The organism is Novacetimonas cocois (assembly GCF_003311635.1).
In the GTDB taxonomy this organism is placed as follows: domain Bacteria; phylum Pseudomonadota; class Alphaproteobacteria; order Acetobacterales; family Acetobacteraceae; genus Novacetimonas; species Novacetimonas cocois.
Window position 1 is genome coordinate 1 of record NZ_QEXL01000002.1, and the last position, 112,378, is coordinate 112,378.

105 protein-coding genes and 1 tRNA gene (1 of these 106 cut by a window edge) are annotated in these 112,378 nt (G+C 64.2%); 47 read left to right on the top strand and 59 right to left on the bottom strand.

Going from position 1 to position 112,378, the window contains the following annotated elements:
• Positions 1-453 precede the first annotated feature (453 nt).
• The 4 genes from NJLHNGOC_RS01695 (at position 454) to spt (ending at position 5,065) form a co-directional block, all read left to right on the top strand.
• Positions 454-1,590 carry a sensor domain-containing protein gene (locus tag NJLHNGOC_RS01695; protein WP_113594822.1) on the top strand — a complete coding sequence of 379 codons (1,137 nt, stop codon included), beginning with the start codon at positions 454-456 and terminating at the stop codon, positions 1,588-1,590.
• 50 nt (positions 1,591-1,640) lie between these two features.
• Entirely contained in the window at positions 1,641-3,377 is a 1,737-nt protein-coding gene (locus tag NJLHNGOC_RS01700; protein WP_113594823.1) for a fatty acyl-AMP ligase, read from the top strand.
• Between the two features lie 219 nt (positions 3,378-3,596).
• A complete protein-coding gene (locus NJLHNGOC_RS01705) occupies positions 3,597-3,848 on the top strand; it encodes an acyl carrier protein (RefSeq protein ID WP_110527421.1) in 252 nt (83 codons plus the stop codon).
• A 5-nt stretch (positions 3,849-3,853) separates the two neighbouring features.
• Positions 3,854-5,065 (top strand): serine palmitoyltransferase, encoded by a 1,212-nt coding sequence (spt, locus tag NJLHNGOC_RS01710; RefSeq protein WP_113594824.1) that lies wholly within the window; start codon positions 3,854-3,856, stop codon positions 5,063-5,065.
• On the opposite strand, the gene NJLHNGOC_RS01715 is transcribed toward spt, so the two are convergent.
• Both NJLHNGOC_RS01715 and NJLHNGOC_RS01720 read right to left on the bottom strand, forming a co-directional pair.
• A complete protein-coding gene (locus NJLHNGOC_RS01715; protein ID WP_113595008.1) occupies positions 5,040-6,008 on the bottom strand; it encodes a hypothetical protein in 969 nt (322 codons plus the stop codon). The two genes, spt and NJLHNGOC_RS01715, sit on opposite strands and share 26 nt — an antisense overlap.
• Positions 6,009-6,016: 8 nt before the next feature.
• Positions 6,017-6,994 (bottom strand): diacylglycerol/lipid kinase family protein, encoded by a 978-nt coding sequence (locus NJLHNGOC_RS01720; protein WP_113595009.1) that lies wholly within the window; start codon positions 6,992-6,994, stop codon positions 6,017-6,019.
• Between the two features lie 180 nt (positions 6,995-7,174).
• Between NJLHNGOC_RS01720 and NJLHNGOC_RS01725 the strand changes: the two genes are divergently transcribed.
• The 8 genes from NJLHNGOC_RS01725 (at position 7,175) to NJLHNGOC_RS01760 (ending at position 14,348) form a co-directional block, all read left to right on the top strand.
• Positions 7,175-8,092 carry a metallophosphoesterase family protein gene (locus NJLHNGOC_RS01725; RefSeq protein ID WP_239021259.1) on the top strand — a complete coding sequence of 306 codons (918 nt, stop codon included), beginning with the start codon at positions 7,175-7,177 and terminating at the stop codon, positions 8,090-8,092.
• Complete coding sequence (locus NJLHNGOC_RS01730) at positions 8,092-9,330, top strand: LptF/LptG family permease (RefSeq protein ID WP_239021260.1); 1,239 nt, start codon at positions 8,092-8,094, stop codon at positions 9,328-9,330. The genes NJLHNGOC_RS01725 and NJLHNGOC_RS01730 overlap by 1 nt, the downstream gene beginning before the upstream one ends.
• A complete protein-coding gene (locus NJLHNGOC_RS01735) occupies positions 9,327-10,448 on the top strand; it encodes an LptF/LptG family permease (RefSeq protein WP_113594826.1) in 1,122 nt (373 codons plus the stop codon). The genes NJLHNGOC_RS01730 and NJLHNGOC_RS01735 overlap by 4 nt, the downstream gene beginning before the upstream one ends.
• A complete protein-coding gene (locus NJLHNGOC_RS01740) occupies positions 10,445-11,227 on the top strand; it encodes a sterol desaturase family protein (protein ID WP_113594827.1) in 783 nt (260 codons plus the stop codon). Before NJLHNGOC_RS01735 ends, NJLHNGOC_RS01740 begins: the two co-directional genes overlap by 4 nt.
• Positions 11,224-12,006 carry a nucleotidyltransferase family protein gene (locus NJLHNGOC_RS01745; protein WP_113594828.1) on the top strand — a complete coding sequence of 261 codons (783 nt, stop codon included), beginning with the start codon at positions 11,224-11,226 and terminating at the stop codon, positions 12,004-12,006. The genes NJLHNGOC_RS01740 and NJLHNGOC_RS01745 overlap by 4 nt, the downstream gene beginning before the upstream one ends.
• 68 nt (positions 12,007-12,074) lie before the next feature.
• Positions 12,075-12,587 (top strand): MmcB family DNA repair protein, encoded by a 513-nt coding sequence (locus NJLHNGOC_RS01750; protein ID WP_113594829.1) that lies wholly within the window; start codon positions 12,075-12,077, stop codon positions 12,585-12,587.
• Between the two features lie 36 nt (positions 12,588-12,623).
• Positions 12,624-13,415, top strand: a complete 792-nt coding sequence (locus tag NJLHNGOC_RS01755; RefSeq protein ID WP_113594830.1) for an inositol monophosphatase family protein — start codon at positions 12,624-12,626, stop codon at positions 13,413-13,415.
• A gap of 117 nt (positions 13,416-13,532) precedes the next feature.
• Positions 13,533-14,348: a lipid-binding SYLF domain-containing protein gene (locus NJLHNGOC_RS01760; RefSeq protein ID WP_456306353.1), complete on the top strand. Its 816-nt coding sequence runs from the start codon at positions 13,533-13,535 to the stop codon at positions 14,346-14,348.
• Positions 14,349-14,367: 19 nt separating this feature from the next.
• On the opposite strand, the gene mltG is transcribed toward NJLHNGOC_RS01760, so the two are convergent.
• The 10 genes from mltG to NJLHNGOC_RS01810 all read right to left on the bottom strand — a co-directional run bounded on the left by mltG (position 14,368) and on the right by NJLHNGOC_RS01810 (position 23,529).
• Positions 14,368-15,360, bottom strand: a complete 993-nt coding sequence (gene mltG / locus NJLHNGOC_RS01765) for an endolytic transglycosylase MltG (protein WP_113594832.1) — start codon at positions 15,358-15,360, stop codon at positions 14,368-14,370.
• 53 nt (positions 15,361-15,413) lie between these two features.
• Positions 15,414-16,700 carry a beta-ketoacyl-ACP synthase II gene (gene fabF / locus NJLHNGOC_RS01770; RefSeq protein WP_113594833.1) on the bottom strand — a complete coding sequence of 429 codons (1,287 nt, stop codon included), beginning with the start codon at positions 16,698-16,700 and terminating at the stop codon, positions 15,414-15,416.
• Between the two features lie 72 nt (positions 16,701-16,772).
• Entirely contained in the window at positions 16,773-17,012 is a 240-nt protein-coding gene (locus NJLHNGOC_RS01775; protein ID WP_003618476.1) for an acyl carrier protein, read from the bottom strand.
• A gap of 269 nt (positions 17,013-17,281) precedes the next feature.
• A complete protein-coding gene (fabG, locus tag NJLHNGOC_RS01780) occupies positions 17,282-18,043 on the bottom strand; it encodes a 3-oxoacyl-[acyl-carrier-protein] reductase (RefSeq protein ID WP_113594834.1) in 762 nt (253 codons plus the stop codon).
• A 77-nt stretch (positions 18,044-18,120) separates the two neighbouring features.
• The gene (fabD, locus tag NJLHNGOC_RS01785) at positions 18,121-19,092 is read right to left on the bottom strand and encodes an ACP S-malonyltransferase (protein ID WP_113594835.1); all 972 of its coding nucleotides are present in this window, start codon (positions 19,090-19,092) and stop codon (positions 18,121-18,123) included.
• Positions 19,093-19,160: 68 nt separating this feature from the next.
• Positions 19,161-19,709, bottom strand: a complete 549-nt coding sequence (locus tag NJLHNGOC_RS01790) for a YdcF family protein (protein WP_113594836.1) — start codon at positions 19,707-19,709, stop codon at positions 19,161-19,163.
• A complete protein-coding gene (locus NJLHNGOC_RS01795) occupies positions 19,709-20,977 on the bottom strand; it encodes a class I SAM-dependent methyltransferase (protein WP_239021262.1) in 1,269 nt (422 codons plus the stop codon). Before NJLHNGOC_RS01795 ends, NJLHNGOC_RS01790 begins: the two co-directional genes overlap by 1 nt.
• A gap of 7 nt (positions 20,978-20,984) precedes the next feature.
• Positions 20,985-21,746, bottom strand: coding sequence for a glycine betaine ABC transporter substrate-binding protein (locus tag NJLHNGOC_RS01800; RefSeq protein WP_113594838.1), 762 nt, complete (start codon positions 21,744-21,746; stop codon positions 20,985-20,987).
• A gap of 126 nt (positions 21,747-21,872) precedes the next feature.
• Positions 21,873-22,676, bottom strand: coding sequence for a Dabb family protein (locus NJLHNGOC_RS01805; protein WP_239021263.1), 804 nt, complete (start codon positions 22,674-22,676; stop codon positions 21,873-21,875).
• Positions 22,677-22,704: 28 nt separating this feature from the next.
• Positions 22,705-23,529, bottom strand: a complete 825-nt coding sequence (locus NJLHNGOC_RS01810) for a ferritin-like domain-containing protein (RefSeq protein WP_113594839.1) — start codon at positions 23,527-23,529, stop codon at positions 22,705-22,707.
• Positions 23,530-23,713: 184 nt separating this feature from the next.
• Between NJLHNGOC_RS01810 and sucC the strand changes: the two genes are divergently transcribed.
• The 7 genes from sucC (at position 23,714) to NJLHNGOC_RS01845 (ending at position 30,479) form a co-directional block, all read left to right on the top strand.
• Positions 23,714-24,916: an ADP-forming succinate--CoA ligase subunit beta gene (gene sucC, locus NJLHNGOC_RS01815; RefSeq protein WP_113594840.1), complete on the top strand. Its 1,203-nt coding sequence runs from the start codon at positions 23,714-23,716 to the stop codon at positions 24,914-24,916.
• Positions 24,916-25,788 carry a succinate--CoA ligase subunit alpha gene (gene sucD, locus NJLHNGOC_RS01820; RefSeq protein ID WP_113594841.1) on the top strand — a complete coding sequence of 291 codons (873 nt, stop codon included), beginning with the start codon at positions 24,916-24,918 and terminating at the stop codon, positions 25,786-25,788. The genes sucC and sucD overlap by 1 nt, the downstream gene beginning before the upstream one ends.
• A 158-nt stretch (positions 25,789-25,946) precedes the next feature.
• Positions 25,947-26,978, top strand: a complete 1,032-nt coding sequence (gene bioB, locus NJLHNGOC_RS01825) for a biotin synthase BioB (RefSeq protein ID WP_165837820.1) — start codon at positions 25,947-25,949, stop codon at positions 26,976-26,978.
• Between the two features lie 57 nt (positions 26,979-27,035).
• The gene (gene queE, locus NJLHNGOC_RS01830) at positions 27,036-27,671 is read left to right on the top strand and encodes a 7-carboxy-7-deazaguanine synthase (protein WP_113594842.1); all 636 of its coding nucleotides are present in this window, start codon (positions 27,036-27,038) and stop codon (positions 27,669-27,671) included.
• Position 27,672: 1 nt separating this feature from the next.
• Complete coding sequence (gene queC, locus NJLHNGOC_RS01835) at positions 27,673-28,398, top strand: 7-cyano-7-deazaguanine synthase QueC (protein WP_113594843.1); 726 nt, start codon at positions 27,673-27,675, stop codon at positions 28,396-28,398.
• The gene (locus NJLHNGOC_RS01840; protein WP_113594844.1) at positions 28,391-28,924 is read left to right on the top strand and encodes a 6-pyruvoyl trahydropterin synthase family protein; all 534 of its coding nucleotides are present in this window, start codon (positions 28,391-28,393) and stop codon (positions 28,922-28,924) included. Before queC ends, NJLHNGOC_RS01840 begins: the two co-directional genes overlap by 8 nt.
• 91 nt (positions 28,925-29,015) lie before the next feature.
• A complete protein-coding gene (locus NJLHNGOC_RS01845) occupies positions 29,016-30,479 on the top strand; it encodes a SulP family inorganic anion transporter (RefSeq protein WP_113594845.1) in 1,464 nt (487 codons plus the stop codon).
• 40 nt (positions 30,480-30,519) lie between these two features.
• Here the strand turns inward: NJLHNGOC_RS01845 and NJLHNGOC_RS01850 are convergent, their stop codons facing one another.
• From NJLHNGOC_RS01850 to NJLHNGOC_RS16560, 10 genes are all read right to left on the bottom strand, one after another.
• A complete protein-coding gene (locus tag NJLHNGOC_RS01850) occupies positions 30,520-31,422 on the bottom strand; it encodes a hypothetical protein (RefSeq protein WP_113594846.1) in 903 nt (300 codons plus the stop codon).
• A complete protein-coding gene (locus tag NJLHNGOC_RS01855) occupies positions 31,422-32,378 on the bottom strand; it encodes an MlaD family protein (RefSeq protein ID WP_113594847.1) in 957 nt (318 codons plus the stop codon). Before NJLHNGOC_RS01855 ends, NJLHNGOC_RS01850 begins: the two co-directional genes overlap by 1 nt.
• Positions 32,378-33,073, bottom strand: coding sequence for an ABC transporter ATP-binding protein (locus NJLHNGOC_RS01860; protein WP_113594848.1), 696 nt, complete (start codon positions 33,071-33,073; stop codon positions 32,378-32,380). The genes NJLHNGOC_RS01855 and NJLHNGOC_RS01860 overlap by 1 nt, the downstream gene beginning before the upstream one ends.
• A gap of 2 nt (positions 33,074-33,075) precedes the next feature.
• Positions 33,076-33,996, bottom strand: a complete 921-nt coding sequence (locus tag NJLHNGOC_RS01865; protein ID WP_113594849.1) for an MlaE family ABC transporter permease — start codon at positions 33,994-33,996, stop codon at positions 33,076-33,078.
• A complete protein-coding gene (locus tag NJLHNGOC_RS01870) occupies positions 33,993-36,338 on the bottom strand; it encodes an adenylate/guanylate cyclase domain-containing protein (RefSeq protein WP_113594850.1) in 2,346 nt (781 codons plus the stop codon). Before NJLHNGOC_RS01870 ends, NJLHNGOC_RS01865 begins: the two co-directional genes overlap by 4 nt.
• Positions 36,339-36,488: 150 nt before the next feature.
• Entirely contained in the window at positions 36,489-37,169 is a 681-nt protein-coding gene (dnaQ, locus tag NJLHNGOC_RS01875) for a DNA polymerase III subunit epsilon (RefSeq protein WP_110527324.1), read from the bottom strand.
• Positions 37,166-37,774: a dephospho-CoA kinase gene (gene coaE, locus NJLHNGOC_RS01880; protein WP_113594851.1), complete on the bottom strand. Its 609-nt coding sequence runs from the start codon at positions 37,772-37,774 to the stop codon at positions 37,166-37,168. The genes dnaQ and coaE overlap by 4 nt, the downstream gene beginning before the upstream one ends.
• Before the next feature lie 63 nt (positions 37,775-37,837).
• Positions 37,838-38,740, bottom strand: coding sequence for a shikimate dehydrogenase (locus NJLHNGOC_RS01885; RefSeq protein WP_239021264.1), 903 nt, complete (start codon positions 38,738-38,740; stop codon positions 37,838-37,840).
• Complete coding sequence (locus NJLHNGOC_RS01890) at positions 38,737-39,534, bottom strand: N-formylglutamate amidohydrolase (RefSeq protein ID WP_113594853.1); 798 nt, start codon at positions 39,532-39,534, stop codon at positions 38,737-38,739. The genes NJLHNGOC_RS01885 and NJLHNGOC_RS01890 overlap by 4 nt, the downstream gene beginning before the upstream one ends.
• A 99-nt stretch (positions 39,535-39,633) precedes the next feature.
• Positions 39,634-39,768 carry a hypothetical protein gene (locus tag NJLHNGOC_RS16560; RefSeq protein WP_275399374.1) on the bottom strand — a complete coding sequence of 45 codons (135 nt, stop codon included), beginning with the start codon at positions 39,766-39,768 and terminating at the stop codon, positions 39,634-39,636.
• Between the two features lie 6 nt (positions 39,769-39,774).
• On the opposite strand from NJLHNGOC_RS16560, the gene argH reads away from it, so the two are divergent.
• Together argH and NJLHNGOC_RS01900 are read left to right on the top strand one after the other, a co-directional pair.
• Entirely contained in the window at positions 39,775-41,238 is a 1,464-nt protein-coding gene (gene argH / locus NJLHNGOC_RS01895) for an argininosuccinate lyase (RefSeq protein ID WP_113594854.1), read from the top strand.
• The gene (locus tag NJLHNGOC_RS01900; protein ID WP_113594855.1) at positions 41,235-41,441 is read left to right on the top strand and encodes a hypothetical protein; all 207 of its coding nucleotides are present in this window, start codon (positions 41,235-41,237) and stop codon (positions 41,439-41,441) included. Before argH ends, NJLHNGOC_RS01900 begins: the two co-directional genes overlap by 4 nt.
• Before the next feature lie 15 nt (positions 41,442-41,456).
• On the opposite strand, the gene NJLHNGOC_RS01905 is transcribed toward NJLHNGOC_RS01900, so the two are convergent.
• Entirely contained in the window at positions 41,457-41,879 is a 423-nt protein-coding gene (locus NJLHNGOC_RS01905) for a cytidine deaminase (protein ID WP_113594856.1), read from the bottom strand.
• Between the two features lie 107 nt (positions 41,880-41,986).
• Here NJLHNGOC_RS01905 and lysA point away from each other — a divergent pair, with 107 nt between their 5' ends.
• Together lysA and NJLHNGOC_RS01915 are read left to right on the top strand one after the other, a co-directional pair.
• Positions 41,987-43,345, top strand: coding sequence for a diaminopimelate decarboxylase (gene lysA, locus NJLHNGOC_RS01910; protein ID WP_113595013.1), 1,359 nt, complete (start codon positions 41,987-41,989; stop codon positions 43,343-43,345).
• Positions 43,342-46,122 carry a DUF4175 domain-containing protein gene (locus NJLHNGOC_RS01915; protein ID WP_113594857.1) on the top strand — a complete coding sequence of 927 codons (2,781 nt, stop codon included), beginning with the start codon at positions 43,342-43,344 and terminating at the stop codon, positions 46,120-46,122. Before lysA ends, NJLHNGOC_RS01915 begins: the two co-directional genes overlap by 4 nt.
• Positions 46,123-46,358: 236 nt before the next feature.
• Here the strand turns inward: NJLHNGOC_RS01915 and NJLHNGOC_RS01920 are convergent, their stop codons facing one another.
• From NJLHNGOC_RS01920 to glmU, 7 genes are all read right to left on the bottom strand, one after another.
• Entirely contained in the window at positions 46,359-48,983 is a 2,625-nt protein-coding gene (locus NJLHNGOC_RS01920) for a cation:proton antiporter (protein WP_113594858.1), read from the bottom strand.
• A 253-nt stretch (positions 48,984-49,236) separates the two neighbouring features.
• Positions 49,237-49,869: a thiamine phosphate synthase gene (locus tag NJLHNGOC_RS01925; protein ID WP_113594859.1), complete on the bottom strand. Its 633-nt coding sequence runs from the start codon at positions 49,867-49,869 to the stop codon at positions 49,237-49,239.
• Positions 49,866-50,639, bottom strand: a complete 774-nt coding sequence (locus NJLHNGOC_RS01930; protein ID WP_113594860.1) for a thiazole synthase — start codon at positions 50,637-50,639, stop codon at positions 49,866-49,868. Before NJLHNGOC_RS01930 ends, NJLHNGOC_RS01925 begins: the two co-directional genes overlap by 4 nt.
• Positions 50,640-50,648: 9 nt before the next feature.
• Positions 50,649-50,846, bottom strand: a complete 198-nt coding sequence (gene thiS, locus NJLHNGOC_RS01935) for a sulfur carrier protein ThiS (protein WP_113595014.1) — start codon at positions 50,844-50,846, stop codon at positions 50,649-50,651.
• Between the two features lie 22 nt (positions 50,847-50,868).
• Positions 50,869-51,876: a glycine oxidase ThiO gene (thiO, locus tag NJLHNGOC_RS01940; protein WP_113594861.1), complete on the bottom strand. Its 1,008-nt coding sequence runs from the start codon at positions 51,874-51,876 to the stop codon at positions 50,869-50,871.
• Between the two features lie 36 nt (positions 51,877-51,912).
• On the bottom strand, positions 51,913-53,736 hold the full coding sequence (glmS, locus tag NJLHNGOC_RS01945; protein ID WP_113594862.1) for a glutamine--fructose-6-phosphate transaminase (isomerizing): 1,824 nt from the start codon (positions 53,734-53,736) through the stop codon (positions 51,913-51,915).
• Positions 53,736-55,097 (bottom strand): bifunctional UDP-N-acetylglucosamine diphosphorylase/glucosamine-1-phosphate N-acetyltransferase GlmU, encoded by a 1,362-nt coding sequence (glmU, locus tag NJLHNGOC_RS01950; protein WP_113594863.1) that lies wholly within the window; start codon positions 55,095-55,097, stop codon positions 53,736-53,738. The genes glmS and glmU overlap by 1 nt, the downstream gene beginning before the upstream one ends.
• Positions 55,098-55,208: 111 nt before the next feature.
• Here glmU and NJLHNGOC_RS01955 point away from each other — a divergent pair, with 111 nt between their 5' ends.
• Positions 55,209-55,886 carry an HAD-IA family hydrolase gene (locus tag NJLHNGOC_RS01955; RefSeq protein ID WP_239021265.1) on the top strand — a complete coding sequence of 226 codons (678 nt, stop codon included), beginning with the start codon at positions 55,209-55,211 and terminating at the stop codon, positions 55,884-55,886.
• 13 nt (positions 55,887-55,899) lie between these two features.
• Here the strand turns inward: NJLHNGOC_RS01955 and gyrB are convergent, their stop codons facing one another.
• The 6 genes from gyrB to mutM form a co-directional block, all read right to left on the bottom strand.
• Positions 55,900-58,368 carry a DNA topoisomerase (ATP-hydrolyzing) subunit B gene (gyrB, locus tag NJLHNGOC_RS01960; protein ID WP_239021266.1) on the bottom strand — a complete coding sequence of 823 codons (2,469 nt, stop codon included), beginning with the start codon at positions 58,366-58,368 and terminating at the stop codon, positions 55,900-55,902.
• Positions 58,369-58,467: 99 nt separating this feature from the next.
• A complete protein-coding gene (gene recF, locus NJLHNGOC_RS01965; protein ID WP_113594864.1) occupies positions 58,468-59,592 on the bottom strand; it encodes a DNA replication/repair protein RecF in 1,125 nt (374 codons plus the stop codon).
• 25 nt (positions 59,593-59,617) lie between these two features.
• A complete protein-coding gene (gene dnaN / locus NJLHNGOC_RS01970) occupies positions 59,618-60,742 on the bottom strand; it encodes a DNA polymerase III subunit beta (protein WP_113594865.1) in 1,125 nt (374 codons plus the stop codon).
• Between the two features lie 112 nt (positions 60,743-60,854).
• Positions 60,855-62,300 carry a chromosomal replication initiator protein DnaA gene (dnaA, locus tag NJLHNGOC_RS01975; RefSeq protein WP_113594866.1) on the bottom strand — a complete coding sequence of 482 codons (1,446 nt, stop codon included), beginning with the start codon at positions 62,298-62,300 and terminating at the stop codon, positions 60,855-60,857.
• Between the two features lie 373 nt (positions 62,301-62,673).
• Positions 62,674-62,943: a 30S ribosomal protein S20 gene (gene rpsT / locus NJLHNGOC_RS01980; protein WP_110527280.1), complete on the bottom strand. Its 270-nt coding sequence runs from the start codon at positions 62,941-62,943 to the stop codon at positions 62,674-62,676.
• Between the two features lie 103 nt (positions 62,944-63,046).
• A complete protein-coding gene (mutM, locus tag NJLHNGOC_RS01985) occupies positions 63,047-63,913 on the bottom strand; it encodes a bifunctional DNA-formamidopyrimidine glycosylase/DNA-(apurinic or apyrimidinic site) lyase (protein ID WP_113594867.1) in 867 nt (288 codons plus the stop codon).
• Positions 63,914-63,942: 29 nt separating this feature from the next.
• Here mutM and NJLHNGOC_RS01990 point away from each other — a divergent pair, with 29 nt between their 5' ends.
• Genes NJLHNGOC_RS01990 through NJLHNGOC_RS02010 form a run of 5 tightly spaced genes read left to right on the top strand, consistent with a single transcriptional unit; the run spans position 63,943 to position 69,546 of the window.
• On the top strand, positions 63,943-64,749 hold the full coding sequence (locus NJLHNGOC_RS01990; RefSeq protein WP_113594868.1) for a class I SAM-dependent methyltransferase: 807 nt from the start codon (positions 63,943-63,945) through the stop codon (positions 64,747-64,749).
• Positions 64,749-65,981 (top strand): bifunctional phosphopantothenoylcysteine decarboxylase/phosphopantothenate--cysteine ligase CoaBC, encoded by a 1,233-nt coding sequence (coaBC, locus tag NJLHNGOC_RS01995; protein WP_206059685.1) that lies wholly within the window; start codon positions 64,749-64,751, stop codon positions 65,979-65,981. Before NJLHNGOC_RS01990 ends, coaBC begins: the two co-directional genes overlap by 1 nt.
• Entirely contained in the window at positions 65,978-66,439 is a 462-nt protein-coding gene (dut, locus tag NJLHNGOC_RS02000; RefSeq protein WP_110527272.1) for a dUTP diphosphatase, read from the top strand. Before coaBC ends, dut begins: the two co-directional genes overlap by 4 nt.
• A gap of 44 nt (positions 66,440-66,483) precedes the next feature.
• On the top strand, positions 66,484-68,157 hold the full coding sequence (locus tag NJLHNGOC_RS02005; RefSeq protein ID WP_113595017.1) for an ABC transporter permease: 1,674 nt from the start codon (positions 66,484-66,486) through the stop codon (positions 68,155-68,157).
• A gap of 9 nt (positions 68,158-68,166) precedes the next feature.
• Entirely contained in the window at positions 68,167-69,546 is a 1,380-nt protein-coding gene (locus tag NJLHNGOC_RS02010) for an ABC transporter ATP-binding protein (protein ID WP_113594870.1), read from the top strand.
• A 498-nt stretch (positions 69,547-70,044) separates the two neighbouring features.
• Here the strand turns inward: NJLHNGOC_RS02010 and NJLHNGOC_RS02015 are convergent.
• A tRNA-Cys gene (locus NJLHNGOC_RS02015) sits at positions 70,045-70,118 on the bottom strand.
• 182 nt (positions 70,119-70,300) lie between these two features.
• Between NJLHNGOC_RS02015 and NJLHNGOC_RS02020 the strand changes: the two genes are divergently transcribed.
• From NJLHNGOC_RS02020 to msrA, 4 genes are all read left to right on the top strand, one after another.
• Positions 70,301-71,002 carry a protein-L-isoaspartate O-methyltransferase family protein gene (locus NJLHNGOC_RS02020; RefSeq protein ID WP_239021267.1) on the top strand — a complete coding sequence of 234 codons (702 nt, stop codon included), beginning with the start codon at positions 70,301-70,303 and terminating at the stop codon, positions 71,000-71,002.
• A 143-nt stretch (positions 71,003-71,145) separates the two neighbouring features.
• Positions 71,146-72,591, top strand: coding sequence for a TolC family outer membrane protein (locus NJLHNGOC_RS02025; protein ID WP_113594872.1), 1,446 nt, complete (start codon positions 71,146-71,148; stop codon positions 72,589-72,591).
• A gap of 160 nt (positions 72,592-72,751) precedes the next feature.
• Positions 72,752-75,448 (top strand): valine--tRNA ligase, encoded by a 2,697-nt coding sequence (locus tag NJLHNGOC_RS02030; RefSeq protein WP_113594873.1) that lies wholly within the window; start codon positions 72,752-72,754, stop codon positions 75,446-75,448.
• A gap of 88 nt (positions 75,449-75,536) precedes the next feature.
• Positions 75,537-76,085: a peptide-methionine (S)-S-oxide reductase MsrA gene (gene msrA / locus NJLHNGOC_RS02035; protein WP_113594874.1), complete on the top strand. Its 549-nt coding sequence runs from the start codon at positions 75,537-75,539 to the stop codon at positions 76,083-76,085.
• Positions 76,086-76,301: 216 nt separating this feature from the next.
• Here msrA and NJLHNGOC_RS02040 read toward each other — a convergent pair whose 3' ends face one another.
• The 3 genes from NJLHNGOC_RS02040 to NJLHNGOC_RS02050 all read right to left on the bottom strand — a co-directional run bounded on the left by NJLHNGOC_RS02040 (position 76,302) and on the right by NJLHNGOC_RS02050 (position 79,219).
• Positions 76,302-76,649, bottom strand: coding sequence for a hypothetical protein (locus tag NJLHNGOC_RS02040; RefSeq protein ID WP_113594875.1), 348 nt, complete (start codon positions 76,647-76,649; stop codon positions 76,302-76,304).
• Positions 76,650-77,204: 555 nt separating this feature from the next.
• Positions 77,205-78,173, bottom strand: coding sequence for a glucokinase (gene glk / locus NJLHNGOC_RS02045; protein ID WP_110527253.1), 969 nt, complete (start codon positions 78,171-78,173; stop codon positions 77,205-77,207).
• A gap of 212 nt (positions 78,174-78,385) precedes the next feature.
• Positions 78,386-79,219 (bottom strand): SDR family NAD(P)-dependent oxidoreductase, encoded by an 834-nt coding sequence (locus tag NJLHNGOC_RS02050; RefSeq protein WP_113594876.1) that lies wholly within the window; start codon positions 79,217-79,219, stop codon positions 78,386-78,388.
• Between the two features lie 150 nt (positions 79,220-79,369).
• On the opposite strand from NJLHNGOC_RS02050, the gene NJLHNGOC_RS02055 reads away from it, so the two are divergent.
• Positions 79,370-80,539 (top strand): hypothetical protein, encoded by a 1,170-nt coding sequence (locus tag NJLHNGOC_RS02055; protein WP_113594877.1) that lies wholly within the window; start codon positions 79,370-79,372, stop codon positions 80,537-80,539.
• Between the two features lie 263 nt (positions 80,540-80,802).
• On the opposite strand, the gene secF is transcribed toward NJLHNGOC_RS02055, so the two are convergent.
• Positions 80,803-81,753 carry a protein translocase subunit SecF gene (gene secF / locus NJLHNGOC_RS02060; protein ID WP_113595018.1) on the bottom strand — a complete coding sequence of 317 codons (951 nt, stop codon included), beginning with the start codon at positions 81,751-81,753 and terminating at the stop codon, positions 80,803-80,805.
• Between the two features lie 14 nt (positions 81,754-81,767).
• Positions 81,768-83,321: a protein translocase subunit SecD gene (gene secD, locus NJLHNGOC_RS02065; RefSeq protein ID WP_110559471.1), complete on the bottom strand. Its 1,554-nt coding sequence runs from the start codon at positions 83,319-83,321 to the stop codon at positions 81,768-81,770.
• A 308-nt stretch (positions 83,322-83,629) separates the two neighbouring features.
• On the opposite strand from secD, the gene NJLHNGOC_RS02070 reads away from it, so the two are divergent.
• Complete coding sequence (locus NJLHNGOC_RS02070; protein WP_113594878.1) at positions 83,630-84,643, top strand: Gfo/Idh/MocA family protein; 1,014 nt, start codon at positions 83,630-83,632, stop codon at positions 84,641-84,643.
• Between the two features lie 199 nt (positions 84,644-84,842).
• Here the strand turns inward: NJLHNGOC_RS02070 and thiL are convergent, their stop codons facing one another.
• The 11 genes from thiL to NJLHNGOC_RS02125 all read right to left on the bottom strand — a co-directional run bounded on the left by thiL (position 84,843) and on the right by NJLHNGOC_RS02125 (position 96,433).
• Entirely contained in the window at positions 84,843-85,829 is a 987-nt protein-coding gene (gene thiL, locus NJLHNGOC_RS02075; RefSeq protein ID WP_113594879.1) for a thiamine-phosphate kinase, read from the bottom strand.
• Positions 85,830-85,871: 42 nt separating this feature from the next.
• Entirely contained in the window at positions 85,872-86,423 is a 552-nt protein-coding gene (nusB, locus tag NJLHNGOC_RS02080) for a transcription antitermination factor NusB (RefSeq protein ID WP_113594880.1), read from the bottom strand.
• A gap of 80 nt (positions 86,424-86,503) precedes the next feature.
• Positions 86,504-87,010 (bottom strand): transcriptional regulator NrdR, encoded by a 507-nt coding sequence (gene nrdR, locus NJLHNGOC_RS02085; protein WP_113594881.1) that lies wholly within the window; start codon positions 87,008-87,010, stop codon positions 86,504-86,506.
• A 117-nt stretch (positions 87,011-87,127) separates the two neighbouring features.
• On the bottom strand, positions 87,128-88,960 hold the full coding sequence (gene recQ / locus NJLHNGOC_RS02090; RefSeq protein ID WP_113594882.1) for a DNA helicase RecQ: 1,833 nt from the start codon (positions 88,958-88,960) through the stop codon (positions 87,128-87,130).
• A 61-nt stretch (positions 88,961-89,021) separates the two neighbouring features.
• Positions 89,022-89,396 (bottom strand): OmpA family protein, encoded by a 375-nt coding sequence (locus NJLHNGOC_RS02095; protein WP_110527231.1) that lies wholly within the window; start codon positions 89,394-89,396, stop codon positions 89,022-89,024.
• Between the two features lie 150 nt (positions 89,397-89,546).
• Complete coding sequence (gene cydC / locus NJLHNGOC_RS02100; protein ID WP_113594883.1) at positions 89,547-91,244, bottom strand: thiol reductant ABC exporter subunit CydC; 1,698 nt, start codon at positions 91,242-91,244, stop codon at positions 89,547-89,549.
• Positions 91,244-92,956: a thiol reductant ABC exporter subunit CydD gene (gene cydD / locus NJLHNGOC_RS02105; protein WP_113594884.1), complete on the bottom strand. Its 1,713-nt coding sequence runs from the start codon at positions 92,954-92,956 to the stop codon at positions 91,244-91,246. Before cydD ends, cydC begins: the two co-directional genes overlap by 1 nt.
• Positions 92,957-93,052: 96 nt before the next feature.
• The gene (locus tag NJLHNGOC_RS02110) at positions 93,053-94,864 is read right to left on the bottom strand and encodes a sensor histidine kinase (protein WP_206059686.1); all 1,812 of its coding nucleotides are present in this window, start codon (positions 94,862-94,864) and stop codon (positions 93,053-93,055) included.
• The gene (locus NJLHNGOC_RS16670) at positions 94,865-95,047 is read right to left on the bottom strand and encodes a NepR family anti-sigma factor (protein ID WP_113594885.1); all 183 of its coding nucleotides are present in this window, start codon (positions 95,045-95,047) and stop codon (positions 94,865-94,867) included.
• 170 nt (positions 95,048-95,217) lie between these two features.
• Positions 95,218-95,784, bottom strand: coding sequence for a sigma-70 family RNA polymerase sigma factor (locus NJLHNGOC_RS02120; protein WP_113594886.1), 567 nt, complete (start codon positions 95,782-95,784; stop codon positions 95,218-95,220).
• A 121-nt stretch (positions 95,785-95,905) separates the two neighbouring features.
• A complete protein-coding gene (locus NJLHNGOC_RS02125; RefSeq protein WP_113595020.1) occupies positions 95,906-96,433 on the bottom strand; it encodes a sigma-70 family RNA polymerase sigma factor in 528 nt (175 codons plus the stop codon).
• A 129-nt stretch (positions 96,434-96,562) separates the two neighbouring features.
• Between NJLHNGOC_RS02125 and NJLHNGOC_RS02130 the strand changes: the two genes are divergently transcribed.
• The 3 genes from NJLHNGOC_RS02130 (at position 96,563) to NJLHNGOC_RS02140 (ending at position 100,770) form a co-directional block, all read left to right on the top strand.
• Positions 96,563-97,297, top strand: coding sequence for a response regulator (locus NJLHNGOC_RS02130; protein WP_113594887.1), 735 nt, complete (start codon positions 96,563-96,565; stop codon positions 97,295-97,297).
• A 240-nt stretch (positions 97,298-97,537) separates the two neighbouring features.
• Positions 97,538-98,914, top strand: a complete 1,377-nt coding sequence (locus tag NJLHNGOC_RS02135; RefSeq protein WP_113595021.1) for an alpha,alpha-trehalose-phosphate synthase (UDP-forming) — start codon at positions 97,538-97,540, stop codon at positions 98,912-98,914.
• A gap of 38 nt (positions 98,915-98,952) precedes the next feature.
• The gene (locus NJLHNGOC_RS02140) at positions 98,953-100,770 is read left to right on the top strand and encodes an ABC-F family ATP-binding cassette domain-containing protein (protein ID WP_113594888.1); all 1,818 of its coding nucleotides are present in this window, start codon (positions 98,953-98,955) and stop codon (positions 100,768-100,770) included.
• On the opposite strand, the gene NJLHNGOC_RS15585 is transcribed toward NJLHNGOC_RS02140, so the two are convergent.
• The 3 genes from NJLHNGOC_RS15585 to mscL form a co-directional block, all read right to left on the bottom strand.
• Entirely contained in the window at positions 100,757-101,224 is a 468-nt protein-coding gene (locus NJLHNGOC_RS15585) for a hypothetical protein (RefSeq protein ID WP_133258655.1), read from the bottom strand. The genes NJLHNGOC_RS02140 and NJLHNGOC_RS15585 overlap by 14 nt on opposite strands.
• Positions 101,225-101,293: 69 nt before the next feature.
• Positions 101,294-101,728 (bottom strand): hypothetical protein, encoded by a 435-nt coding sequence (locus NJLHNGOC_RS02145; RefSeq protein ID WP_133258656.1) that lies wholly within the window; start codon positions 101,726-101,728, stop codon positions 101,294-101,296.
• A 143-nt stretch (positions 101,729-101,871) separates the two neighbouring features.
• The gene (gene mscL, locus NJLHNGOC_RS02150; RefSeq protein ID WP_113594890.1) at positions 101,872-102,366 is read right to left on the bottom strand and encodes a large-conductance mechanosensitive channel protein MscL; all 495 of its coding nucleotides are present in this window, start codon (positions 102,364-102,366) and stop codon (positions 101,872-101,874) included.
• A gap of 289 nt (positions 102,367-102,655) precedes the next feature.
• On the opposite strand from mscL, the gene rpmE reads away from it, so the two are divergent.
• The 3 genes from rpmE to NJLHNGOC_RS02165 all read left to right on the top strand — a co-directional run bounded on the left by rpmE (position 102,656) and on the right by NJLHNGOC_RS02165 (position 104,539).
• A complete protein-coding gene (gene rpmE, locus NJLHNGOC_RS02155; protein ID WP_113594891.1) occupies positions 102,656-102,886 on the top strand; it encodes a 50S ribosomal protein L31 in 231 nt (76 codons plus the stop codon).
• A gap of 200 nt (positions 102,887-103,086) precedes the next feature.
• Positions 103,087-103,671 carry an Hsp20 family protein gene (locus NJLHNGOC_RS02160; RefSeq protein ID WP_113594892.1) on the top strand — a complete coding sequence of 195 codons (585 nt, stop codon included), beginning with the start codon at positions 103,087-103,089 and terminating at the stop codon, positions 103,669-103,671.
• Between the two features lie 289 nt (positions 103,672-103,960).
• A complete protein-coding gene (locus NJLHNGOC_RS02165) occupies positions 103,961-104,539 on the top strand; it encodes a DUF1013 domain-containing protein (protein ID WP_110559469.1) in 579 nt (192 codons plus the stop codon).
• A 54-nt stretch (positions 104,540-104,593) separates the two neighbouring features.
• Here the strand turns inward: NJLHNGOC_RS02165 and NJLHNGOC_RS02170 are convergent, their stop codons facing one another.
• Positions 104,594-104,764: a YdcH family protein gene (locus NJLHNGOC_RS02170; protein WP_110527189.1), complete on the bottom strand. Its 171-nt coding sequence runs from the start codon at positions 104,762-104,764 to the stop codon at positions 104,594-104,596.
• A gap of 163 nt (positions 104,765-104,927) precedes the next feature.
• Here NJLHNGOC_RS02170 and NJLHNGOC_RS02175 point away from each other — a divergent pair, with 163 nt between their 5' ends.
• The 3 genes from NJLHNGOC_RS02175 (at position 104,928) to NJLHNGOC_RS02185 (ending at position 106,867) form a co-directional block, all read left to right on the top strand.
• Positions 104,928-105,128: a YdcH family protein gene (locus NJLHNGOC_RS02175; protein WP_110527590.1), complete on the top strand. Its 201-nt coding sequence runs from the start codon at positions 104,928-104,930 to the stop codon at positions 105,126-105,128.
• Between the two features lie 132 nt (positions 105,129-105,260).
• A complete protein-coding gene (purE, locus tag NJLHNGOC_RS02180; protein ID WP_239021282.1) occupies positions 105,261-105,719 on the top strand; it encodes a 5-(carboxyamino)imidazole ribonucleotide mutase in 459 nt (152 codons plus the stop codon).
• The gene (locus NJLHNGOC_RS02185; protein ID WP_113594894.1) at positions 105,716-106,867 is read left to right on the top strand and encodes a 5-(carboxyamino)imidazole ribonucleotide synthase; all 1,152 of its coding nucleotides are present in this window, start codon (positions 105,716-105,718) and stop codon (positions 106,865-106,867) included. Before purE ends, NJLHNGOC_RS02185 begins: the two co-directional genes overlap by 4 nt.
• Positions 106,868-106,871: 4 nt before the next feature.
• Here the strand turns inward: NJLHNGOC_RS02185 and NJLHNGOC_RS02190 are convergent, their stop codons facing one another.
• On the bottom strand, positions 106,872-107,549 hold the full coding sequence (locus tag NJLHNGOC_RS02190) for a JAB domain-containing protein (RefSeq protein WP_113594895.1): 678 nt from the start codon (positions 107,547-107,549) through the stop codon (positions 106,872-106,874).
• Positions 107,550-107,654: 105 nt separating this feature from the next.
• Between NJLHNGOC_RS02190 and NJLHNGOC_RS02195 the strand changes: the two genes are divergently transcribed.
• The gene (locus NJLHNGOC_RS02195; RefSeq protein ID WP_113594896.1) at positions 107,655-108,356 is read left to right on the top strand and encodes an HAD hydrolase-like protein; all 702 of its coding nucleotides are present in this window, start codon (positions 107,655-107,657) and stop codon (positions 108,354-108,356) included.
• A 152-nt stretch (positions 108,357-108,508) separates the two neighbouring features.
• Here NJLHNGOC_RS02195 and NJLHNGOC_RS02200 read toward each other — a convergent pair whose 3' ends face one another.
• The gene (locus tag NJLHNGOC_RS02200; RefSeq protein ID WP_239021268.1) at positions 108,509-109,258 is read right to left on the bottom strand and encodes a JAB domain-containing protein; all 750 of its coding nucleotides are present in this window, start codon (positions 109,256-109,258) and stop codon (positions 108,509-108,511) included.
• 111 nt (positions 109,259-109,369) lie between these two features.
• On the opposite strand from NJLHNGOC_RS02200, the gene NJLHNGOC_RS02205 reads away from it, so the two are divergent.
• Together NJLHNGOC_RS02205 and NJLHNGOC_RS02210 are read left to right on the top strand one after the other, a co-directional pair.
• Positions 109,370-111,610 (top strand): ATP-dependent helicase, encoded by a 2,241-nt coding sequence (locus NJLHNGOC_RS02205; protein ID WP_113594897.1) that lies wholly within the window; start codon positions 109,370-109,372, stop codon positions 111,608-111,610.
• On the top strand, positions 111,607-112,378 hold the 5' portion of the coding sequence (locus tag NJLHNGOC_RS02210; protein ID WP_113594898.1) for a 50S ribosomal protein L11 methyltransferase. Its footprint extends 131 nt past the window's final position; 772 of the gene's 903 nt are visible here — the first part of the coding sequence; the start codon lies at positions 111,607-111,609; its stop codon lies beyond the right edge, outside the window. Before NJLHNGOC_RS02205 ends, NJLHNGOC_RS02210 begins: the two co-directional genes overlap by 4 nt.

Sequence of the window (112,378 nt, forward strand, 5' to 3'; positions counted from 1 at the left end):
GAAGCGGGTTTTAAGGAGATCGACCCCCATTGTCAACGCCTTATCCAACACCATGAAAAACGGCGGAAAACCGGCAAACCCGACCCGAAAACTCCCATTCCCGGCACGCACGCCCCAAAAAAAATCCAAAAAAAGAAGGGGAGGCTTTCGCCTCCCCTCCTTCACGTCCAGCATCCCGCATCCACGCGTCAGTCCCCGTCAACAACATGCCCGTCAATCGTCAGGTGATCGTCCGATGCCGAAACCTTCACCGTCTCGCCATCATGAATGTCCCCAGCAAGCAGACGCAGCACTTGATGGCCTTACCTACGCCATGAAATAACATCGGGCATCATATTTGCCGTAACTTTTTCCGTCCGTGCACCAACGCCTTTTAATTATAAAGGCCGTCTTCCGTCCCGTTCTGAACGCAATTTCCCTTTGTCACGATACAACAGCAGTCTGGATTGAAACGTGCCACGCGTTATTTTTCCTTATATCGGGCATCCGCATCAGGTGTTCCATTCATTGCCCATCGCACTTGAAATGGCGATCCGCCATCCAGAGACAGAAGTGCATCTGGCCAGCCTGACAGAAAAACGCGAAGCCCAACTGCAATCCCTGGCCAGATTCTATCCCGAAGCACGCGTACATTATGACCTGCTGAAACTGCCCCCGCTCCTCCGCAGGAAGATCGACCGGCATGGCCCCCAGCCACTCGACAAGATACTGACCCTCTTTTTAAACAAAGAATATTTCCGAAAGTTTCAGGCAATTGTCGTTCCTGAACGTACCAGCCTGTATCTGCGCCGCATGGGGGTTCACGCCCCAAAATTGGTCTGGACCCGCCACGGCGCGGGGGATCGCGCGGTGGGTTTTGCCAAGGATGTCCGGCACTTCGATTACATTCTTCTTGCCGGAAGCAAGGTCGAACAGCGCCTGATGGAACATGGGAGCCTGCGGCCGGGCCATTACCGGAATGGAATTTATGCAAAATTCGACCTGGTCCGGCGCATGAATATTCAACGTGAACCGCTGTTCCGGAACAACCGTCCGACCGTCCTCTACAATCCGCATTTCAGCCGCCACTTGTCATCATTCCCGAAATTCGGCATTCAGATACTCGATTATTTTGCACGACAGCAGAAATACAATCTGGTTTTCGCGCCGCATTTCAGGATGTTCGACGGTCATCGCGCCCGGGCCCAGCGGCTGTTTGATCCCTACCGGGACTGTGGACACATGCTATTCGATCCAGGTAGCGAGAAAAGCATCGACATGACTTATACCATGGGGTCCGACCTCTATATGGGTGATGTCAGCAGCCAGATCGCCGAGTTTCTAATCACGCCGCGTCCATGCCTGTTCCTGGATGCGCATGCGACCCAGTGGCAGAATAATCCCAACTATGCGAGCTGGAGCCTGGGAAACGTGATCCATTCCGTCACCGACCTGGGCCATGAAATCGACAGGGCATTTACGATGCAGAGCCAATTCCTCGACCGGCAGAAAACGTATATAAGCGATACGTTCGGTAGTGCCCTGCCGGGACCGACAGCTGCGACTGGTGCGAATTCAATCGTTGACTTTCTGAGGTCAAATGATCGATGACCAATTTTTCTTCATTCCAAGTTCTGCCTGTGGAAGTCACATTACCGGAAATGACACGTCTCCCGACCCCTACAGATTCTGGCCAGCCGCGACGCTACGGCGATTTCGATACCTTCCCGCAGGCGCTTGATTACGCCGCACAGGGCGAAAGCGGTTTCAATATCTATTCGGGTCGCGGTGAACTGCTCGAAGCCCTGCCTTACCGTGTCCTGCGTGAGCAGGCGCGGGAAGTCGCGAAACGCCTGCTGTCGCTGGGGCTGCAGCCGGGGGACCGGGTTGCGATCGTGGCGGAAAGCGACGGTGATTTCGCCCGGATTTTCTTCGGCTGCCAGTATGCGGGCCTGATCCCGGCCCCCCTGCCACTTCCGGTGGCGTTCGGGGGACGTGAAGGTTATATCGCAACCCTGCGTGGCATGGTGACGGGCGCCGATGCCTCGGCCGTGGTCATCGCCTCCATCATCGCCTCGTGGAAGGATGACCTTACCAAAGGGCTGGACCTGAAGTTTGCTGGGGTGCCCGAAGACCTGCTCGCGACGCCGATTACGGTTACCGACCTGCCCGAGGTCGGCGCGGACGACATTTCCTATCTTCAGTTTTCATCCGGCAGCACGCGCTTCCCCATGGGCATCGCGGTGACGCAGCGTTCGGGCATGGCCAATGCGCACGCCATCGCGCTCAACGGCCTGAAAGTGCGTGAAACCGGTGATCGCTGCGTTTCGTGGCTTCCGCTTTATCATGACATGGGACTGGTCGGTTTCTTTCTGACCCCGATGACCTGCCAGTTGAGCGTCGATCTGCTGCCGACCCGTGAATTCGCCCGCCGTCCCCATGTCTGGCTGGACCTCATCAGCCGCAACAGGGGGACCATTTCCTACAGCCCCTCCTTTGGTTACGAGTTGTGCGCCCGCCGCGCGACGTCGATTTCCCTCGACCTGTCCTGCTGGCGCGTGGCCGGGATCGGGGGGGACATGATCCGCTACCATATCCTGGAAGATTTCGCCGAACGCTTCGCCGCATCGGGGTTCGACAGCCGCGCTTTCACTGCCAGCTATGGCATGGCGGAAACCACGCTTGCCATCAGTTTCGTGCCGCTGGGTTCGGGGATCCAGACCGATACGATCGACCTGCGCGTTCTCGAGACACAGGCCATCGCCTCGCCTTCCAACGATCCGTCCCAGGTACTGCGCACGTTCGTGATCTGTGGGGAAGTGCTGCCGGAACACGAACTCGAAATCCGCGACAGCAATGGCAAGGTGCTTGACGACCGGAAGCTGGGGACGATTTTCGTGCGCGGCCCCAGCCTGATGCAGGGCTATTTCCGCCAGCCACAGGAAACCGCCAAGGTGCTGGATGCGGATGGATGGCTCAATACGGGCGATCTGGGCTATATGCTGAATGGACAGGTTGTCATTACCGGTCGCGCCAAGGACCTGATCATCATCAATGGCCGCAATATCTGGCCGCAGGATCTGGAATGGTCGGCGGAGACGGAAATTTCTTCCCTCCGCAGCCGTGACGTGGCCGTTTTCTCGGTCGATGAAAATGAAGGGGAAAAGATCGTGGCCTTGGTGCAGTGCCGGGCCACCACCCCCGAAGCGCGGGAAACCCTGCGCAATGAGACCGTGAACCTGTTCCGCCGTCAGCATGGCGTCGATGTTTCGGTCATCCTCGTGCCGCCGCACACCCTGCCCCAGACTTCGTCGGGCAAGCTGACGCGGGCACGGGCCAAGGCGATGCTGCTGTCTGGCGCGTTCAAGCCGATCGACACCACCATTTCCGTCGCCTGAGGCTTTTCGCGCCTGCAGGTCAGGCCTGCGGAGAGCCTCTGCCTGCCGGAAGCGGCTCAACGCGGCACTGGTCAAAATGACGTTTTTCAATCATAAGGGGTTCCGTCATGGGGGACGCCATGTGGCGCGACCCCTGTTCCGGGGAAATCCGGACTCTGGCAACGATATGCTGATCCCCTACCGCGATATCCGGCAGGGTCATGCCATAAGGATGTAATAATGAGTGAAACGGTAGCGGACGTCTCGGCCATCATTGTGCAGACACTGCTGGCGAACCCCAAGGTTCCTCGCGATATCAATGGCAGCAGCAAGATCGTCGAGGATCTGGCTTTCGATTCACTGGCCGTCATGAACTTCGTGATGGAAATCGAGGACAAGCTTGACGTTTCCGTTCCGCTGGACCGGCTGGCGGATATCCGCACGATCGACGATCTGGCGGCCTGTATCGTGTCACTCAAGCAGGCGTCCTGATCCGCATGTCCATCTTCTCGAAATATGAAGGCCTGTCGCATTCGCTGTCCAGCATCACGGCCGACGGGGGACGCAATCCGTTCGACGTGGTGATCGAACGTCCGATCTCCTCCACGGTGGGCCTGATCGAAGGGCGCGAGACGCTGCTGTTCGGCACCAACAACTATCTCGGCCTGAGCCAGTCGCCCGCGGCGATCGAAGCGGCGGTCGAAGCGGCACGCAAATATGGCGTGGGGACGACCGGATCACGCATCGCCAACGGCACGCAGGGCCTGCACCGTCAGCTGGAAAGCCGGCTGGCCGCTTTTTTCCGTCGCCGCCACTGCATGGTGTTTTCGACGGGATACCAGGCGAACCTGGGCACGATTTCTGCGCTGGCGGGCAAGGATGACTTTCTGCTGCTCGATGCCGACAGCCATGCCAGCATCTATGACGGCAGCCGTCTGGGCCATGCGCAGGTGATCCGTTTCCGTCATAACGATGCCGATGACCTGCACAAGCGCCTGCGCCGCCTCGACGGCAGGCCGGGGGCCAGGCTGATCGTGGTGGAAGGCATCTATTCCATGATGGGCGACGTGGTCCCGATGGCGGAGTTCGCGCAGGTGAAGCGCGAAACCGGCGCATGGCTGCTGGCCGATGAAGCCCATTCCGTGGGCGTGATGGGCGAGTATGGGCGCGGCGTTGCCGAGGCGGACGGCGTGGAGGATGACATCGACTTCGTTGTCGGCACGTTCTCCAAGAGCCTTGGGACGGTCGGGGGATACTGCGTTTCCAACCATGACGGCCTGAACCTCATCCGCCTGTGTTCGCGTCCCTACATGTTCACCGCCTCCCTCCCGCCGGAAGTGATCGCAGCCACCATGGCGGCGCTGGATGAGCTGGAAAACCGGCCGGAACTGCGCCATCAGCTGATGGACAATGCCCGTCGGCTGCATGCGGGGCTGAATGCCGCGGGCCTGCGCACCGGCCCGCAGGCAAGTCCTGTCGTTTCCGTCATCCTTGATGATGTGGGTCAGGCGGTCGCTTTCTGGAACCGGCTTCTGGATCTGGGGGTGTATGTCAACCTGAGCCTGCCGCCCGCGACACCGGACCAGCATCCGTTGCTGCGCACCTCCGTCATGGCAACGCATACGCCGGCCCAGATCGATCAGGCCGTCAGCGTCTTTGCCGCCGTGGCCGGGGAAATGGGGATCAATCGGGCTGCTGTTTCCGCCTGAAAAAGCCTGCCTGCCGCAGCGACCATAACAGGTGTGGCAGGCAGATGAGGGGATGGCGTTCGGCAAAAGGGGACAGCGGCAGTTCGATGCCGGAATGCCGCTTTATCTTCCACGCGATGTAGCGCGCGCCGCCCGTAAAGGTAAACGCGGCCTTTGCCAGTCGCGCGATGTTCAGCGGACGCCCCGCCTTCTGCCGCAACCACCAGCCCGCGTGCATCCGCTCCCGCCAGGCCGCGTCCGTCCGGGGCACGAGCATGTCGCCATGCTGATCGAAAGGCAGTCCGTCCGCGCGCCACGCCGCCGTCAACAGCGCTGCGTAACGGGCTTCCTTCCCTTCGACAAGGGCGCGCGGACGCTTGCGGCTGCTTTCGACCCGCAGTTCCGCGCCATAGGTATTCGAAAAAAGCGCGTTCCAGAATTCGTCCGCCCGTCCCTCGCGCGGGCCCAGCGCCATGGCCCATCGCGCCGCCATGCCCACCGCCCGGATCAGGCAGCCAAGAATCGCGTCAGCCGCATCGGGGCCACTGACCCAGACAAGCCGCACGGGCTGGCAGAACCGGGCCCAGATCGTCGTATCCAGCGTCCTGCGGCCTGTCATGTGCCGGAACTGCTCCAGCGTCAGGATCGCGACCTTGGCCCGCAGGGTGCGCCCGTTGACCGGCAATTCATGATATTCCACGTTTGGCGGCAGCAGCCGGTTGGCCGTCCGCGCCCATCCACCGGCGGGCCAGTCGGACAGGCGCCGCACGATGACATAGAAATCCAGCACCCCATCCATGTCCGGCTGGCGCAGGGCCGAACCATAAAACAGCACGCCCATCGGCTGCGCCGCGCCAATCATGCCGGTCACGAAGGCCGTGATTTCCACCGGAACCGGCTGAACCAGCTCGGATGCCAGCAGATGGGCGATCTGGCCGCCGGCGCTGTCGGGTCGTGCGTTCATCTTGTCCATCAGGCCTGAATGAAATCAATGGGCGGCGTCACCGAAAGGTAGGTCACGCCATCGGGTCCGGAATCGAGGACTTCGCCATCAAGGACGAAATCCTCCTTCATTTCCAGCCGGATCCGCATGGCGCATCCGCTGTCATAGGCGCTTTCGTTCCTCAGCCACTGGGGCACGCGCCCCCGCAGCAGCGACGTGACCGCCGCGGTCAGCCGGGGCGGCATGCCCGCGACATCCAGATAACGGATGCCATCATCGTGCGATTCGGCCCCATGCCAGAAGGGCCACACGCCATAAGGCAGGCTCTGCAATGTGGTCGCCAGGAACAGGAAACAGTTCTCCTGCCGCGCGGGGGCATCCCCCACCGTGATCGACAGGCGGTCGCCCTGTGTCCATTCACGCCTGAAGCGTCGTGACAGCAGATGCGCAACGGACGATCCCAGCGTCACCACCACCGCCATTTCATGGGAATACCGGTCCAGGATCTGGGGCTGGTGCGCCAGTTCGATGGCGCGCCGGAACGCGGCCGTGCCATGGAACATTCCCACGACGGGCGTGCGCTGCGGGTCGCTCCAGCTGACGACAAGGCCACGGCGACGACGGATGTTGCGCCGCATGCCCCCCCCCAGCGCAAGCTGGTTCAGACGGACCAGCGCCTCCATCCCCCGCAGCCCGAAACCGACGTCGCCCGCGATCAGGTTGGTATTGCCCGACGGCAGGAGCGCCAGCGCGGGCAGCCGGTCGGGACGATAATATCTGTGAATGGCGCTGAGCACATCGCTCAGCGTGCCGTCCCCCCCGTCAACGACGATGCACTGGACATCGCGGCGCGCCAGTTCCTCTACCTGATGGAGCAGCTCTGCCTGTGACGCGGGCGAGAGGAAATTTTCCCCCAGCGACTGCCGGGCCATCATGCTGTAATGTTCGTTCCCGCTCCGATTCCGCCGACTGCGCGGATTATGAATGATGACGAAGCGTGCTGTCACGGATGATCCCAATCGTTTAGAAATTTGACGTACGGGCCATAAGCAACCATCTGCCTTTTATTGCAAGGCACGAAAACCCGCCTCCCCCCGACATTATGCCTGTCGGGATGGCCCGATCCGGCCAGCGCAACGCCTGTATGCAAAGCCCGCTTGGCGCATCCATGATGCTTCCAGAGGAAAGTGCCTTTGATCGACATTACACTTGCACACGCCTCCGACCCGCATCTGACGATGGACAGTCTTCATATCCGTCCGCGTGATCTTCTTAACAAACGCGCGCTGAGCTACCTCTCGTGGCAGAGGCGGCGGCGGCGCCATCAGGCACGGACGTTGCAGCGGGTCATGGACGACATCATCGCCCATGATGTCGACATGCTGGCGCTGACGGGGGACCTGACCAATCTCGGCCTGCCGGATGAATGCGCGCAGGCGGCCCGGTGGCTGTCGCGCCTGCCGATGCCCGTCACTGTCATTCCGGGCAATCATGACGCGCTTGTCCGCAGCGACTGGCACGAGACGATCGGCCGGTGGAGCGCGTGGATGGGGCCCCTGCCCTTTCCCTATATCCGCCGGATCGGGCCGGTTGCCCTGATCGGCGTCAATTCGGCCCATCCCACGCCATGCTTCTGCGCGGCGGGAAGCATCGGGGCGCGGCAGTGCGCGCGCCTTGCCACGATCCTGGATGAAACGGGACGCCAGGGACTCTACCGCGTCATCATGATCCACCATCCGCCGCTGGCGCGCCTGACGACGCCACGCAAGTCCCTGCGCGACGCGGACGGGTTCGCTGCATGCATCGCACGCAATGGGGCCGAGCTGGTACTGCATGGACATACCCATGTCTCCACCCAGACGACCATGCCCGGCCCCGTGGGGCCCGTGCCGGTGGTGGGGGTGGCGTCAGCCTCCGCCTGCGTGGCTGATCCCGCGCGCGCGGCGTCATGGAACCGGGTGCGCATCTCGACACTGCCGGATGGCTATCGCACCGAAATCACGCGCCGCATCATCCTGCCGGGGGAAGCCCCCCTCGGCACGCCGCCAATTATTTTCACGGCGACTGCTGCATCACCGCGTCTTTCGGGTATAAGCAGCCCCTGATGAACGTTCCGCCATTCATGCACCGCTGTTTCCGGGGATTGGTGCCCGGGACGCTGGATCGTTACCTGCTGCAGCAGGTGGTGCCACCATTTTCCATTTCGCTGGGCGTGGTCATGGCGGCCCTGCTGCTGGAACGGCTGCTGGCGCTGTTTAACATGCTGGCCTCCAACGGCAGTTCGATGAAGACGTTCCTGGCGCTGCTGACGGATCTGGTGCCGCATTACCTTGGCCTCGCCCTGCCGGCCGCCATGTGCGTCAGCGTGTTTTCCGTCATCCGGCGCATGAGCCAGAATCACGAAATCGACGCCCTGATGGCCAGTGGCGTCTCGATGTTCCGTATCGCGCGGCCCTTCATCATCGTGGGAACGATCCTCGGCGCGCTCAGCTTCTCGCTTTATGGCTTCATCCAGCCCTATGCGCGGTATGACTACCGCTCGGCGCTGTATTTCGCCAGTCACAGCGGCTGGGCGCCGCACCTGCAGTCCCACATGTTTGCAGCACCATCGCGCGATCTGATGCTGACGGCGGAAAAGGTCGATGACGCGGGGTCGCGCCTGTTCACGGTCTTTATCCGCGACAACAGCAGCCATGAGGTGACCCGCTACATCACCGCGCGCAAGGGATACCTGTATATCCCGAACAATGAAGAAAAGATCCGCCTCGACCTGATTGACGGGACGATCATCACCGACCGGCATGACAAGAGCCCGTCCATCATCCATTTCGACCATACGACCGAGCTGTTTTCGCCCCACGGCCAGCTTGACAAGATGCAGGCCAACCGCAGCCGGGGACAGACGGAACGTGAACTGACGCTGCCTGAGCTGTATCACGACATCCGCCATGGCATGCCGGGGATCAAGCATTCCTATCTGGTCGCGGAACTGCATTTCCGCCTTGCGCGCACGATCGCGATTCCGTTCATTCCGTTCCTTGCCTGCGCGCTGGCGATCATGGCTAAACGGCAGAAACGCAGCATCGGCCTGCCGATCGCCGCCGTTACGCTGGTGGGCTTTGACCACACGTTGCAAATGGGTCTCAGTCTTGTCGCGAATGTCCACATGTCGCCACTGGTGGTGATCTGGCTTCCGACGCTGATATTCGCCCTGGGCTGTGTCGAAACGCTGGTCTGGCGCTGCGGAGGACTTCGCGTCCTGCTCATGGCGCCGCATCCTTCTTCGCAACGCGTCCTGTCGCCTGACGGCCTGCCGACGCGGACGCAGGATTCGCATCCATGAAACTGAAGGGAAAGACGATACGCCTGCTGCCCGGCGGCCGCGTGCTGGTGGGCTATCTGACCCGGGAACTGCTGGGCAAGATTTTCGCCACCGCCGCGGTCATCATCGCGCTGATGGAGGTCCTGGCGCTTCTGGAACAGGTGACGGAAATCATGGGCCGCCATCTGGGCCTGTCCGGCGTGCTGTATTACGCCGTGATCCGCCTGCCGCTGCTGTTTGGCAATGCGATGCCGCTGGCGGTCCTGATCGGGGCGCTGATCACATTGCTGCAGCTGACGATCTCGAACGAGATTTCGATCCTGCGCGCCGCCGGCCTTTCGACGCCGGGCCTGTTCCGCCTGTTCCTGCCCGCGATACTGGGGTTGGGGGTTTTGTGCGTAGTGGTGGACGATCAGGTCGTCCCGCGCAGTGAAATCGCGCAGGCACGGTGGTGGAACGCCACGAATCCCTCCCCCACCGGGGTTTCACGCGATGTCTGGTTCCGCACCGGCATGACGCTCGTCAACATTCAGGGCATCGCGAAGGGAGGGCGCGAACTGCATGACGTGACCCTCTATCGCCGCGATAACGACGGCCAGGTGGAAAAGGTCCTCCACCTGCCCAAGGTCAGCTATTTCATCAACAGATGGAGCGGATATCCCGACCATGTCCTGACGGTCATCAGCCCCACGCGCGTGGAACAGCTTGATACCGGTTCCGACACGCGCCTTGTGCTGGACTGGCCGCGGACGCTGACGCCGGATCTGGTCCTGCAGCTGGCGCTGGATACGCCACAGTCGATTCTGACCATGATGCAGGTGCTCGACAATGATTTTCCTTCCAGCCAGTCCCCTGCATTTTTCATGACCGAAATACTGGGTCGTATCATGTTACCCCTGACATTTACGGTTATGCTGTTATTGGCCATCCCGGTGGTTTATATCCCCCCGCGGGCCGGGACACGCAGCTGGCTGCCAATATGGTGCCTGGGGGCAGGTCTGCTGTTTGTCGTATTCCAGGGATTGTTGCGGGCCTTGGGCAATGCCGGTACGCTTCCCTCTCTGGTGGCGGTTTTTGTCGGGATCGTAATTTTCATTCTCGGCGTGGTGACAGTGCTATTGAGGATTGAAGAACGATGATTACCAGTACCCTGAAGAACACATCCATCCGGACGGGGCGCAGCTTCGATCTGGGGAAGATGAATCTTCGCCAGCTGTGGATCGCCTATCTGACCTATCCGACTATCCTGCTCTACGTCGCCCTGGCGGCGGGAAGCTTCGCGGTCATGGTCCATACCTTCGTATCCTGGCTGCCGGTCGTTATCAGCATCCTGTCGGTCGTCCTGGTCTATCCGCTGGTCTGGTACGCCATCCACCGCTTCATCCTGCACGGACGCTTCCTCTATCGCCTGAAAATGACCTCCGCCCTGTGGAAGCGCATTCATTTCGACCATCATCAGGACCCGCACCTGCTGGATGTCCTGTTCGGCTCCCCGCTGAACACCATTCCCACCATCGCGATCGTCACCATTCCCATCGGCTTTGCCATCGGGCAGATCGCAGGTGCCGCCGCCGCCTTTGGCGCGGGGCTTACGATCACCTGCATCTATGAATTCTTTCACTGTATCCAGCATCTCAACTACAAGCCGAAGATGTCATGGATCCAGCGGATGAAGCAGCGTCACGTGCTGCATCACTTCCACAACGAAAACGGCAATTACGGCATCACCAGCTTCGTCGCCGACCGCCTGTTCCGCAGCTATTACGTCGACGCCAAGAGCTGCACGCGCAGCCCCAGCGTCTTCAACCTGGGATACGATCAGGACGAGGCGAAGCGTTACCCGTGGGTCATGGACCTGACGGGATCGCCGCCGCGTGACCGCCCCGATGGCGCGAATCCCAACCGGAACGCTGCATGACCGATATTCCGGGGCTTGACGTCCTTATCCTTGCCGGCAGCCGCCGGGGGGTGCGCGACCCCATGGCGCAGGCGGCCGGCATTTCGCACAAGGCCCTTCTTCCCGTCTGTGGGCGCCCGATGATCACCCGCGTATGCGATGCCCTGATGCAGGTGCCGGGGCTTGGGAAAATCGTGGTGTGCATCGACGATCCCGACGTCCTGCGTGGCGCGGTGCCACCATCCGTCACCTTCATCCCCGAAGCGGCAGGCCCGAGCGCAAGCGTCATGAACGCGCTTGCCACGCTTGGCGCGCCCCTGCTTGTCACGACCGCCGATCATGCGCTCCTGCGGCCGGAATGGGTCGAGTCCTTCATTGCCGATTCCACGCGCGCGCAGTGCGACATGTCTGCGGGCATCGCACTGGAAGGCGCCATCGCCCGCGACGTGCCCGACACGAAACGCACGATGATCCGTCTGGCGGATGGGGCATTTTCGGGATGTAACCTGTTCTTCCTGCGCACGCCCGCGGCGATGTCGGTCCTGAAGCTGTGGCAGCGGCTGGAAAATGACCGCAAGCATCCGCTGCGCATGGCCCGCCTGCTGGGCCCCGGCATCCTGCTGCGCTTTGTCCTGCGCCGTCTGACGCGCGCCGCCCTGTGCCGGCGCATCGGCCGCCTGACGGGCGCGCGGGTCGGGCTTATTCCCATTGATGACGGACGCGCCGCCGTGGATGTCGACAAACCGGCGGACCTGGAACTGGTGACCCGCCTGATCGGACGGGACACGGCGGCAGCCTGAAGGTCCCGACGGGATGATCGCAGCGCCGGGTGTTGCCCACGACCTGAAAAATGGCATCAGATAGCCGCATGGACGCCCCCCTGACCGACATGACGACCGCAGATGTCCAGCCCGCGATCCGGCGGGCGGTGGCGCATCTGTGTGGTCAGCATGGCTGGGCCATCCTGCATGAAATGCCATTGCCCAATCGCCGCCGCGCGGATGTCATGGCGCTGTGCCCCGCCGGTCGGCTGACCTGCATTGAAATCAAATCCGGGCTGCCTGATTTCCGCAGCGACCTCAAATGGCCGGAATACCGGCCGTGGTGCGATGCCTTTTATTTCGCGGTGCCCGCCTTTTTCCCGCGCGACGTCCTGCCCGATGATGTCGGGGTGATGGTGGTGGACCTGCCCGCGCCCCCTGTCCGGACCAGCATGATCGCGGATGCCGCCATCCTGCGTCCCGCGCCGTCGCACCCGTTGCCGGCGGCGCGACGACGCAGCCTGACCCACAGGTTCGCCATGCTCGCGGCGCAGAGGCTGAACAGGATGGAAGATCCCACGCTGGCGACCGTATTGCAGACGGCACTTCGATCCGACTGACGCGTTTCCCTTCTCACCCCCAAAAGGAGTTCCCCCATGCCCAGTCCCCATATCCTGTACCGTTTCGAGGCCGCGCGTTCCGTCGTGCGCGACGCGGCGGAACTGGCGATGAAGATGCGCCCGGCCCCCGGTGGCCCGCAGGCGACGCAGAAAGCCGCGCAGGACTGGCTGACGGAAACTGACGGCGCGGTGGAGGCCCTGATTTCACATCGCATCGGCCAGATGTTCCCCGAAGACGGATTCCAGGGCGAAGAGGAAGGCCGCACCCGTGGCGGCAGCCTGCGCTGGGTGGTTGATCCCATCGACGGGACCTCCAACTACGCGCGCGGCCGCAACCGCTGGTGCATTTCCCTTGGGCTGATGGATGGCGACACCCCCATTGCCGGCATCATTGAAGCCCCCGCCCTGCGGGAGACCTATACCGCCGTGCGGGGACAGGGCGCCTTTCTGAACGGACGGCCGATCCATGCCTCCACCGTTTTGGATCCCGCCTCCTCCATGATCGAGATGGGGTGGAGCAACCGGGTGAAGCCGGGCGTATTCCAGCAGAAGATCGACGCCATCCTGAACCTCGGCGCGATGCCACGTTCCGGCGGGTCCGGCGCCATCGCCCTTGCCGAAGTCGCGTGCGGACGGCAGGACGGCTATCTGGAAATGAGCATCAACCTGTGGGACGTCGCCGCGGCCCTCGTCCTGCTGGAGGAGGCTGGCGCGCGGGTTTCGCCCTTCCTGCGCGATGGCGGGCTGGAGGGGGATGCCACCATCCTTGCGGCGGCCCCGCATATTGCGGATGTCCTTTCGCAGGCGGTCGGCGTATCGATGGATTGATGAACCGCCGACACTGACATAAGCAGCCATTATTCGGCCACGAAAACGGGGCATGTCCCGGCGCGGGGCATAACCCGTTCATGCCACGGCCCGGCACGATCGAAAGGGAGCACAGGCGTGCGAAACGGTTTTTTCGTCAAAAGTCTCATGGCCGCAACGTTCATGGCCATGCCATGCCATGCCGTCATGGCCGCCACGGCCACGGCGGAAAAGGAGCAGAACCTTGTCGATCAGGCGACGCTGACGGTCCGCGACATGTTTTCGGGCGCCAAATCCAACAGCAAGATCACGCGCTACCTCGCACAGGCACGTGGGGTCATCGTATGTCCATCGGTCATGCGCATGTCCATCGGCTTTGGCGGGGGCAGCGGGGGATGCGTGCTGCTGACGCGTGACGGGCGCGGGTCATGGTCGGATCCGGCCTTCTACAAGATCACGACCGCCAATTTCGGGCTGCAGCTGGGCATGCAGGATGCGGAGATCATGATGTTCGTCATGACCGATACCGGCGTGCAGTCCCTGCTGGACAGCCAGTTCAAGCTGAGCGCCGACATGGGCACCTCTTTCGCATCATCCGGATCGGGGGTCGAAAGCGGCACGGCGGGGTCCCATAACACGGGCATCATGGGTGTCCAGAAATCCAAGGGCCTGTTTGCCGGCGCCGCCCTTGGCGGATCCAAGCTGAAGGTCAACAGCCCGGCGAATCGTGCCTATTACAACCAGATCGTCGGACCGGAAGACATCGTGATTTCCATGCGTGTCAATAATCCGGGCGCAGACCCCCTGCGCAGCGCGCTCAGCGAGGTTCTGACGACGGCGCAGGCCAATGTCCCCCCGGGCGAGAGCGCGACGTCAGGGACAAGCGGCGGACAGCCCGTCGTCCAGCCCGCGCAGGCGGGACAGGTCCACAGTCAGGAACTGCCCAGCCAGTAAGGACGCGCGATCGTATGTCCTAGCGTTCCGGCTGCGCGGCCTGTCGCGCCCGGAACGCGCTGACATGGCGGTTATGTTCCCCAAGGCTTGCCGCGAAATCATGGCCGCCGCCCCCGTTGGCGACGAAATACAGCATGTCACCTTCCGCCGGATGGGCCGCAGCCTCCAGCGACGCCAGACCGGGAGAGCAGATCGGCCCCGGCGGCAGGCCCGGTATGACGTAGGTATTATAGGGGGTGGGCGTGGTCAGGTCGGCGCGTGACAGGGCATGCCCCAGCGGTCCTGCGCCCTGATTCAGGCCATAGACCACCGATGGATCGGACTGAAGCCGCATCCCCTGATGCAGGCGGTTGAGGAAGACGCGCGCCACCATGGGGCGTTCCTGCGCCACGGCGGTTTCGCGTTCGATCATGGAGGCAAGGATCAGCAGCGTCCGGGGATCGGGTATGGCGGGATCAGGCTGCCGCCCGTCCCACACACGCGCCAGCGTGCGCGTCATGGCACGCTGCATCCGATCCAGCAGGGCCTGACGCGCCATTCCCCATTCATAATCATAGGTCAGGGGCATCACATCCCCCTCCGCCGGCGGGATAAATGTCCCTTCCAGCGCGGGCGCGTCATTCAGCAGTGCCGCAATCTGCAGGGATGACCTGCCTTCGGGAATGGTCAGGCGATGTATGATCGGCTTTCCATGACGCAGCACGAACAGGACCTGCTGCATTGACGCATGGGCGGGGAAACTCAGTTCAGCGGCATGCAGCGCGCCGTCGGGCCGGGTCAGATGCACCGCGATACGGAATATCGCATGTGTACACGAATCCCCGAAAAATACGCCCGCGTCCCGCAGCGAGGCAAAGGCACGTCCCTCGCCCCCCCTGGCCACCACGATCACGCGTGCTTCGGGCATGGGACCGGGGCGGGTAAAGACCCATGCCCCGTAACCGACACCCGCAAGCCCCGACAGAACCAGAACAAGAAAGACGATACCAAGTCCTGTCAGAACCCTGCGCACGTTTCTCCTTTCCTGTCGGCCTCACGCCATCCGGCGGGCACGGCCCCCCGTTTTTAGACCCCGCGCAGGATGATGCTGGCGTTCGTGCCGCCAAAGCCGAAGCTGTTGGACAGGATGGTGTCGATCCGGCGTTCCTGCGCGGTATGGGCGACACGGTCGATCACGCTTTCACGCGAAGGATTGTCCAGATTGAGGGTGGGCGGCGCGACATTGTCACGCATCGCGAGAATGGAATAAATCGCCTCCACCGCGCCAGCGGCACCCAGCAGATGCCCGACGGCTGACTTGGTGGATGACATCGCCAGCTTGCGCGCGTCATCGCCAAACAGGCGCTCGACCGCTTCCAGCTCAAGGTCGTCGGCCATGGTGGAGGTACCATGCGCGTTGACATACTGGATATCGGCGGGCGTCAGCCCCGCGCTGCGCAGGGCGCCCTGCATGGCGCGGAAGGCACCCTCATGCCCCGGCGCGGGCGCGGTGATGTGATGGGCATCGCCCGACATCCCGTATCCCACCACCTCGGCATAGATTTTCGCGCCACGCGCCTTGGCGTGTTCGTATTCTTCCAGAACGACAATGCCCGCGCCCTCGCCCATGACGAAACCGTCACGGTCACGGTCCCACGGGCGCGACGCCTTTGCCGGCGTATCATTGAAATGGGTCGACAGCGCCTTGGCCGAACAGAAACCGGCGATGCCAAGTTCGCACACCGCTGCTTCCGCCCCGCCGGCGACCATGACATCCGCATCGCCCAGCATGATCATGCGCGACGCGTCGCCAATGGCATGCACGCCTGTCGCACAGGCCGTGACCACCGAATGGTTCGGCCCCTTGAATCCGTACTTGATGGAGACATGCCCCGAAACGAGGTTGATCAGCGCGGAAGGAATGAAGAAGGGCGACAGACGCCGCGCGCGACCTTCCTTGACCGTGACCGATGCCTCGTAAATGGTCTGGAGACCACCGATGCCCGCGCCGATCATGACGCCGGTGCGGCAGCGATCTTCCTCGGATTCGGGCATCCACCCGGAATCCTCGACCGCTTCGGTTGCTGCCACCAGTCCCAGATGGATGAAGCGGTCCATCTTCTTCTGGTCCTTGACAGGAACCCAGTCAGAAAGAGTCAGGCAATGGTCTTCGGTGGGTCCGACCGGAACCTCGCCCGCGACCTGGGCCGGCAATCCGGACGGATCGAACGCGGTAATGCGGCCAAAGCCGTTTTCCCCCGCCACCAGACGTGACCAGTTATGTTCGATCCCCAGCCCGAGCGGACTGACGATGCCCATACCGGTCACAACAACGCGTCGCTGCTTCGACGCCAATCCGGCAGACTGTATCAACCCGACCTGCTCCCTGACTCTAACGATATCTGACTGTTTTTCTACTCAAGCCACAAACGCCACGCGCGTGGCTCAGGCAGCCTTCTGCTTCTCGATGTAATCGATCGCGTCCTTGACGGTCGTGATCTTTTCCGCCGCATCTTCGGGGATCTCGACGCTGAAGGCTTCCTCGAACGCCATCACCAGTTCAACGGTGTCCAGGCTGTCCGCACCCAGATCGTCAATGAAAGAGGCGTCCGGCGTCACCTTGCTTTCGTCGACACCAAGGTGTTCGACAACGATCTTCTTAACCTTATCGGCAATTTCGCTCATCTGTCTCTGCTTCCTGTCTGCCCCTGAAGAAACGGGCGGTTCGAAACTCATTCGTCCTGATAACGTCCCGCAAACCGGAACTGCGGGAAAAGCGTCCGGCCCGCTTCGGACGAAGCTGCGGGCGATTAGCACGGTTTACCTGTCCACGCCAAGGCGATGATCGCATTTCGTTATGTCTGCGATGCCACAGGGTGGATCACCCGCGCCCGTTCACCCCTTCTTTTTTGCCACTTCGGCGCTGGTGTCCAGCGAAATTCCGTACATCGCCTTCAGGACATGGCCATGCCGCCATTGACATGCAATGTGGCGCCCGTCACCCACGCGGCCTCTGCCGAGACAAGATACACCACGGCCGAGGCCACGTCGGCGGGCTGTCCCATGCGGCCCAGCGGAATCGCGGATGTCAGCTTTTCCTTCTGCGCGTCAGGCAGGACATCGGTCATCGCGGTCTGGATGAAGCCGGGCGCCACGACATTGACCGTCACCCCGCGCGACCCGGCTTCCTGCGCCATCGACTTGCTCATGCCGATCATGCCCGCCTTGGCCGCGGAGTAATTGACCTGTCCCGCATTGCCCGTCACCCCGACGACGGAGGCGATGTTGACGATGCGGCCGGACCGCCGCCGCAGCATCCCCTTCAGCGCCGCGCGCGACAGCCGGAACGGGGCCGAAAGGTCCACGTCCATGACGCGGTTCCAGTCATCGTCCTTCATGCGAATCGCAAGCGTATCGCGCGTCAGCCCGGCATTGTTGACCAGGATATCCAGCGGCGCGCCCGCCTTTTCCTCTGCCGCCGCGACCAGGGCGTCAGCCGCCGCGGCGTCGGACAGGTCGGCCGGGCAGACATGCAGCCGCCCTTCATCCGTGCCCGCATCCGACGCGATGGCCGTCGCGACATCGCGCAGCACCTGTTCACGCGTGCCCGACAGCACCACGACCGCGCCCTGCGCATGCAGGCTCCGCGCGATCGCGCTGCCGATTCCACCTGACGCCCCGGTTACCAGCGCCACCTTTCCATCAAGCCTGAACATCTACCCGTCATTTTCCCTGTTGTCTGGAGGGGCGACCCACATTGCCGACAGGCCGGGCCACCGCAAGCCACGGCGCATCAGCGCGCGGCCAGAAAAGCCTCGATATCGGCCGGGGTCCCCACCGAACGCGTCGCCACGTCGCCGTTGATGCGGCGCACGAGGCCCGACAGGACCTTACCCGCCCCGATCTCCACAAAACTGTCCACGCCCATGCCGACCATCGCCTCCACGCTTTCGCGCCAGCGCACGGTGCCCGTCACCTGCCGCACCAGCAGGTCGCGAATGGTCGCGGGGTCCGTGACCTTCGCCGCCGTCACGTTGGCGACAACGGGGATCACCGGCGGCCGGATGTCCTCGCGCGCCAGCGCTTCACGCATCGCCTCGGCTGCGGGTTCCATCATGGAACAATGAAATGGCGCGGAAACAGGCAATGCCAGCGCCCGCTTGACCTTGCGCGCCTTGGCAATCGCGATCGCACGTTCGATCGCGGGCAGTTCGCCCGCCACCACCACCTGTCCGCCGCCATTGTCATTGGCAATCTCGATGACCTCGCGCCGGTCGGGCTGGCCTTCCTCCCGCACGATGGCCGCTTCCTCGCAGATGGCGCGCGCCTGCTCCAGATCCACGCCGATCAGGGCCGCCATGCCGCCCTTGCCCACCGGAACCGCCTTCTGCATGGCCTGACCACGCAGCCGCAGCAGGCGTGCCGTCTGCGTCAGGCCGAATGACCCCACCGCCGCCAGCGCGGAATATTCCCCCAGGGAATGCCCCGCCACCAGCGCGACCTCCGAACGCAGGTCGACCCCGCCCTCGCGCTCCAGCACACGCAGCACCGCGAGGGAGACGGCCATCAGCGCGGGCTGGGTGTTTTCCGTGCGGGTCAGGTCCTCGGCCGGGCCTTCGAACATCACCTTCGACAGGTGCTGGCCCAGCGCATCGTCAACTTCCTGGAAAACTTCGCGCGCGGGGGCGAAGGCTTCGGCCAGGTCGCGTCCCATTCCGACGGACTGGCTTCCCTGACCGGGGAAAATAAAGGCTTGCACAGGCATGGTTATCTCGTCCGGATCCACATGTTCAAAAAAATCCCCGTGGTGATGACGGCACGAGGCCCCACATGTCAATCACGCGATGCCCGGTGATGTCCGCGCCGCGCCACCATCAGCAGCGCGTCCCACGGCAGGGCCGCCACCTCGCGCAGGCGCCAGAACCAGCGACGCGGCAGGGACCGGGCTGCGGGATGGGGCGGTGGCGGAACGGGGATGACCTTCCACCCCGCAAGGAACATGAGTACCATGCAGCGCGGCAGGTGATAGGCACTCGTGGCGATGGCCACCGGCCCCACATGTCCCCTGTCACGCAGCAGCCGCGAACAGGCCCGGATCGAATCCAGGGTGTCGCGGGCCGTTTCCTCCATCACGATGTCACTGGGCGCGACGCCCCCGGCGAGCAGCAGGTCGGCCATGACCCGTGCCTCCGACGGCAGGCCGTCCCGCGCGGCCCCGGTCGGGATCAGGAGCGGATTTTCACATTTCCGCGCAAAAGCTGCCGCTTTCCGCGCAAAAGCTGCCGCTGCCTTCAGCCTGTGGCGCAGCGTCCGCGACGGGGTGGCGTCCGGACGGACCCGCGCCCCGAAAATGACGATCGGCAGGCGCGGGGATCGCGGCATCAGCGCGGGGCGCGCAGCAGCACCCGGTTCAGCCCCGACAGGGTCGTGAACATCGTGCGCCAGATGGTGGCGAAACGCGCGGCGGAAATCCCGCGCGGTTCCATGATGGCCGCAAGATCGGCCACCGTGCGTTCCCCATCGATCAGGGGCAGGAAGCCGCGCGTCTGCGGCGGAACCGCGACGGGCACGACCAGCGTGCCGAAGGCGAAGGGCAGACGGTCGTCCGGCGTGATCTGTTTCGCCAGTTCGACGCCGGGGATTTCACGCATGACCGGCACCGAATCAGGCGCCATCGGATCCGCGCGCTGCACCGGCGCACCGGCGCGCGTGACATAGACCACGTGCGTCGCCATGTTGCCTGCCACATCCTCCGCCACGGCGGCACGCTGACGTTCGGGCAGGTCCCTGATCCGCGCGCGCAGGCGTGGGTCCGCCAGCAGCAGCGCCGGATCGTAACGCAGCGGTTCCATCAGGCACGCCACCGACAGGCCGGCACGGTCCAGCAGGCCAAACAGCGCGGTCACGTCATAGGCGCGATCGCGCGGGTTCAGCAGCAGGTCATACAGCCCCGCGTCACCGCCCGTCAGGTGATCGCCGAAATTCGCGTTCTGCCGCAGCCACGCCGTCGCGGGCAGGTGCCGCATGACGCGACGCGCCACGTCCAGCCGACGCGCCGGGGGATCATCCAGCGGGGCCAGGCGGGCCAGCGCATCCTGCAGCATATAGACGCCCGTGCGGCCATAGGGGGCATAGACCATCAGGCCCATCCCCCCATCGGGCGCAAGCATCGCCGTCAGGCCGGACAGGGCGGCATCCGGATCGGGCAGGTGATGCAGCACTCCGCAGCAGTCGATGTAATCGAACACGCCCAGATCCAGCGCATCCAGCCGCGTCAGGTCCCCGGGGATGAAACGGATATTCTCCAGCCCCCGCGCCTGCGCACGTTCGCGCGCGATGCGCAGGGCATGTTCCGAACGATCGACACACAGGACCTCGCCCGGCCGTCCCTCGCGCGACATATGGGTGGCCAGCATGATGGCCCCGTCGCCCGTGCCGCAGCCCGCCACCAGCGCGCGCAGCGGACAGGAACGCGGACGCGTCGCGCCGAATACCCAGTAATCGATTTCGCGCAGGTGGCTGGGACTGCCGATCAGCAGCCGCTTCTTCTCCTCGCGCGGGTCGCGCTCCGGATAGGGGTAGGCCTCGTACTGTGCGGCAAGCCCCCCGTCACGGACATCGCCGCCGACGCCGCTGCCTGTCGTTTCCATCAGACCCTCAGCGCGGCAGGAGCTTGCCACGCTGCCACGCCTCGGCAGCGGCATCGGCGCTCATGCCGTCCATGCGCATGGCATGGTCCAGCGCGCTGACCACCTTGTTGCCGAGCGTCAGTTCGTCAAGTTCATCGAGCATGTCGGAATCAAGGTCCGGCCGCACGGCGCTGCGCACCAGCATCCGCGCCGTCTGTGCCGGGCCCAGCGCCCCCTTGGGATCGGCCAGCGACGTCAGGTTCGTACTGCCATAATGCAGGAAGTTCGGCTGCCACAGCGCCAGGATGGCGGGATCGCCCGTTCCGACGGCCTGAATCGCGTATTCCATCGCCTCCTCATCCGGGCGTGCGGCGATGGTGAAGCCATGTTCGGTCAGGTTATAGGCCACGACCCCCTGACGCACACGGTCCAGCGTGGACTGCGCAGCCACGATCTCGCGGTTGACGTCATGCACTTCGGACGCCAGTTCCGCGATGGAGGTCAGGCCCGTGGCGGCGCTGGTGGGCAGGTACCAGCCGAATTCAGGACGATACAGATCGCCCAGCGGCTCCATCCCCAGCGAGGAATCGAGATAGGCGCCATCCACGTCTGGCAGCCACGCCGACACGAACAGGTCGATGTCGCCATTGCGCATGTGCCCCATCAGCGCGTCGCGGGTGCCCGGCACGTATTCGATTTCCAGCTCATAGGCCTCCAGCACGCGCGCGACCGCAGCGGCCGTCGCCTCATGCAGTGTTTCGTCCAGGTGTCCAAGCGTGACCGATGTCATGAGAATTCTCCATTCTGACGGGTGCGTTCCTGACAGGCGCACATGATCGATACAAGCGCGACACTCCCGAAACCCGACATGTCTTATTCCTCCCCTGCCACCGGATGGTGACAAAGGGAACGTTATCTATCCCTGCTGCTGCGTCAGGCCGGGCCGTGGGGCCGACGCGTGGCGGGCATGCTGCGGCTGGGGCGTGGGCAGTTCATAATCGAATACCAGAACGCTGATGATATAGGGGGCCGCGAATTTCTTGAACGCCTCATGCGCCGGATCGAAATAGGCGGGGTCCGTGACAACCGGCCGGCCGACATAATAGTTGCGGTCCCCTTCCGAATTGAAGGTCATGACGAAGGCCTGGTCAAACCCCTGATCCGCGCCCTCCCCGCTCATCTGCACGCCTGTTTCGATGCCTGCCACCACCTGCTGTCCGTTATCGCGCCGCGAGACCTGCGCCAGCGCCTTGAAACGGCGCACCACCTCCGCGCGCTGGGCGTCGGTAATGGTCGGCAGGAAACGCATCAGGACGATATGACGGACCTTGCCCGGACGGAAATCCGGGGCGGTGAAGGCACGCAGCCCTATCTGCGCCGCAAGCAGCCGGACCGCGCGCGCCTCCTCCCCCAGTTCGCCCTCCTGCGCGCTGCCGGCCGGCAAGGTGCCGGTGGTAGCGGCCGGGGCAGGCTGGACTGGCGCCGCCTGGACTGGTGCGGCCTGAGCTGGCGCGGATTGGGGCGGTGTCGGCTGTGCCGATGCCGGTTGGGCTGGCGCTGGCTGGGCGGACGCGGGCTGGGTGGGCTGGGCCGGGGCGGCCGATGGCGCGGGCGGGTCGGCACGGGCCTCCATCCCGCCTGCCGCCCCCATGAGGAAGCCGGACAGGATCATCCCATGGATCATGCCCCGCGACGGGCTGCGCCTGTAACCTGATGTCATGCCTTCTCCGTGCCCCTTTCCGCGTGCCTCAGGCCGATGCGGTAATGCGGGCAAATTTTTTCTGCTGCAATTTCAGAAGATAATAAAACACGCGCGCGATCAGGGCATGCAGGCGCCCGTGCGGCGTCCAGCCGATCGTCTTGAGGATCATGCCCGTCACGCGATTGGTATGGCGCGGCTGATAGACCTTGAGCGCCCGCGACATGTACGCCGCGATACAGCGGCGATGGTCATAGGGCTGCCCCGGCGCATCGTTGGTCACATGGAAGGCGGAGGCGAGCTCATCGTCCTCGCTTTCGCCCACGCGGCCCAGCGCGATGCGCGTCCGCTGCCACACACCCAGCTTCTCACGTCCGAGATAGCGGTGCATGTGGTCGTAAAACAGCTTGAAATGACGGTATTCGTCGGCGGCGATCTGCTTGCACACGGCCTTGAGCACCGGTTCGTCCGTCGCGTCGGCCAGCGCGGTATAGAAAGACGAGGTCCCGGTTTCCACCATGCAGCGCGCGATCAGTTCGCCCGTGCGCGATCCACGGATGGAGGTATCGACCTCCAGATCCAGCTGGTAGGAACGCCGGTACCGGTGAAAGGCATCCACGTAATCCCACGACGGATCCGCCAGCATCGCCCAGCGTCCAAGCGCGTCGCCGTGCTGCACCTCCTCATGCGCCCACCTGTCGGCGGCCTGCCTGAAATCCGGATCGTCAGCGAAAACGTTCTTCAGATAGGCCGCGTAATCGACGCCATTGCGCTCCACCACCGATGCGGCCTTGACGAGGGGCACGATCTCGGGATTTACCCGTGACGGGTCGAATCTGTCCCAGTCCATCTGTTCAATGCGCCAGTGTTTCATCGCCGCCCGTACTCTCGCATAAACTCCGTTCGGTCCCACCGGGACATGTCATTACGCCGCCCGACATGGCACATGTTTCGCCCTTACGCCAAGTCCGCGTATCATGGATCGTTGTAAAACCATGTATTGATCGTGTACGCCATTTTTTCGCAACAACAAGAAAAACGACAGATTGGGTCGCAACATGAACATTCACGAATATCAGGCCAAGGCGCTGCTGCGTTCGTTCGGCATGCCCGTGCCTGACGGTCGTGTCGCTACCTCTGCCAAGGACGCGGTCAGCGCGGCGCGCGAGCTTGCCGCCCCCCTGACGGTGGTCAAGGCCCAGATCCACGCAGGCGGTCGCGGCGCCGGACATTTCGCCGGCGCACCTGACGACAGGGGCGGCGTACGCCTTGCGCGCAACGCGGAGGAAGTCGCCAGCGCCGCCGATGCCATGCTGGAGCGCACCCTGATTACGAAACAGACAGGACCGCATGGCAGGGTTGTGCGCAAGGTCTATGTCGAATCGGGCTGCGACATCGCGCGGGAGCTGTACCTGTCCCTTCTGGTGGACCGCGGCTGCGGGCGCATCGCGGTCATCGCCTCCTCCGAAGGCGGGATGGAAATCGAGGAAGTGGCCGCAGCCCACCCTGAACGCATCCTCAAGGCGACAGTTGATCCGGCGCTGGGCCTTTGCGATTACCAGTCACGCGACCTCGCCGTGCAGCTCGGGCTGAAGGGCCGTTCCGTGCGCGCGTTCCAGCAGGTCGTGCGCGCCGCCTATGACGCATTCTGCGGCCTCGATGCCGCGATCGTGGAGATCAATCCCCTGATCGTCACCGGATCGGGCGACCTGCTGGCGCTGGATGCGAAGATGTCGTTCGACGACAGCGCCCTGTTCCGCCACCCCCACCTCGTCGAACTGCGCGACGAGGATGAGGAGGACCCGCGTGAGCGCGAGGCCGCGCGCCATGGCCTCGCCTATGTCGGGCTCGACGGGTCGATCGGCTGCATGGTCAATGGCGCGGGCCTTGCGATGGCCACGATGGACATCATCAAGATGGAGGGCGAATCACCCGCCAACTTCCTTGATGTCGGCGGTGGCGCCACGACGGAGCGCGTGGCCGCGGCCTTCCGCATCCTGATGTCGGACCCCAACGTGCGCGGCATCCTGGTCAACATCTTTGGCGGGATCATGCGCTGCGACGTGATCGCCGAGGCAATCGTCTCCGCCTCGCGCGACACGGGACTTCGCGTGCCGCTGGTGGTGCGTCTTGCCGGCACCAACGTGGAACGTGGCAAGGCGATCCTTGCCGAATCCGGCCTGACCATCATTCCCGCCGACGACCTGGGCGATGCCGCCCGCAAGATCGTTGCCGCCGTTCGCAACGCCGGAGCAGCCTGATGTCCATTCTTGTCAACAGTTCCACCAAGGTCATTACGCAGGGTTTCACCGGCGCGCAGGGCACGTTCCATACGGAACAGGCCATCGCCTATGGCACCCGCATGGTCGGCGGCGTCACCCCGGGCAAGGGGGGTGAGGTCCATCTGGGCCTGCCGGTGTTCGATACCGTGGCGCAGGCGCGCGAGGCGACGGGCGCCGATGCAAGCGTCATCTACGTCCCGCCCGCCGGCGCCGCCGATGCGATACTGGAGGCGATCGCCGCCGAAATCCCCCTGATCGTCTGCATTACCGAGGGGATCCCGGTGCTTGACATGGTGCGGGTCCGCATGGCGCTGGAACGTTCGTCAAGCCTGCTGATCGGCCCGAACTGCCCCGGCATCATCACGCCGGGCGAATGCAAGATCGGCATCATGCCCGGCCCGATCCACCGTCGGGGACATGTGGGCATCGTCTCGCGCTCCGGCACGCTGACTTACGAGGCCGTGGCCCAGACGACCGCCATCGGACAGGGGCAGAGCACCTGCGTCGGCATTGGCGGCGACCCGGTCAAGGGCATGGATTTCACCGACGTCCTCGAACGCCTGATTGCCGATCCCGACACCCATTCGATCGTCATGATCGGCGAAATCGGCGGCACATCCGAAATCGACGGGGCGGAACTGATCCGCGCCAGCGGCACGAAAAAGCCGGTCGTGGGCTTCATCGCCGGGGCCACCGCGCCGCCGGGCCGTCGCATGGGCCATGCGGGCGCGGTCATCACCGGCGGGCATGAAACCGCCGCCGCCAAGATCGAGGCGATGCGCGCGGCCGGCATCCACATCAGCGCCAGCCCCGCCGAACTGGGCACCACGCTGGCGCGCATTCTGGACTGATCGCGCCAGCGGCGGCCACCATGGGGATAGGGTCAGCCTGTCCCCGTGGTGGCGGACACCAAAAATTGTTCGCCATGGACCATCGTCCGTGACAAAAGACCGCATTGTGTGGCAGATGCTGCTTTCCCTATCCCACAACCGTCCAAGGATCCCGTCAGATGTCTGATGGCATTACCGCGGCCTCCCTGCCGTATGTGTCCCCAATGCAGGCTCCGCCGTCGCCCATCCGGACCGACTGGACCCGTGACGAGGTCGCGGCGCTGATCGCGCTGCCGTTCCCCGAACTGCTGTTCCGTGCGCAAAGCGTCCATCGCGAACATTTCGACCCGTCGGAAATGCAGATCTCCACCCTGCTGTCGATCAAGACCGGTGGCTGTCCCGAGGACTGCGCCTATTGCCCGCAAAGCGCGATGCACGAGGATGGCGGCGTCAAGGCCAGCCGTCTGATGGCGGTGGAAGCGGTGATGAAGGAAGCCCGCGCCGCCCGCGACGCCGGCGCCGCGCGGTTCTGCATGGGGGCTGCATGGCGTTCGCCCAAGGAACATGACCTGGAGACGGTGTGCGCCATGGTCGAGGGCGTCAAGAGCCTTGGCATGGAGACCTGCGTCACGCTGGGGATGCTCGACAACAGTCAGGCGCACCGCCTGCGTGATGCCGGGCTGGATTACTACAACCACAACATAGACACCTCCCCCGAATATTATGGGGAGATCATCAGCACCCGTACCTATCAGGACCGTCTGGATACGCTGGCGAACGTGCGTGACGCGGGCATCAATGTCTGCTGTGGCGGGATCGTCGGCATGGGCGAGGATGAAAATGACCGCGCGGGCCTGATCGCCGCGCTGGCCAGCATGCCGCGCCATCCCGAAAGCGTGCCCATCAACATGCTTGTCCGCGTGGAGGGCACGCCCCTTGCGAAAAAGGACGCCGCCCGGAAGGACGGGGCCGAGGTCGATCCCATCGAGTTCGTGCGCATCATCGCCGCCGCCCGCATCACCATGCCCACCAGTCGCGTGCGCCTTGCCGCCGGGCGGGAGGACATGAATGACGAGGCCCAGACGCTGTGCTTCCTCGCCGGGGCGAATTCCATCTTTTACGGTGAAAAACTGCTGACGACCCCCAATCCGGCCGCCAGCCGGGACATGCGCCTGCTGCAGCGGCTGGGGATGCATACCTCTGGCGTGTAAGGCACGCCTGCTGTCCGTCGCAATGGTTTTACTGCCCCTACAAGGTCGCGTTCCGTCATGTCCTATACGGTAAAGGAGATATTTCTCACGCTGCAGGGCGAAGGCGGCCAGGCCGGACGGGCTGCCGTCTTCTGCCGGTTCGCGGGATGCAACCTGTGGTCGGGGCGTGAGGAGGACCGCGACGGGGCAATATGCCGGTTCTGTGACACCGACTTCATCGGCACGGACGGTCCCGGCGGCGGACGCTTTGCCAGCGCCGATGCCCTTGCCGATGCCGTCGCCGCCGCATGGACCGCCACGTCACGCGATGAAGCCTTTGTCGTCTTTACGGGTGGGGAACCCCTGCTCCAGCTTGACAGTGCCCTGATCGCGGCGATGCACGAACGGGGTTTTTCCATCGCGGTCGAAACCAATGGCACCGTGCGCGCGCCGGACGGGATCGACTGGATCTGCGTCAGCCCCAAGGCGGGCGCACCGCTGGTACAGACATCGGGGCAGGAGCTCAAGCTGGTGTTCCCCCAGGACGACCTGATGCCAGAACAGGTGGCGGGGCTGGATTTCAGGCAATACTGGCTTCAGCCGATGGACGGTCCCGCGCGGGTCGCAAATACGGCGCGCGCCGTGGAATACTGCATGGCCCACCCGCGATGGCGGCTGTCGCTGCAGACACACAAGCTGATCGGGATTCCCTGACATGACCCTTTCCGCCCTTTCGCCCGATACCGCGCTGGTCGTCTTTTCCGGCGGTCAGGATTCAGCCACCTGCCTGGCATGGGCGCTGTCACGCTTCGCGCACGTGGAAACCCTTGGCTTTGATTACGGGCAGCGTCACAGCATCGAACTGTCATGCCGTGAAAAGCTGCGTGACGGGATGACGCGGCTTGACCCTGAATGGGGCGCGCGGCTTGGTCCGGACCATACGCTTTCGCTCGATGCGCTGGGGGCGGTGTCGGATACCGCGCTGACGCGCGAGGCGGAAATCACCATGGGGGAAAATGGCCTGCCCACGACATTCGTGCCGGGGCGCAACCTGATTTTCCTGACCTTTGCCGCAGCCCTCGCGGCGCGGCGCAATGCGCGCCACATCATCACCGGCGTGTGCGAAACCGACTATTCCGGCTATCCCGACTGTCGCGATGATACGATCAAGTCGCTTCAGGTGACGCTGAACCTTGGCATGGCCAGCCGCCTTGTGCTGCATACGCCCCTGATGTGGATCGACAAGGCCCGGACATGGCAGATGGCGCGTGACCTGGGCGGCGACGATCTGGTGAACCTCATCAACCGTGAAAGTCACAGCTGCTATCTCGGCACGCGCGGGGTCATGCATGCGTGGGGCCATGGATGCGGCACCTGCCCCGCCTGTCAGCTGCGCCGTGCCGGATGGGAACGTTTCCGGTTACTGTCATCCGATGCTTGAACTGGTCTTTACCCGCCGTTTCTGCATGGCGCACCGGCTGCTGTCGGGCGAAAGCGAACGCTGTGCCCTGCCCCACGGCCATAACGAATATGTCCGCGTGACGCTGCGCCCGACCCACCCGGGCCATCTGGACGGGACGCAGAACATGGTCGTGCCCTTTCACCGGGCAAAAGGGACATGGCACGACTTCGTCGATAACTGCCTCGATCATGCGTTGCAGCTGGGGGAGGACGATCCCCTGCTGTCGTGGTTTCGGACGCACGAGCCGGAACGGGCCGAACGGATCATCGTGACGCCGGGCGATCCCACCACGGAACTGATGGCCTGCCTGATGATGGCAAAGCTGAACGCGTTCCTGCATGCCGATGGAAACGTCCTGACCTGCGCGGCGATCGCGCTGGAGGAAACACCGACCAATACCGTACGCTATGAAGGCGATCCGCTCCTGATGCTGCCCGCGCCACGCCCGGCGCGGCAATGCTGGTGGCGCCGCGCGGACATGAGCATATCGGACACGGGCCACTGATCCCTGCTCCATCGCGCGCGATGACGGACTGACCATGCCGGGGACGTTATCGCGTTCCCTTTCCTGCCCGCCCTGCAATGGACATGAACGAATGAATGGACTGACACGCTATCGCGACGAATGGTTCGGCAACATACGGCGCGATATCCTTGCCGGCATGGTGGGGACCTTTGCGCTGATCCCGGAGGTCATTGCATTTTCCTTCGTCGCCGGCGTCGATCCTGAGGTCGGGCTTTACGCATCCTTTGTCATCAGCGTCGTCATCGCCTTTACCGGTGGCCGGCCGGGCATGATTTCCGGTGCCGCCGGGTCCGTCGCCCTGGTGGCGGCAGCACTGGTGCGCGGGCATGGGGTCCAGTACCTGCTTGCGGCCACGCTGCTTGCGGGCGTGTTTCAGGTTATCTTTGGCGTGCTGCGACTGCATGTGCTGATGCGCTATGTCTCGCGCTCCGTCAGGACAGGATTCGTCAACGCGCTGGCGATCCTGATCTTTTCCGCGCAGCTGCCCCATATGATGCACGTGTCGTGGCAGACCTACGCCATGATCGCGCTGGGACTTGCGATCATCTATGGCGTGCCGAAATTCTTCACGGCGATTCCATCGCCGCTGATCTGCATCCTTGTCCTCAGCATCATTTCCATCGCCATTCCGATGCCCCTGCATACGGTGGCGGACCTTGGACGACTGCCGGACAGCCTGCCGCATCTTGTCTGGCCGTCCGTCCCGTTCAGCAGTGCCACGCTTGCGATCATCGCGCCCTATGCCCTCGCCATGGCGACGGTCGGGGTGCTGGAATCCATGATGACCGCCAGCGTCGTTGATGACATCACCGAAACCCATAGCAACAAGCGCATGGAATGTACGGGGCTGGGAATTGCCAACATTGCCGTGGGGCTGTTCGGAGGCATCGCGGGATGCGGCATGATCGGACAGACGGTCGGCAACCTGCGCTATGGCGGACGGGGCCGGCTGTCGACCTTCGTGGCGGGCGCCTTCCTGCTGCTGCTGATGGTGGCGCTGCGGCCCTGGGTGGCGCAGGTGCCGGTGGCGGCACTGGTGGCGATCATGATCATGGTATCGGCCAGCACGTTCTCCTGGTCGTCCCTGCGCGACCTGACGCATCATCCGCGCCTGTCCAGCGCGGTCATGCTCCTGACGGTCGCGGTGGTTGTCAGCACCCATGACCTTGCCGCCGGCGTGGTGGCTGGCGTGCTGCTCAATGGGGTGTTCTTTGCCTTTCAGGTGTCGCGCATGCTCAACATCACCAGCACCTACGATGCCGCCCATGACACGCGCACCTATATCGTCACGGGGCAGGTCTTCTTTGCCTCCGCCGACAGCTTTACCGACGCGTTCGACCTGCATGACAGCGCGCGCCAGATCCGCATCGACCTGACTGACGCCCATTTCTGGGACATCACCGCCGTCGGTGCGCTGGAAAACGTGGTGGAAAAAATGCGCCAGCACGGGATGGGCGTGGACATTATCGGCCTCAACGCGGCAAGTGCCGCGCTGGTGAACCGCCATTCCGCGGTCGAGGTCCCTGCGCCCTGATCCGGTTCCGGCCCGTCACGAAACGGGCCGGTCCCATCCCTTATTTTTTGGCAGTGGTTTTTGTCGCGCCCGTGCTGTCCGCATCAGGTGTTGCGAACGGGTCGGGCATGCTGGCGGAACCTGCCAGCTTGCGCCACGTATCGGCGTTCTGCGTGTCGCCCTCTTTCTGCGCGCTCTGGCTGGCGCGCATGTACAGGTCGGCTGCCTGCGCCGCATTGCCAAGGCGGCTTGCGGCACGCGCCGCAACACTCAGCCCCCGCGCCATGTCACGATATTCAACATGCGTCTGCCGTGCGGAAACCGCCTGCATCGCGTCCTGATACGCGCTCTGGGCGTCGCCCCCATCCACCAGAAGCTGGCGCGCCGCGATTTCCTGCCCATCCGCCAGCATCGCCCAGCCTGATGTCCTGGGCAGCTTGGCGAAATAGGACGCGACACTGTCAAGGGTCGTCCTGTCGCCACGGGCATCGGCAATGATGCCTGCCAGAAGCTGCGCCTTTTCCACAATGACGGGATCGCTGGCGCTGGAGGCCGCACTTGCGCTGGTTGCGGCCTCGTCAAGGCGGCCGAGCCGGTAAAGGGCGCCCGCCTGAACAAGGTCAAGCCCGGTATCATCCGTTTTCGCGCCGCGCACCGACAGCGCCGCACGCGTGGAGGCAATGGTGGACAGCGCGTCCTGCATCCGGTTTTCATCCAGCTGCACGACGGCAAGGTTATAGCCGGCATCCCCGATGGCGGTCACGTCATCACGCGCCAGCGCCCGCACGCCCGCCGCGCGATACTGCCCCTCCGCCACCGACAGGCGGTCCATATCCACCGCGTCGCGCCCGGTATCCATGTCCTGCGACAGGGTGCCATCGGTCGGGGCCTGCACGCTGGAGCCCCCCCCGCAACCGGCCAGCAGGACCAAGAGTGCCGCTGACGCCAGATAGCCCGCCCGCATCACGGCTGCACCTTCTGCGGCGACAGTCGCCCATGAGTCTTGGTCGGCGTGCCGTGACCACCCAGTATCCATAGTCCACGCAGCTGATCCACCAGCTGCTGCAGGCTGTGCGCGGTCGACTGCGCCTGCACCAGAAGGACCGGCAGCTGCTGGCTGGTTTCGTTCAGGTTCTTCGTGATGCCCGGCAGCTGGGGCGAGGCAGCGCGCAGGTCGCCCGTTGCTTTCTGTACATTGGCCATGCTGGCATCGGCCTTCTTCATGACTTCGGACAGCTGCCCTTCGATCGGGGTCAGCTGAGAGATCGTGGCGTTCAGGGTGGTGATCGCCCCTTCCGCCTGACGGATCAGTTCATCATTCGTCATCAGGCGGCCAATCGATCCCTTGCCCGCATGCATGTCGGAAATCGTGGCATCCATCGTCGCCATCATGTGCTGGGCATTGTCCAGCACCGGCATGATGCGCGCGCGGATATCGGCAAAGGTCTGGGTGATCGTATCTGCCGGATTGGGCGCGTTGGTGGCGTTCAGGACGGCATAGCTCCAGTTCAGCTTCTCCCCCGTGCCGCGGGAGATATCGATGTAGCTTGCGCCCGCCACCACGAACTGCCGCCGGATTACCGCCGTGCTGTCGCGACGGATATAGGGTTCGATGTCGGGATCGACTTCGGCAATCGCATACATCCCGCCCGACGGATTGATCCGCACGCGGCGCACCGTGCCGGCATGGATGCCCATGACCTCCAGGTTATCGCCGACCGACAGGCCACCCACCCCATTTTCCGGCAGAACGATCCGCAGCTTTCCCGCCGGCGTCAGCCAGTTGCGCAGGACGCCCGCCTCCAGCACCGCGCCAAACAGGATCAGCAGCGAAAAGAGGACAAGAACACCAACCCATTCATCCGCATAGCGGACACGGACAAGCTGACGGATTCCATAGGATTGTTGTTTCTGTGCCATTATATCACCCGCATGGGGAAAAGACCTTCGTCGAGAAGGCGCATATGAATGTTCACCGCCTTGCGATAGACGCTCCATGATGAGGTATGCCGCGTCAGCCACACCACGCCGCATCCCCGGTCACGCGCCGCGGTCAGCGCCTCGAGAAACGGCAGCACCATTTCCGATGGCAGCATATCGGATATGTCCTCCAGAACAAGGAGGTCAGGCCGCCCCATGAAGGCACGCACACAGGCCGCGCGCGCCAGATCGGCGGTGGACAGGCGATCGGGCGTACTGATCGGCAGGCCGGGAAAACCGAAGGCTTCCCCCAGCTGCGTTGCGTTGGCGACCACGTCCTCGAAACTGTCGGTGGTGTGATACAGCTGCTGCATCATGATGTTGATATGGGTGCCTAGCATGTTCACCCATCCCCCCGCGCGCGGGATGCGGCCGATCCGGCCACGCAGGGCATTGAGCTGCCGGTCCGCAAGGGTGTTCCATTCCAGCCCCATGAAACGGCACGTCCCCTGCGACAGGGACACCATGCCCGAACACAGGTCGGCGAACATCGCGGCACGGCCGGAATCACGACATTCGATAATCGCGCAGTCGCCAGGCATCAGCCGGAAATCATACGGGGCGGGCATCAGGCCCGTTTCCTCGAACGAGGGGACAACCTCGCGCATTTCCAGAAGGGGTGCGTTTGCCACCATTGTCAGAAATCCAGCATGAACAGGATGTTGACCACCATGATGAGCATGATGCCACGGGCGAAACCACGCGGCATCAATGTCGCGATCGTATCATTGCTGCTGACAGTCAGGCCGGAAATGCACGAGCCCAGCCCGACGAAGAACCCGACCAGCAGGAATTTGAGGGGAATGATAAGGTAATCCCACGTTGTCATCGCCCCCAGCACGTTGAAGAAGAAGGTCCAGACGGACGACGTGATGGCGCCATTCGCATGCGCAACGACAAATCCCATCAGCAGCGAGACCAGCGCGAAGATCATCCCGAGCGCGAAACCGCCCAGCGTAAAGGCAAACGTCCGCGGCATCACCAGCGTAAGGAACGGATCGAGCCCGCGTGCCTGAAGCGCCCGGACCTCCCCATTGAGGACCATCAGCCCGATTTCCGTAAGCGACAGCATGCCGCTGCGGCCAAGCAGGATGATCCCCACCAGGATGGGCGTGATTTCACGCACCAGCACGGATACAAGGATGGACCCCGTCATCTGCGCCATGCCGGCAAAACCCAGCCAGTACGCGGCCTGCGACACGACCATCAGTCCCGCCAGCGTTGCGGTGACGACCGTGCTGATCAGCCCGCCGCTGAGGACCTGCCGCAGACAGACGCGGAATTCATGGACAACCGGCCTGCGCCACGAATTGGGGCGCATGCTTTCGCGGAAGGTGCCCCACCCCGCGCCGATCAGCATCAGGGTAAAGCGCACCTGATGCCGCGCGAACCGGCCTATCGCCGCAAGCCACGGCGCGACGCGCACCATCAGCCGCACAAGCGGCGGGGCCTCCTGCGTGGAAGTGACGACGGTACCGGCCGGCGCGGCCTCCTCCGGCGGAGGCGCGGCGGGCGGACCCGCCGGCACATCTTTCGTAGGGGGATCGTTCTGGGTCATCGCCGTCCGGCCAGCACGTAGGTACGTGTCAGTCCAAGCCCCGGAACGAAGAAGCGTCCGCGTTCACGGAACAGGAACGACTGACGCAGGCTGAGATACATCTCTTCCGTCACCTGGATGGTGCCCGCATCCGGCGCGCCCTGCGCCATCAGCTCGGCCATGCCCATCGCGTCGCCCCACAGGTTGAACACCCGCGGGTTCTGCCCCAGCAGGCCGCCAAAGACCGGACCGACATCGATGCCGATGCGGAAGATGGGGTCCAGATCGGCCTTCGCCAGCATCGACATCGTCACTTCGCGCATCGACAGGGCCGCATTGGCGATCCGTTGCGGTGCCGTCTTGTCCGGCACCTTGGAACATCCGGCCACGCATACCAGCCGATGGCCCAGCATGCGGATGGAATACAGCCCGTAATGTTCCGCGATCTGCTGAAGCTGCTGCGACATTTCATCGATCAGCTTCAGGTTTTCCGACGGATCGTTCTGCGCCGTCAGGATCATGTCGGACAGGCTGATGACCATGATCGCCACGGCGGGATAGAAACCATCCATCTGGCTGGGGTCCGTCTCCGGTGCCTTGGCGCCTTCCACCTGCAGCGAACCCGGGGGCAGAAGGAAGCCCTGGCTTGGATCCGGCGCCTCTTCCTGCACCCGTTCATTGTCAGCCAGTTCGGCGCGCGCCGCTTCGACCGCGGAATAATGCTGGGCGGAAAAGCGGGTCGCCGCGATGCCGGCAATCATGTCAACGAAATGCGTGACCGTCTGTGCCTGTGGCGCGTCCTCCAGCGTGATAACCCCGACCGGGCCATTCGCGCCGAGGATGGGGCCAAGGAACAGGCTGTGGCTTCCCATCGAACGCATGTAGAGGCGATAGAAATTGGCGGTGCGCTGGTCCTGCGACGCATCGGCCGCCAGCAGGGAGTCCCCGTGGGAAACCGCGTCGAAGAATGTCTTCAGTTCACTGGTGGAAAGTTCGAAGCCACCGGAATGGGCGTCCTGCTGACGGTCATAGGAATCGATGCACATCAGCGTGGCGCCGTCATGCAGGATGCGCCAGATCCCCGCGCGACGCGCCTGCGACAGGTCAGCCAGGCTTTCCGTCAGGATCAGTGCATCATCGGACGGATTGAACAGTTCGGGATAGGACGCAACCGTCTGCAGCGAATGGCTTTCATAGCTGGAAATCGCGCGGAAGCGTTCGAGCTGGTGCTGGACATGCTCGGTCTTGCGTCCCTGCCTGAACAGCAGCACCGCGAGGAGGGAGGACATGACCACGACCAGGAAGGCAAAGAACAGGTTCTGCCGGCCGTCCGCCTTGGCGAACTGGGCAAAGTCGCTTTCCGGCGCGACAAGCATCAGGACCCAGTTCTGCGATGCCAGCGGCACCGGGGACAGCATCGTGATATAGTTCTGCCCACCCGCCTTGATGGCGCGCGTGCCATAGCTGTGGACACGGTATTCGTCGAACGCCTTGCTCATGACGGGATAGTATTTGGGATCGAGAAGCATCTTTTCCGGATCGCCATGGGCGGCGATCTCGATTTCATGCATCTTGTGCCCGGCAAGCACGTGTCCCGTCTGGTCCAGCAGGATGCCGTGCCCGCTCTGCCCGATTTTCAGCGCGTCGAGGAAATCCGTCAGGTGGCTGAGCGACATGTTGATGGCATAGACATAGGTCTTGCCATTCGCGGTGGTGTAGGGCATCCCCGCCGAAATCGCCATCTGCTTGGTGACTTCGACGATATAGGGCGATGTCCACACCATCTTTCCGGCCTTGACCGCCTGCTGGTACCATACATGCAGGCGCGGGTCGTAACCGTTGGCCTTTGTCTTCTCCTCCCGGAGGAGCTTTCCCTGATCGTCAAGGATGTGGTGGATGAACACCGCGTCCGGCGTTCCCTTGTTCTGCAGGGTGATCTGCTCCAGCCCCTTGCCGTCGGGACCGCGCTGGACAAGGCTGAAATTGCCGTCGCTGTCGGCAAGGTAATAGGACTGGATCTGCGGCACGTTGCGCAGCATGCTGCCGCTGTAGCCATAGAAGATCTTGTCTTCCACCGACGGATTGCCATGCTGGAGCATGTCGCGGGCAATCACCGCGCCGGCGGAGGCTGGCGCCAGGAAATTCGTGACTTCGTTACTGACATATTCCTGCTGGCTCTGCAGCAGGCTGCGCGTCAGGCTGAGCGCACCATTGCGGACCGTGCGATAGGAATGCCAGCCGACGCCGGCGATGACCGCAATGACCATCAGCACCCCGGCGACCGGGATGCCGACATGGATGATGAAGCGCCTGAACTGGTCGGAAGGGGCAACCGAGGGATCGACAATCTCGTCCGGGGACAATGCTCTCTTCCTGTCTTTACAATAACCTGACGTTATACAGGGACGATCCTAGATCATGCGGCCACATACGGCCACACCCCCCTGCGCATGAAAGCGATGCCGACCGGACAACGCAAACACACTGTCATCACATATAAATGAAAAAACCCTTCAGGCCAGCCATAATGGCTCCGTCAGGCCCTCCACGAATTTCTCGTGCGCGGCAAGCTCCGCCGGGCCGGGCGTCACGCGCACCGTCACATGCCCGGCGGGACGGACATAGCCATAGGTCGCGGTGGGCGTTCCCCCTTCTTCCACCGACAGGCCCAGCCCGCGCTGCCTTCCCCCGCTGAGTTCGATATAGACTTCCGCCAGCAGCTTGCAGTCCAGCAGGGCGTTATGGGTGGTGCGCGCCGACAGGTCGATGGAGAACCGGCGACACAGCGCGTCAAGGCTGTTGGGCATGCCGGGAAACCGCGCGCGCGCGATCTGCAGCGTATCGACCATGCGATCCATCGACAGTTCCGGCAGGCCCGCGCGTTTCAGCTCGGCATTGAGAAAGCCGAAGTCAAACGCGGCATTGTGCGCGATCAACGCGTCGTCGCCGATGAACTCGAGGAACTGCGCGGCGATTTCGGCGAATTTCGGCTTCCCCTCCAGATCGGCGCGGGTAAAGCCGTGCACGCGCGACGCTTCTTCCGGCACATCGCGTTCGGGATCGATCAGGACATGGAAATTGCGCCCGCTCGGCAGGTCCCCGATCAGTTCCAACGCCGCGATTTCGATCACGCGGTCGCCCGTCTGCGGATCGAGGCCGGTCGTTTCGGTATCAAACAGGATGGAACGCTTCATGTCATGCTCCTTGTCCGTGCATTGCGCAACGACGCCACCAGCGCGCGCACCTGCCGCCATGCCTGCCGACGCGAAAGCCCCGTCCTGATGACATGATCGGCGCGGCGGCGACGCTGCGGGTCCTTCATCTGCCGCGCGATGATGGCATTCACCTGCATCCGGTCCATGCGCCCGCGCGCCAGAACACGCCGACGCTGCACCCCGACCGGCGCGCTGACGGCCAGAACCCGGTCACACAGCCGGTCCATGCCCGCTTCATACAGCAGGGGAATGTCCAGCACCGCCAGGGCGCATCCGGCACGTCGCGCGGCCCGCAGGAAGGCGATGCATTCATCATGCACCATCGGATGGATGATGCCCTCCAGCTTCCGAAACAGGGCGGGATCGGCGATCACGGCCTGCCGCAGGACGGAACGCTGCAGCTTTCCATCCCGGACCGATCCGGGCACCAGACGCGAAATCGCGGGCAGGGCGCGACCACCGGGCGCCTGCAGTTCATGGACAACGGCATCGGCGTCAAAGATCCGCGCGCCCTGCCCGCGCAGCATGGCCGCCACCGTGGTCTTGCCCATGCCGATACCACCGGTCAGACCCAGAATCAGCATATCGGCTTCATCAGCATGTCGGCCCCATCATCGCGGCGGGATGTCCATGACCGGCGTGCTCCCTCAGCGTCCCTGCCCCCGCAGGTCGGCATCCAGCAGCGCCTCCACCTCCGGCCCGATGACGGGATCGGTACCAAACCACTTGCAAAAGCCCAGGCGCGCCTGATGGATCAGCATCCCCAGCCCATCTACGCAGCGCAGGCCATGCGCCGCCGCATCGCGCAGCAGGGGCGTCTGGCGCGGGACATAGACGATATCACATACCACCAGCGCGGGATCGGCCGCCGCCAGATCGAGGGGAAAGTCGCCCGGCGGCCCGCCCTCCATCCCAAGGGACGTCGTATTCACCAGCATGTCGCAGCGCGACAGTACCGTCGCCATGTCATCCCACGCCACGACCTCCACCGCCGGGGCCGCGTCCTCGCGCAGCGCGCGGGCCAGTTCCTCCGCCCGCGCGGGGGTCCGGTTGGCAAGGACCACCGCAACGCCACGATCCAGCAGGCTTGCGGCAATGGCGCGGGCCGCGCCGCCCGCGCCCAGCAGCAGTGCGCGACCGTCCTTCACCGCGATGCCATGTGCCTGCACATTCGCGACAAAGCCCTCGCCATCGGTCGAAAATCCCTCGATCATGCCGTCGCTGGCGAAAACCAGCGTATTGACCGAACCCGACCGCCGCGCCGAACGGTCAAGCCGGTCGACAATCCGGAATGCAGCTTCCTTGTGCGGGATGGTGACGTTGGTCCCGCGGAATCCGGCCGCCTGCAGGCCACGCACGGCGGTCTCAAAGGCGCCCGGCCGCACCGGCAGGGGAACATAGGCGCCATCGATGCCATATTGCGCCAGCCAGAAATTATGCATCAGGGGCGAGCGTGAATGCGCGACAGGCCAGCCAATGACCCCCGCCAGCGCCGTTGCGCCGCCGATCCTCCGTGGCGCGGGCACGCCCGCTGCGCTTTTCATGGTCATGCGCCCATTCCCTCCCATGCCTGCGGCAGGATGCGGGCAAGACGCTCCGCCCATTCACGCTGCCCGCCTTCGGTCGCGATCAGGTCCTGACGCACCTCCAGCTCCAGATAGGCAAGGCCGCGTCCCTCCGCATGGGTGGGGATGGTGTAGTCGCTGATATCGGTCAGGGCATAGGGTTCGTTGCTACCGATGACCAGCCCCTCCTCCGCCGCCAGCAGGTCGCGCACCCGCAGGCCGAAACCGGGATTGCGGTTATGCAGGACCCCGGCGTGCCACGGGCGGCTGATCCCGTTCATCCGGGGGGTAAAGCTGTGTAATGCGACCATGACAACCGGCTGCCCCGCGCCACGGCGCGCCGACAGTTCGGCCGCGATCCTGTTGTGGTAGGGGTGAAAGATCTCCTCCACCCGCGCGCCTTCGTGCTCGACCGTCAGGTCGTGGTTGCCCGGCACCGGGGTCCCGTCGCTTTCCCTAACGATGGAGGTCGGGTGCCCCGGCGCGCGGTTGCAGTCGATCACCAGCCGCGAATAGGCCTGTTCGATCAGCCTGCTGCCAAGGCGTTCCGCCAGCATGCGCCCCATTGCGGCCACGCCGACATCCCATGCGATATGACGTTCCCAGTCATCGGGCGGAACGCCGAGATCCCCCAGCGCGCGCGGCACGGCGCGGCCGGCATGATCGCTGACGAACAGGAACGGCGAATCGGTCCTGCGCCTGTCGGGCGCAGTGGCGGCGGGATCGAATTCAACCACCGGCGACGGATCCCCATCCCCCAGAAGGCGCGTCATGTTCATGGCGGTCCCGAAAACTCCTGTCCGTGATCTGCGTGATGGGCCAGACCCTACCGGCCACGACGCCCGAACGAAAGGGGGCGCGCGCGATCTGTTTTCCCCTCAGGCGCCGATTTCGCGCCATGATGGCGCGACGGGCGCAAGGTCGCGATTGCACAGCCCGCCCCCCGTCATTAGGGTGCGTCGGTCGCGCCGGGGCGTAGCATCCGGACGGGTCGGAACAGATGGCTGGGGCATGACGAGATGGCTGCAAACAAGAAAAACGGAACCAACACGCATCAGGCAGGCGCCCCGTCGAATGCCCAGTGGGGGGGCCGTTTCGCCGGGGGGCCTGCGGCCATCATGCAGGACATCAATGCCTCCATCGGGTTTGATAAGGCATTGTGGCGTCAGGACATTGCCGGGTCGCTGGCGCATGCGGCCATGCTGGCGAAGACCGGCATCATCAGCGCCGGGGACGAGGCGCAGATCCGCAAGGGCCTGACGGACATCGCGGCGGAGATCGAGGCCGGCACCTTTGATTTCAGCACGGCCCTCGAAGATATTCACATGAATATCGAGGCCCGCCTGTCCGAACGTATTGGCGAGGCGGGCAAGCGCCTGCATACCGCGCGTTCACGCAATGACCAGGTCGCCACCGATTTCCGCCTGTGGGTGCGCGACGCCATCGACGGTCTGGATGCGCAGGTTACGGCACTGCTCAACACCCTGTGCACCCGCGCGCTAGAACATGCCGCGACCCCCATGCCCGGCTTCACGCACCTCCAGACCGCGCAGCCCGTAACCTTCGGCCATCACCTGCTGGCCTATGTCGAAATGCTGGCCCGCGATCGCGGGCGCCTGTCGGATGCGCGGCGCAGGCTCAATGAATCGCCACTGGGCGCGGCCGCGCTGGCGGGCACGTCCTTTCCCATCGACCGCGACATGACGGCCCGCGCCCTCGGCTTTGACCGCCCGACGGCCAATTCCCTCGATTCCGTGTCCGACCGGGATTTCGCGCTGGAATATCTTTCCGCCCTGTCGATCATGGCGATGCACCTGTCGCGACTGGCCGAGGAGATCGTGATCTGGTGTTCCGCGCCGTTCTCCTTCATCCGCCTGTCGGACGCGTTCACCACCGGATCGTCCATCATGCCGCAGAAGCGCAATCCCGACGCGGCCGAACTGATCCGCGCCAAGGGGGGACGCATCACCGGCGCGCTGGTCGGGCTGCTGATGGTGATGAAGGGGCTGCCGCTGGCCTATGCCAAGGACATGCAAGAAGACAAGGAGCCCGTATTCGCCGCGACCGACGCGGCCGCCCTGTCGCTTGCGGCGATGGATGGCATGATCCGCGACCTCAGCGTCAATGCGCAGCAGATGCGCGCCTATGCCGGGGCGGGCTTTTCCACCGCGACGGACCTGGCCGACTGGCTGGTGCGCGTCCTGAAGCTGCCGTTCCGCACGGCCCATCACGTCACGGGACGTCTGGTCGGCAAGGCGGAGGCACGCGGGATCGACCTGTCGCAGCTCAGCCTGGAGGACATGCAGGCGGAGGAAGCGGGCATTACGAAGGAGATCTTCGATGTCCTGACGGTCGATGCCTCCCTTGCCTCGCGCACGAGCTTTGGCGGCACCGCGCCGGACAACGTGCGCGCGCAGGCCACGCGCTGGCTTGAGGCGCTGTCATCCACAACGCCCCGGAGCGCGGAAGGAGAAAAAGCATGATCCCCCACAACGCCACGACGCGTCATGACGGCCCTGCCCGCAGGCGCGCGCGGGGACGCATCGCATGGATCATGACCTGCGTCATCGGCCTTGGCCTGGTGGGCAGCGTCCTGAGCGCCTGCGGGCGAATCGGACCGCCGCAGCCCCCCGGACCGCGTTCCAAATTCACCTACAACCGCACCTATCCCGCGCCGGACCGCTGATCCGGCGCGCACCTGCTACAGGTTTTCGGGGCCGAACGCGTCGGGCAGGAGATCGGCGAGGGAGCGCCGCGCCAGCATGTTGCCATCCGCGTCGACCATGCCGATGGCGACGGAGGCGGCGGCGAATTCACGGATTTTCTGCCGACAGCCCCCACACGGGAAACAGGGCTGCGGACCACCGCCGCATACGATGACGCGACGCAGCCCGCGTCCCCCCGCCGCCACCATGGCCGCGATGGCCCCGGCCTCAGCACAGGTTCCTTCGGGATAGGCCGCGTTTTCCACGTTGCAGCCGGCGAAGATGCGTCCGCTTTCATCCTCCACCGCCGCCCCCACCGCGAATCCGGAATAGGGCGCATAGGCATTGCCACGCGCCGCGACCGCCGCCTGGATCAGGCATGCGTCGCGATATGCATCCTGCCGTTCCCCGTCTTCCATGACCGCCACCCCGTTCCTGAACCGTGCGACATGCTATGTCGCGCAACACCATGAATATAAGCCACAAGCACCTTGGAAGGCGCAGGGCGAACCGGTATCCTGTCACGATGGCTGACACTTTTTCCACCCATGCGGGACAGGACCCGACCCTGCGGGACCTGCTGGCCGCCCGTCCCGCGCTGTCAATGCACGCCATTGACGGGCTGGTGTTCGAGGACGTGCCCCTGAACGCGATCGCGGATGCTCTTGGCACCCCGACATGGGTGATGGGCGCGCGCACCCTGCGCGGGCGTTACGCGCGCCTGTCCGGCGCGATGCGCGACGCGGGGCTGGATGTCGCCATCCATTTCGCGGTGAAGGCCAATGACCATCTGGCGGTGCTGAAGGTCCTTGGCGCGCAGGGGGCCGGGGCGGATGTCGTCAGCGGAGGCGAGCTGTGCCGCGCCATGGCGGCGGGCATCCCCGCGCGTGACATCGTCTTTTCCGGGGTGGGCAAGACCCGCACCGAAATGGAACTGGCGCTGCGCCACGATATCGCCCGCATCAATGTCGAAAGCGCGGAGGAGCTTGAACTGCTTTCCGCCGCGGCCGTGGCCTGCGGACGCACCGCCCGCATCGCGCTGCGGATCAATCCCGATGTCGATGCCGGCACGCATGCCAAGATCACGACCGGCCTGGCGGGCAACAAATTCGGCATTCCCTATGACCGCGCGGCCGATCTTTACGCGCATGCCGCCACCCTGCCGGGCATCCATCCCGCCGGTCTGGCGGTGCATATCGGCAGCCAGATCGAACGGATGCAGCCATACCGGCAGGCCTATGCCCGCGTGGCCGAACTGGTGCGCGTCATCCGGGCGCGCGACCTGACGGTGGAGGTCATCGACTGTGGCGGGGGGCTGGGCATTTCCTATCGCCACGAAACCGAAGGCGCGCCAGAGGCCCTCGCCAATGCCATACGGCTTGAACTGGGCGATCTCGGCACCCGGCTGGAGATCGAGCCGGGACGCTGGCTTGCGGGACCGGCGGGCCTGCTGCTCAGCACCGTGATCCTGCGCAAGCGCGGATATGACGGCATGCCGCCCTTCATCGTGCTTGATGCCGCCATGAACGACCTTGCCCGCCCCAGCCTGTATGACGCATGGCACGGCATCATTCCGCTGTCGCCGCGCGACGCCGTCGCCCCGACGGAACAGGTGCACGTGGTCGGCCCGGTCTGTGAAAGCGGCGATACGTTCGGCCATGACCGCACCCTGCCGCATCTGCGGGACGGGTCGCGGGTGGCGATTCTGGACACTGGGGCCTATGGCATGGTCATGAGTTCGACATATAATGCGCGTCCCATGGCGGCACAGGTCATGGTCGATGGATCGCGCTGGGACGTGATCCGCGCGCGCCAGAAAATCGAATCCCTGTGGGAAGGCGATATCGTGCCCGATACCCTTACGCATCCCGCCGGAGGCAAATGACGCAGGAGCGCGACATCCCGGCCACGGCGCCCCTGCGGGACAATGTTCCCGCCGCGCCGTCGGACGCGTCCTCCTTCACGCTTCGCCTTGCACGGGCACGGCTGCGGGCGCGACGGGTCCTGCTGGTCGAACGGCTGTGGCCCATCATGCTGCCCATCGCGGATGTCGCGGGGGGGATCGCGCTGCTTGGCCTGCTGCGCATCCCGCAGCGGCTGCCCGATGGGGTGCATGCCGCGGCACTGGTGGCAATCGCCGGGGGATGCGCCGCATGGGGCGTGCGTCGCTATCGCCATGGCACGTCCCCTGACGACGCAACGCTCGACCGGCGCATCGAACGGGCCTCCGGCCTGCCGGACCGCCCGTTGCAGACACTGCTCGACAGGCCGGTGCATCCTGATCACGACCCTGCGGCGGTCCATGCAACCGATGCGCTGTGGCATATCCATCTGCAGCGCACGGGCGCGCGGGTCGGTCGCCTGCATGCGGGATGGCCGCATCTGTGGCCCATCGGGCGTGAGACATCGTACATCACGCTGGGACTGGCCCCGCTGCTGGCGGTGGCCCTGATCTGGGCCGGGCCAAAGGCGCCGGGGCGCATCGGGGCCGCGTTCATCCCCGGAACGGACGACGCCGACACGCCCCGCCCCCAGATCCACGCATGGATCACCATGCCATCATATGCCCCCGGCGCACCGGTGTTCCTTGATGACCGCGACGGATCGGCCACCATCCCGGCCGGCGCACTCCTCAGCGTGACCGTAACCGGGCTGAAGGGGGAGCCGGTCCTGCGCGTCCGTTCCGCCACGCATTCGGACAGCATCGGGGCCCATGCGTTCCATCCGCTGGATTCCGCGAACTGGTCCATGGAAACGCCCCTTCTGGCGGATGGGAAGCTGACATTGCGCGGCCGTGGCCGCACGTTGAGCCAGTGGAACCTGCGGGTCACGCCCAACCCGGCCCCCATGGTCGCATGGGGCGCGAACCCCGGCGCCGCGGACGGGGAATGGCGCACGCGGCTGCCCTACAAGGTGTCGCAGCCCTATGGCATTACCTCCCTTCGGGTGGAACTGCGCATGCCTGGCGACGAAAACGTGGCCCATCCGCGCGTCGTTTCGGTTCCGATCCTGCTGAACGGTCATCCCCGTTCCGCCGAAGGTGTCGCAACGCCCGACCTGTCATCCGACCCGTGGGCGGGCGAAGACGTCACCGGCACGCTGATCGCAACCAGCGACAGCGGCATGACCGCGTCCTCGACCCCCGTGCGCCTGCGTCTGGGCGCACGGGTGTTCCGCAATCCCATGGCCAAGGCGATCCTTGATATCCGCAAGCGTCTGGCGCTTGGCCGGGAAAACCGCTTTACCGCGGGCGAGGAACTGCACGGGCTGGGCATGACCTCCGCCCCGATGACGCACAATCCCGGCCTGATGATCGCCCTGAGCAGCGTATCCTACCTGCTGGGCCTCAGGGAGGTCGATACCGCGCAGGCCGTTGAACAGGCGGTGGGCCGGTTGTGGTATCTGGCGCTGGATGTCGAACATGACCGTCATGGCGACATTGAAAACAGCCAGGCCGATTTCGACATCCAGATGGCCGAGGAAGCCCTGGATGCACAGATCGAGCATATGCGCGAACCGGGCGCGAAGGGCGAACATTCATCGCAGCAGCAGGCGGAGCTGCAACGCCGGGTGCAGGCGCTCAAGGACGCGATCCAGCGCAAGATGCAGGCCCTGATGGAACAGGCCATGCGCGATCATTCCGCCATTCCCGCCATGCCGGAGATGTCGCAGACCGGCGAACAGAACCTGTCGCGCATGATGCAGCAGTTGCAGGACGATGCCGCGAATGGCCGGTCGGCCGACGCGCTGGACAAGCTTCACCAGATGGAGGACATGGCGGGCCAGATGCGCAACGCCACGCCTCAGGACATCATGCAGGCCGCGCGGCAGTTCCAGGCGCAGCAGGAACTGCGCGAGCAGCGCGAAGCCCTGCGGGACCTGATCCACCGCCAGTCCGGGCTGCTTGACCACACGCAGCAGCGCATCGAACAGGACGCGGCTGCGGACGCCGCGCGCCAGACCGACATGGACACGCCCGATGGCGAGGATCTGTCCACCATGTCCACATCGGACCTGTTGCGCCAGCTTGGCATCACCCCGCCGGGACAACCGCCCGCGCCTGCGTCCGCGAAGCAGCCGCCCTCTCCCGAAAGCGCAACACCCGAGGCGCATGAGGAACAGCAGCATGCCGACCGCGCCACCCAGCACGCGCTGGCCCGCGCGCTGCATGAACTGCAGAAGGAATTCAAGACCGTAAGCGGCAAGGACGTGCCCGCCATCAAGCAGGCGCTGGCGGATATGAAAACGGTCCGCACTGCCCTTACGGCGGGGAAGGATACCGATGCCGCGACGGCGGAACGCAAGGTGCTGGCCGACCTGCAGAAAGGTGGTCAGCAGATGCGCCAGTCCACCCGGGGATCGGGCAAGGGCATGACCATTTTCTTGCCCGCGCTTGCAGGCGGCAAGGGCACCGGCGGGTCAAAGCCGGGACAGCCGGAAGACGAGGAAACGCCTGATAATGCCAGTTCCGAGCCACGCGATCCGCTGGGTCGCAAGACCGGGGATGGACATACGGGCATGGACAGCGACACCCATGTGCCGGACAAGGCCGCGCGCGAACGCGCACGTGAAATAGAACAGGAACTGCGCCGTCGCGATTCGGACCGCACCCGTTCGCCCGAGGAACTGCAGTATCTCGACCGGCTGCTACAGTCCTTCTGATCCAGACAGCTGGAAAAAACCGGACAGGGACAATAAAAGTTTCCGGGTAGCGCCTTCTTTGAGGAAAGAAGCGCCCTTTCGAAGCTTTTTGCAAAAAGCTTCACCAAAAACTTTTATGATTTCAGGATGTTATTGGGGCTGTCTTATTGCAGCCCCATGCGCCCGTGCAGCCATTGTGACGACTGAACGTAGGGACGTGCTCCGTCATCCGTCCCATGCCTGACGGATGACCAGCTTCAGTCTTCCTTGGCGTCCGTATCTTTCCGCACGGGAATGGCCGAACCGACCGGCGCGGTCGCAAGGGCGATGGCGTCATAGGACGGGGATGTCCCCGGCCTATCCTTGCCTTCCCCGGGCAGCAGACGCGCATCGGGCAGTTCCCCGTCCGCGCGTGCCTGTTCCAGCTGCATCAGATTGTCGCGCACGATGGGATGTTCCTCCACCAGACGGCGGAAGGTCCGCGCGCTCATCGTCAGGAAATGCCCGAACTGCAGCGACCGGCTGGTCGCGGCCACCCGCGCGCCCGTCAATGCCTCCGTCGCGCCGATCACCGCACCCGCGCCAAAACGGACGTCACGTTCGGCGTAATGCGTCTCCGCAAGGCCAGCGCTGATGAAATAGATGGTGTGCACTTTCTGCCCGCGTTTGTACAGCCGCTCCCCCGGGGAGGAAAAATGCAGCGACATCTTCATCGACAGGTCATGCAGCACCCCGTCGGGCAGTCCCTTGAAAATCGCAAAGCCATGGATGCGGCTTTCGATCCCGGCCTTGATGTTGAACTTCAGCCGGAAATCCAGATGGGCACGACGCTGTTCCACATCACGGTGCAGTTCACGGTGCAATTCATCGCTGAGCAGGGATTCCGACAGGAGGGAGTCGTATTTCTCCTCCTCAAGGCGCAGGGCGATCTGGCGCAGCATGCGGTTTTCCAGTGCCTCGGAATATCCGTGATAATGCAGCCGCAGCGTCTGCAGCGCCTCGTCCAGCAGCTTGCACTGCCGTCCCAGCACCTCGCCCACGATTTCGCTGATGCGCAGGCCTAGGGTCGGTTCCATGCGGGTGCGCATGAACCGCGTCAGCGACAGCGATACGAAATGCGCGATCATCAGCATTTCGAAGCGTTCCGTCATGCAGTACATCAGCGGCAGGTCGAAATGCAGGCGATGATGGATGGCCTGCGCAATACGGAAACGCAGCGAAGGCTTCAGCCGCCGCCGCAGGGCACGGACATAGCCGAACCGTCCCTCCAGCCGGGCGCCATCGACCATGGCCTCCGCCGAACGCAGCAGCGTTTCCATCACGCGACGCGACAGGCCCTGTATGCGAAACAGGTCCAGCAGGATGGAACGTTCCCGGTTGCCGATCACGATCAGCGCCAGCGTCACACGCTGCCGGTCACCCAGCGCAGTATCGAACGTATTGGCCTGCTGTTCCGTCGTGACGCGGCGGTCAAGGAACTGCACCACCGAATTCGTCACGTTCCGTGAAAATCCCAGCTCCCCCGCGACCTCGCGCGTCTGGTCGCGCACTTCCCCCAGCCCGATGGCAAGGATCTGGTGCCGCAGGGCCTGATCGATCAGCGGCAGCTGGTCCAGTTTCAGGAACAGGACGAGATAGCGCAGCGTGGTGCCATTGATGAACAGGGTAATCAGCACGAAGCCCGTCGCGATGATCCCGATGAAATGCGCGATCTGGGTGGAGACATGCTCGTTTTCCGTCACGGCCAGCGCCAGCGCCAGCGTGATCGCGCCGCGCAGCCCGCCCCAGACCATCGTGATCTTGAACGGGGTGGGCACCGGGGGCGACAGGCGCGTGGCGGCAAGGATCGGCAGCATCCCGAACACCACGCTGGCGCGCGCCAGAAGCCCCGCCCCCGTCGCGATCAGGATCAGCACGCAGTCCCAGCGCGTCATCCCCGCCAGCAGGCGCGGCACCAGCATGGAGGCCAGCACGAACACCAGCGATCCCGCCCAGAAAACCAGCTGCTGCCACAGTTCATTGAGGAAGCGCCATGTCTGCGGCCGGAAGGTGGAAGGGCCATAGATGGAGATCGTAAGCCCCGACGCCGCCGTGGCGACCACCCCGGAAAAGCCGAGGAATTCGTCACACACGATATAGGACAGGTACGGCAGCGCCACCGTCAGGGTGATTTCGGCGGCAGGCGCGGCCCCGATGGTCGCGATCAGCATCAGCGTCAGGCGGCCAAAGACGACGCCGATCACCAGCGCGCCCGCGAACGACACCAGGAATTCCAGCACCGCCCCGCCCAGCATGATCTTGTGATGCGCGGTGATGGAGGCCAGCAGGATGGAAAAGATGGAAATGGCCGCCGCGTCATTCAGCAGCGCTTCGCCCTCCACCAGGCGGGTCAGCCGGCTTGCCGCGCCAATTTCCTTGAAGATGCCCGCAACCGCCGAAGGGTCGGTCGTCGCGACGATGGACCCCAGCAGCAGGCAGACGGCAAGCGGCAGCCCGGCAAAGGGATACAGCGCCAGCCCGATGGTCGCGGTCGAGACGACAACCGCCACCACCGCCAGCAGCAGCACAGTGGCCGTTTCATGTGCCAGACGCCGCACGTCGATGCCCAGCGCCCCCTGAAAGACAAGGATCGGCAGGAAAATGAGCAGGAAGGCTTCGCTATTGAGCGGGAAGTCCAGCAGGGTTTCGGCCGCGCCGCTGAAAATCTCCAGATGCGCGTTGCGCAGGACAAGGTCGGCCACGCCACCGATGACAATCCCGACGATGGCCAGCAGAACCGTTTCCGACAGTTCCAGGCGACGGGCAATAGGCTGCACGGTACTGACGACCACCAGCAACATGGCGATCGCCATCAGAATTGCCGCAAGACCCGCTATCGCCATTCAATGCCCTCAAAAATTCTGGAACCCAGACCGTCGTTCCGGTACATCCTGTCGCGCAACCATGGACAGAATATGTCCGCCACCCGAAGTTTCCCTACCGGGCAGAGGTAAAAAACCGTGTCTTCGTCCCCGACCGCAATAATGGTCAGGAGGAAAGGAGTCGCCCCCTATCCTGACACGCCCGTGATAAAAATCCCGTTTCTCCTGAAATTGTATTTATGCCACATCTACGTTGCATATAATACACAGAATTTCAGGCCGAAGCCTTTTCCGTATCCTCCTTCGTCCGTGTTGCCTGCAACCACGCGCGTACCTGCGCCTGCGGATCGGGCATGCGTATGAAATCCGACACGGCCGAAACGCAGTCCGCCCCCGCCGCAAGACATGACGGCGCACGCGCCAGCGTGACACCCCCGATCGCGACCAGCGGCAGATCACCGATCAGGCGCTTCCATTCCGTCAGCCGCTCCACCCCCTGCGCACCCCAGGGCATTTTCTTGAGCTTTGTCGGCCACACGGGGCCAAGTGCCACATAATCGGGCCGCACCTCCAGCCCGCGATGCAGTTCTTCGTGGCTGTGGGTGCTGACCCCCAGCCGCAGCCCTGCCCGACGGATCGCGGGCAGATCGGCCTCGTCCAAGTCTTCCTGACCCAGATGGATGAAATCGATGCCTTCATCGATCGCGATGCGCCAGTAATCATTCAGCACAAGGCAGACCCCATGGGCGCGCGCCAGTTCACGGCCCTTGCGTATCTCCTCAACCAGCGCCTCCGCAGGCATGTCCTTGAGGCGCAGCTGGATCAGCTTCGCGCCGGCCTGCCCCAGTGTCGCCACCCAGTCGGCCCGGTCGACCACGGGATAGATGCGTGAGGGCAGTCCCGTCATGCCAGCACCGCCTGCCCGATGGTCGGTGTGGAGGGAACAGCCATGTCACGCGCCTCCATCGGGTCGGCGACATAGGCCATGCGCCCCGCCTCCACCGCCATGCCGAACGCGCGCGCCATCTCCACCGGGTTGCCCGCCCTGGCGACGGCAGTGTTGATCAGCACCGCGTCGTAACCCAGCTCCATCGCCTGCGCCGCGTGGGACGGAACCCCGATCCCGGCATCGATCACCATCGGGATATCGGGGAAATGCGCCCGCAGCGCCCGCAGCCCGAACAGGTTGTTCAGCCCCTTGCCCGATCCGATCGGCGCCCCCCAGGGCATCAGCACCTCGCATCCCGCGCGCAGCAGGCGTTCCGCGCCCACCAGATCCTCCGTCATGTAGGGAAAGACCCTGAACCCGTCTTCGCTCAGGATGCGCGCGGCCTCGACAAGGGCGAACATGTCCGGTTGCAGGGTATCGGATTCACCGATCACCTCCAGCTTGATCCAGTCGGTACCGAAAACCTCCCGCGCCATCTGGGCCGTGGTCACGGCCTCGCGCACGCTGTGGCATCCGGCCGTATTGGGCAGCACCGGGACGCCAAGGTCGCGGATCAGGTTCCAGAAGGCCTGTCCCGCGCGCTGGCCCGCCGATTCACGACGCAGGGACACGGTCACGACACCCGCATTCGCATGCCGCACCGCCTCCGCCAGGATTTCTGGGGAAGGATACTGCGCCGTTCCAAGCATGAGGCGGGAGGAAAGTGGCGTGCCATAAAACAGGGTCATGTCGTCTGCTTACCCCCCTTGCATCGGCGCCAGGATTTCCACCCGGCATCCATCATGAAGCCGGTGCGTGCCGCGCCGGGCGGCCGCGACGAAATCACCGTCAACCGCGGTCGCGACACAGGCATCACCATAGCCAAGTTCGCGCAGCAACGCGTCCAGCGTCGCCACGCCGACATCATGAACCTCTTCGTTCACAAGGATCTTCATCAGCATTCTCCCCGCGTTGCGGTCATGAGGGGCCAAGGATGATATCTGCCGCTTCCCGCGCCCGAACAGGCGACAGTAGGAAACCGTGACGATACATGCCATTCACATAAATTCGCTTACCGTCGCGCCGGACGGCAGGCATGTTGTCCGGATATGACGGGCGAAGTCCCGTGCCGGTTTCCAGGATTTCCGCCTCGCCAAAGGCGGGATGCAGGGCATAGGCCGCGCCAAGGAGTTCCACCATGGAACGCAGCGTCATGCCACCGTCATTTTCACTTTCAATCATCGTGGCCCCGACCATGAATACGTGGTCCGCCCGGGGGACGATGTAAACCGGGATGCGCGGATGCAGCATGCGCACCGGACGCGACAGCGTGACATCGCGACAGTGCAGCAGCAGCATCTCCCCCCTGACGCCACGCATGTCGGCCATCTTTTCCCGCGCGGCAATGCCGGTGCAATCGACGACCCAGTCATATTCCCTCCCGTCACAGGGAGGGGCGTTGCATATGATCTGTCCGCCCAGCGCCTCCAGCCGGCCGCCCAGCGCCATCAGCGCGTCACGCGGGTTGACGTGGCCTTCATGTTCGAAAAACAGCCCGCGTGAGAAGCGGTCGGCCAGTTCGGGTTCCAGTTCCGCCAGTTCCTTTTCGCCGATCGTACGGAAATGCGACGTCCGGCGCCCGAAACGCGCGATTTCGCCAACGTCGCGCGCGGGTGCGAGGACCAGCGTGCCGTTGCGCACCACATCGGGCACATGCGCATCCCACCAGTCCAGCGAGGACAGCGACTGGCGCGTGACCTCCGGCGTTGCGGATTCCGCCTCGCACCATGGGGCCAGCATGCCGCCCGCCTTCCACGACGCGCCTGATCCTATGCGTGGTCCGCGTTCATGCACCACCACGCGCGCGCCACGTTCGGCCAGCGTCACGGCGGCCGTCATTCCCGACACGCCCGCGCCAAGCACCAGGACGGACGGCCCGGTGGCGGATGAGGGCGGGGTGACGGACGTGATCGGCGGCTGTGACATCGGTTGAATCCTTGATCTGTCGCGACAGGAACAAGGTTATTCCACCGTGACCGATTTGGCGAGGTTACGCGGCTGATCCACGTCCGTCCCCTTCAGCAACGCCACCTCATAGGCAAGGATCTGGACCGGGATGGTCTGCAGGATGGGGGCCGTGAATTCGTCAACCGTGGGGATTTCCACCACGACCTCGGCAATGTCACGCAGCCGGGGCGCGCCCTGCGTGTCGGTAAAGACCAGCAGCCGCCCGCCACGCGCCTTCGCTTCCTGCAGGTTCGACAGCGTCTTGTCGAACAGGCGTCCTGACGGCACCGTCGCCACCACCGGAACCGTGCGGTCGATCAGCGAGATGGGACCATGCTTCATTTCGCCCGCCGCATATGCCTCCGCATGGATATAGGTGATTTCCTTGAGCTTCAGCGCACCTTCCAGCGCGACCGGGAACGAGGACCCGCGCCCCAGATAAAGTACATCGCGCGCTTCGGCCACGATGCCGGCCATGTGACGGATCGCGTCGCGCTGCTCGAACACTTCTGTCGCGCGGCTTGGCAGGTCCAGCAGGGCCGTGACCATCCGTTCCTCCGCCCTGGCGTCAAGATGCCCGCGCGCCCGGCCCAGCGCTACCGTCAGGCAGGCCAGCACCGAAAGCTGCGCCGTAAACGCCTTGGTGCTGGCGACGGAAATTTCCGGCCCCGCGACCGTGCCCAGCACCGCGTCGCTTTCGCGCGCCATGGTGCTCTGCTCCACATTCAGGACCGAGACGATGTGCTGCCCCTGCTGGCGCATGCCGCGCAGGGCCGCAAGCGTGTCGGCCGTCTCCCCCGACTGTGAAATAAGCAGGCCGAGGCCGCCGGGCGTCAGCGGCGGATCGCGATAGCGCATTTCGCTCGCCACATCGATATCGATCGGCAGGCGCGCATACTGCTCCAGCCAGTAACGTCCGATCATCCCGGCATAGAACGCCGAACCGCAGGCCGTCACCACGCCGCGCGGCACGGCGGCCAGATCGAAAGGCAGGTCCGGCAGCACGACCCGGCGCGTCGCCGGGTCCACCAGGCGCTGCAGCGTCTGGCCGATGACCACGGGATGTTCGTGCAGTTCCTTTTCCATGTAATGGCGATAGCCATCCTTGCCCACCGACGCGGCGATCAGCGCGGTCGTGCGGACCGGCCGCGTGACGGCATTCCCCGCCATGTCAAAGAACTCCGCCCCGCCGGGCGTCACGATGACCCAGTCCCCATCGTCCAGATAGGCGATCCGCCGCGTCAGCGGCGCAAGGGCCAGGCTGTCGGAACCAAGGAACATTTCCTGTTCGCCAAAGCCCACCACCAGCGGCGCGCCATGCCGGGCGCCGATGACCATGCCGTCATGCCCCGCGAAAATCATCGCCAGCGCGTAGGCCCCCTCCAGCCGCTTCAGCGTCTCGTGCGCCGCGTCGCGCGGGGACAGGCCACGACCCAGATGATAGTCGATCATCTGCGCGATGGTCTCGCTGTCGGTATCGGTGGAGAAGGTCTGCCCTGCGGCCTCAAGCTCCCGGCGCAGTTCCTCGAAATTCTCGATGATGCCATTATGGACCACCGACACGCGTTCCGTGCCATGCGGATGCGCGTTGTTTTCCGTCGGCGCGCCATGCGTGGCCCAGCGCGTATGGCCAATGCCCGTCACACCGGGCAGGGGCACGCGCGCCAGCACGCTGGCGAGGTGGTCGAGCTTCCCCGCCGCGCGCCGCCGTTCCACATGGCCGTTTTCCAGGGTGGCGATGCCGGCGGAATCATATCCGCGATATTCCAGCCGCCGCAGGGCATCGAAAATGACCGGGGTGGCCTGGTTCTTACCAACGACACCGACGATACCACACATCAGCCACGCTCCTTCGCGTCTTTCAGCCGGTTGCGGAATTCTTCCGCGTATCCGTCCCTGTTTTCCTGTCTTGCGCGCCCGAATGCCATGGCGTTGTCCGCCACGTCCCCGGTGATCACGCTGCCCGCGGCGGTCATCGCGCCCGTCCCCAGCGTGACCGGCGCGACAAGGATCGTGTCAGAACCGATGAAACAGCCCTCCCCGATGACGGTGACGTGCTTGAACACGCCGTCGTAATTGCAGGTGATGGTGCCCGCCCCGATATTGGTCCGCGCGCCGACGCGCGCGTTGCCGAGATAGGTCAGGTGATTGGCCTTCGCCCCCTCGCCCAGCGTGGTGGCCTTGAGTTCGACGAAGTTGCCGACATGCGCCCGCGCCCCGACATCGCTGCCCGGTCGCAGGCGGGCATACGGCCCGATCTGCGCGCCCATCCTGACGATGCATTGCGCAAGGTGGGAGAAGGACTGGATTTCCACGTCGCGCTCCACCTTCACCCCGGGGCCAAAGACGACATGGGGATGGACCACCACATCGGGGGCCAGGTCGGTATCGGCGCACAGGAACACGGTCTCCGGCGCGATCAGGGTGACGCCCCGGTCCATCGCGGCATGACGCAGGCGCGTCTGCACGCAGGCTTCCGCCACCGCCAGTTCGGCGCGGGAATTGATGCCGCGCAGTTCGTCTTCCGCGGCCACCACCGCCCGCACGCACGCCCCTTCGGACACGGCCTGCGTCACCACGTCGCCCAGGTAATATTCGCCCTGCGCGTTATCGTTGCTTACCGCATTGAGCCAGCGGCGGAAATCCCCCGCGTCGGCGCACAGGACGCCCGCGTTGCACAGGTCGATGCGGCGTTCCTGCGGCGTGGCGTCGGCCCATTCGACGATGCGCTGCACATTCTCGCCCTGCGTCACGACCCGGCCGTAACGTCCCGGATCGGCAGGCCGCATCGCCAGCAGCGCCAGCCCGACGCCGGGCTGCCGGCGGCAGGCAAGCAGTTCGCGCATCGTTTCCGCAGTGATCAGGGGATTGTCACCATACAGAACCGCGACATCGCCGGTTCCGAACTGCGCCTGCGCCTGCAGGGCCGCATGCGCCGTGCCCAGCCTGTCGGACTGCACCACGACCGCGTGCGGGGCGGCGATGGCGGCGACATCGTCCATTCCCGGCCCGATGACGATGACGATACGGTCAAACACCTGCTGGGCATTTTCCAGCAGGTACCGCAGCATCGGCTGCCCCGCGAGGGGATGCATGACCTTGGGGCGTTCCGAACGCATGCGCGTGCCACGCCCGGCGGCAAGGATGACCGCCGTGGCGGAACGGGAAGGCGTGGGCGCGGAATCGGTAATGGTGCTCATGACTTTTTGCGGGTAGCCCCGGCCCGGCAGACCTGTCAAACCCAGAGAAGAACAAGATACCATCACTTAGAATTTCCGATTGCTACTGCAAGAGCCACCGAGGAGAACCGGATGCCTTCCCTTCCCCCCCGCCTGGCGGTTTTCGACATGGATGGCACGCTGATCGACAGCCTGCCGGACCTGACCGCCTGCGCCTGTCGCCTGCTGCACCATTACGGGCTGCCCCCTGTCACGCCCGATACCGTGCGCCCCATGGTGGGCGATGGCGTCGGCATGCTGGTGCGCCGCCTGCTGGCCCATGCGGGCGAACCCGCCCGAAGCATCGACGCGGATGAGGCCGTCAGCCGCTACATGGCCGATTATACCCCCCATTCGACGGACCTGTCGCACCCGTTCACCGGCACCCGCGCCACGTTGGCAAGCCTGAAGGGCGCGGGATGGAAGCTGGCGGTCTGCACCAACAAGCCGGTCGCCGCGGCCCGCCATATCCTGCGCGTCATGGAACTGGACCAATGGTTCGACGCGGTGGGCGGGGGCGACAGTTTCGCGGTGCGCAAACCCGACCCGCGCCACCTGCTGGGAACCATCGAAATGGCGGGCGGCGCGCCTGATCGCGCCATCATGGTGGGTGATCATCATAACGACATCGCTGCCGCCATGGGCGCGCATGTCCGGGGCATCTTCGCCCGCTGGGGATACGGCGCGCCCGAGATGGAGGCCGGGGCCACGGTGGGCGCGGATTCCATTTCCGAAATCCCGCACATTGCCCGCGAACTGATCCCCGCCTAGATCCGGCACGCCCTCAGACGTCGAGATTCGCGACCTTGAGGGCGTTGCCCACGATGAAGTCGCGGCGGGGTTCCACCACATCGCCCATCAGGGTGGAGAAGACCTGCGCCGCGTTTTCCACGTCGCCCACCCGCACCTGCAGCAGCGTGCGCATGGCGGGATCCAGCGTGGTTTCCCACAGCTGCGCGTCGTTCATTTCGCCCAAGCCCTTGAAACGGTTGATCGAAAGGCCGCGCCGCCCCTGCGCCAGGATGCGTTCATAAACCGACGCCGGACCATTGAGCGGCAATGTATGGCTGTCGAGGGTAAGCTCCACCCTGCCACCGAAATCGGCAGCGATGCGGTCATGATGTTCCGAAAGCCAGCGGACCTCCGCGCTGCGCAGGGTGGCGGGGTCAAGGCGATAGACCTCCCCCACGCCGCGCACGCTGCGCGCCATTTCCAGCCCGTCCGCGCTCGCCGCGACCTTCCATCCACGCTCCGATTCGGGGGAGACGGCATCAAGCCGCGACTGCAGGTCGATGATCCGTTCCGGGGTGGCAGAGGGATTCGCCGAAAGTGCCCCGGCAATCGCCGCCTGTTCCAGGATCCAGACAGGCGCGCGAACCGCAAGGCGCGAAAGCGCGCGCGCGACGTCACGGATGAAGCTGACTTCGGGCTGTATGGCCTCCCCCGTGATTTCGCGGCCATCGGCATAGCGCAGGCTTGCATGCGCCAGCGCCTTGTCGAGCAGATACTGCTCCAGCGCCGCGTCATCCTTGAGATAGCGTTCGTCATTGCCACGCTTGGCACGGTACAGCGGCGGCTGCGCGATATACAGATAGCCCTTTTCAATCAGTTCGGGCATCTGGCGGAAAAAGAACGTCAGCAGCAGCGTGCGGATATGCGACCCGTCCACGTCGGCGTCCGTCATGATGACGATGCGGTGGTAACGCAGCTTGTCGATCGAAAAGCCGCCATGTTCCACGTCGCCCCGGCCGATGCCAGTGCCCAGCGCCGTAATCAGCGTGCCGATTTCGGCCGAGCCGAGCATGCGGTCGAAACGGGCGCGTTCGACATTCAGGATCTTGCCCTTCAGCGGTAGGATCGCCTGGAACCGCCGGTCACGTCCCTGCTTGGCGGTGCCCCCCGCCGAATCCCCCTCGACGATGAACAGTTCGGACTTCGCCGGATCGCGTTCCTGACAGTCGGCCAGCTTCCCCGGGAGGGAAGAGACATCCAGCACCCCCTTGCGCCGCGTCAGTTCGCGCGCGCGACGCGCCGCCTCACGCGCGGCGGCGGCATCCATGACCTTCGCCACGATCTGGCGGGCTTCCTTGGGGTGGGTTTCAAACCAGTGGGAAATCATGTCGGCCGCGGCCGCATGCACCACGGGCTGCACCTCGGACGAGACAAGCTTGTCCTTGGTCTGCGAAGAGAATTTGGGGTCCGGCACCTTGACCGACAGGACCGCCGTCAGCCCCTCGCGCATATCCTCGCCCACAAGGGAGTGGGAATCCTTCTTGTTCGCATTCGCCTCGGCATAGCGTCCGACAATGCGCGTCAGGGCCTGACGGAAACCCGCCAGATGCGAACCACCGTCACGCTGGGGAATGTTGTTGGTAAAGCACAGCATGGTTTCATGGAAACTGTCATTCCATGTCAGGGCGAATTCGACCTTGATGCCGTTATCGTCGTTCTGCAGGCTGCCGGTGATCGGCGGCTCCACGATCGGGGTCTTGCCACGGTCAAGCCATTCGACAAAGGCCGACAGCCCCCCTTCGTAATGGAACGATTCCTCACGCGCGGGGGTATGCCGCTCATCACGCAGGACGATGGCAAGGCCGGAGTTCAGGAAAGCCAGTTCGCGCAGCCGCCGCTCCAGCACCGAAAACTGGAATTCCACGATCGCGAAGGTCTCGGCGCTCGGCTTGAACGTGACCTGGGTGCCGCGTGCCTCGTCACTTTCGCCCACGACCGACAGGGGGGCCTCGCGCTCACCCGCGCGGAAGCGGATCATGTGCTCCTTGCCGCCACGCCAGATGCGCACCTCCATCCATTCGGACAGGGCGTTGACAACGGCGGCGCCCACGCCATGCAGGCCGCCCGACACCTTGTAGGAATTCTGGTTGAACTTGCCGCCCGCATGCAGCTTCGTCAGCACGACCTCAGCCGCGCTGATGCCCTCTTCCTGATGCATGTCGGTCGGGATGCCGCGCCCGTCATCACGGACGGTGACGCTGCCATCGCCATTCAGCGTGACGATGCATGTCGTCGCGTAACCGGCCTGCGCCTCGTCCACGGCATTGTCGATGATCTCGAACGCCATGTGATGCAGGCCGGACCCGTCATCGGTGTCGCCGATATACATGCCCGGGCGCTTGCGCACCGCGTCCAGCCCCTTGAGAACCGAGATCGAGGCCGCATCATAATCCGCACCTGTGACGGGAATATCCTCCCCCCCGGCATCGTGTTTCTGATCGGGATTGGATTGGTCAGACATGCCGGACAGATGCTCCACAACAGGGTCACGCGTTGAAGTGCGGTTATACATCGAACCCGCCCTTCGCACCAAGCTTTCCCCGCCATAAATCGCGGCGAATCAGGGAACTGAAACCAGATTGCCGTCCCGGGGCATGACAAAGGCCGCCTGATCGCGCAGGGGGGCGAACTGCGCCGCGTCGGTGCCGCTCAGCATCACGGTGGTATCCAGACGCCCGATGGCGCGGAACAGGGCGGCGCGCCGTGCCTCGTCCAGGTGGACCAGCGGCTCATCCAGCAGGATCAGCGGCGCCTGCCCCCGCATCCGCGCGATCAGGCGGGCATGCGACAGGACCAGCCCCACCAGCATGGCCTTCTGCTGCCCCGTGCTGGAATGCGCGGCACCGCGTCCCGTGGCGCGGTCATGCAGGCGCAGGTCGGTGCGGTGCGCCCCGTGCCCGGCACTTCCCCGCGCGCGGTCACCGGAGCGCGAGGCCGCAAGACGCTCACGCAGCCAGTCCTCCACCATCAGGGCGGAGGCATGGCGCAGGCGTTCCGCCACTTCACTTTCCAGATGCAGGGTGGTGGCTGGAAACCCGTCACACAGCGCCTCCTCATCCGCATTGAGCAGCGCGACCAGACCGGCGCGGGCGGCCATGACGGCCACGCCGTGACGCGCCATCGCGTCCTCCAGCGCGCACAGCCACGCGGGATCGGCGCGCCCATCCCCCAGCAGGCGGTTGCGCTGCATCATGGCATGGTCATAGGCGGCAAGTTCACGCCCATGTCCCGGCTCCATTGCCAGGACAAGCCGGTCAAGGAAACGCCGCCGGCCGCCGGCCCCTTCCTGAAACAGGCGGTCCATCTGGGGCGTCAGCCATACGGCGGACAGGAAATCGGAAACGCGCGCCCTGTTGCGCAATACCTCGCCATCCAGCCGGACGATGCGGCGTTCCGGACGGGCGGGATCGGATCCGACCGCCAGTTCGCGCGTCCCTTCCTCCACCCCGTCGGGCACATGGATCCGGGCCGCAACGCCCCAGCGGGCGCACCCATGGCGTGGTAGGTCCGCGACCCGCGCCCCGCGCAGGCCCCGCCCGGGCAGAAGAAGGGAAACCGATTCCAGCAGGTTGGTCTTGCCGCTGCCATTTTCCCCCACCACCACCGTGACCGGGGCGTCGGGGGTCCATGACAGATGGCGGTAATTGCGAAAATCCGTCAGGACAAGCCGCGCAAGATGGGCCATACGCGCCCGGCGACCGATCGTGCCGTCAGACGCGCATCGGCATCAGCACATACAGTGCCGAGGGACGATCCACATCGCGCACGATGGTGGGCGCGGAGCTGTCGGAAAACGCGAACTCGACATTCTTGTCGATCTGGTCGGTGATATCGTTGAGGTAACGCGCCTGGAAACCGATTTCGATCGGGCTTGCGTCATAGACGACATGGGTATCGTCCAGTTCCTCGGTCGCGGTGCCCTGATCCTGGCTGACGGCGGTCAGGGTCAGCAGGTTCTGCGTGACCGTCAGCTTGACCGGGCGGGAACGTTCCTGGCTGATCGCGGCCACGCGCGACACCGCGTCAGAGAAAATCTTCTTGCCCACCTGCAGGATCTTGTCGTTGCCGGTGGGAATCACGCGTTCATATTCGGGGAAGGTGCCGTCAATCAGCTTGGACGTCAGGATCACGTTGCCGACGGTGAACTGGATGCGCGTATCCGACAGGGCGACGCCGATATGTTCCGGCCCCTCGTCCAGCAGCTTGCGCAGTTCCGTCACCGTCTTGCGCGGCACGATGACGCCGGGCATGCCCGCCGCCCCTTCCGGCACGTCGGTTTCCACGCGGGCAAGACGATGTCCGTCGGTCGCCACCGCGCGCAGCATTTCCCCATGCGGGGTCTGCGCCACGTGGAAATAGATGCCGTTGAGGTAGTAGCGTGTCTCTTCGGTCGAAATGGCAAAGCGGGTCCGGTCGATCAGGCCGCGCAGTACCTGTGACGCGATGGTGAATTCGTGCGGCAGCGCACCCGCCATCATGGAGGGAAAGTCATCGACATCCAGCACGTTGAGGCTGGTGGTAAAGCGTCCGGCGCGCAGGCCCAGCGGCGCGTCACCCCCCGCCTGATCCAGTTCGATCACCGCGCCGTCAGGCAGCCGGCGCACGATGTCGCACAGCACGGCCGCAGGCGCGGTCACGGCCCCGTCACGCAGGATTTCAGCCGAAATCCCCTCCACCACCGCGATTTCCATGTCGGTGGCCGTCATGGTCATCAGCCCGTCGGTGACGTTGATGAGGACGTTGGCAAGAATGGGGATGGTGTTACGCTTCTCAGCCACGCCCTGAATATGCATCAGCGCCTTGAGCAGGGTCGCGCGATCAGCCTTCAGCTTCATGTGTAACAAATCCTCCTTGCCCTGCAACGCGTTTCGTGACCGAAGCACGTAATGGGGGCAATAGGTCTAGCAGCCTGACGCAAATGCGAAAAGAGGGCGTTGAACGAAAATATCAGCTTTCGAGCATCCGGCGCAGCAATTCCACATCCTCTGCAAAAGCCGGATCCTGTTCCATAAGTTCCATCACGCGCCGCACGGCATAGATGACGGTGGTATGGTCACGGTTTCCGAACTTGCGCCCGATTTCGGGCAGGGAGCGCGAGGTCAGCTGCTTCGACAGGTACATCGCCACCTGCCGGGGCCGCGCCACCACGGTGGAACGCCGGGCGGAAGACATGTCCGTCAGCCGGATGTTCCAGTGTTCGGCGACCTTGCGCTGTATTTCCTCGATCGTGACGCGGCGGTTGTTGGCCTTGAGGATGTCATGCAGCACATCCTGCGTTGCCTCCAGCGTCACGGGGCGGCCAAACAGGTTGGCATGCGCGATCAGACGGTTCAGCGCGCCTTCGAGTTCGCGGACGTTCGAGGTGATCTTGTGCGCAAGGAATTCCAGCACCTTGGCCGGAACCTCAACCCCGGACGCGGCGGCCTTGGCCTCCAGGATGGAAATCCGCAGTTCGAACGTCGTGGCATGGATGTCGGCCACCATCCCGCACCCGAGGCGCGTGCGCAGGCGATCCTCCAGCCCCGACAGGTCGGAGGGCGACTTGTCCGCCGAAACGACAATCTGCCGCCCTGCGTCAACCAGTGCATTGAAGGTGTGAAAGAACTCTTCCTGCGTATTGTCCTTGCCGATCAGGAACTGCAGGTCATCGATCATCAGCACGTCGACCGAACGCAGCTGTTCCTTGAATTCCATGGTGGACTGCGAACGGATGGCGGCGATGAAACGGTACATGAACTTTTCGGCCGACATGTAGGCCACCGAAACCCGTCCCTCGCGCACCAGTTCGGAACCGATCGCATGCATCAGGTGCGTCTTGCCCAGCCCCACGCCGCCATACAGGAACAGGGGATTGAAGCCGGGGCTGGACGGCCGTTCGGCCACCCGCCGGGCACAGGCATACGCGAACTCGTTCGGCTTGCCGACCACGAAGGTATCAAACGTGAAACGCGGGTCGAGCGGGGCGGCAAGGTCGCTGCGCACCTCGGCGGCGCGGGGTTCTTCGACCGCCACGGCCTCGACCACGGGGGCTGCCGCCGTTGCGGCAGGCGCGGAATCGGCGGATGGGGCGTCCCCGTCCACCGCGGGCGACGCGCTGCGCGCGACCTGGAGCTCGACGCGGCGGATCGCGGGGATTTCGGCATGCCACAGCGCGCCAAGGCGATCGCCGTACTGCCCCCGCACCCAGTCACGCAGGAAACGCGTGGGAAGGTAGAGGGTGATTTCATCCTCATCGACGGGACCGACGCCCATCTGCCTCAGCCAGGTGTTGTATTCCACCTCCCCGACCTCGGCCTTGAGGCGGGCGCAGATACGCGACCAGTGGATGTCGAGAATGCTTTTCTGGGCATTCGCTTCGGCAACCTCGTCATATCCTTCCAGTCCGCCCGTCATCTTCACTCCCGGCCATTCAGGGACATGACAGTCCGCGTCCGCGAAATGCCTGTTCAAAATTAACACATCACCCCAACGCACGCGGACACGTTCGCGTTTTCCGTGCATGCCTGCACGAAAACCCATGCGCCGACGGATCAGCGCCCCAGTCGCTACCGATGAGGATGACCCGAAGTTAGTGCAGGGAATCGGAGGAAGCAACGGGAATCTGATCAACCGTCGATCAAAACCGATTCCGCGACAGAAATACGCAACAGCCGGAAGTAGATGGCAAATAAAAAGGACCACACCTTGCCGGAATGACATGATGCGGTCCCATTTATTACGCGGAATTATTTATTCCACGCGCACGCTTATTTATCCATTAAATGGATCAGGCAGCGGCCAGCGCCTTGATACGCGCGGACAGGCGCGAGATGCGACGCGCCACCGTGTTGGCGTGCATGACGCCCTTGCCCACGGCGCGCTGCAGTTCGGGCTGTGCCGCGCGCAGGGCGACGGTGGCGTCTTCCTTCTTGCCGGCCTCGATCGCGGTCTCGACCTTCTTGACGAAGGTGCGCACGCGGGAGATGCGGGCGGTGTTGCGCGCGTTACGGCGCTCGGTCTGACGGATGCGCTTGCGCGCTGATGCGGTATTGGCCATCGTTCTCAGTTCAGCAAAAAATCAGGTTACGGCGGTCCGCCACCCGATAGTTGCGGACATCCAGATATCAGGATCGCGGTCTAGTCCACCCTTTCCCCATTCGTCAAGACAAGTCTTCGGCCTCTGCCCCGACTTCCTGGCGCATGGGACAGAAAAAAGAGGACCGTCCCGCCTGCGTGATCCGCATGACGCCATCGCATGCCGGCGGGCCGGGACATTCGGGACATCCCTCCCCCGCCCGGCCATAGACACGCCACGCATGCTGGAAATAGCCCAGCTCCCCATCGGGTTTCACGTAATCACGCAGACTCGACCCGCCAGCGGCGATCGCCTCTGTCAGGACGTCGCGGATGCTGCCCACCAGCGCCCCGCACTGCGCCGCGTCCAGGCTGGCGGCCATGCGGGCGGGATGGATGCCCGCGCGGAACAGCGCTTCGGAGACATATATGTTGCCCAGTCCCGCAACAACCCGCTGATCCAGCAGCAGCGACTTGATCGGGGTGCGCCGTCCCGCCGCCGCGCGCGCCAGCCCTTCGGCATCGAACCCGTTGCCCAGCGGCTCCGGCCCCATGCGCGCCAGCAGCGGGTGGGCGTCCACCGTCTCCGTGGGCACAAGGTCCACGATCCCGAAACGGCGCGGATCCACCAGCCCGCATCGCGCGCCCTGATGCGTCAGGATCAGCAGGTGTTCATGCCGTGCCGCCGGCACCGAGATGTCGGAACCCAGCACGACCCGCCCCGACATCCCCAGATGCACCAGCAGCGTCCGCGCGTCGTCAAGATCGACGAGAATGTATTTCCCCCGCCGCCCGAACCGCGTGATCACGCGCCCACGCAGCGAGTCGCCCAGGCCCGGCGGGAAAGGGCGGCGCAGTCCCTCGCGCCCGGTCGTGGCAGTTGCAATCTTGTGACCTTCGAGATGCAATCGCATCCCGCGCATCACAGTTTCTACTTCAGGGAGTTCCGGCATGGCAGGTTATAAGGTTATATCTCCCGATCATGAGCGACAATAGCCACCATACCCCATCCGCCCCTTCCCCGTCCGATGGCCCCACGCCGAGCGGACATCCCTCCGGCACGACCGATTTCGGCTTCCGTCACGTTCCCGTCACGGAAAAGAAATCCATGGTGCGTGAGGTGTTCGACAGCGTCGCAGGCAAGTACGACATCATGAATGACGTGATGTCGCTTGGCATTCACCGGGCATGGAAAAAGATTTTCGTCACCGAACTCGGTCCCCATCCCGACCTGCGCCTGCTCGACCTTGCGGGGGGAACGGGCGATATTTCCTTCGGCTGGCTGCGTGGCGGGGGCGGTCCCGCCATCCTGTCGGACATCAATGTCAGCATGCTGGCGGTCGGACGTGACCGCGCGCTGTCACGCGGGCTTGTCTCCGGCCTCAATTTCGTGGCGGTCGATGCCGAGGCCATTCCCATCGCCGACTGTTCCGTCGATCGCGTCTCCATCGCGTTCGGCCTGCGCAACTGCACGGACAAGCTGCAGGTCCTGCGTGAGGCACGGCGCGTGCTGCGGCCGGGGGGGCGTTTCCTGTGCCTCGAATTCTCCCGCGTGCAGGTCGCGGCCCTGTCGCCCATCTATGACGCCTGGTCGTTTCAGGTGCTGCCCCGCATGGGGGCTGCCATCGCCGGGGACCGCGAAAGCTATCAGTACCTGGCCGAAAGCATCCGCATGTTCCCCGATCAGGAAACGCTGGCGGACATGATGCGCGAAGCGGGGCTGGAGCGTGTCTCCTACCAGAACCTGTCCGGCGGGATTGCCGCCATCCATTCGGGCTGGCGCATCTGATGAAAGGCGCGCGCCCGTCCGTCCTGCTGGTGATCTGCGGCGGGATCGCGGCATTCAAGGTGCCGGAGCTGATCCGGCGCCTTGTGGAACGTGGGGTGCAGGTCCGCACCATCCTGACCCGCGCGGGCGCGCAATTTGTCACCCCCCTCACCCTTCAGGCGCTGACGGGCGAGCGGGTTTCCGAAGACCTGTTTTCCCTGACCGACGAACACGAAATGGGGCATATCGCCCTGTCGCGCGCCAGCGACCTGATCGTTGTCTGTCCCGCCACGGCCGACATCCTGGCCCGCATGGCCAGTGGCATGGCCGACGATCTGGCGACCACCGTGCTGCTGGCGACCGACACGCCCGTCATGGCCGTGCCCGCAATGAACGTGCGTATGTGGCTGCATCCCGCCACCCGCGCCAATGTCGCGACGCTGTCCGCGCGCGGCGTCACCTTTGTCGGCCCGGAAGAAGGCGTCATGGCCTGCCATGAAACCGGGCCGGGCCGGATGAGCGAACCCCCCACCATTGCGGAGGCCGTCATGGCTGCCCTGCGCCCGGCGACGAGCCTGCCGCTGCATGGGGTGCGCGCGCTGGTCACGGCGGGGCCGACGCATGAACCCATCGACCCGGTGCGCTATCTCGCCAATCGTTCCTCCGGACGGCAGGGATATGCGATTGCCGGGGCGCTGGCGGCCATGGGCGCGCAGGTCACGCTGGTCAGCGGGCCGACAGACCTCCCCCCGCCACCCGGCGTGACGCTTCATCGCGTGGAAACGGCGGAGGAGATGCTGGCCGCGTGCGAGGCCGCGCTGCCCTGCGACGTGGCCATCTGCGCCGCCGCCGTGGCGGACTGGCGCGTGGCGCGGCCGGGCACGCGCAAGATCAAGAAATCCCCCGACGCGCCACCGCCAGGCCTGACACTGGTGCCCAATCCCGACATCCTTGCCCACCTGTCGCGCCCCGGCCCGGCACGTCCGCGGCTGGTGATCGGCTTTGCCGCCGAAACCGACGACGTGCGGGACAACGCGGCGGCCAAGCGCCTGCGCAAGGGCTGCGACTGGATCGTTGCCAACGACGTGCGGGCGGAAACCGGCATCATGGGCGGCCACGAAAACGAGGTCACGCTGATCACGGCCACAGGCATGGAACACTGGCCCCGCACATCGAAGGATGCGGTCGCGCGCGGACTGGTGCATAAGATTGTAACAGAAATAGCCCCTTCCCATCACGGAGCCCCTGCATGAGCCAGCCTTCCCTGCCCATCCGCATCCGTCGCCTCGCGCATGCGGCGGGACTGCCGCTTCCTGCCTATGCGACGCAGGGGGCTGCGGGGATGGATCTGGTCGCGGCGGTGACAGACCCGGTCACGATATGGGCGGGTGGGCGCGCGCTGATCCCGACCGGCCTGTGCATCGCGCTGCCCGCCGGGTACGAGCTGCAGATCCGGCCGCGTTCCGGCCTTGCGCTGAAACATGGCATAATGCTGCCCAATTCGCCCGGCACCATTGACGAGGATTATCGCGGGGAAATCGGCATCATCATGCTCAATACCGGCACGGATCATTTCGTGGTCGAACGGGGCATGCGCATCGCACAGGGCGTGCTGGCCCCAGTCGTGCGCGGCGTCTGGCAGGAATGCGATACCCTTGACGACACGGCGCGTGGCGCAGGCGGGTTCGGCAGCACGGGGACGACAGGGTGATCGAACCGACCCTTACCGCCCACAGCCTGCGGGTCCGTCCCAACATGTTCGACCTGGTGGGGCTTGTCATCCTGATGGGGCTTGCCGTGGCGATGGCGACGGTGGGGCGGCACATGCTGGTGCCGCTGTCCCCCGCCACCGCGCAGACGATCCACCTCGACCCGTCATGGCTGCCGGGATATGCCCTGCGCACGACGTTCCGGATGTTCGCGGCCCTGCTGGCGTCGCTGGTCTTTACCTTCACCTATGCCGTGTGGGCGGCGAAAAGCCGGCGGGCGGGACAGCTCCTGATCCCGGTCCTCGACATCCTGCAGTCGGTGCCCATCCTCGGGTTCCTGACATTTACCGTCGTCTTCTTCCTCGGGCTTTTCCCCGGCCAGATGATGGGGGCGGAACTGGCGGCGATCTTTACGATCTTCACCAGCCAGGCATGGAACATGGCCTTCAGCATGTACCAGTCGCTGCGCACCGTGCCCGCCGACCTGGAGGAAGCGGCCCGCTGTTTCGGCCTGACGGCGTGGCAGCGGTTCTGGCGGCTGGAGGTGCCTTTCGCCATCCCTTCGCTGGTGTGGAACGCGATGATTTCCATGTCCGGCGGATGGTTCATGGTTGTCTATTCCGAAACGATCACGGTGGGCAGCACGGATATCGCGCTGCCGGGAATCGGTTCGTATGTCGGCACCGCGATCGCGCATCGCGACCTGCTGGCGATCGGGTATGCGATCGTGACCATGCTGATCGTCATCCTGGCTTATGACCAGCTGCTTTTCCGCCCCCTTGTCGCATGGTCGGCGCGTTTCAGCGTGGAAGACACGCAGGGCGAGGCCGCGCCCGACCCGTGGGTCCTTGCGCTGCTGCGGCGCACGTCGGTGCTGCGGCGGGTCAGCGACGCGCTTGGCCATGCGCTGACCTCCATCGGCTGGCTGCGTATCGGGCGCGCGCCCTCCGACATCGGGCCATCGCATATTTCGGGCCGCGTGATCGATATCGCATGGTGGGCCTGCCTCGGGCTGTGTGTCGTCATCGCCGGCGAAAAGGTGGCGGTCTATGCCGCAGCACATTTCACCGTGACGCAGGTGCTGCATGTCGCGGGCCTGGGCGGCCTGACGCTGGTGCGGGTGCTGGTGACACTGCTGGTGGCGTCGCTGATATGGGTGCCGGTGGGGATCTGGCTGGGGCTGGATGCGCGCCGGGCGCGACGCGCGCAGTTCGTGGCGCAGTTCATGGCCGCCTTTCCCGCCAACCTGTTCTTTCCGCTGTTCGTGCTGTTCATCGTGCGCTTCCACCTCAACAGCAATATCTGGCTGACGCCGCTCATGCTGCTGGGAACGCAGTGGTATATCCTGTTCAATATCGTGGCCGGCGCCTCTTCCTATCCCACCGACCTGCTGGAGGCCGCGCGCAATTTCCAGGTGCGGGGCATGCTGTGGTGGATGCGCGTCATGCTGCCGGGTATCGTGCCGTTCTTCATTACCGGCGCGATCACCGCGTCGGGCGGGGCATGGAACGCCGCCATCGCCACGGAGATGGCAAGCTGGGGTTCCACCACCCTGCGCGCGCAGGGACTGGGGGCCTATATCGCACAGGCCACGATTGACGGCGCGACGGACCGTGTCGGGCTTGGCATGGTCGTGATGTCCCTGTTCGTCCTGCTGTTCAACCGCATGGTCTGGCGTCCGCTGGCCAATTACGCCGCGCGTCATTTCACCTTCAACTGAAAGCATACGATGCCTTCGCCTTCCGCAGCCCCCGCACCAACCCCGACTCCGGCCCCGCAGAGCGAAACACTGGTCCGGATCATCGACTGCAAGCAGGCCTATCACAAGGAAAGTGCTACCGATCTTGTCGTGCTGGACAACGTCAACCTGACCCTGCGATCTGGCGAAATCGTGGGGCTGCTGGGGCGCTCCGGATCTGGAAAATCCACCCTGCTGCGGATCATCGCGGGGCTGCTGACGCCGACATCGGGCGAAGTGATCTGGAAGGGCAAGAAGCTGACCGGACCGGCCGCGGGTGTCGCGATGGTGTTCCAGTCATTCGCCCTGTTTCCGTGGCTGACGGTCCAGAAAAATGTCGAACTGGGGCTGGAAGCCAAGGGCGTCCCCGCGGCGGAGCGTGAGGAGCTGGCGGAACGGGCCATCGACCTGATCGGGCTGGGTGGTTACGAAAATGCCTATCCCAAGGAACTGTCGGGCGGCATGCGCCAGCGCGTTGGGCTGGCGCGCGCGCTGGTGGTGCATCCCGACCTGCTGCTGATGGATGAACCGTTTTCGGCGCTGGATGTGCTGACGGCGGAAAACCTGCGCACCGACCTGGTGGAGCTGTGGTCGGAACGCAAGCTGCCGATCAAGTCGATCCTGCTGGTGACGCACAATATCGAGGAAGCGGTCCTGATGTGCGACCGCATCCTGATCTTCTCGTCCAATCCCGGCCGCGTGGCTCATGAGCTGAGCGTGCCTTTCGACCATCCCCGCAACCGGGAGGATGCGGCCTTCCGGCAGTTCGTCGATCGCATCTATGCCCTGATGACGCGGCGCGCGCCCGTCGTTTCCGAAGCAGACCTGACCGATACGGGCGCGCAGGGGACAAGTCCCCCGATCGAGGCCATCGCCCTGCCGCGCCTTGCGATCAATACCATGGTTGGCATGATGGAAACGCTTGCGGCCGACCCGCTGGATGGGCGCGCCGACCTTCCGCTGCTGGCCAGCAGGCTGCAGCTGGAGCTTGATGACCTGTTCCCGCTGGGTGAATCGCTACAGCTTCTGGGCTTCGCGGAACTGGAGGACGGGGATATCCTGCTGACGCCCGAAGGCATGCGCTTTGTCCAGAGCGAGCATGACGAACGCAAGCAGATCCTGTCGCACAGCCTGCTGCATAACATTCCGATGGTGCGCAGCATCCGCTCCGTCCTGGATGAACGCCCCAACCACCGCGCCAGCGCCGAACGTTTCCGCGATGAACTGGAAGACAGCATGTCGCCCGATTATGCGAAACAGACGCTGCAGACCCTGATCGGCTGGGCACGGTATGCCGAACTGTTCGATTTCGATGAAGAGGCGGACCAGCTTTTCCTTGATGACCGCGACAGGGCCAATGGAACGGTCTGATGCCGCCACGATTCCTGCCGGTTCATGAAACGTCTTTGATAATATGCATATCCGACTTTTGGCGAACGATACCTGAAACAGTTTCCCACAAGTAACGGCAGGCCGAATAGCGAACATAAAGCAGGAATCGGATACTTGCATCTTGGAAAAAGAAATATTTACCGTTAATTACAGTGAATATCGTTTTCCTTCTGACGGTCGATCCGCCCCATCAGTTCGATTCCCATCCCCTCCGCCAAACCCGTTCAGGCGTTCACGAATCCCCATCGTGCCTGCATGTCCCGCAAGAACTGTTTCCTGACACTATCTTCGTCAGCACCATGACCGGGCATCCGCCCCATTGCGGCATTACATGACGGACGATCCGCAATGCGGATGCGCCATTGCAATTTCCCATATCCGGACCTGCATGGATTTTTTATGCGAAAAGCATGCAGCGGGATGAATTTGAAGAAATTCCCGGTGCTACGACAAGACTGATTACCTGAAGTAATTGTCTGGAGGTCCGGGCGGGAATCGAACCCACATTCACGGATTTGCAGTCCGCTGCATCACCATTCTGCCACCGGACCTGACCGGGACAAGGGCTATATCCTCTTAATCATGCCGCAGGTCAAGCCGTTGTGTGCGGCCCACCTGCTAGGCAGACATGAAAAGCGGGAATAGAACAGGATCTGCGGGGAAATAAAAATTACGCACCCGCCGCGATGCACGGATCGCCACCCCGTTCACGGGGCCGATGGAAGGGAAGGTCATGAAGCAGCCAGTTATCGAATATCCCCCCCTTGATTACGAGGCGGCACGCCAGCGCATGGTCGATGCGCAGATCCGGCCGGCGCAGGTCAACGATCCGCGCATCATAACGGCGATGCGCCACGTCCCGCGCGAACTCGCCGTGCCGGAGTCCTTGCGTGAATTCGCTTACGCGGACCAGTCGCTGCCGCTGCCTGACGGGCGCGTCCTGACCGAACCCCGCGTGGTCGCGCGCATGCTGCAGGTGGCCGCCCCCCGCCAGGGCGAGCGGGTGCTGATCGTGGGGGCGGGGACCGGCTATCTCCCGGCACTGGCCTCGCGGATGGAAGAAGGGCTGCAGATCGACGCGCTGGAATCGGACAGGACGCTCGCCGCCATAGGGCAGGCGCTGTGCCGGACGTTCGCCCCCGACGTGTCGTGGCATATCGGGCCGCTGGCCGCGGGCGTGCCGGACAATGCGCCATATGACCTGATCCTGATTGACGGCGCAGTGCGTGCGATCCCCCCTGCCCTGCTGTCACAATGCGCGCCCGACGGTCGCATCGTGGCACCCATCTGGCCTGCCGACAGCGTGGCCTCGGTCTGCATCGTGCAGCCCACGGCGGAGGGCGCGGGCGCCACGCGCGCGGTGTTCGACGCCAGTGTTCCCCTGCTGCCCGAACTGGCCCCGGCTCCGACCTTCTCCTTCGATTCAGTCGCCTAGCATTCAGTCGTCCCGCACGGATATCGCGACAGCGTACCGGCGGCGTCCCCTGCGTCCGATTAACCTGACCGCAACCTCCTGACGCTAGTGTCCGCCCCGCAGGCGGACATGCCTGCATCAGGCCGGGCGCAGGGGATGATCGCATGACGGGACGCGGGATCGTTGGCATTGGATTTGCCGCCATTCTGTATGGGGGAACCGCACTGGCACGCGCGCCAGTGACACACATTCCGGCGGAATCCTCCCCTGTCCAGGTTCCGCGCACCCTGCAGGAAGCCCTGGCCAGCGCCTATCTGACCAATCCGGTCCTGCGCAGGGAACGCGCCACCCTGCGCGCGACGGACGAACAGGTGCCCACGGCACTTGGCGGCTGGCGGCCGACCATTACCGGCACCGCCGACATGAGCTATTATACCGGCAACATGACGATGGCCGCGCAGGGCGGGAACGGCGGATATACCCGCCGTTATGACCAGCCCGGCTATGGCGCGGGCGTCACGATCAGCGAGCCCATCTATACCGGCGGGCGCACGACCGCCTCCACCCATCGCGCCGTTCATGACGTGATGGCCGAACGCGCGCGCCTGATCGCGACGGAACAGCAGGTCTTCACCGATGTCGTCAACGCCTATGTCGGCGTGATCGAGGACGAGCAGATCCTGCACATCGACATCAATAACGAGAAATTGTACCAAGAACAGCTGCGCGCCACCCAGCTGCGTGCCCGTGGGGGTGAAATCACCCATACCGATGTGGCACAGGCCGAAGCCGCGCTGAACGCAGCACGCGCCACGCGCCAGCAGGCCGAAGGCACGCTGGCGGCGGCACGCGCGACCTACCTGCAGGTCGTCGGCGCCGATGCGCCGGACAACCTCGAACCGCCACAGCCGCTGGTGCTGCCCGTCACGTCCGAACAGGATGCAACGGTCCGCGCGACCGAAAACAATCCCTCTGTCATCGCCGCCCTGTTTGACGAGGCCGCGCGCAAGGATGCGGTCGGCGTGGCCTTCGCCGCGCTGCTGCCCTCCATCAACGCGCAGGCCACCTACATGCATGACATCAACCAGAACGAGGGCCGCTCCCTTTATGACAACAAGGCGGCGCTCGTCTCCGCTTCCATCCCCATCTATCAGGGGGGAAGCGAGTACGCTGCCGTCCGCGCGGCCAAGCAGCAGGTCGCGGAGGCCCACCGCGCGGTCGAGGTCCAGCGCCGCAGCGCCATCCAGCTGGCGGAGGCAAGCTGGCAGCGCATCCTTGCCAACCGCGCCGCCATCACCAGCAACCGCGAGGCGATTTCCGCGAACATCACCGCCCTTGCCGGGGTGGAGCGACAGGCCATCGTCGGGACCGGCACGACGCTTGCGGTGCTGCAGCAGCAGGAAACCCTGCTTCAGGCACAGGTCGCGCTGGTCATGAGCCTCGGCAGCCTCGTGCAGGCTTCGTATCAGGAGGTCGCGGCCATCGGACGGCTGACCGCGCGCGACCTCAACCTCGACGTGCCACTCTATAACGAGAAGGCCTATTACAAGGCCGTGCATGACCGCCTGTGGGGCATCAGCGATTATGCCCTGCGGGAACCGGGACGCTGATGACCGCCTGACCAACCGGATTTTCCGCATGGCCGCGGACGTGTCGCGGGACATGAGGGAATCTTGCGGCGTTTCTTTCGCCACGGATTGGGGTATATCTGCCACGGGCGGACATGTTGTCCCGTCGCGCGTCTGATTTAGGTGGATCTGGTTTTTAGCAATGCTTGATAAGTCTTTCTCCCCCGGCGAGACAGAAACCTCCCTTTACGCATTGTGGGAGGGATGCGGAGCGTTTGCCGCAGATCCCAACAGTCCGCACCGTCCCTATACCATCATGATCCCGCCGCCCAATGTCACGGGCACGCTGCATGTCGGCCACGCCCTGACAATGACGTTGCAGGACACCCTGATCCGCTGGCGCCGCATGCAGGGACGCGACGTGCTGTGGCAGCCGGGCACCGACCATGCGGGCATCGCCACGCAGTTGGTGGTCGAACGGATGCTGCAGAAGGAAGGCACGTCGCGGCAGACGCTGGGGCGCGAGGCCTTTGAAAAGCGCGTATGGGAATGGAAGGCGCAGTCAGGCGGTGGCATCACCACGCAGCTGCGCAGGCTTGGCGCCTCCCTCGACTGGCCGCGTGAGCGTTTCACGATGGATGACGGCCTGTCGGAAGCCGTGCGCGAAGTGTTCGTCACCCTGTACCGCGAAGGGCTGATCTATCGCGACAGGCGCCTGGTCAACTGGGACCCGACCTTCCGTTCCGCCATTTCGGATCTGGAAGTCGATAATCGCGAGATGCGGGGCAACCTGTGGTACATCCGCTATCCGATCGACGGACAGACGGAGCGCACCATCACGGTGGCGACCACGCGCCCCGAAACCATGCTGGGCGACATGGCGGTCGCCGTGCACCCGGACGACGAACGCTATGCCGATCTGGTGGGACAGTCGGTTGTCCTGCCGCTGACGGGGCGGCGCATCCGCATCATCGCGGACGAACATTCCGACCCGGAAAAAGGCAGCGGCGCGGTCAAGATCACCCCCGCGCACGACTTCAACGATTTCGAGGTCGGACGTCGCCATGACCTTGCGATGCCGAGCGTTCTGGACGCCGATGCCTGCATCACGCTGGAGGAAATCGCCGACGAACTGCAGGCACAGGACGGCATTTCCGACCCCGCCTTTGTCCGCACCCTGCAGGGCATGCCGCGCGATGAGGCGCGCAAGGCCATCGTGGCCGAGCTTGAACGCCTGGGATGGCTGGAAAAGATCGAGGCGCACACCAATCAGGTGCCCCATGCGGAACGCAGCGGCGCGGTGGTCGAACCCCGCCTGACCACGCAATGGTACTGCGACGCCAAGACCCTTGCCGCCCCCGCGATCGAGGCGGTGGAGACGGGGCGGGTCGAGTTCGTGCCCCGCCAGTGGGAAAACACCTTCTTCGCATGGATGCGCGATATCCAGCCCTGGTGCATCAGCCGCCAGCTCTGGTGGGGACACCGCATCCCCGCATGGTATGGCCCCGATGGCCACGTGTTCGTCGCCCATGACGAGGCGGAGGCCATTGGACAGGCCCGCGACCATTATGGCCGTGACGAGGTCCTGACCCGCGATGACGACGTGCTGGACACGTGGTTCTCCTCCGCCCTGTGGCCGTTCTCCACCCTTGGCTGGCCGCAGCAGACGCCTGAACTGGCGCGGTATTACCCGACGGACGTGCTGGTCACGGGGTTTGACATCATCTTCTTCTGGGTTGCGCGGATGATGATGATGGGCCTGCATTTCATGAAGGACGTGCCGTTCCGCAAGGTGTTCATCCACGGGCTGGTGCGCGACGAACGCGGACAGAAAATGTCCAAGAGCAAGGGCAACGGCATCGACCCGCTGGAGATGATCGATACCTATGGCGCGGATGCCATGCGGTTCACGATCTGCGCGCTGACGGGGCTGGGTCGCGATGTGAAGCTGGGCCGCAGGAAGGTGGAGGAATACCGTTCCTTCACCACGAAACTGTGGAATGCCGCGCGCTTTTGCGAAATGAACCAGGTCGCCCCGGTCAGTGGCTTTGACCCCGCGAGCGTGAAATCACCGCTGGGCCGCTGGTTGCTGGCGGAGGCGGGACGCGCGGTGGAGGACGCCACGGCGGCGCTGGAGGCCTTCCGCTTCGACGAATATGCCGCGACCTGCTACCGCTTTGTCTGGAACTGTTTTTGCGACTGGTTCCTGGAATTCGCCAAGCCGGTTCTCAACGCGGACGACAAAACAGGCGAAGCGGCCGAAATCCGCGCGGTTACGGCCCATGTGCTGGGCCTGATCCTGCGCCTGCTGCAACCGGTCATGCCGTTCATGACCGATGAGCTGTGGCATCGCTTCGGCTATGGCGCGCGTGGCAGCCTGATGCAGGCGGCGTGGCCCGCCCCCGACACTGTGTCCGACGCGCAGCAGGCCGGGGCGGAGATGGAATGGCTGATCCGTTTCATTACGGAAATCCGCACCGTGCGCGCCGAAATGAACGTGCCGCCATCGCGTCTGGCCCCGGTGCTGTTGCGCGATGCCTCGGCACAGACCGTTGCGCGTGCCCAAAAATGGGCGGAGGCCATCGGACGCATGGCCCGCGTGTCCGAAGTCCGTCCCCTTGAGGGCGAAATGCCGGAGGGCGCGGCCCAGCTGGTGGTTGACGAAGCCACGCTGATCCTGCCGCTGGCGGGCATCATCGACCTGTCGCAGGAACGCCAGCGCCTTGAAAAGGAATGTGGCAAGGTGGATGGCGAGATCGCCAAGGTCGAGCGCAAGCTGGCCAACGCCGATTTCGTGGCCCGCGCAAAACCCGAAGTGGTGGAGGAAAACCGCGAGCGCCTTGCCGCGTTCCGTGCGGAACGCGTGCGGCTGGATGCCGCGCTGGCGCGCATTTCCTGACAGTCAGGCTCACCGCTGCGCCGCTTTTGCATCCTGATGGAAGGACGCGGCGCAGCCATTCGCAAATCATGAAAAAACGGGAACTCCCATGACGCAGCAAAAGACGGAAGTGGCCGTTCTGGCGGGGGGATGCTTCTGGTGCATCGAAGCCCCGCTTCGCGAAATACGCGGCATCATCTCGCTCGAACCCGGCTATGCGGGGGGACATGTTCCCGATCCCACCTATGAAGAGGTCTGCACCGGCCGGACGGGACATGCGGAAGTCGTGCGGATCGAGTTTGATCCGGACATCCTGTCCTATCGCGATCTTCTGGGGATGTTTTTCGTCCTGCATGATCCCACGACCCTCAACCGGCAGGGCAATGATGTCGGCACCCAGTACCGATCAGCCATTTTCACGCTCGACGATGAACAGGCGCGGATTGCCCGACAGGTGTGCGACGAACTGACCGCGGCCAGGACATGGCCCGATCCCATTGTCACGCAGATCGTGCCACTGGAACATTTCTATCCGGCGGAAACCTATCATCAGGATTATTTCGCCAAGAATCCGGGCAATCCCTTCTGCAATGCGGTCATCCCGCCCAAGATCGCCAAAATCCGCAAGCTGTTCCGCGAACGTCTGGCCTCGCCCTGAGGGCCGGCCTGACAACAGCAGGTTCTGGGTGTCGCCTCTTTTAAAAAGGGCGACATCTTTCGAAGTTTTTTATAAAAAGCTTCACCAAAAACTTTTATAATTTCATGATGTTATTGGGACTGCTTTTTCAAACAGCCCCTGAACGGCGCTGCCCGGCGGGGCATGCCATCCGTGCCTGTCCGGCCTATATGGGCCACGGGCCGGATGGCTGACCGATCAGGGTTTCGGATCGAACCCGTCCATCAATCCATCAAAAAATGATTTCAGCCCCAGACGCGGGGACTGCGCCTGTTCCACGGCCACGCCATTGACCCCATCTTCGGGATATTTCGGCAAGGTCGGAATGGCCGTGCTCAGCTCACGCCAGAAGGCGGCAAGCTTCTGATGCTCCGCCTCGTGCGAGGCGGCGATGTCCTGAACCAGCTTCATGCAGGCCATTGCCTGCGGATCCTTGTTGTGCACGCCTTCCTTCAGAAGATTGGCGACATTCAGCACGCCGCTGGAACTCTGGTCCATCTGCGCCGACAGCGCGGAATAGGCATCGAGAATGGGCTTGAGATTCATCGGGGATTCTCCATCCGCTTTCGCGTCATGTTTTCCATATCGTTTCAATACCCGCCGCGCATGTCACCGGGCCGGTACCGCTTTCCTTCTCCATAGGCCACAAGAGTTTACACGACCAGAGGCCGGCCGGACGCCAGCCCTCGTTCCCCGTGACCACTCAACCCTGCGGATCATCAGATGGTTGCCCTGCCGGATGCCAGTCCGTGTATCTGGCATGCTTTCGTCCAATCCCAATTATGTAGTGTGCGATAATATTTTTACATCCATCTGGAAACTGGCATAAAAAAACGCCTGCCCCGCATTTTGCGGCACAGGCGCTCCGTTCAGGCCGGGAATATGGATGTTACCTGCGTTCTCCCCTCGCCTGCTCAGGCAGTGCTCAAGGATGCGGAAGATGCGCCTTCCTAAAGGCTGCTTGAAAAGGAAGGCTAGGTAACACCCTGAAATTATAAAAGTTTTTTGGTGAAGCTTTTTATAAAAAGCTTCAGAAGACGTCGCCTTTTAAAAAAGACGACACCCAGAAGCTTTCGTTATTTCCTGTTTTCAAACAGGTTTTTAACGATAGGCCTCGGCAAAGGCGGCGGCAGCCCCCAGCAGGCCGGGCTGCGGATAGGTAATCAGCTTGACCGGCATCGCCGCCATCAGGCTTTCGAAACGGCCCTTGGCTACGAACCGCTCGGCAAAGCCCGATACGCCCAGATGCTTCGCCAGACGCAGGCCAAGGCCACCGGCAATCACCACGCTGCCGCCCCCCTGCGCCAGTGCCAGATCGCCCGCCACCGTTCCCAGCGACAGGCAGAAACGTTCCAGGGCAGCGGCGGCGACATGGTCGCTTCCGTCCAGCGCCATCGTCCACAGGGTCTTGTCATCGCGGGTGCGGACCGGAAGGTTGCCGATTTCCGCGATCGCCTCGTACAGATTGCCAAGTCCGGGGCCGGAGACCACGCGTTCCACCGACACGCGACGATACCGCAGCCGCAGCAGTTGCAGGATGCGGTCTTCCAGCTGGTCCAGCGGGGAGAAATCGATATGCCCGCCCTCCGTCTCGCACACGAAATACCCATTCTTGTGCCGCACGACATAGGCCGAGCCCAGTCCAGTGCCCGGACCGACGATGGTGATGATCCCTTCCTTGGGAAGCGGCGTGTCCGGGCCGCAGATATGCTGGAGGCTTTCTTCCCCCACCTGCGCCACGGCATGGGCGACGGCGCCGAAATCGTTGACCAGCACATGCTCGTCAATGTCCAGCTTCGCCCCGAGCTGGGCTGGCTGGATGATCCACGGATTATTCGTCAGTTTCAGGATTTCGCCCTTTATGGGACACGCGACCGCAATGCCTGCCGCGCGCGGCAACGGCTTGCCCACCGAACGGCCAAACGCCTCCCACGCAAGCTGCAGGCTGGCATGCTCGGCGCATTTCAGGGTCGTTGCCTCTCCCATGCTGACAACGCGCCCATTTTCCACGCGTGCCAGCGCGAAACGCGCGTGCGTGCCCCCAATATCGACGGCTACGATTTCTTTCATGTGCGATCATTCTCCGCAGTCAGCAGGCAATCTTCTTCCGGGGGTAGTCTATTGGGCGGCAGGCTCCATGGAACGCCGGTTGTCCCATCCCCGTCAAATCAGACCCTCTAAAATGAATTTTGTTATCTGACGCAACTATGGCCGGAAACAGGGGCATGACATTGACTGAAGTCACGTAAATCCGTCAAATCCGGACCTGTCGCGCACGAATATTATTTTTTCTGTCCGTCCTGTGTCATCTCCCCACGCGGGACCTGACCGGCCTTCAGCCGCGAAAGGATCCACCGTTTAAGCGGCCACGGCACGATCACGTCCACCAGCCGCAGGATCGAGAACAGGAAGGGAAAGACCACGTGCGCCCTGTTGCGTTCCACGGCGCGCGCGATCTGCCGCGCGGCCGAGGGCGCGCTTTGCAGGAAGGGCTTGAACCCCACGACGCGACGGCTCATCGCGGTATCGACAAACCCGGGCGACACCAGCGTAACCCCCACCCCGTGGGGGGAAAGCGCCATGTGCAGTGATTCCGCGAAACGCTTCAGCCCGGCCTTGGACCCGGAATAGGCTGCGGCGAACGGGATGGCGTGAAAGGCCGCCACCGACCCCACCAGCACGATATGCCCGCGCCTGCGCCGCACCATCGCCTCCGCCGCGGCAGCCGCCATGGCCGACGGCGTGGCATAGTTCACCAGCCCGAGTTCCAGGACCGTCTCTGCCTTTTCGGTCGCGTCATCAGCCGTCTTCATGTCGCCCAGACCCGCCGCGAGGATGGCGAGGTCGATGGGCGTGCGGGCATCGTCTTCCCGATAGGATGCAATTGCGGCATGTCCGTCCTGCAGATCAAGCGCGCGTATCCGGACATCCGCGCCGCAACGTCGGCAATCACGCGCCACGGCCTCAAGACGGCCCTCATCACGGCCCCACAGCAGCAGATTCCAGCCCCTGTAGGCATAAAGCCGCGCCAGTTCCGCGCCAATTCCACCCGACGCGCCGGTAATCAGCGCCCAGGCGGGGGTCCCGTTCGTGTTCTGGCCGGGCCGTACTTCCATTGTCTGTCTTCCTTTCCACCACCATTTTGTGCCATCAGCACAACGAACGGGTTATTCAACCTTCTACACCACTCGCTGACATTCCCGCCACGTCATGCCCCCGGCGCGGCAACGGTAACGCCAGCACAGTCAGGAAGCTGCGGACAGGTCATGAACGAAGCCGACCAACTTGTCATTATTCCCGTTTCCGGTTTTCGTCAGATGACCACCTTCATCCAGTTACCCCGCCTGCTGTATGCGGGCCTGCCGGGCTATGTCGCGCCGCTGGACATGGTGCAGCGCGACCTGCTGCTGCCAAGCCGCAATCCGTTCTTCCGCCGGGGGCAGGCGCAATATTTCCTCGCCATGCGCAATGGGGAGGCCGTGGGGCGCATTTCCGCACAGATCGACCCGATCGCCATCGCCCATATCAAGGAGGATGTCGGCTTTTTCGGCGCGCTCGACGCGGTGGACGATCTGGGGGTGGTTTCCGCCCTGCTGGATGCCGCGGCGACATGGCTGCGGGAACGGGGCATGAAAGTCATGCGCGGCCCCCAGACGCCGAACAGCAACGGCGAATTCGGCATGATGATCGAAGGTCAGCATGAACTGCCGATGGTCGCCATGCCGTGGCATCCCCACTGGCTGCCGGGCATGATGGAAGCCTGTGGCATGGTCGGGCAGGAAGACCTGCTGGCCTATCGCATCTTTACCGGCCCCGACGCGGAAGAGGCGCACCTTGTCCCCGCCAGCCTGAAGATGGGCGAAGGCCGCCTTGGCAGCATCAGGACGCGCGGGCTAGACATGAGCCGCCTGCATGAGGAAGGGGAGATCCTGCGCCAGCTCTATAACGACGCATGGCGCAACAACTGGGGCTCCCTCCCGCTGACGCGCGAGGAGGTGGACGGCATGATCAGCGAGCTTCGTCCCCTGCTTCGCCCCGAACATTATGTCCTGATCGAACAGGACGAGCAGCCGGTGGCCTTCGCCCTGGTAGTGCCCAACGTGTATGACATCTCCAGCGATCTGGGCGGCGCCCCCACCCCGCTGGGCTGGCTGAAGCTGGGCAAGCGGCTGCTCCGGCATGAATTCCATTCCGCGCGCGTCATCCTGCTGGGCGTCAGTTCCCGGCTGGAGGGAACGGCGCTGGGCGCGATCATGCCCGCGCTGGCCATTACCGAACTGATGAAGCGCGGGCGCGTGCTGCCCTACCGCACGGTGGAGCTTGGCTGGGTGCTGGAGAGCAACCTGCCGATCCGCCGCCTGATCGAACGGATCGCGCCACAGCCTTACAAGCGTTATCGCGTATATGACCGCGCCCTGACTGATAACGACCTGTAAGCGACGGTTTAAAAAACAGCTGTTTTTTAAACGTAAAAGTTTTTGGGTGCCGCCTTTTTTCAAAAAGGCGGCGTCTTCATGAAGCTTTTTGCAAAAAGCTTCACCAAAAACTCTTATCCATTTTCAGGGTATTATTCAGGGCCTGCCTTTTCAAACAGGCAGCCAGAGCTGTCATGAAGGATCGGCCGCAACGGCAGCGAACGACCTGTAAATGACCGCCTGCCCCCGGACGGATTATGTTCGCCGGGGACAGGCGGAACGCATCAGTTGCGCGCGGGCGGACGCGCGCTGCGGCGCAGTCGCTTTTCCCCCAGCAGCAGCAGCAGGGGGGCTGCGATGAAGATGGACGAGGACGTGCCCACCACGATCCCGAACAGCATGACCCATGCAAAGCCAGACAGGCTTGCCCCCCCGAACAGGGCCAGCGGAAGCGCGGCCAGGAACACCGTTGACGACGTGCCCAGCGTGCGGCTCAGCGTTTCATTGATCGACAGGTTGATCAGTTCCGCCAGCGGCATGGAACGGTACTTGCGCAGGTTTTCGCGGATACGGTCATAGACCACCACCTTGTCATTGGTGGAATAGCCAAGGATCGTCAGGATCGCGGCGACCATCACAAGGTCGAATTCGAAATGCGTCAGCACGAGGAAGCCAACGGTCTTGGTCAGGTCCAGCACCAGCGTGACCACGGCGCTGACTGCGAATTCCCATTCGAAACGGAACCAGATATAGGCCAGGATCATCAGCAGGCTGATGCCCAGCGCCAGCATGCCGTTGCGAAACAGCTCCGCCGACACCGACGCCCCGACCGCGTCGGCCCGCAGGACCTGCGCGCCGGGGATGGTGCCGATGGCATGGCGCACGGAATCCACCAGCGCCTGCGTCTGCGCCTCATGCGCGGGATCGCTCTGCGGTGGGGTGTCGAGGCGGATCAGCACGTCGTCCGGGCCGCCGAATGACTGCACACCGGCGGCCGAGACATGCTGCGTCGCCAGCGCCGCGCGGATGGCCGACACGTCGGCCGGACCCTGTGTATGGGCCTCCACCACGATGCCGCCGCGAAAGTCGAGGCCGAGCGTCAGGCCGGGATGGAAAAACAGGATCAGGGAGGCGATCGACAGCACGGCCGACGTCGCAAGCCCGATGAAGCGCCCGCGCATGAAATCGATTTTCGTGCCACGGGGGACAAAACGCAGAAGGGGACGATCAAGCATCATGTCAGCGCGCCTCAGACCGGCAGGACTGTCGGACGGGTGCGCGCGTACCAGCGCACCATCAGCATCCGCGACAGCACAAGGGTGGTAAACAGGGTCGTCACGATGCCGATCGTGATGGTCAGGGCAAAGCCCTTGACCGGCCCGGTTCCGAAAACGAACAGCATGACATGCGCCAGCAGGGCGGTGGCATTGCTGTCGATGATGGTGGAGGTGGCGCGTTCAAAACCCGCCTGCATCGCCTGCAGGGCGGTGCGGCCGCGCGCGATTTCCTCGCGGATGCGTTCGTTGATCAGGATGTTGGCATCCACGGCCATGCCCAGGGTCAGCAGCATGCCCGCCATGCCCGGCAGCGTCAGCGTCGCCTCGAACATCGACAGGATCGCGATCATCAGCACCAGGTTCGCCAGCAGCGCGATGTTCGCGTACCAGCCGAACCGGCCATAGAACAGCGCCATGAACACGATCACCAGCACCAGTCCGGCCAGCAGGCTCATCGCGCCGGCCCGGATCGAATCGGCGCCCAGCGACGGCCCGATGGAACGCTGCTCGATCACGTTCAGCGGCGCGGGCAGCGCGCCGGCCCGCAGCAGCAGCGCCATGTCGGTCGCCTGCTGCGCGCTGAACCCGCCGGTGATCTGGCCCGACCCGCCGGTGATGGCGGTGCGGATGACCGGGGCCTCGATCACCTTGTTGTCCAGCACGATGGCGAAACGCTTGCCGACATTGGTGCGCGTGACCTCGCCAAACTGCCGGGCGCCCACGGAATCAAAGGTGAAATTGACGGCCCATTCGCCACTCTGCTGATCGATGGAGGCGCTGGCGTTGGTCAGGTCCGCGCCATCGACATCGACATGGTTATAGACCGGAAGCGTGCCCAGTGCGGCGTCGCTCATCGGCAGGATGGTCACGCCGGGCGGCGGCACGGCCGAACCGATCGCGGAATCCGCGACAAGGTGGAAGGTCATCTTCGCCGTCGTGCCCAGCAGGTGCTTCACGCGCTCCGGATCGCTGATGCCGGGCAGTTCGACAATGATCCGGTCCTCGCCCTGACGGGTGATCTGTGGATCGATCGCGCCGGTGGCATCAATGCGGCGGCGCACGATTTCGATCGACTGGGTGATGGCGTCGCGCGCGCGCTGGTGGCTGGCCTCGTCCGACAGGGCGACGGATACCAGGCCGTCAGGCGCCTGCGTCACGGTGAATTCCGATGGCACGTTCATCGGCATCGCGCGCAGTGCCTTCAGGTCGGCCTCGGCCTCCGTCGGCGCGCGCGGGGTGAACGTCACCGCCCGCGCGCCCGTGGTGAGGTTGCGATAGCCAAGCCCGTTCTTCAACAGCGTCTGGCGCGTTTCATCGGTCAGGGTCCGCAGGCGATCTGATGTGACGCTCTGCATGTCCACCTGAAGCAGCAGGTAGGACCCGCCGCGCAGGTCAAGCCCGAGGTGAATCTGCCGCCATGGGATGGAGGCCACGGGCTGGCGTATGAAATTGGGCAGGCACAGCGCCAGGCCGATGAGGCATACGCCAAGGACCGAAGCCATCTTGAGCCGACTATAATACATCATGACTGAAAGGAGTGCTCCCCACGCCCGGCCGCGACCGGCTCCCTGTCTGTTGGTGTCGTATCTGCTGGCGTCATGGTGCCATGACGCATCACAACAGGGCGGGAACATGCCGGTCCACAGCGCAGGATGCAACCGCTGTTGCGGATGTCGGGATCATTGCGTTGCCGTTTTGTCGCATCCACGCGGCCCGGATGGCGCGCGGCGTCCTGCCGCCCGTGGTGGGGGCTGGGGTGCGGGGGCGCGGGTTGTTAATCGCGCCCATTCATGACACTGCTCGAAAAAAACACGGATGGTTTGGAGCGGCGGCAATGACGCAGGGACGATCGGATGGCGCAACGGCGGGACGGCGGTTAAGGGTCGGAATCGCGGGGGCGGGACATTTCGGGCGTTACCATGCGCTGAAGGTCGCGTCCTCCGCCCGGGAGAGCCTGTCAGGCATATACGATCCGGACCATGCACGCGCCGAACAGGTCGGGCGGGAAGCAGGCGGCGCGCCCGCCCTGTCCTATGCCCGGCTGCTGGAGGTTTCCGATGCCATCGTGGTCGCGGCCCCTGCGGAATATCATTTCGAACTGGCGCAACAGGCGCTGGAGGCGGGGCGGCATGTCCTTGTCGAAAAGCCGATCGCCGCAACGCTGGAGCAGGCCGACCGTCTGGCAGCACTGGCCGGCGCGCGTGGGCTGGTACTGCAGGTCGGCCACCTCCTGCGCTATTCGGCGGAGCACCGCGCCATTACCGAGCGGATCAGCCGCCCGCTTTATATCGAGGCCACGCGTATCGCGCCTTACAAGCCGCGCGGTACGGATGTTTCCGTCATCCTCGACCTGATGATCCATGACCTCGACCTCGTGCTCGCGATCGTGGACAGCCCGATCGAAAGCGTCGATGCGCTGGGGGCGGCCGTCAGTTCGGAGCATGAAGACATCGCCAACGCGCGCGTACGGTTTGAAAATGGCTGTGTCGCGACCATTACCGCCAGCCGCATTTCGCTGAAGACCGAACGGCGCATGCGCCTCTTCTCGCAGGAGGGATACCTGTCGGCGGATTTCATGCGGCGCGAACTGACGATGATCGGACGCAAAAGCGGCCTGCCCCTGCCGGGTACCGGCGGCTTCCGGCGGCAGAGCGTAACGTGGAGCGACCATGACACGCTGGCGGCGGAGCACGAGGCGTTCGCGGCATCCTGCCTTGATGGCGCGCCGGTTCTGGTCGATGCGCAGGCGGGCCGCCGGGCGCTGGCCGCCGCCCTTGCCGTGGGGCAAAGCATCGCGGATACTCGCGCGCGGATGGAAGCATCAGGCGTGCTGCGTTTCCCGGACTGACGCGATGCAGGCATGGTGCCCGGCCCAGGGACCGTTATTGGTGGACAGTTTTCGGGTGCCGCCTTATTTCCAAAAAGGCAGCGTTCCCCGAAGCTTTCCGGGATCCGTTGGAAATTTTTCCGGGATCCGTTGGAAATTATCGTGAATTGATGATCGCGGCGGTCAGGCGGAATCATGGCGATGATTTGGCTGGCGCGGCTTACAGATGGCTCCATCCGGGACGCGCGACCCTGACCGTCCCGCCCTGCGCATCATGCAGCCGCACGACGCCCACCGTGCTGGCGGCATCGGTAAAACGTCCGATGCGCGTCATGGGTACGCCGTGGCGACGGCCCTGACGTTCCAGTGCCTCTTCCCGATCCGGGGGCACCGCCAGCAGCAGTTCGTAATCGTCCCCGCCCGTCAGGCAGGTTTCGCGCCATTGCGGACCGGCAGCGCGCGCCGCGTCCGACAGTGGAATACGATCGACATCGATATCCACGTCCAGCCCGCTTTCACGCGCCAGATGCCCCGCGTCCTGCACCAGCCCATCCGAAACATCCATCGCCGCCGTCGCGATCCCATGCAGTTCCAGCCCCAGCCGGGGGATGGGCAGGCGATAGCGTTGCGCAAGCACATGATTGGGGTCAGCCACCTGTCCCCGCAGGGCCAGCAGCCCGAGCGCCCCATCCCCGATGGTGCCGCTTACCCACAGCCCGTCGCCCGCGCGCGCCGTGCAGCGTTGCAACGCGCAGCCGCTGGCCACATGCCCCACGATCGTCAATGACAGCACCAGTGGCCCGGTGGTGGAGGTCGTATCGCCCCCAAGAAGCCCGAGGTTATATGTCTGCTGGTCCGCATGCAGCCCGGCGGCGAAATCCGCGAACCAGGCTTCCGCATATCCCGGGGGACGCGCCACCGTCAGCAGGTAACCCAATGGCGTCGCATCCATTGCGGCGAGGTCGGAAAGGTTGCAGCGCAGCAGCTTGCGCCCGATCGTATCGGGCGGGTCATCGGACAGGAAATGCACGCCCTCGACCATCGCATCGACCGCCATCACCATCTGCCGTCCCGGCGGGGGCGTGACGACAGCCGCGTCATCGCGCAGATCCAGCGCCCCTTCCCCGGCAAGCGGACGAAAGATGCGCCCGATAAACCCAAATTCCGCAGGCAGGGCGGCAGGTCCGCCAGAGGAATGCTGCGACATGCGACCTCGTCTTTCAGGCGACTGTGGCGCCCTTTGCGCGGCTCAGCCGGCCGATGGCCCGGCATCCGGCGCGGACGGGGCGGGTACTTCCGCCTGACGGGGCGCTTCGCCCGCGATCCTGCGTGCCATCGCGTCAAGGACGCCATTGAGCATGCGCGGTTCATCGCCGGAGAAGAAACCGTGCGCCACATCCATGTATTCGTTGATGATGACGCGGCTGGGCGCGGGGTCCGCAGCGGTCAGTTCGCCCCCCGCCGCGCGCAGCAGCGCGCGCAGGACAGGGTCCAGACGCTCCATCGGCCATGATGACGGCAGGACGTCGATGACCATTGCGTCAATCTGTTCCCTGCGCGCCACGCTGCCGCGCACGATGGCAGTGAACAGGCGCACATCGGCATCGGGTACCTGCCCTTCGGCATATTCCGAAGGGACGTTCCCGCTCGCCAGGCGATGGCGCGTGAACTGCGACACCACGGTCTCGGGGTTGTCGCCCGCCTGCTCGATCTGGAACAGCGCCTGCACCGCGCCCACGCGCGATGCCGTCCTCGACCTGTTCTTGCCGCCGGTGGGGGCGTCGGCGCCTGTCTGTGTCATGTGCTGTCTCCTGCTATGGCATCGTGCGGAATCAGGGCTTCATCGCCTCTTTGACGCATCGGGTCCATAGGCTTTTGGCGTCATTTATCCGCCATAGGGGCCTGATCGTCGTCCTTTGGGGCCGTATCCGCCGCGACAGAGGTGGAGATCGTCTCCAGTATCGCGGCGAAATCCTTGGTTTCCCTGAAATCCCAATGCACGCTGGCAAACCGGATATAGGCCACCGAATCGATCTCCCGCAAAGTTTCCATCACCCTGCGCCCGATATCGACCGAGGGGATATCCGGCTCCCCCGCCGCCTCGAGATGCCGGACCAGACCGTTGACGATGCGTTCGATGCGCTCCTCATCAACCGGGCGCTTGCGCAGGGCGATCCGTACCGAACGCGCCAGCTTGTCACGTTCGAACGGCACGCGCCTGCCATCCGCCTTGACCACGATCAGGTCACGCAGCTGGATGCGCTCGATCGTCGTGAAACGCTGCCCGCAGGAGGCACAGATACGGCGCCTGCGGATCGCGGCCCCGTCCTCGTGCGGGCGACTGTCCTTGACCTGGGTATCTTCATGTCCACAAAACGGGCAACGCATGGGAATTACTCATTACAGGCAGAAGTTCCGGCTTGCATGGCCCGATACAGGCCCCGCCGGCATGATTGCATAACAGAAAAACACATCCGCCGCAGACGCGACGTCACTTCGGCGGCGTCATTCTGGCGGCGTCTCGGACAGGACCTGCAGGACCGCGTCGCCATAACGTTCCAGCTTTGACGATCCCACGCCCTTGATGGTGCCCAGCTCATGCAGGCTGGCGGGACGTTCACGCGCGATGTCATGCAGCACCGCGTCGTGAAAAATCACATAGGGCGGGATTTCCTGCTCCCGCGCCTCCCCCAGACGCCATGCCTTGAGGGCACGGTACAGCCGCGCCACCTCCGGCGGCAGCGTATCGGGATCCAGCCTGCCGCCGCCGCGCCGTTCGCCTCCGGCCGCACGCAGGTCGTCCGTTGCGTCCTCCCTCAGGGAAACGACTTCCTCCCCCCTCAGGATGGGACGCGCGCGCGCCTGGTCAAGGGAGAGGGCATTATATTCCCCGCTGACCCGAATCGCCCCCCGCGCGATCAGCTGCCGGATGACGCCACGCCAGAAGACTTCGGGACGGTCCTTGCCAATGCCAAAGACACTCAGCCTGTCATGCCCGTGCCGTCCGGCCATGTCCGATGTCTTGCCCCGCAGGACGGAGGCCACATGCACCGCACCAAAACGCTGCCCCGTGCGGTATATGGCCGACAGTACCTTCTGCGCCGCAACCGTACCATCGAACGTGACCGCGGGATTGCGGCAGTTGTCGCAATGCCCGCATGGCTGGTCCAGACGTTCGCCAAAGCAGGCCAGAAGGGCCTCCGTCCGGCATCCCGTGGTCTCCGCCAGCGCGATCATCGCCTCCAGCCGGCCGCTCATGATGCGGCGCTGGGCTTCGGGCGCGTTGGACTGCTCCAGCCAGTAACGGGCGCGCGCGATGTCGTCGCCGCCATACAGCAGCACGGTTTCGGCGGTTTCCCCATCGCGTCCGGCACGGCCGATCTGCTGGTAATATCCCTCGGGCGAGGCCGGCATGTCCAGATGGATCACCGTGCGGACGTCAGGGCGGTCAATGCCCATGCCGAACGCGATGGTCGCGACAATGACCACCGCCTCGCCCGAGCGGAAGCGCATCAGGACCGCGCGCTTTTCCACCGGCGACAGGCCGGCGTGGAAGGCCAGCGCGACATAACCCCGATCGCACAGGGATTTCGCGATCCGCTCCGTCTTGTTGCGGCTGCCGCAATAGACGATGCCTGCCTCCCCCTTGTGACGGTCAAGGATGCTGACAAGCTGGCGCATCTCCGACGTCTTGGGACTGACGGCGACATCAAGATTGGGACGGTGGAAGCTCGCCTTCAGCACCGTAGCGTCGGGCATTGCCAGCGCTTCGAGGATATCGCTCTGCGTGCGCGGGTCGGCCGTCGCGGTCAGGGCGATGCGCGGCACGCCGGGGAAATGCTGCGGCAGGGAAGCCAGCGCCCGGTATTCGGGACGGAATTCATGTCCCCACGCGGAAATGCAGTGCGCTTCGTCAATCGCGATGACCGACAGCGTCAGACGCGACAGCCGTTCAAGCATGCCCGGCGACAGGAGCCGTTCGGGGGAAACATACAGGATATCAAGCCGCCCGGCGGCAAGGTCGGAACGGACGCGCATGGCATCGTCCGCTTCCTGTTCGGAGTGAAGGGCGCCTGCATTGACGCCAAGCTGGCGCAGGGCCGCGACCTGATCGTCCATCAGCGCGATCAGGGGCGAAATCACCAGCCCCGTGCCGGGACGGCTCAGCGCCGGCACCTGATAGCATACGCTCTTGCCGCCGCCGGTGGGCATCAGGACCAGACAGTCCTGTCCCGCCATCACCTGATCCACGGCCTGCTGCTGCAGGCCCCGGAAATCAGGAAAGCCAAATATGCGTGACAGTATGCCGCGCGGGGATGTGTCAATGTCCTGGGCCATCGTCACACATCCACCGGCAGACGAAAAAACCGGATCACCGGACGGATCATCCCGTCGGGGATCAGTTGCGGGTCACCTCGATCTCGACGCGACGCGACGCAAGGGCGCCGTCCTCGTTATTCACGGGGCCACGGGGCTGCTGACGGATGCGGCTGGCATCCACGCCATCGACCGCCAGCTGGCGCGCCACGATCTTGGCGCGGTCGATCGCCAGCAGTTCATCAGCCGACAGGTCCTTGGACGCCGCCGCATATCCCTCGACCCGGACGGTACCGTTATGCGACAGGGCGCGCTGCGCGGCCTGCGAGATGACCGTCTGGGCCGGGGGATCGATCTGGGTGGAGTTCTGGGTGAAGAACACGACGTATTTGGCAGGGTGCCCCCCCGCGCAACCCGCCAGCAGACCAAGACCCAGAAGGATAGACAGGCGACGCATGATGGACCACTCCTGATAAAAATATATTTACGCGGGACCGTCGGAACCGCGTCCCCGCATCCTGCGCAGGCGCGATACGATCCGTAATTTCCGCTACTTCGTGCCCCCACAGCGGACCTACGTCAATCCTTTCCGGGCGGCGGGCATTCATTATCGCGCCACCGCCACCGCATGGCCGCCCGAAATACGCCATATTCTGTCGAGCTGCTCCACCCCGGTCAGGCGATGGGCGATCAGGATGACCGTCCGGCCCTGCGTCACTTCATTGAGGGTCCGCAGGAAGTCCTGCTCCGTTTCCGCGTCCAGCCCGGTGGCGGGTTCGTCAAGGATCAGGATGGGTGCGTGCGACAGCAGGGTCCGCGCCAGCGCGATGCGCCGTCCCTGTCCGCCCGATACGCTCGCCCCGCCTTCACCCAGCCATGTATCAAGGCCTTCGGGCATGTCGCGCACCAGATCGCCAACCCGCGCGCGGTCCAGCGCGACCCACAGGTCATCGTCGGACGCATCCGGACGGCCCAGCAGCAAATTGTTGCGAATCGTATCCTCGAACAGGTGGGTGGCCTGCGACAGCCACGCCATGCGCTGGCGCAGGGCATCGTCGGAAATGCCGGCGATATCCTCGCCCCCCAGCAGCACGCGCCCGGAATCCGGCGCCACCACCTTGAGAAGCAGCGCGGCCAGCGTGGACTTGCCCGCGCCTGACGGCCCCAGCACCGCAACGCGGCTGCCTGCCGGAATGTCGAGCGACAGGCCATCGAACACCGGCACGCGATCCTCGCTCCAGCGGAAAGTGATGTTCTCGAAACGGATATCGGTGCCAGCGGGTGCCGGGGCGCTGCCCTGCGGGGCCGCGTGCCGGACGTTGTCATCGACCCCGACGACGCGTTCCGCCGCGCGGGTGACATTGCCCGCAAGCGCCCCCGCACGGGTCAGGCCGCCGATGCTTTCGAACGCCGCGACCGTCAGGAACAGCACGCCCGCCGCCGGCAGCGGGGCCAGCGGTCCCATGCCACCGATCCCGAGTGCCGCCGCCAGCACGATGACAACAGCAAGCTGCCCGCACAGGTACGACGCCCCGCCGGCAAGGGCCAGCGCACGGGACTGGCGCATCTGCGCGCGGAACAGGGCCTCGTCCCGCGCCGTGACGTTGGCGAGCATCCGCCCCTCCGCCCCGAAGGTCCGGATTTCACGCAGGCCCGTCACCATGTCCAGCACGCCAATACGCAGCTGTGCGGCCTGATGGTTGACCAGCCCGCCGTCACGCCGCGCAAGGACGGCGGCACAGACCGGCATCACGAACGCGCCAATGGCGAACAGGACCGCGATGACGATCGCAAGGGGCGAATTGACCAGATTGATGGCAAGGAACAGGAACGGCAGCACCATGACCGCGCCGGCCAGCGGCACGATGATGCGAAGGTAAAGCCCGTCCAGCGTCTCCACATCCGAGACAAGGCGCGACAGCAGATCGCCCGCCCTGCGAAAGCCAAGTCCCGCCGCGGCGCCACGCGCCAGATGACGGAAGAACCACACACGCACGTCCGCCAGCGCGCGGAACATCGCGTCATGGGTCACCAGGCGTTCCACATACCGCAGGCCGACCCGCGCCACGCCCAGGACCCGCAGGGCCGCGACGGTGATCACGATGCCGCCCATCGCCATGCCCGCGACACGGATCCCCGCCTCGCGCGTCAGCAGCAGGCCACACAGCAGCGCCAGCAGCGACAGGATGCAGCCCGCCGTCAGCAGGGGCGCGCGCAGCCGCCAGATCGACAGGATGGTCAGCACGGGCGCGAACACATGCTCCCGCCTGCCTGTATGATGGCGATGTTCCGTACGCGATCTCATCATGCCGCCGTTTCCCCTGAAATCACCTGTCCATGATCCAGCTCCACCCGCTGTCCCGTGAACATGCCGACCGATGCCGAATGGCTGGCAAGGATGACGGTCCTGCCCTGCGCCAGCCTGCGCAGGCAGTCGAAGACGTCCGCCTCCGTCGCGGGATCAAGGTGCGAGGTCGGTTCATCAAGCAGCAGCAGCGGCGCGTCCTTGAGGAAGGCGCGCGCGATCGCGATACGCTGCGCCTGCCCGCCCGACAGGCCGAAGCCGCCTTCGCCGATACGGGTTTCAAGTCCCTGCGGCAGGTCGCCGGCGAACCGGTCGACCGAAGCCGCATGGATGGCGGCCTGCACCGACGCCTCGTCCGCGTCGGGACGGGCGAACAGGATGTTTTCCCGCAGGGTGCCCGCGAACAGCACCGGCTTCTGCCCGATCCAGGAGATCATGGCACTCAGCGCCTGTGGCGGGATCGTGGTCATGTCCGTGTCATTGAACAGGATGCGGCCCCGTGCGGGCGTAATGAAGCCCAGCAGCATTTCAATGATCGTGGACTTGCCCGACCCCGACGCCCCGGTCAGGATCAGCGTCTGGCCTGCGGGCACGTTGAAACTGATATCGCGCAATGTCGGCCCACGCGCCGCATCCCACATGAAATCCACATGTTCGAACCGCACGCCGACGCCATGCCCGGCCACGTCAAGCACCCTGTCCTGCGCCGCACGCACTTCCTGCGGGGCAGGAAGGGCGACCATCGCAGCCGCCGCGCCGGAGGCATGGGCGCGATCCTGATAGGCCAGTGCCAGCCCACGGAACGGCGCAAAGAATTCCGGCACCAGAAGCACCACGAACAGCGCCCTGACCGCCGTTTCCGTCATCTGCGTCGCGGGCGCGCCCGCCTGATGCAGCGCCAGCAGGGTCGCGCCATTGCGCAGCGCGATCAGCACAAGCGCCACCACCATGGCACAGTCGATGGAGGCGGAGGACAGGAACGCCACGCGCAGCACCTTCATCGTGCGCCGCCGCAGGTCATCGGCGGAAATGGCGAGCCTGCGCGCCTCGTCCTCGGTCCGGCCCGCCAGAACGATGGTCGCGATCCCGCGCACCCGGTCGAGGAAGCGCGCCTGAAGGCGCTGCATCGCAAGGAACTGGTTGCGAGAGGCAACCGCCGCGCCAATGCCGAAAAGCGCCTGGCCAAATGGCACCGCGATCCCGCACAGCGCCATGATGAGGGCCGATCCCGGCTGCACGAAGGCGGCGATGACGCCAAGGACGAAAGGGGCCGCCACCCACAGGATGGAGGCCGGAAGCCAGCGGGCGAAAAATCCGTCCAGCGCCTCGATCCGGTCCACCGCCAGCGCCGTCAGCGCCCCGCTGTGATGCTGGCGCAGCAGGGCGGGGCCGCCGTGCAGGATGGCGGACAGCACGTCACCACGCAGCCGCCTGCGCGCGCCCATGCCCGCGCGTGCCGCCGCCATGTCCGACATCGCCTGACACCCAGCGCGCAGCACCGCAAGGACCACCAGTGCCACCAGCGACCATGCGACGGACCCGCCGGGCGAAGGCGCAAGCACATGGCCCAGAACATTGGCCACGCACCATACCTGTCCCGCGCCGAGCATGCTGGAAACCAGACCAAGGCATACGATGGGCATGGCCTGCCTGCGTCCCAGACGTGACTGCGCCCGCGTCCACGCCTTCATCACTGTCTTGTCATCACTCATGATCGCTCCCTATACCGAAGGAACCGGGTCAGGGACAGTCATCAGGCCCCATGTGGCTGTAACGCCTGCATGGGGCAGCCATGCGTTTTTTACCCCTCAGATATCGTCCTGATCGGGTTCGGGCTGCTGGATGACGAATACAAGCACGTAACGCGTGCCGTTTTCCTCGAACATCTGGAGTTCCCCGCCAAGCTGGCGGGCAAAGCCACGGATCAGCTGCAGGCCGATGCCGCTGCGCTCATCCCCTCCGCGTCGCACGCGGCCTGCCGCCATGCCCACGCCGTCATCGGCGATCCACAGGCATGCCCGCATCCTGTCCACCTGCCGCAGCCCGACCTCCAGCGTGCCACGGGCATGGTCGGGAAAGGCGTATTTGATGGTGTTGCTGACCGCCTCGGTCACGATCAGGGCAAGCGGCACCGCCTGATCGGGCACCATCAGCAGGTCCTCGACCTGAATGTCGAGCGTGATGCGACCGTCATCCGGCTCGCCGATCGCATGCATGATCTGTCCGCACAGTTCACGCACGAAACTCTGCATGTTCAGGTTGTACAGGCCGCCTTCGGCATAGAGATAGCGATGCAGCGTCGCAAGCGCGCGCACCCGGTCGCGGGCCTGCGCGAATTCCTCCCGCGCGGCGGGCTGCGTGATGCGGTCGGCCTGGAGGTTGAGCAGGGAGGCGACGATCTGCAGGTTGTTCTTGACCCGATGATGCATTTCCTTGAGCAGCAGCTCCTGACGCACCGCCGCGCGTTCCAGCCGACGCTCATGCCGCGCCAGCCTGCGCGTCGCCTTGCTGAAGGCATGGGCGAGCTGTCGCACCTCGAACGGCATCGCCCAGTTGGAACGCACGTCGTACACGCCCCCCAGCTGCCACAGATTGACCGAGGCCGTCAGCTTGCGCAGCGGGGAGACGATCAGGACATCCGCGCTTTTCGACGCGCCCAGCAGGCCGGTCAGCAGCAGCAGACCGCTGGTGACCAGTGCGATCGCGAACATCAGGACGGCATGGCGTTCGTTGGCGTTACGCCGCGTGGCCGCCAGCACGAAAACGCCCCCCTCCACCCGGCCAAGGGAAAATGCCCCATCGGGCAGCGTGCCGCGCGCATGGTCACGGCCGAAATGCATGATGCGCCGTACCCGTTCCATCAGCATGGGCGATGGCATCGCGGGCCAGCCACAATCCCCGCACAGTGGTGCCGCGGCCGATCCATTCGGGCTCATGATCCAGATGGCGACAGGACTGTCACGCTGCACGATCTCGGGCCGGGAGTCGCCCGGACGCATTGTCCGGTCCTGCCAGGACAGCGGCATGATGCCGGTCAGGAAGCCATTGCGCGCCAGATGGCCGCTGCCATCGCCGATCATGGTCGCCACGGTCACGCGGAATGCGGTGGGAATACCCTGCCCCTGCCCGTCGGCAGTGATATAGGAAACACGCACGTCGCCCTGAAAGCGCGGCATGTCATCAAGGACAAGGCGCTTTTCATTCGTCGACCGGCCGACCTGGGTCACGACATTGCCCAGCGCGTCCACCAGCGCGATCTGTTCGTAATGATGGCCGGTCAGGGACTGCGCCAGTTCCAGCATGTGCCGGATGCCGTCATCATCCAGCGCCATGTGGCCGACAACCCGCAGCATGCCGCCAAGGTCATCGACTTCGTGACGGATTTCCAGGTTGACACGTTCCAGCGTCAGGTCGGTACGATATCCGGGGGCGGCAAGCGTCTTGTGATAGTTCCGCCACGCCTGCACACCCCCGATCAGGGCAATCGGCATGGCGGCGAACAGGATGATGGCCATCATGCGGACCCGCACCGCATCGAACATCCGCCCGATGCGCAGCAGGGTGCGATGGGACCTGCCCTCGCCATTCCCGGACGAGGAACGGCGAAACCATTTCTTCATCTATTTCTTGCGCTCGCGATCGTTCTTGATCAATCGCAGCAATTCCTCAGGTACCGGTTCATTGGCGACATCATCGAACAATTGGTGCAGTCCCCGCTTCAACCACAATTCGAACGCATCATTCGAACTGTTCTTGTTCTTTTTCTCTGGTTGCCTAGGAGGACAGTTCTCCTTTAACGGCATTTCATTATCCCGAAGCTTATATTCATTTATTCACAAACTTCGGATAAGCATCGCAGTTGCAATCTATTTTCCGAAAGAAGTCGGGGACATACGGACCCCGTCTCCTCACGTGCCACATTTTGATCACAATTCAAAGCGTCATTTAATAACTAATTAATGTGCAGCCGTCCCTATCGGGAACGGGCTTCCAGCCGCGAGGCCGTGCCCTGCCGCAGGCGGGCGACCACACTGCGCAGGCGCACCGTTTCGGTGGTCTGCTCCTCGCCTTCCAGCCATGTCTCAAGCTGGCGGCGCGCGCGGAAAACACGGCTTTTGGCTGTGCCGACGGCACAGCCGCTGACTTCCGCCAGTTCCTCGTAACTCATGCCCTGCATCACCACCATCACCAGCGCCTCGCGCTGGTCGGCGGGCAGGCGATCCATCGCGCTGGCCAGTTCCTTGACCGCGAGACGTTCCTCATGCGCGCCACTGCAGGCAAGGGCGGCGGTGGGCACGTCCTCGATATCGCCGGTCTCGCGCTTCTTGCGCAGGTCGGAGATGAAACGGTTACGCAGGATGCGATGCATCCACGCGGGGAAATTCGTACCGGGGGTAAAGCTGTGCTGTGCGGACAGCGCGTTGCATACGGCGTCCTGCACCAGATCATCGGCCGCAGCACGGTTGCGCGTCAGGGAGAGGGCCTGGACCCGCAGTCGGGGCAGGAGTGCTATCACCTGGTCGTGAAAGTCATTTGTCATTGTCTTGTCCCCTTTCATACCTGTGCAATGAACGGGCTTGCAAAAGGGTTGCATCCATAATGTAACGAAACCGTGAGTTGCAGCGATCCCTGTCGCTGCCCCTTCGCACGGCTCCGCCGTATCAGTCGTCGGAATCGGGATCTGACCCGGCTGCGGGCGGTGCCGCCGCGCCGCGACCGGCGCGGATCATGACCATGATCTGCGTCCTGGCCCGCGACACCCGCGCCTTGAGCGTGCCCACGCTGACGCCACAGACCTCCGCCGCCTCGGCATAGGTCATTTCCTGCACGCCAACCAGGATCAGCGCCTCACGCAGGCGGGGGGTCAGCTGCCATATCACCCCGTCCAGATCGCGCAGGTCGTCGCCGTCGCTTGCGGGCCGGTCGGACTGCGCGCGGTCGGGACTGGCCGCGTAATCGGACATCACGTCCCGCTCACGCCTGCGCCGGCGCGCGGTTTCATAAAAAAGATTGCGCGCGATGGTATAAAGCCACGCCCGCATGTTCGTGCCCGGCTGGAACTGGTCCAGCCCCGCCAGCGCGCGCAGCACGGTTTCCTGCACAAGGTCGTCAGCGGACGAGACCTCGCCGGTCAAAAATCTGGCAAACCCACGCAAATGCGGCAAAAGAGACATGATCTCCTTGCGCAGTTGGGTTACGGTCTGTGAACTGGCTGATATGCTCTGGGTCAGTTTGTTTAGCTCTCCATAACTCCAGTAGCGCAGCCTACGCTGTAATGGTTTACGGTGTAACAATTTCTTCGGGGGGATGAAGTCCACATGCCGCTTTCCCGGCGTCAAGATCTGCTCCGCGCCCTTCCCTATGCCAGACGCTATGCCAGGGCGCTGTCAGGCAGCCAGTCACGGGGGGATCTCCTGGTGGCTGAGAGCCTGCGTGAACTCATCGCCGTTGACGACCCCGCCCTGCGCCCTCGTCTTCGACTGTATCAATGGATATCGCGCCACTATACCTCGTCCGCGCCACCGCATGGCGGCGACCTTACGGTGCTGGACCGGCAACTGCTGCTGCTGACCGCGCTGGAGGAGCTGAGCCTTGCGGATGCCGCGCGTGTCCTGGGACTGGACGAGGCCACCGCGCGCGCCACGCTGGAACGTGCCTATGCCGGCCTGAAATCCTGCGCGCAGACGAACGTCCTCATCATCGAGGACGAACCGATCATCGCGATGGATATCGAGGAACTGGTGCATAAATGCGGCCACAGGATCGCCGGCGTGGCCGCCACGGAAAAGGAGGCGGTCGAAATCGCCACCCGCACCCGTCCCGGCCTGATCCTGGCCGACATCAACCTTGGCGCTGGCGGGGACGGCATGACGGCGGTGTCGCAGATCCTGCAGCAGCAGAACATCCCGGTGATTTTCGTCACCGCCTATCCCGAACGCCTGCTGACGGGCGAACGGATCGAACCGGCCTTTGTCATCACCAAGCCGTTCGAGCCCCTGACACTGGCGATCGCGACATACCAGGCGGTCAGCGGCGGCCTGCCCCTGACCTGATGTCCGGGACGTGATGTTCCCGCGATGCTAATGTCCGTGGGACGATGATGTCCGTGGCCTGATAACAGGCCCCTTCCGCCGCGCGCCCGGGGCGCGGCGCGCATCTTCCGGCCAGGCGCAGAACAGACACGCGACACAGGCATGACGACGACCGGCTTGCATCGGTCAAGGTGCCTGCGACATTGTGAGGTCACCCGATCGCGCATGCATGAGGGCCCGGACAGATTGGAAGAGGAAAACATGAAACGGCTGGTCATCGTCTCCAATCGCGTCCCCGTCCCGAAAGAAGGCCTGAGGCCCGGCGGGCTTGCGGTTGTACTGCATGACCTGCTCGCCCTTCAGGGGGGCATGTGGTTCGGATGGAACGGCACCACCAGCGCGGACGCCGAAACGACCCCGCCGCAGATGCAGCAGGCGGGGGGCGTCGAATACGCGACCATTGGCCTGACCCCGGCCGAACACAAGCATTACTATACCGGCTTTTCCAATTCGACCCTGTGGCCGCTGATGCACTCCCTGCCGGAGTTCATACATTTCGAACGGCGCGAACTTGCGACCTACTGGTCGGTGAACGAACGGTTCTGCGCCAACCTCCTGCCGCTGCTCAGGCCCGACGACACGATCTGGATCCACGACTATCACCTGCTGCCCCTTGCCGCGCTGCTGCGCCGCAAGGGGGTGAAAATGCCGATCGGCTTTTTCCTGCACACGCCTTTCCCCGCGCCGGACATGCTGGCGATCGCCCCTGACGGGGGGACGTTCCTGCGTGACATGCTGTGCGCGGACCTTCTGGGTTTCCAGACGAGCGACGATACGGCCAACTTCATCTTCGCGGCGCAGCGCACGGCCGGGGCCACGCTGGTCACGCACGACACCCTGCAGTTCGAGGGGCACACGGTGCGCGTCAACACGTTCCCCGTGGAAATCGACCCCGAAGCCTTTGCCAAGACGGCCGCCGACGCCATCGAGGTCCCGGAACTCAAGCAGCTCCGCTCTTCCCTCGCGGGGCGCAAGCTGATCTTTGGCGTGGACCGGATGGACCCGACCAAGGGGCTGTGCGATCGACTGGCGGGCTATGACCGGCTGCTCGAAAGCTATCCCATCTGGCAGCGCAACGTGACATTCCTGCAGATCGCGGCGGAAAGCCGAGTGGACGTGCCGTCCTACAAGGCCCTGCGCGCGGAGCTGGAGGGACTGATCGGCAGGCTGAACAGCCGCCGCGGACAGGCCGACTGGACCCCGCTGCGCTTCCTGACGCGCGGCAGCCCGCGCCGGGTCGTGTCGGGATACATGCGACAGGCGAAGATCGGATACATCACGCCGCTGCGCGATGGCATGAACCTTGTGGCCAAGGAATATGTCGCGGCACAGGACCCGGATGATCCGGGCGTGCTGATCCTGTCGCGCATGGCCGGGGCCGCGCGGCAGCTGGATGGGGCGCTGCTGGTCAATCCGCTGGATCATGACGACCTGGCCGACGCGCTGAACCACGCCCTTGGCATGCCCAGGGAAGAACGCCGCGAACGCTGGCGGACATGTCGCCGCAACCTTGAGGGCTGCACCGCGCTGGGATGGGGACAGGCGTTCCTGCGCACGCTGGAAGCAACGGTCCGCTGACCCCTTGCACCTGCGGCGGGAGTAGGTGACAAACGCGCATGGCCTTACCTCCCCTCCTTCTTCTTCAGGACATTACTCTGACCCTTGGTGGCGCGCCGCTGCTGGACGGGGCCGGATTTGGCGTCTCGCCCGGTGAACGGATCTGCCTTGTGGGCCGCAACGGCTGCGGCAAATCGACCCTGCTGCGCATCGCGACGGGCGAACTGCAGGCCGACAGCGGCACGCGCTTCCTCCAGCCGGGCACGACCGTGCGCTACCTGCCGCAGGAACCCGACCTGTCGGGGTTCGAAACCACGCTGGATTACGTGCTGGCGGGCATGGGGCCGGGGGATCCGGATTACAGGGCGGCCGCCCTCCTGTCCGAACTGGGCATGACGGGGCGCGAAAACCCCGCCAACCTGTCGGGGGGGGAGGCACGGCGGTGCGCGCTGGCGCGGGCCCTGGCGCCGGAGCCTGACCTGCTGCTGCTCGATGAACCGACAAACCATCTCGACATGCCGACCATCGAATGGCTGGAACGCGAACTGCTGTCGCTGTCCTCCGCCATGGTCATCATCAGCCATGACCGCCGTCTGCTGGAAACGCTGTCACGTTCGGTCGTCTGGCTGGACCGGGGTGTCACGCGCCGTCTGGACCAGGGCTTTGCCCGGTTCGAGACATGGCGCGAAGAGGTGCTGGAACAGGAAGAGCGCGACGCGCACAAGCTGGACCGCCAGATCGCGCGCGAAGAAGACTGGATGCGCTATGGCGTGACGGCGCGGCGCAAGCGCAATGTCCGCCGCGTCGCTGAACTCGCCGCCCTGCGCCAGACCCGGCGCGAGGCGATCAAGCCCGCCACCGGCGCAAAGATGGAAGCGCGCGAGGCCGAACTGTCGGGCAAGCTGGTTTCGGTGGCCGAGGACATCAGCAAATCCTATGGCGAACATACGGTGGTGCGTGATCTGGACCTGCGCATCCTGCGTGGCGACAGGCTTGGCATCGTGGGGGCCAATGGCGCGGGCAAGAGTACCCTGCTGCGCCTGATGACAGGGCAGGACACGCCCGACAGCGGCACGGTCACGGTCGGCACGGCCCTGTCCATCGTGACGCTGGACCAGCAGCGCAGGCAGCTCGACCCCAACCGCACGCTGGCCGACACGCTGACGGGCGGCGGTGGTGACATGGTGCAGGTCGGGCATGAAAAACGCCATGTCATCGGATACATGAAGGACTTCATGTTCCGCCCCGAACAGGCCCGCACGCCGGTGGGTGTCCTGTCAGGGGGGGAGCGTGGACGCCTGATGCTGGCATGCGCGCTGGCACGGCCGTCCAACCTGCTGGTGCTCGACGAACCGACCAACGACCTTGACCTTGAAACGCTGGACCTGCTGCAGGACATGCTGGCGCAGTACGCGGGGACCGTCCTGCTGGTCAGCCATGACCGTGATTTCCTCGACCGGGTCGCCTCTTCGGTGCTGATGGCGGAAGGCGAAGGCAGATGGGTTGAATATGCCGGCGGCTACAGCGACATGCTGGCACAGCGTCAGGACGAAACACTTGCCGCCCGGCCATTGGCCGCCCCCCCGGCAAAGGCGCGTCCGGCGCAATCCGCCGCCCCAGCACCCCGACCCACCAGCCGCAAGCTGTCATACAAGGACCAGCATGCGCTTGAACGGCTGCCCGGACAGATCGCGGATCTGGAAAAAGAGGTCGAACGCCTGCGCGCCATCCTGGCGGATCCGGGCCTGTATGCCCGTGACCCGGACGGCTTCACCGCCACCACGCTGAAGCTGGAAAAAGCGCAGGCGGACCTGACGGCGGCAGAAGAAAGATGGCTGGAGCTGGAGATGCTCAGGGAATCGCTCAAGGCCAACTGAAGGACTGCGTTTGGGACATTCCGCAATCATAGGGCGGTTTTTGGTGAAGCTTTTCCCAAGATCTGTTGGGGATTATGTTTTCTGAAGCGCCCTGTTTTGGTTCAAAGCCTGCATGGATTGTTTTGTGTTGACGGATGCCTTGGGCAACCTGACGCGCCTCCCCGGCCCGAATTACGATACGGTCGGGGCTGCTTCCTTTTCCTGAACCAGCAGACTTCAGGAGGGCATCGTCAACAGGGCATTCAACGTTCACTGGATCGTGGATGCCATATGCACGCAAGGTGCCTGCATGGTCATTCCCCAGCGCAGGTATCGCCTTAACAGACACCCATCCGCTGGAATCCTGTTCAAAGCGCGCCATCCTGTCGAGAACTTCTTCTGCAAGCTCAACAAGTTCATTCGCGTCGCCCTGCGAAGCAACAGGACAGACGGATCCTTTGCAGCCATGATCCATCTGGCCACTGCAATCATCAATTCACGATAATTCCGAACAGACCCCGACAGGCTGTTTTCAAACAGCCCCTTATCGTGGCGGCTTTATTTTGCTGGCGTTTTTCAGCAGGGCATGGGGGTCGGTAATGCAGTGCGGCGCGGGTGGCGCATCCTTGCTGAGGGTATCCGGCTGCGCCGTGCAGGCAATGATCAGTTCCACCGCCTGACGCGCGCGCTCCCGCCTGCGGTGGGAGGGATGCATCAGGTTGTTCAGGACCATGAGGCGGCCGTATTTCAGGGAAATCGACATATCCAGCACCTGGTCGCGCGACAGGGCACCGTCCTGAACGCGGCTGAGCAGGCCCCCCTCCGCCATCGCGTAGGTGGTCACCAGAAGGTAGTTCTGCACATCGCGGGGCAGGTGACCGACATCACGCACCTGCTGCTGTCCATGACAGCCCGCAAGAATGCAGCAACCGGCCGCGGCGATGACCGATATTCGTAATTGCCTGAAAATGCTTTTCATCGGGCCGGAGCCTAGCACGTTCCGCGACACGATAGGCAAGGGATCACGTCACGCCCGCCCCGTCACATGCCCCCATGAACGCAAAAGGCGGGCCCGGCACCGTGGCCGGACCCGCCTCGCATGGACGCAACGGCAAAGCCGTATCAGGCAGACGGCGTCGTCTTGGTCTTTTCCTGTTCCTTGAGGACATCAAGAATGTCCTGAAGCAGCACTTCGCTGCGCGGCGGCGGCGGCGGAGCGGCAGACGCCGCGTCCTTCTTGGCGGCGAAGCGCGAAATGATCCGCACCACCCAGAAAATCACGAAACCGATAATGATGAACTGGATCACGGCATTGAGGAACACGCCGATATTCAGCGTCACCGCGCCGGCTTTCTGCGCATCCGCCAGGGTGGGCATGTGCGGGCCGCGCAGGGTGATGAAAAGGTTCGTGAAATCGATGCCGCCGATCAGGAGGCCCAGGAACGGGGTGAAGATGTCCTTCACCAGGCTGTTGACGATCGCGGTGAAAGCCGCGCCGATGATCACACCGACCGCAAGATCAACCACGTTTCCGCGCATCAGGAACGCACGGAAATCCCCCAGCCAGCTGGGGGCGTGGATTTCAGGCACATGCAGGTGTGTTGGCTTTTGCGCCATGCTGTATCATCCTCTTTTGAAAATCACTCTCCTGCACTGTCTAACAATCTGTCATCCCATTTACGACAGGGGAAATGACATGCCATGCGCTCCGTCATCCGGGTGATGCGGAAAGGTGACAGATTTCCGCCATCCGCAACGCGGCGGATACATGAAGGAACGCATGCGCCGCCGCATTACGGATGGCGGGGCAATCAGATGTTGATCGGGACGGCGTCCTCGTCTATACGCCAGCGAAAGTTATGCCCCGGTCGGCATCGGGGTCCCCAACGCGCGAAAGTTGTTGAACATGAAACCCGGCATCCACCCCGACTATCACGAAATCACCGTCATCATGACCGACGGGACCGAGTTCAAGACCCGTTCCTGCTATGGCACACCGGGCGCGACCCTGCGTCTGGACGTCGATCCGAAGTCGCATCCGGCGTGGACGGGCGTGCAGCGCATGCTCGATACTGGGGGCCAGGTGGCGAAGTTCAACAAGAAGTTCGGTGGCCTGGGCCAGCGCAAGAAGTCCTGAGGGGCGTAAAACCTCCCTCCGCAGTCAGGCCTGCCTGTCAGCACGCAAATGCCCGGCCCTTGAAAAAGGGACCGGGCATTTCCATTTCCAGTGTGTCGCAATGCCGCATGTCGGGTTGCGATGAACTACCGGAAATCGCGGTCCGCTCCATATCGAGGGACCGCATGACAACAGGCCTTGCTCACTTTCAGGAGGTTTTCATGAGTTACGATTTTGCCCCCCTGTTCCGCAGCGCGATCGGATTCGACCGTCTGGCGCAACTGGTCGATACGGCGGCGCAGAACCCCGTCAGCCCGTCCTATCCCCCCTACAACATCGAAAAGCTGGCGGAGTCGCAGTACATGCTGACGATGGCGGTGGCGGGGTTCGGGCCGGATGACATCGAACTGACGGTGCAGGACAACACGCTGATCGTTGCCGGACGCGTGTCCAGCACGCAGCCCGACCGCGAAATGTTGTATCGCGGCATCGCAAAGCGCGCGTTCGAGCGACGCTTCGTGCTGGCCGACCATATCGTGGTGGAAAACGCCAACCTCGATAACGGACTGCTGTGCATCGAGGTGCGCCACATCGTTCCCGAGGCGCTGAAGCCACGGCGCATTCCCATTTCGTCCGGCGCGCGCGCCACGGTTCCGACCCCGGCCGAACATGCCGCGCCCGCGCCGCAGGCGGCCGGTGCCAGCGAACATGCCACAACCGGCTCCGTCCCCGCGCCGTTGCCAAGCACGTTCGGCGCGCATGATGCGGAGGCCAGTCACGCCGGCGCCGCCCGGCAGGCCGCCTGACGGAAAGAGGTCCGGTCAGGCATGACAGTAAAGGGGGAGGCCGCATCATCGCGGCCTCCCTTTTTTCATTTACGGGACCGCATGTCGGCAATGGTGATGAAATACGCCGTTGCGCGCACAACATACTTGACCTTTGCATGGCCGCGCCTTCATATCCCATCCCATCAAGTGCTTTTGTTTCTTGCGCGCCAGCAGGCACGCACGATGCCCGCGGGGGCATTGACGATTTGCCCTTCGTTCCGAGGTGCCTGCGCGTGGCGCCATCACACGCAGTAGGACCTGTTTTGCAATGAACGCTCTGCCCCTTATGCCCAAGGCCACCGCCGTGTGGCTGATTGAAAAGACTGCGCTGACCTTTACCCAGATCGCCGAATTCTGTGGCATGCATCCGCTGGAGGTACAGGCAATCGCGGATGGCGAGGTCGCGCAGGGGATCGTGGGTTATGACCCGGTCAAGAACCATCAGGTCACGCAGGCGGAAATCGACCGCTGCGAAAAGGACCCGGCACAGCGCCTGAAGGTCCTGCCGGCCCCCAACCCGATCCATCGCCGGTCCAAGGGCGCGCGCTATACCCCGGTGGCCAAGCGTAATGACCGTCCCGACGCGATTGCGTTCCTGCTGCGCAATTTCCCGCAGCTGTCGGATGTGCAGATGGTCAAGCTGCTGGGCACGACCAAGGATACGATTGAAAAGGTCCGCACGCGCCAGCACTGGAACAGCGCGAACATCAAGCCGCGCGACCCGGTCATCCTGGGCCTGTGCAGCCAGACGGACCTGAACGCGATGGTGGCGGCCGCCAACGATCGCCTCGCCCGGGAGGGACAGGCCGTCCCGCCGCCGATCGAACTCGACAACGACCCGGTCTGATCTGCGGGCTGCCGTCCCCCTGCCGCCCCGTGCGGCAGGGGGACGGACCCTGCATCAGCCCTGAAGGCTGAGCCGTTCGATTTCTTCCTTGAGTCGCAGTTTCTCAAGCTTGAGTCGCATCAGCACCCGCTGGTCGGGCATGGGGCGCCTGTCTTCGTCAAAAATCTGGTCATCCAGACGAGCATGACGGGTTTTGAGGCTGTTGATACGCGCTTCGTACAGCATGGACTCTCCTCCAGCATGTTTGGCTACGACGGGGGTACGCTAACGCAACCCGATTGCCCGATGCCATGACAAAATCGCACCCTTGCGCGAATTCGCCATCATTTCGTTTTTTGCATGCGATGTGCTTAGGATGGCGTCATGTTCATGTGCTGGATGGAGCGCCATGCTGACAGACCGGGATACCCTCCTTCGCAAGCTGCACGAACTGCGCAGCGAGCATCGCGACCTTGACACCGTCATCAGCCGGATGGGCGAACAGCCAGTGGACCAGTTGCATATCCAGCGCCTGAAGAAGCGCAAGCTGCTGCTCAAGGATGAAATCATGTGGCTCGAAAGCCGCCTGATCCCCGACAGCATTGCCTGATCGCGGCATTTCTTCTAACTGCCGCTGGCATAACCGCCTCCCCCGCCACAAAGCCCTGAAAGTACAGACGCCGTGACCAATTCCCCTGCCCCTTCCTCCCCCAAGGACAGCGCCGTGCATGTGGGGCTGATCATGGGCAGCCAGTCCGACTGGGAAACGATGCGCCATGCCGCCGCCGTTCTGGAGGAGCTGGAGATCCCCCATGAAATCCGGATCGTGTCCGCCCACCGCACGCCGGACCGGCTGGCGGAATATGCCCGCACGGCGCGCGGACGGGGGCTGTCGGTGATTATCGCCGGGGCGGGCGGGGCCGCCCACCTGCCGGGCATGTGCGCGGCGTGGACCAGCCTGCCGGTGCTGGGGGTGCCGGTCGAATCGCAGGCGCTCAAGGGAATGGACAGCCTGCTGTCGATCGTCCAGATGCCCGGCGGCGTGCCGGTCGGCACGCTTGCGATCGGTCGCGCGGGGGCAAAGAATGCCGGGCTGCTGGCTGCGTCCATCCTGTCGCTTGGCGATGCCGCACTGACACAGCGGCTGGAAACGTGGCGCGCGACCCAGACGGAGTCCGTCGCGCAGGAGCCGGTGCGATGACACCGCTTTCCCCGAACTCCGTCCTTGGCATCGTTGGCGGCGGGCAGCTTGGCCGCATGTCGGCCATCGCCGCGGCACGTCTGGGCTTTCGTGCCCATATCCTGACATCGCAGGCCGATGGCCCGGCAGCACAGGTTGCCCATGCGGTGACCGTCGGCGCCTATGACGACCATGACGCGCTGCGCCGCTTTGCCAATGCGGTGGATGTCGTGACGTTCGAATTCGAAAACATCAGCGCCGACGGGCTGGACCTGCTTTCCTCCCTCCGCCCGGTCCATCCGTCAGGCAGGATCCTGCGCATCAGCCAGGACCGCATCGCGGAAAAGACATTCCTGCAGGATGCCGGAATCCCGATCGCCCCCTTCCACCTGGTGGAGAACGAGGCCGACCTGCAGGTCGCGGCCACGCGGCTGGGATATCCCTTTATCCTCAAGACGACGCGGCTGGGATATGATGGCAAGGGGCAGGCACGTATCCATGCGCCCGAGGACCTGTCCGCCGCATTTTCCCGCCTTGCCCCCCATCCGCTGGTAGCGGAGGGAATGGTCGATTTCGCGTGCGAGGTCAGCGTCATGGTGGCGCGCAACGCCACGGGCGGGACCGTCACGTTCGATACGACGGAAAACCGTCACCGCAACGGCATCCTTGACCTCAGCCTTGCCCCCGCGCGGATTTCCGACGGACTTGCACAGCGCGCCCGCGAACTGGCAGGCGAAATCGCCCGTGCGCTGGACCTGACCGGCATCATGGGGGTGGAGATGTTTGTCGATCGCGACGGGGACCTGCTGGTCAATGAAATCGCCCCGCGTCCGCACAATTCGGGTCACTGGACCATGAATGCCTGTCCGGTGGACCAGTTCGAGATGCATGTCCGCGCGGTCACCGGCCTGCCGCTGCCGCCTGCAACGCGCCATAGCGACGCGGTGATGAAAAACCTGATCGGTCCCGACGACATGGCCCTGTGGCCCCGGATCATGGCCGCCCCCGGCCTGCTGGCCCACCATTACGGCAAGGCGGAGGCCCGACCGGGCCGCAAGATGGGACATGTCAACGTGCTGTTCCCCTATGGCGGCCTGCCGGGGGAATTCGGGGTGGAGGCGGCGCTGGGTCCCCTCGCGACGCCAGCGGACGGGGCGGACGGGGACTGAGGCCCTAGATCAGGCCCGCCCTGCGGAAGCTGAGGCTCCGGCCGTTTCCCACGACCATATGATCATGCAGGCGGATGCCCATGACGCGCGCGATCTGTTCTATGTGCATCGTCATCTGGATATCCGCCGCGGACGGCATGGGATCGCCGCTTGGGTGATTATGCGCGAGGATCAGGATACGGGCGTTAAGATCCATGGCGTGGCGCATGATTTCACGTGGATAGACGGGGGCCTGATCGACGGTCCCCACCCCCATCACCCGGTCATCCACCAGCCGGTAGGCGGCATCAAGGAACAGCACCCTGAACTGTTCGGTGCTGTCATGGCCCATCACCGCCTGCAGGTAATCCACGATGCGGCGATGCCCCGACAGCGCATCCCCATGCCGCACATAGGCACGGTGCAGGCGCAGCGCTGCCTCCCGCACAACAGCGATCAGGGGGGAAAGCACGGGATACATGCCCGTCACCGCGTCAAGTTCCTGCGGAGAGGCCGACAGCACCATCCCGGCGGAACCGAAGCGCGCCAGCAGGATATCGGCCAGAACGTCGGCATCGGCATGGCGGGGGTCCAGCGTCCCGATCACATGGCGCAGGAGCGTCCGGTCATCCATCCCCGCCGCGCCATTTTCGCCCTCCCACGGCGCGGGCGGGGCGTCATGTGGCGATCCGTGCAGTCCCATTCGCGGCCAACCCCGTGCATGTGTCGATAAATTCAGGACAGACAGCCCGACGACAGGGCATAATGGGAACCAATAATCGATAACAGACGGAGGTCATATACCCGCATGAATTTTTCCATTCCCCCTGCCCCGCGCAATGCAGTCCTGTTCGATCTGGACGGCACGATCATCCGCTCCCATGACGGCATCATCGAATCCATCCATGCCGTCCTGCGTGACCTCGGCCATGAACCGGACCTGTCGATCGACCTGACATGGGTGGTGGGACCGCCGCTGCGCGATCTTCTGGGGCATATCCTGGCCCATTACGGCGACGACCGCGTGGACGAGGCGATGGACCTGTACCGCAGGCATTACGAAGGCGGCGGCATGCGCAAAAGCCCGCTGTTCGACGGAATGCGCCATGTCATCGAAACCCTGCATGCCGGGGGAACGCAGCTTTTCATCGCCACGTCAAAGCCACGCTACCTGGCGCGCAAGATCCTACACCTGCGCGGGCTGTCGCAGTATTTCGACGGCCTGTCGGGCGCGCGCGCCGATGACAGCGGCGCGGAAAAACCGGAACTGATCGCCGCATTGCTGCGTGAACATGACGTGGCGCGTAACCATGCGCTGATGATCGGCGACCGCCGCTTTGACATCACGGGCGCGCATGCAAACCATGTCCGTGCGCTGGGCGTGCTGTGGGGATATGGGGGGCGCGACGAACTGGTCGCCGCAGGCGCGGACGCGCTGGTCAGCCAGCCGGACGAACTTCTGCAGGCCATTGCCACGCAGTTCGAACTGATGGCGAAGCACGCCGCCTGACCCCCGGAAGGCTGCCTGAAAACAACGGAAGTTTTTCGGATGTCGCCTTATTTTCAGTAAAGGCGACGCCTTACGAAGCTTTTTGCAAAAAGCTTCGCCAAAAACTTTTGTGATTTCAGGGTGTTGTCGGGCCTGTTTTTTTCAGGCCGTCGCTAAAGCATTTTCTCCCGCCGCAGGGAGGTCCACTCTTTCCTGCCCGCGATGATGCAGTCATGCATGACCGTGGACAGCAGGCGTCCGTGGGCCTCCACCTGCCGCATGACGACGGCCGCGTCCTCCAGCAGGCGGGGCGCGGGCGGGAATGCCCCGCCATCCCATACCGCCACCATCGAGACCGCATGCAGGTGCAGCACGCGCTGCAGGATCGTGCGGCACATGTCGGCGGGCGGACCCGCGGGCACCCGTTCATCGCCCACCAGACGGTTGGCCGCATCCAGCAGCAGGATCGTCACCTGTCCCTGTGCATTGCTTCCCTGCCCATCGCGCGACGACACGGGCATGGCATCGCGCGTGGCGGCGTAATGGGTCCATGCCGCCTGCAGGTCATGGATGTACGGACGCGATCGCCCGTCCCCCTGACACAGCCGTCCCGCCACCAGCGCAGGCAGCCCCAGCACCGCGCAGGCACGCGGCCCCGCGCTGGCGGCACGCAGTTCCCCCGCCCCCGCCGACAGCACCCCGGCGAGGGAGCCGAAACGCGCGATCAGGTCCTTGGCCAGCGGTTTGGTATCGCGACGGGGAATGGCGGCGAACAGCAGGACCTCCAGAATCTCGTAATCCGCCAGCGATCCCTCCCCGGCGGCGCGTATGCGCGCGCGCATGCGTGCCCGGTGCCCGCCCGGTCCGCTGTTGCGTGATCCATTCCCCGATCCGTTTCCCCCGCCATCCGTGCGCGATGCCACCTGTCCCCCTTCATTCCATGCGGCCGCCCTGTCATGTCCGGCAGCGTTTCAGTTCCCGATGCGTGTGCGTCATGGCCTGTTGGGAAGGACATTGCTATAGGTAACCATGTGATGGACAGTCTTTTCCCCCCCACGCGCATTCCCGACGAAGGCGCGCCCGAGTACCTCGCCCGGCTGAACCCGGAACAGCGCGCCGCGATCGAGACGACGGACGGTCCGCTGCTTGTCCTTGCCGGGGCGGGCACGGGCAAGACGCGCGTGCTGACCACGCGCTTTGCCCATATCCTGCTGTCGGGACGGGCGCGGCCCAACCAGATCCTTGCCGTGACCTTCACGAACAAGGCCGCCCGCGAAATGCGGGAGCGAATCGGCGCACTGCTCGGCGCGCCGGTGGAGGGGCTGTGGCTGGGGACGTTCCATTCCCTGTGCGCGCGCATGCTGCGCCGGCACGCGGAATATGTCGGACTGACCAGCAGTTTCACCATCCTCGACACCGATGACCAGATCCGGCTGCTCAAGCAGGTGATCGAACCGCGCCGCATCGACACCAAACGCTGGCCGCCACAGGGCATCATGGGCGTCATCCAGCGGTGGAAGGACCGGGGCCTGACGCCCGAGCGCGTCAGCGATGCCGAGGACTGTGATTTCGCCGATGGCAAATGCCGCGCGATCTATGCCGATTACCAGAAACGCCTGATCCAGCTGAACGCCTGCGATTTCGGCGACCTGATGCTGCACATGACCGAAATCATGCGCACCCATCCCGACGTGCTGGCGCAGTATCACCGTTTCTTCCGCTATATCCTTGTCGATGAATACCAGGACACCAACACGATCCAGTACCTGTGGCTGCGCCTGCTGGCGCAGCGCGGGGACGGACGGGCCAACATCTGCTGCGTGGGCGATGATGACCAGTCGATCTATTCCTGGCGCGGGGCGGAGGTGGAAAACATCCTGCGTTTCGAACGCGACTTCCCCGGCGCGAAGGTCGTGCGGCTGGAACGCAACTACCGCTCCACACGCCAGATCCTTGGCGCGGCGTCCGGCCTGATCGCGCATAACGAGGAACGGCTGGGCAAGACGCTGCATCCGGGACGCGATGACGCGGAAGGCGAGAAGGTGCGCGTCGTCGCGGTATGGGATTCCGATGACGAGGCCCGCATGGTGTGCGAGGAGGTGGAACGCCTGCGCAATGACGGCCATTCGCTGGCGGAATGCGCCATCCTTGTCCGCGCCGGGTTCCAGACCCGCGCGTTCGAGGAACGGCTGATCACAATCGGCCTGCCCTATCGCGTGGTGGGGGGGCTGCGTTTTTACGAACGCGCCGAAATCCGCGACGCGCTGGCCTACATGCGGGTGCTGAACCAGCCATCGGACGACCTTGCGTTCGAACGCATCATCAACGTGCCGCGCCGGGGCATCGGCGCGACGGGGCTGCAGAAACTTCACCTTCACGCCCGCGCGCGCGACATCCCGCTGACGGCGGCCGTGCTGGAACTTCTGGCCGATGGCGCGATCAAGGGACGCGCGCGCGAACATCTTGCGACGCTGATGCGCTGTTTCGGACAGTGCCGCGAGGACCTGCCGCGTGAAGGGCACGTGGTGGTGGTCGAACGCCTGCTGGAGGACAGCGGCTATCTCGACATGTGGAAGGCGGACAAGTCGCCTGACGCGCCCGGACGCCTCGACAACCTCAAGGAACTAGTGCGCGCGCTTGCCGATTTCGAGAACCTTGGCGGTTTCCTCGAACATGTGGCGCTGGTGATGGAGACGGAGGAAAACGCCGGGAACGAGCGCCTGAACATCATGACCCTTCACGGCGCCAAGGGGCTGGAGTTCGATACGGTCTTCCTGCCGGGGTGGGAGGAAGGCGTCTTTCCGTCGCAGCGCACGCTGGATGAAGGCGGGATGAAGGGGCTGGAGGAAGAGCGTCGCCTCGCCTATGTCGGCATCACGCGCGCGCGGCTGCGCGCCATCATCAGCCATGCGGCCAACCGTCGCATCTATGGCAACTGGCAGTCCGCGATCCCCAGCCGCTTTGTCGAGGAACTGCCGGACGAGCATATTGAAACCCAGGGCGATTCGACGCGCGCGCGTCACAACGGCTCGATGCGCACGCCGGTATTTGGCGCGACCCCGTTTCCGGTCGTCGCCCGCCGCCGTCCCGTCACCGACGTCGCGACATCCCCCACGCAGGCGCGCAAGGGTGCCTTTCCCGTGGGCACCCGTGTCTTTCACCAGAAATTCGGATACGGCACCGTCGCGTCCGCAGAAGGCAGCCGTCTGGAGGTCGCGTTTGAAAAAGCGGGCACCAAACGGGTGATCGATTCCTTTGTTGAGCAGGTATCATGACCATTCCCCCCCGCCGCCACGCCACCGAACTGGAGACCATTTCGGTCACCGTGCCGCCAGAGGCCGTGGAAGCCTATGAAAACGCGCTGGCCACCGCCTGCGCGACCATCGGCATCTTTGAAGTGGACGATGCCCAGACCCTGTGGCGGGTCGAGGGCGTGCGCGACATCGGCAATGCCGAAGCCGAACTGCAGGCGGCACTGGTGCTGGCGGCGGCCCTGAGCGGGGTGGACGCCCCCCTGGAACGCACCCGCACGGAATCCGAGGGCTGGCTTGCCCGCACGTACGAGGCATTTCCCGAACAGACGGCGGGAAAGCGGTTCGCCATTCGCGGCACCCATCTGGAACCCGGCGCCAATCCGCAGCGCATCACCCTGGTGCTGGACGCGGGCGTTGCGTTCGGGTCGGGGGAACATGGCTCGACCCGCGGGTGCCTGCGCGCGCTGGAAATGGTGGCCCATCGCAGGCCGCGCCGTATCCTCGACCTCGGGTGCGGATCGGGTATCCTCGCCATGGCGGCGGCGGCGCTGCTGAAACAGTCGGTGCTGGCGACCGATATCGATCCCTGGTCCGTGCGCGTCACCCGACGCAACGCGCAGATGAACGGCCTTGCCAACATGGTGACATGCCACCTCGGCAACGGGTGGAGCACGCCCGCCATCCGCCGGCATGCGCCCTATGACCTTGTCTTCGCCAACATCCTTGCCCGCCCGCTATGCGCGATGGCGGGCGATCTTGCGCGCAACCTCCTGCCGGGGGGGACGGCCA

What these genes read in the sequence shown, in the direction of transcription:
- NJLHNGOC_RS01860 (WP_113594848.1), bottom strand. Translation starts at nt 33,073, where the DNA reads ATGGTGGCAAACGCACCCCTTCTGGAAATGCGCGAGGTTGTCCCCTCG.
- NJLHNGOC_RS01900 (WP_113594855.1), top strand. Translation starts at nt 41,235, where the DNA reads ATGATCCCCCACAACGCCACGACGCGTCATGACGGCCCTGCCCGCAGG.
- NJLHNGOC_RS02025 (WP_113594872.1), top strand. Translation starts at nt 71,146, where the DNA reads ATGACGGGACGCGGGATCGTTGGCATTGGATTTGCCGCCATTCTGTAT.
- NJLHNGOC_RS01915 (WP_113594857.1), top strand. Translation starts at nt 43,342, where the DNA reads ATGACGCAGGAGCGCGACATCCCGGCCACGGCGCCCCTGCGGGACAAT.
- NJLHNGOC_RS01800 (WP_113594838.1), bottom strand. Translation starts at nt 21,746, where the DNA reads ATGACATCGGTCACGCTTGGACACCTGGACGAAACACTGCATGAGGCG.
- coaE (WP_113594851.1), bottom strand. Translation starts at nt 37,774, where the DNA reads ATGCTGATTCTGGGTCTGACCGGTGGTATCGGCATGGGCAAGACCACG.
- rpmE (WP_113594891.1), top strand. Translation starts at nt 102,656, where the DNA reads ATGAAACCCGGCATCCACCCCGACTATCACGAAATCACCGTCATCATG.
- NJLHNGOC_RS02040 (WP_113594875.1), bottom strand. Translation starts at nt 76,649, where the DNA reads ATGAATCTCAAGCCCATTCTCGATGCCTATTCCGCGCTGTCGGCGCAG.
- rpsT (WP_110527280.1), bottom strand. Translation starts at nt 62,943, where the DNA reads ATGGCCAATACCGCATCAGCGCGCAAGCGCATCCGTCAGACCGAGCGC.
- queC (WP_113594843.1), top strand. Translation starts at nt 27,673, where the DNA reads ATGACCCTTTCCGCCCTTTCGCCCGATACCGCGCTGGTCGTCTTTTCC.
- NJLHNGOC_RS02020 (WP_239021267.1), top strand. Translation starts at nt 70,301, where the DNA reads ATGAAGCAGCCAGTTATCGAATATCCCCCCCTTGATTACGAGGCGGCA.
- NJLHNGOC_RS02030 (WP_113594873.1), top strand. Translation starts at nt 72,752, where the DNA reads ATGCTTGATAAGTCTTTCTCCCCCGGCGAGACAGAAACCTCCCTTTAC.
- NJLHNGOC_RS01705 (WP_110527421.1), top strand. Translation starts at nt 3,597, where the DNA reads ATGAGTGAAACGGTAGCGGACGTCTCGGCCATCATTGTGCAGACACTG.
- thiL (WP_113594879.1), bottom strand. Translation starts at nt 85,829, where the DNA reads ATGTCGCAGCATTCCTCTGGCGGACCTGCCGCCCTGCCTGCGGAATTT.
- NJLHNGOC_RS01890 (WP_113594853.1), bottom strand. Translation starts at nt 39,534, where the DNA reads ATGAACATGACGCGCCTTCTGGGGGATGGGGATCCGTCGCCGGTGGTT.
- dut (WP_110527272.1), top strand. Translation starts at nt 65,978, where the DNA reads ATGAGCCAGCCTTCCCTGCCCATCCGCATCCGTCGCCTCGCGCATGCG.
- NJLHNGOC_RS02110 (WP_206059686.1), bottom strand. Translation starts at nt 94,864, where the DNA reads ATGAAGAAATGGTTTCGCCGTTCCTCGTCCGGGAATGGCGAGGGCAGG.
- NJLHNGOC_RS01840 (WP_113594844.1), top strand. Translation starts at nt 28,391, where the DNA reads ATGCTTGAACTGGTCTTTACCCGCCGTTTCTGCATGGCGCACCGGCTG.
- NJLHNGOC_RS01930 (WP_113594860.1), bottom strand. Translation starts at nt 50,639, where the DNA reads ATGACCCTGTTTTATGGCACGCCACTTTCCTCCCGCCTCATGCTTGGA.
- dnaA (WP_113594866.1), bottom strand. Translation starts at nt 62,300, where the DNA reads ATGACGGGCGGACTGGAAGGATATGACGAGGTTGCCGAAGCGAATGCC.
- NJLHNGOC_RS02185 (WP_113594894.1), top strand. Translation starts at nt 105,716, where the DNA reads ATGACACCGCTTTCCCCGAACTCCGTCCTTGGCATCGTTGGCGGCGGG.
- NJLHNGOC_RS02190 (WP_113594895.1), bottom strand. Translation starts at nt 107,549, where the DNA reads ATGGGACTGCACGGATCGCCACATGACGCCCCGCCCGCGCCGTGGGAG.
- cydC (WP_113594883.1), bottom strand. Translation starts at nt 91,244, where the DNA reads ATGAGATCGCGTACGGAACATCGCCATCATACAGGCAGGCGGGAGCAT.
- thiO (WP_113594861.1), bottom strand. Translation starts at nt 51,876, where the DNA reads ATGTCACAGCCGCCGATCACGTCCGTCACCCCGCCCTCATCCGCCACC.
- NJLHNGOC_RS01865 (WP_113594849.1), bottom strand. Translation starts at nt 33,996, where the DNA reads ATGACCCAGAACGATCCCCCTACGAAAGATGTGCCGGCGGGTCCGCCC.
- NJLHNGOC_RS02195 (WP_113594896.1), top strand. Translation starts at nt 107,655, where the DNA reads ATGAATTTTTCCATTCCCCCTGCCCCGCGCAATGCAGTCCTGTTCGAT.
- queE (WP_113594842.1), top strand. Translation starts at nt 27,036, where the DNA reads ATGTCCTATACGGTAAAGGAGATATTTCTCACGCTGCAGGGCGAAGGC.
- glmS (WP_113594862.1), bottom strand. Translation starts at nt 53,736, where the DNA reads ATGTGTGGTATCGTCGGTGTCGTTGGTAAGAACCAGGCCACCCCGGTC.
- NJLHNGOC_RS01745 (WP_113594828.1), top strand. Translation starts at nt 11,224, where the DNA reads ATGACCGATATTCCGGGGCTTGACGTCCTTATCCTTGCCGGCAGCCGC.
- NJLHNGOC_RS01735 (WP_113594826.1), top strand. Translation starts at nt 9,327, where the DNA reads ATGAAACTGAAGGGAAAGACGATACGCCTGCTGCCCGGCGGCCGCGTG.
- NJLHNGOC_RS01925 (WP_113594859.1), bottom strand. Translation starts at nt 49,869, where the DNA reads ATGACGGGACTGCCCTCACGCATCTATCCCGTGGTCGACCGGGCCGAC.
- NJLHNGOC_RS02160 (WP_113594892.1), top strand. Translation starts at nt 103,087, where the DNA reads ATGAGTTACGATTTTGCCCCCCTGTTCCGCAGCGCGATCGGATTCGAC.
- secF (WP_113595018.1), bottom strand. Translation starts at nt 81,753, where the DNA reads ATGCTTGATCGTCCCCTTCTGCGTTTTGTCCCCCGTGGCACGAAAATC.
- NJLHNGOC_RS15585 (WP_133258655.1), bottom strand. Translation starts at nt 101,224, where the DNA reads ATGGATCATGGCTGCAAAGGATCCGTCTGTCCTGTTGCTTCGCAGGGC.
- NJLHNGOC_RS01730 (WP_239021260.1), top strand. Translation starts at nt 8,092, where the DNA reads ATGAACGTTCCGCCATTCATGCACCGCTGTTTCCGGGGATTGGTGCCC.
- NJLHNGOC_RS02050 (WP_113594876.1), bottom strand. Translation starts at nt 79,219, where the DNA reads ATGGAAGTACGGCCCGGCCAGAACACGAACGGGACCCCCGCCTGGGCG.
- NJLHNGOC_RS02205 (WP_113594897.1), top strand. Translation starts at nt 109,370, where the DNA reads ATGGACAGTCTTTTCCCCCCCACGCGCATTCCCGACGAAGGCGCGCCC.
- NJLHNGOC_RS01850 (WP_113594846.1), bottom strand. Translation starts at nt 31,422, where the DNA reads ATGCGGGCGGGCTATCTGGCGTCAGCGGCACTCTTGGTCCTGCTGGCC.
- NJLHNGOC_RS01905 (WP_113594856.1), bottom strand. Translation starts at nt 41,879, where the DNA reads ATGGAAGACGGGGAACGGCAGGATGCATATCGCGACGCATGCCTGATC.
- NJLHNGOC_RS01795 (WP_239021262.1), bottom strand. Translation starts at nt 20,977, where the DNA reads ATGGAAACGACAGGCAGCGGCGTCGGCGGCGATGTCCGTGACGGGGGG.
- argH (WP_113594854.1), top strand. Translation starts at nt 39,775, where the DNA reads ATGGCTGCAAACAAGAAAAACGGAACCAACACGCATCAGGCAGGCGCC.
- NJLHNGOC_RS16560 (WP_275399374.1), bottom strand. Translation starts at nt 39,768, where the DNA reads ATGCCCCAGCCATCTGTTCCGACCCGTCCGGATGCTACGCCCCGGCGC.
- coaBC (WP_206059685.1), top strand. Translation starts at nt 64,749, where the DNA reads ATGAAAGGCGCGCGCCCGTCCGTCCTGCTGGTGATCTGCGGCGGGATC.
- mscL (WP_113594890.1), bottom strand. Translation starts at nt 102,366, where the DNA reads ATGGCGCAAAAGCCAACACACCTGCATGTGCCTGAAATCCACGCCCCC.
- recQ (WP_113594882.1), bottom strand. Translation starts at nt 88,960, where the DNA reads ATGGCCCAGGACATTGACACATCCCCGCGCGGCATACTGTCACGCATA.
- NJLHNGOC_RS02145 (WP_133258656.1), bottom strand. Translation starts at nt 101,728, where the DNA reads ATGAAAAGCATTTTCAGGCAATTACGAATATCGGTCATCGCCGCGGCC.
- secD (WP_110559471.1), bottom strand. Translation starts at nt 83,321, where the DNA reads ATGATGTATTATAGTCGGCTCAAGATGGCTTCGGTCCTTGGCGTATGC.
- dnaN (WP_113594865.1), bottom strand. Translation starts at nt 60,742, where the DNA reads ATGAAGCTGAAGGCTGATCGCGCGACCCTGCTCAAGGCGCTGATGCAT.
- sucD (WP_113594841.1), top strand. Translation starts at nt 24,916, where the DNA reads ATGTCCATTCTTGTCAACAGTTCCACCAAGGTCATTACGCAGGGTTTC.
- NJLHNGOC_RS01715 (WP_113595008.1), bottom strand. Translation starts at nt 6,008, where the DNA reads ATGAACGCACGACCCGACAGCGCCGGCGGCCAGATCGCCCATCTGCTG.
- NJLHNGOC_RS02165 (WP_110559469.1), top strand. Translation starts at nt 103,961, where the DNA reads ATGAACGCTCTGCCCCTTATGCCCAAGGCCACCGCCGTGTGGCTGATT.
- cydD (WP_113594884.1), bottom strand. Translation starts at nt 92,956, where the DNA reads ATGAGTGATGACAAGACAGTGATGAAGGCGTGGACGCGGGCGCAGTCA.
- NJLHNGOC_RS01775 (WP_003618476.1), bottom strand. Translation starts at nt 17,012, where the DNA reads ATGAGCGAAATTGCCGATAAGGTTAAGAAGATCGTTGTCGAACACCTT.
- NJLHNGOC_RS01955 (WP_239021265.1), top strand. Translation starts at nt 55,209, where the DNA reads ATGCCTTCCCTTCCCCCCCGCCTGGCGGTTTTCGACATGGATGGCACG.
- nrdR (WP_113594881.1), bottom strand. Translation starts at nt 87,010, where the DNA reads ATGCGTTGCCCGTTTTGTGGACATGAAGATACCCAGGTCAAGGACAGT.
- bioB (WP_165837820.1), top strand. Translation starts at nt 25,947, where the DNA reads ATGTCTGATGGCATTACCGCGGCCTCCCTGCCGTATGTGTCCCCAATG.
- NJLHNGOC_RS01790 (WP_113594836.1), bottom strand. Translation starts at nt 19,709, where the DNA reads ATGCCGCGATCCCCGCGCCTGCCGATCGTCATTTTCGGGGCGCGGGTC.
- NJLHNGOC_RS01805 (WP_239021263.1), bottom strand. Translation starts at nt 22,676, where the DNA reads ATGACATCAGGTTACAGGCGCAGCCCGTCGCGGGGCATGATCCATGGG.
- NJLHNGOC_RS16670 (WP_113594885.1), bottom strand. Translation starts at nt 95,047, where the DNA reads ATGCCGTTAAAGGAGAACTGTCCTCCTAGGCAACCAGAGAAAAAGAAC.
- gyrB (WP_239021266.1), bottom strand. Translation starts at nt 58,368, where the DNA reads ATGTCTGACCAATCCAATCCCGATCAGAAACACGATGCCGGGGGGGAG.
- fabD (WP_113594835.1), bottom strand. Translation starts at nt 19,092, where the DNA reads ATGCCTGTGCAAGCCTTTATTTTCCCCGGTCAGGGAAGCCAGTCCGTC.
- NJLHNGOC_RS02120 (WP_113594886.1), bottom strand. Translation starts at nt 95,784, where the DNA reads ATGACAAATGACTTTCACGACCAGGTGATAGCACTCCTGCCCCGACTG.
- NJLHNGOC_RS02140 (WP_113594888.1), top strand. Translation starts at nt 98,953, where the DNA reads ATGGCCTTACCTCCCCTCCTTCTTCTTCAGGACATTACTCTGACCCTT.
- NJLHNGOC_RS02070 (WP_113594878.1), top strand. Translation starts at nt 83,630, where the DNA reads ATGACGCAGGGACGATCGGATGGCGCAACGGCGGGACGGCGGTTAAGG.
- mutM (WP_113594867.1), bottom strand. Translation starts at nt 63,913, where the DNA reads ATGCCGGAACTCCCTGAAGTAGAAACTGTGATGCGCGGGATGCGATTG.
- NJLHNGOC_RS02055 (WP_113594877.1), top strand. Translation starts at nt 79,370, where the DNA reads ATGAACGAAGCCGACCAACTTGTCATTATTCCCGTTTCCGGTTTTCGT.
- NJLHNGOC_RS02170 (WP_110527189.1), bottom strand. Translation starts at nt 104,764, where the DNA reads ATGCTGTACGAAGCGCGTATCAACAGCCTCAAAACCCGTCATGCTCGT.
- NJLHNGOC_RS02175 (WP_110527590.1), top strand. Translation starts at nt 104,928, where the DNA reads ATGCTGACAGACCGGGATACCCTCCTTCGCAAGCTGCACGAACTGCGC.
- NJLHNGOC_RS02005 (WP_113595017.1), top strand. Translation starts at nt 66,484, where the DNA reads ATGTTCGACCTGGTGGGGCTTGTCATCCTGATGGGGCTTGCCGTGGCG.
- lysA (WP_113595013.1), top strand. Translation starts at nt 41,987, where the DNA reads ATGGCTGACACTTTTTCCACCCATGCGGGACAGGACCCGACCCTGCGG.
- NJLHNGOC_RS01855 (WP_113594847.1), bottom strand. Translation starts at nt 32,378, where the DNA reads ATGGCACAGAAACAACAATCCTATGGAATCCGTCAGCTTGTCCGTGTC.
- spt (WP_113594824.1), top strand. Translation starts at nt 3,854, where the DNA reads ATGTCCATCTTCTCGAAATATGAAGGCCTGTCGCATTCGCTGTCCAGC.
- NJLHNGOC_RS01990 (WP_113594868.1), top strand. Translation starts at nt 63,943, where the DNA reads ATGAGCGACAATAGCCACCATACCCCATCCGCCCCTTCCCCGTCCGAT.
- NJLHNGOC_RS01755 (WP_113594830.1), top strand. Translation starts at nt 12,624, where the DNA reads ATGCCCAGTCCCCATATCCTGTACCGTTTCGAGGCCGCGCGTTCCGTC.
- dnaQ (WP_110527324.1), bottom strand. Translation starts at nt 37,169, where the DNA reads ATGAAGCGTTCCATCCTGTTTGATACCGAAACGACCGGCCTCGATCCG.
- NJLHNGOC_RS02010 (WP_113594870.1), top strand. Translation starts at nt 68,167, where the DNA reads ATGCCTTCGCCTTCCGCAGCCCCCGCACCAACCCCGACTCCGGCCCCG.
- NJLHNGOC_RS01810 (WP_113594839.1), bottom strand. Translation starts at nt 23,529, where the DNA reads ATGAAACACTGGCGCATTGAACAGATGGACTGGGACAGATTCGACCCG.
- NJLHNGOC_RS01920 (WP_113594858.1), bottom strand. Translation starts at nt 48,983, where the DNA reads ATGGCGATAGCGGGTCTTGCGGCAATTCTGATGGCGATCGCCATGTTG.
- NJLHNGOC_RS02095 (WP_110527231.1), bottom strand. Translation starts at nt 89,396, where the DNA reads ATGCGTCGCCTGTCTATCCTTCTGGGTCTTGGTCTGCTGGCGGGTTGC.
- thiS (WP_113595014.1), bottom strand. Translation starts at nt 50,846, where the DNA reads ATGAAGATCCTTGTGAACGAAGAGGTTCATGATGTCGGCGTGGCGACG.
- NJLHNGOC_RS01885 (WP_239021264.1), bottom strand. Translation starts at nt 38,740, where the DNA reads ATGACCATGAAAAGCGCAGCGGGCGTGCCCGCGCCACGGAGGATCGGC.
- sucC (WP_113594840.1), top strand. Translation starts at nt 23,714, where the DNA reads ATGAACATTCACGAATATCAGGCCAAGGCGCTGCTGCGTTCGTTCGGC.
- NJLHNGOC_RS02135 (WP_113595021.1), top strand. Translation starts at nt 97,538, where the DNA reads ATGAAACGGCTGGTCATCGTCTCCAATCGCGTCCCCGTCCCGAAAGAA.
- NJLHNGOC_RS01700 (WP_113594823.1), top strand. Translation starts at nt 1,641, where the DNA reads ATGACACGTCTCCCGACCCCTACAGATTCTGGCCAGCCGCGACGCTAC.
- glmU (WP_113594863.1), bottom strand. Translation starts at nt 55,097, where the DNA reads ATGAGCACCATTACCGATTCCGCGCCCACGCCTTCCCGTTCCGCCACG.
- NJLHNGOC_RS01750 (WP_113594829.1), top strand. Translation starts at nt 12,075, where the DNA reads ATGGACGCCCCCCTGACCGACATGACGACCGCAGATGTCCAGCCCGCG.
- fabG (WP_113594834.1), bottom strand. Translation starts at nt 18,043, where the DNA reads ATGTTCAGGCTTGATGGAAAGGTGGCGCTGGTAACCGGGGCGTCAGGT.
- purE (WP_239021282.1), top strand. Translation starts at nt 105,261, where the DNA reads ATGGGCAGCCAGTCCGACTGGGAAACGATGCGCCATGCCGCCGCCGTT.
- NJLHNGOC_RS01740 (WP_113594827.1), top strand. Translation starts at nt 10,445, where the DNA reads ATGATTACCAGTACCCTGAAGAACACATCCATCCGGACGGGGCGCAGC.
- glk (WP_110527253.1), bottom strand. Translation starts at nt 78,173, where the DNA reads ATGAAAGAAATCGTAGCCGTCGATATTGGGGGCACGCACGCGCGTTTC.
- NJLHNGOC_RS02130 (WP_113594887.1), top strand. Translation starts at nt 96,563, where the DNA reads ATGCCGCTTTCCCGGCGTCAAGATCTGCTCCGCGCCCTTCCCTATGCC.
- nusB (WP_113594880.1), bottom strand. Translation starts at nt 86,423, where the DNA reads ATGACACAGACAGGCGCCGACGCCCCCACCGGCGGCAAGAACAGGTCG.
- msrA (WP_113594874.1), top strand. Translation starts at nt 75,537, where the DNA reads ATGACGCAGCAAAAGACGGAAGTGGCCGTTCTGGCGGGGGGATGCTTC.
- NJLHNGOC_RS01845 (WP_113594845.1), top strand. Translation starts at nt 29,016, where the DNA reads ATGAATGGACTGACACGCTATCGCGACGAATGGTTCGGCAACATACGG.
- recF (WP_113594864.1), bottom strand. Translation starts at nt 59,592, where the DNA reads ATGGCCCATCTTGCGCGGCTTGTCCTGACGGATTTTCGCAATTACCGC.